The 115,343-nt window shown below is 36.6% G+C and carries 124 protein-coding genes, 3 rRNA genes, 5 pseudogenes and 4 other annotated features (2 of these 136 only partly in view); of the genes and pseudogenes, 20 read left to right on the forward strand and 112 right to left on the reverse strand.

Annotation, left to right across the window (positions count from 1 at the left end; translation table 11 throughout):
- Positions 1–28: the 5' portion of an ATP phosphoribosyltransferase regulatory subunit gene (locus tag BR50_RS05030; protein WP_034546842.1), read on the reverse strand. The gene continues 803 nt to the left of window position 1, outside the view; the window shows 28 of its 831 coding nt (coding positions 1–28); it begins with the start codon at positions 26–28; the stop codon falls past the left edge of the window.
- A 149-nt stretch (positions 29–177) separates the two neighbouring features.
- Between BR50_RS05030 and hisJ the strand changes: the two genes are divergently transcribed.
- Entirely contained in the window at positions 178–960 is a 783-nt protein-coding gene (gene hisJ, locus BR50_RS05035; protein ID WP_034546843.1) for a histidinol-phosphatase HisJ, read from the forward strand.
- A 546-nt stretch (positions 961–1,506) separates the two neighbouring features.
- Positions 1,507–1,750: a binding site (T-box leader), on the reverse strand.
- A gap of 308 nt (positions 1,751–2,058) precedes the next feature.
- Here the strand turns inward: hisJ and BR50_RS05040 are convergent.
- Both BR50_RS05040 and BR50_RS05045 read right to left on the reverse strand, forming a co-directional pair.
- Positions 2,059–2,763, reverse strand: coding sequence for an FAD-dependent oxidoreductase (locus BR50_RS05040; RefSeq protein ID WP_051905748.1), 705 nt, complete (start codon positions 2,761–2,763; stop codon positions 2,059–2,061).
- 810 nt (positions 2,764–3,573) lie between these two features.
- Entirely contained in the window at positions 3,574–3,816 is a 243-nt protein-coding gene (locus BR50_RS05045) for a hypothetical protein (RefSeq protein WP_034546844.1), read from the reverse strand.
- 383 nt (positions 3,817–4,199) lie between these two features.
- Between BR50_RS05045 and BR50_RS05050 the strand changes: the two genes are divergently transcribed.
- From BR50_RS05050 to BR50_RS05060, 3 genes are read left to right on the forward strand one after another with little or no spacing between them, the layout of a single operon-like run.
- A complete protein-coding gene (locus BR50_RS05050; RefSeq protein ID WP_034546845.1) occupies positions 4,200–4,619 on the forward strand; it encodes a MarR family winged helix-turn-helix transcriptional regulator in 420 nt (139 codons plus the stop codon).
- A 2-nt stretch (positions 4,620–4,621) separates the two neighbouring features.
- On the forward strand, positions 4,622–5,251 hold the full coding sequence (locus tag BR50_RS05055; protein WP_034546846.1) for a nitroreductase family protein: 630 nt from the start codon (positions 4,622–4,624) through the stop codon (positions 5,249–5,251).
- Between the two features lie 17 nt (positions 5,252–5,268).
- Complete coding sequence (locus BR50_RS05060; RefSeq protein ID WP_034546847.1) at positions 5,269–5,556, forward strand: putative quinol monooxygenase; 288 nt, start codon at positions 5,269–5,271, stop codon at positions 5,554–5,556.
- Between the two features lie 536 nt (positions 5,557–6,092).
- Here BR50_RS05060 and BR50_RS12560 read toward each other — a convergent pair.
- From BR50_RS12560 to BR50_RS13115, 8 genes are all read right to left on the reverse strand, one after another.
- Positions 6,093–6,868, reverse strand: a protein-coding gene (locus BR50_RS12560) for an IS5 family transposase (RefSeq protein WP_143298334.1) whose coding sequence is annotated in 2 segments (ribosomal slippage) — positions 6,093–6,529 and positions 6,529–6,868 — 777 coding nt in all. Because the reading frame shifts where the segments join, the coding sequence is not laid out codon by codon here.
- A 383-nt stretch (positions 6,869–7,251) separates the two neighbouring features.
- The gene (locus BR50_RS05070) at positions 7,252–8,415 is read right to left on the reverse strand and encodes a cation diffusion facilitator family transporter (RefSeq protein WP_034546848.1); all 1,164 of its coding nucleotides are present in this window, start codon (positions 8,413–8,415) and stop codon (positions 7,252–7,254) included.
- Between the two features lie 422 nt (positions 8,416–8,837).
- Positions 8,838–9,245, reverse strand: a complete 408-nt coding sequence (locus BR50_RS05075; RefSeq protein ID WP_034546849.1) for a VOC family protein — start codon at positions 9,243–9,245, stop codon at positions 8,838–8,840.
- 426 nt (positions 9,246–9,671) lie between these two features.
- Positions 9,672–10,250, reverse strand: coding sequence for a fasciclin domain-containing protein (locus tag BR50_RS05080; protein ID WP_211249821.1), 579 nt, complete (start codon positions 10,248–10,250; stop codon positions 9,672–9,674).
- A gap of 766 nt (positions 10,251–11,016) precedes the next feature.
- Complete coding sequence (locus BR50_RS12420) at positions 11,017–11,232, reverse strand: UPF0236 family transposase-like protein (RefSeq protein WP_051905749.1); 216 nt, start codon at positions 11,230–11,232, stop codon at positions 11,017–11,019.
- A gap of 342 nt (positions 11,233–11,574) precedes the next feature.
- Entirely contained in the window at positions 11,575–12,534 is a 960-nt protein-coding gene (locus BR50_RS05090) for an IS30 family transposase (protein WP_034545409.1), read from the reverse strand.
- Between the two features lie 38 nt (positions 12,535–12,572).
- A complete protein-coding gene (locus BR50_RS12745; protein ID WP_156097502.1) occupies positions 12,573–12,746 on the reverse strand; it encodes a hypothetical protein in 174 nt (57 codons plus the stop codon).
- Positions 12,736–12,918 carry a type II toxin-antitoxin system RelE/ParE family toxin gene (locus tag BR50_RS13115; protein ID WP_081884513.1) on the reverse strand — a complete coding sequence of 61 codons (183 nt, stop codon included), beginning with the start codon at positions 12,916–12,918 and terminating at the stop codon, positions 12,736–12,738. Before BR50_RS13115 ends, BR50_RS12745 begins: the two co-directional genes overlap by 11 nt.
- 197 nt (positions 12,919–13,115) lie before the next feature.
- Between BR50_RS13115 and BR50_RS12570 the strand changes: the two are divergent.
- The 4 genes and pseudogenes from BR50_RS12570 to BR50_RS05105 form a co-directional block, all read left to right on the forward strand.
- Positions 13,116–13,377, forward strand: a pseudogene (locus tag BR50_RS12570) (prolipoprotein diacylglyceryl transferase family protein); the annotation flags it as partial.
- A 204-nt stretch (positions 13,378–13,581) separates the two neighbouring features.
- Complete coding sequence (locus BR50_RS05095; RefSeq protein WP_051905750.1) at positions 13,582–14,028, forward strand: NusG domain II-containing protein; 447 nt, start codon at positions 13,582–13,584, stop codon at positions 14,026–14,028.
- Positions 14,029–14,124: 96 nt separating this feature from the next.
- The gene (locus BR50_RS05100; RefSeq protein WP_081884514.1) at positions 14,125–14,361 is read left to right on the forward strand and encodes a nucleotidyltransferase family protein; all 237 of its coding nucleotides are present in this window, start codon (positions 14,125–14,127) and stop codon (positions 14,359–14,361) included.
- A gap of 182 nt (positions 14,362–14,543) precedes the next feature.
- Positions 14,544–14,968 (forward strand): annotated as a pseudogene (locus tag BR50_RS05105) (site-specific integrase).
- Between the two features lie 246 nt (positions 14,969–15,214).
- On the opposite strand, the gene BR50_RS05110 reads toward BR50_RS05105, so the two are convergent.
- The 3 genes from BR50_RS05110 to BR50_RS05120 all read right to left on the reverse strand — a co-directional run bounded on the left by BR50_RS05110 (position 15,215) and on the right by BR50_RS05120 (position 16,859).
- Positions 15,215–15,451 (reverse strand): hypothetical protein, encoded by a 237-nt coding sequence (locus BR50_RS05110; RefSeq protein ID WP_034546851.1) that lies wholly within the window; start codon positions 15,449–15,451, stop codon positions 15,215–15,217.
- Between the two features lie 128 nt (positions 15,452–15,579).
- Entirely contained in the window at positions 15,580–16,437 is an 858-nt protein-coding gene (locus tag BR50_RS05115; RefSeq protein WP_034546853.1) for an SDR family oxidoreductase, read from the reverse strand.
- Positions 16,438–16,439: 2 nt separating this feature from the next.
- Positions 16,440–16,859 carry a MarR family winged helix-turn-helix transcriptional regulator gene (locus BR50_RS05120; protein WP_034546855.1) on the reverse strand — a complete coding sequence of 140 codons (420 nt, stop codon included), beginning with the start codon at positions 16,857–16,859 and terminating at the stop codon, positions 16,440–16,442.
- 297 nt (positions 16,860–17,156) lie between these two features.
- Between BR50_RS05120 and BR50_RS05125 the strand changes: the two genes are divergently transcribed.
- Both BR50_RS05125 and BR50_RS05130 read left to right on the forward strand, forming a co-directional pair.
- The gene (locus BR50_RS05125) at positions 17,157–18,137 is read left to right on the forward strand and encodes a metal ABC transporter substrate-binding protein (RefSeq protein WP_034546856.1); all 981 of its coding nucleotides are present in this window, start codon (positions 17,157–17,159) and stop codon (positions 18,135–18,137) included.
- Positions 18,138–18,648: 511 nt separating this feature from the next.
- Positions 18,649–18,900 carry a dihydroxyacetone kinase gene (locus BR50_RS05130; protein ID WP_034546858.1) on the forward strand — a complete coding sequence of 84 codons (252 nt, stop codon included), beginning with the start codon at positions 18,649–18,651 and terminating at the stop codon, positions 18,898–18,900.
- A gap of 201 nt (positions 18,901–19,101) precedes the next feature.
- Here BR50_RS05130 and BR50_RS05135 read toward each other — a convergent pair whose 3' ends face one another.
- The 15 genes and pseudogenes from BR50_RS05135 to BR50_RS05205 all read right to left on the reverse strand — a co-directional run bounded on the left by BR50_RS05135 (position 19,102) and on the right by BR50_RS05205 (position 31,027).
- The gene (locus BR50_RS05135) at positions 19,102–19,296 is read right to left on the reverse strand and encodes a glycerol-3-phosphate dehydrogenase/oxidase (RefSeq protein WP_034546859.1); all 195 of its coding nucleotides are present in this window, start codon (positions 19,294–19,296) and stop codon (positions 19,102–19,104) included.
- A gap of 317 nt (positions 19,297–19,613) precedes the next feature.
- A complete protein-coding gene (locus tag BR50_RS05140) occupies positions 19,614–20,132 on the reverse strand; it encodes a hypothetical protein (protein ID WP_034546861.1) in 519 nt (172 codons plus the stop codon).
- A gap of 1 nt (position 20,133) precedes the next feature.
- Positions 20,134–20,553 (reverse strand): DUF4430 domain-containing protein, encoded by a 420-nt coding sequence (locus tag BR50_RS05145; RefSeq protein WP_034546863.1) that lies wholly within the window; start codon positions 20,551–20,553, stop codon positions 20,134–20,136.
- 476 nt (positions 20,554–21,029) lie between these two features.
- A complete protein-coding gene (locus tag BR50_RS05150) occupies positions 21,030–21,539 on the reverse strand; it encodes a GlcG/HbpS family heme-binding protein (RefSeq protein WP_081884481.1) in 510 nt (169 codons plus the stop codon).
- Between the two features lies 1 nt (position 21,540).
- Complete coding sequence (locus tag BR50_RS05155) at positions 21,541–22,116, reverse strand: cob(I)yrinic acid a,c-diamide adenosyltransferase (protein WP_034546864.1); 576 nt, start codon at positions 22,114–22,116, stop codon at positions 21,541–21,543.
- A gap of 238 nt (positions 22,117–22,354) precedes the next feature.
- Positions 22,355–22,681 (reverse strand): glycerol dehydratase reactivase beta/small subunit family protein, encoded by a 327-nt coding sequence (locus BR50_RS05160; protein WP_034546865.1) that lies wholly within the window; start codon positions 22,679–22,681, stop codon positions 22,355–22,357.
- The gene (locus tag BR50_RS05165; protein ID WP_034546866.1) at positions 22,678–24,513 is read right to left on the reverse strand and encodes a diol dehydratase reactivase subunit alpha; all 1,836 of its coding nucleotides are present in this window, start codon (positions 24,511–24,513) and stop codon (positions 22,678–22,680) included. Before BR50_RS05165 ends, BR50_RS05160 begins: the two co-directional genes overlap by 4 nt.
- A gap of 23 nt (positions 24,514–24,536) precedes the next feature.
- Positions 24,537–25,049 carry a diol dehydratase small subunit gene (locus tag BR50_RS05170; RefSeq protein WP_034546868.1) on the reverse strand — a complete coding sequence of 171 codons (513 nt, stop codon included), beginning with the start codon at positions 25,047–25,049 and terminating at the stop codon, positions 24,537–24,539.
- Between the two features lie 2 nt (positions 25,050–25,051).
- The gene (locus BR50_RS05175; protein WP_034546869.1) at positions 25,052–25,774 is read right to left on the reverse strand and encodes a propanediol/glycerol family dehydratase medium subunit; all 723 of its coding nucleotides are present in this window, start codon (positions 25,772–25,774) and stop codon (positions 25,052–25,054) included.
- An 18-nt stretch (positions 25,775–25,792) separates the two neighbouring features.
- Positions 25,793–27,457, reverse strand: a complete 1,665-nt coding sequence (locus BR50_RS05180) for a propanediol/glycerol family dehydratase large subunit (protein ID WP_034546871.1) — start codon at positions 27,455–27,457, stop codon at positions 25,793–25,795.
- Positions 27,458–27,505: 48 nt separating this feature from the next.
- A pseudogene (locus tag BR50_RS05185) lies at positions 27,506–27,610 on the reverse strand (BMC domain-containing protein); the annotation flags it as partial.
- Positions 27,611–27,673: 63 nt separating this feature from the next.
- Positions 27,674–28,840: an iron-containing alcohol dehydrogenase gene (locus BR50_RS05190; protein ID WP_034548994.1), complete on the reverse strand. Its 1,167-nt coding sequence runs from the start codon at positions 28,838–28,840 to the stop codon at positions 27,674–27,676.
- Between the two features lie 92 nt (positions 28,841–28,932).
- Positions 28,933–29,163: a PTS sugar transporter subunit IIA domain-containing protein gene (locus BR50_RS05195; protein WP_051905752.1), complete on the reverse strand. Its 231-nt coding sequence runs from the start codon at positions 29,161–29,163 to the stop codon at positions 28,933–28,935.
- A gap of 544 nt (positions 29,164–29,707) precedes the next feature.
- On the reverse strand, positions 29,708–30,436 hold the full coding sequence (locus BR50_RS05200; protein WP_034546873.1) for a YcjF family protein: 729 nt from the start codon (positions 30,434–30,436) through the stop codon (positions 29,708–29,710).
- A 183-nt stretch (positions 30,437–30,619) separates the two neighbouring features.
- Positions 30,620–31,027 carry a VOC family protein gene (locus tag BR50_RS05205; RefSeq protein WP_034546875.1) on the reverse strand — a complete coding sequence of 136 codons (408 nt, stop codon included), beginning with the start codon at positions 31,025–31,027 and terminating at the stop codon, positions 30,620–30,622.
- A gap of 168 nt (positions 31,028–31,195) precedes the next feature.
- Here BR50_RS05205 and BR50_RS12750 point away from each other — a divergent pair.
- A pseudogene (locus BR50_RS12750) lies at positions 31,196–31,282 on the forward strand (tyrosine-type recombinase/integrase); the annotation flags it as partial.
- 391 nt (positions 31,283–31,673) lie between these two features.
- Here the strand turns inward: BR50_RS12750 and BR50_RS05210 are convergent.
- The 3 genes from BR50_RS05210 to BR50_RS05220 form a co-directional block, all read right to left on the reverse strand.
- Positions 31,674–32,663: an LTA glycolipid anchor biosynthesis glycosyltransferase, IagA/BgsA family gene (locus BR50_RS05210; RefSeq protein WP_034546877.1), complete on the reverse strand. Its 990-nt coding sequence runs from the start codon at positions 32,661–32,663 to the stop codon at positions 31,674–31,676.
- Positions 32,664–32,783: 120 nt separating this feature from the next.
- Positions 32,784–33,314, reverse strand: coding sequence for a TVP38/TMEM64 family protein (locus BR50_RS05215; RefSeq protein WP_051905753.1), 531 nt, complete (start codon positions 33,312–33,314; stop codon positions 32,784–32,786).
- A gap of 60 nt (positions 33,315–33,374) precedes the next feature.
- On the reverse strand, positions 33,375–34,529 hold the full coding sequence (locus BR50_RS05220; RefSeq protein WP_034546878.1) for a glycosyltransferase family 4 protein: 1,155 nt from the start codon (positions 34,527–34,529) through the stop codon (positions 33,375–33,377).
- Between the two features lie 436 nt (positions 34,530–34,965).
- On the opposite strand from BR50_RS05220, the gene BR50_RS05225 reads away from it, so the two are divergent.
- Positions 34,966–36,282 (forward strand): IS1380 family transposase, encoded by a 1,317-nt coding sequence (locus BR50_RS05225; RefSeq protein WP_034546879.1) that lies wholly within the window; start codon positions 34,966–34,968, stop codon positions 36,280–36,282.
- A gap of 258 nt (positions 36,283–36,540) precedes the next feature.
- Complete coding sequence (locus BR50_RS05230; protein ID WP_034546881.1) at positions 36,541–36,921, forward strand: hypothetical protein; 381 nt, start codon at positions 36,541–36,543, stop codon at positions 36,919–36,921.
- A gap of 12 nt (positions 36,922–36,933) precedes the next feature.
- Here BR50_RS05230 and rpsI read toward each other — a convergent pair whose 3' ends face one another.
- The 41 genes from rpsI to rpsL all read right to left on the reverse strand — a co-directional run bounded on the left by rpsI (position 36,934) and on the right by rpsL (position 63,147).
- Complete coding sequence (rpsI, locus tag BR50_RS05235; RefSeq protein WP_034546883.1) at positions 36,934–37,326, reverse strand: 30S ribosomal protein S9; 393 nt, start codon at positions 37,324–37,326, stop codon at positions 36,934–36,936.
- Positions 37,327–37,339: 13 nt separating this feature from the next.
- Positions 37,340–37,786, reverse strand: coding sequence for a 50S ribosomal protein L13 (gene rplM / locus BR50_RS05240; RefSeq protein WP_074200254.1), 447 nt, complete (start codon positions 37,784–37,786; stop codon positions 37,340–37,342).
- 474 nt (positions 37,787–38,260) lie between these two features.
- Entirely contained in the window at positions 38,261–38,749 is a 489-nt protein-coding gene (locus BR50_RS05245) for a GNAT family N-acetyltransferase (protein ID WP_034546885.1), read from the reverse strand.
- Positions 38,724–39,563 carry a tRNA pseudouridine(38-40) synthase TruA gene (truA, locus tag BR50_RS05250; RefSeq protein ID WP_034546887.1) on the reverse strand — a complete coding sequence of 280 codons (840 nt, stop codon included), beginning with the start codon at positions 39,561–39,563 and terminating at the stop codon, positions 38,724–38,726. The genes BR50_RS05245 and truA overlap by 26 nt, the downstream gene beginning before the upstream one ends.
- Before the next feature lie 93 nt (positions 39,564–39,656).
- Positions 39,657–40,454, reverse strand: coding sequence for an energy-coupling factor transporter transmembrane component T family protein (locus BR50_RS05255; protein ID WP_034546889.1), 798 nt, complete (start codon positions 40,452–40,454; stop codon positions 39,657–39,659).
- Positions 40,451–41,341, reverse strand: a complete 891-nt coding sequence (locus BR50_RS05260; RefSeq protein WP_034546891.1) for an energy-coupling factor ABC transporter ATP-binding protein — start codon at positions 41,339–41,341, stop codon at positions 40,451–40,453. Before BR50_RS05260 ends, BR50_RS05255 begins: the two co-directional genes overlap by 4 nt.
- Positions 41,317–42,156 carry an energy-coupling factor ABC transporter ATP-binding protein gene (locus BR50_RS05265; protein WP_034546893.1) on the reverse strand — a complete coding sequence of 280 codons (840 nt, stop codon included), beginning with the start codon at positions 42,154–42,156 and terminating at the stop codon, positions 41,317–41,319. The genes BR50_RS05260 and BR50_RS05265 overlap by 25 nt, the downstream gene beginning before the upstream one ends.
- A gap of 760 nt (positions 42,157–42,916) precedes the next feature.
- Complete coding sequence (gene rplQ / locus BR50_RS05270) at positions 42,917–43,297, reverse strand: 50S ribosomal protein L17 (RefSeq protein WP_034546895.1); 381 nt, start codon at positions 43,295–43,297, stop codon at positions 42,917–42,919.
- A gap of 26 nt (positions 43,298–43,323) precedes the next feature.
- Entirely contained in the window at positions 43,324–44,268 is a 945-nt protein-coding gene (locus BR50_RS05275) for a DNA-directed RNA polymerase subunit alpha (protein ID WP_034546897.1), read from the reverse strand.
- A gap of 74 nt (positions 44,269–44,342) precedes the next feature.
- On the reverse strand, positions 44,343–44,729 hold the full coding sequence (gene rpsK, locus BR50_RS05280; RefSeq protein WP_034546899.1) for a 30S ribosomal protein S11: 387 nt from the start codon (positions 44,727–44,729) through the stop codon (positions 44,343–44,345).
- 23 nt (positions 44,730–44,752) lie between these two features.
- Positions 44,753–45,118 carry a 30S ribosomal protein S13 gene (gene rpsM / locus BR50_RS05285; RefSeq protein ID WP_034546901.1) on the reverse strand — a complete coding sequence of 122 codons (366 nt, stop codon included), beginning with the start codon at positions 45,116–45,118 and terminating at the stop codon, positions 44,753–44,755.
- 32 nt (positions 45,119–45,150) lie between these two features.
- On the reverse strand, positions 45,151–45,264 hold the full coding sequence (gene rpmJ, locus BR50_RS05290) for a 50S ribosomal protein L36 (protein ID WP_007722194.1): 114 nt from the start codon (positions 45,262–45,264) through the stop codon (positions 45,151–45,153).
- A gap of 34 nt (positions 45,265–45,298) precedes the next feature.
- Entirely contained in the window at positions 45,299–45,517 is a 219-nt protein-coding gene (gene infA, locus BR50_RS05295; protein WP_034546903.1) for a translation initiation factor IF-1, read from the reverse strand.
- A gap of 260 nt (positions 45,518–45,777) precedes the next feature.
- Positions 45,778–46,431 carry an adenylate kinase gene (locus BR50_RS05300; RefSeq protein ID WP_034546905.1) on the reverse strand — a complete coding sequence of 218 codons (654 nt, stop codon included), beginning with the start codon at positions 46,429–46,431 and terminating at the stop codon, positions 45,778–45,780.
- A 57-nt stretch (positions 46,432–46,488) separates the two neighbouring features.
- Positions 46,489–47,784: a preprotein translocase subunit SecY gene (secY, locus tag BR50_RS05305; RefSeq protein WP_034546906.1), complete on the reverse strand. Its 1,296-nt coding sequence runs from the start codon at positions 47,782–47,784 to the stop codon at positions 46,489–46,491.
- Positions 47,785–48,225: a 50S ribosomal protein L15 gene (gene rplO, locus BR50_RS05310; RefSeq protein ID WP_034546908.1), complete on the reverse strand. Its 441-nt coding sequence runs from the start codon at positions 48,223–48,225 to the stop codon at positions 47,785–47,787.
- A 43-nt stretch (positions 48,226–48,268) separates the two neighbouring features.
- Entirely contained in the window at positions 48,269–48,448 is a 180-nt protein-coding gene (gene rpmD / locus BR50_RS05315) for a 50S ribosomal protein L30 (protein WP_034546910.1), read from the reverse strand.
- Positions 48,449–48,463: 15 nt separating this feature from the next.
- The gene (gene rpsE, locus BR50_RS05320; RefSeq protein WP_034546912.1) at positions 48,464–48,964 is read right to left on the reverse strand and encodes a 30S ribosomal protein S5; all 501 of its coding nucleotides are present in this window, start codon (positions 48,962–48,964) and stop codon (positions 48,464–48,466) included.
- Between the two features lie 20 nt (positions 48,965–48,984).
- Entirely contained in the window at positions 48,985–49,341 is a 357-nt protein-coding gene (rplR, locus tag BR50_RS05325; protein ID WP_074200255.1) for a 50S ribosomal protein L18, read from the reverse strand.
- A gap of 49 nt (positions 49,342–49,390) precedes the next feature.
- Positions 49,391–49,927 carry a 50S ribosomal protein L6 gene (rplF, locus tag BR50_RS05330; RefSeq protein ID WP_034546916.1) on the reverse strand — a complete coding sequence of 179 codons (537 nt, stop codon included), beginning with the start codon at positions 49,925–49,927 and terminating at the stop codon, positions 49,391–49,393.
- A gap of 31 nt (positions 49,928–49,958) precedes the next feature.
- Entirely contained in the window at positions 49,959–50,357 is a 399-nt protein-coding gene (rpsH, locus tag BR50_RS05335; protein ID WP_034546918.1) for a 30S ribosomal protein S8, read from the reverse strand.
- A 31-nt stretch (positions 50,358–50,388) separates the two neighbouring features.
- A complete protein-coding gene (locus tag BR50_RS05340; RefSeq protein ID WP_007725695.1) occupies positions 50,389–50,574 on the reverse strand; it encodes a type Z 30S ribosomal protein S14 in 186 nt (61 codons plus the stop codon).
- A gap of 18 nt (positions 50,575–50,592) precedes the next feature.
- A complete protein-coding gene (gene rplE / locus BR50_RS05345; protein ID WP_034546920.1) occupies positions 50,593–51,132 on the reverse strand; it encodes a 50S ribosomal protein L5 in 540 nt (179 codons plus the stop codon).
- 26 nt (positions 51,133–51,158) lie between these two features.
- Positions 51,159–51,470, reverse strand: coding sequence for a 50S ribosomal protein L24 (rplX, locus tag BR50_RS05350; RefSeq protein ID WP_034546922.1), 312 nt, complete (start codon positions 51,468–51,470; stop codon positions 51,159–51,161).
- Between the two features lie 35 nt (positions 51,471–51,505).
- Positions 51,506–51,874, reverse strand: a complete 369-nt coding sequence (rplN, locus tag BR50_RS05355) for a 50S ribosomal protein L14 (protein WP_034546924.1) — start codon at positions 51,872–51,874, stop codon at positions 51,506–51,508.
- A 49-nt stretch (positions 51,875–51,923) separates the two neighbouring features.
- On the reverse strand, positions 51,924–52,190 hold the full coding sequence (rpsQ, locus tag BR50_RS05360; protein ID WP_034546926.1) for a 30S ribosomal protein S17: 267 nt from the start codon (positions 52,188–52,190) through the stop codon (positions 51,924–51,926).
- Between the two features lie 27 nt (positions 52,191–52,217).
- Positions 52,218–52,412, reverse strand: coding sequence for a 50S ribosomal protein L29 (rpmC, locus tag BR50_RS05365; protein WP_013712026.1), 195 nt, complete (start codon positions 52,410–52,412; stop codon positions 52,218–52,220).
- Positions 52,402–52,836: a 50S ribosomal protein L16 gene (gene rplP / locus BR50_RS05370; protein WP_034546927.1), complete on the reverse strand. Its 435-nt coding sequence runs from the start codon at positions 52,834–52,836 to the stop codon at positions 52,402–52,404. Before rplP ends, rpmC begins: the two co-directional genes overlap by 11 nt.
- A gap of 2 nt (positions 52,837–52,838) precedes the next feature.
- Positions 52,839–53,495 (reverse strand): 30S ribosomal protein S3, encoded by a 657-nt coding sequence (rpsC, locus tag BR50_RS05375; protein WP_034546928.1) that lies wholly within the window; start codon positions 53,493–53,495, stop codon positions 52,839–52,841.
- A gap of 3 nt (positions 53,496–53,498) precedes the next feature.
- Complete coding sequence (gene rplV, locus BR50_RS05380; protein WP_013712029.1) at positions 53,499–53,855, reverse strand: 50S ribosomal protein L22; 357 nt, start codon at positions 53,853–53,855, stop codon at positions 53,499–53,501.
- Between the two features lie 23 nt (positions 53,856–53,878).
- On the reverse strand, positions 53,879–54,157 hold the full coding sequence (gene rpsS / locus BR50_RS05385) for a 30S ribosomal protein S19 (RefSeq protein ID WP_034546929.1): 279 nt from the start codon (positions 54,155–54,157) through the stop codon (positions 53,879–53,881).
- Between the two features lie 54 nt (positions 54,158–54,211).
- Positions 54,212–55,045 carry a 50S ribosomal protein L2 gene (rplB, locus tag BR50_RS05390; RefSeq protein WP_034546930.1) on the reverse strand — a complete coding sequence of 278 codons (834 nt, stop codon included), beginning with the start codon at positions 55,043–55,045 and terminating at the stop codon, positions 54,212–54,214.
- A gap of 36 nt (positions 55,046–55,081) precedes the next feature.
- Positions 55,082–55,366, reverse strand: a complete 285-nt coding sequence (gene rplW / locus BR50_RS05395; RefSeq protein WP_034546933.1) for a 50S ribosomal protein L23 — start codon at positions 55,364–55,366, stop codon at positions 55,082–55,084.
- Positions 55,366–55,989: a 50S ribosomal protein L4 gene (gene rplD, locus BR50_RS05400; protein WP_034546935.1), complete on the reverse strand. Its 624-nt coding sequence runs from the start codon at positions 55,987–55,989 to the stop codon at positions 55,366–55,368. The genes rplW and rplD overlap by 1 nt, the downstream gene beginning before the upstream one ends.
- Before the next feature lie 25 nt (positions 55,990–56,014).
- A complete protein-coding gene (rplC, locus tag BR50_RS05405; protein WP_034546936.1) occupies positions 56,015–56,647 on the reverse strand; it encodes a 50S ribosomal protein L3 in 633 nt (210 codons plus the stop codon).
- 37 nt (positions 56,648–56,684) lie between these two features.
- A complete protein-coding gene (gene rpsJ / locus BR50_RS05410) occupies positions 56,685–56,993 on the reverse strand; it encodes a 30S ribosomal protein S10 (RefSeq protein WP_034546937.1) in 309 nt (102 codons plus the stop codon).
- A 433-nt stretch (positions 56,994–57,426) separates the two neighbouring features.
- The gene (locus BR50_RS05420; RefSeq protein WP_034546942.1) at positions 57,427–58,446 is read right to left on the reverse strand and encodes a branched-chain amino acid aminotransferase; all 1,020 of its coding nucleotides are present in this window, start codon (positions 58,444–58,446) and stop codon (positions 57,427–57,429) included.
- A gap of 230 nt (positions 58,447–58,676) precedes the next feature.
- Positions 58,677–59,867: an elongation factor Tu gene (gene tuf / locus BR50_RS05425; RefSeq protein ID WP_034546944.1), complete on the reverse strand. Its 1,191-nt coding sequence runs from the start codon at positions 59,865–59,867 to the stop codon at positions 58,677–58,679.
- Between the two features lie 135 nt (positions 59,868–60,002).
- Positions 60,003–62,090, reverse strand: coding sequence for an elongation factor G (gene fusA / locus BR50_RS05430; RefSeq protein ID WP_034546946.1), 2,088 nt, complete (start codon positions 62,088–62,090; stop codon positions 60,003–60,005).
- A 105-nt stretch (positions 62,091–62,195) separates the two neighbouring features.
- Positions 62,196–62,666, reverse strand: coding sequence for a 30S ribosomal protein S7 (rpsG, locus tag BR50_RS05435; RefSeq protein ID WP_034546947.1), 471 nt, complete (start codon positions 62,664–62,666; stop codon positions 62,196–62,198).
- Between the two features lie 67 nt (positions 62,667–62,733).
- Positions 62,734–63,147, reverse strand: coding sequence for a 30S ribosomal protein S12 (gene rpsL, locus BR50_RS05440; protein WP_034546948.1), 414 nt, complete (start codon positions 63,145–63,147; stop codon positions 62,734–62,736).
- 342 nt (positions 63,148–63,489) lie between these two features.
- Between rpsL and BR50_RS05445 the strand changes: the two genes are divergently transcribed.
- The gene (locus tag BR50_RS05445; RefSeq protein WP_051905754.1) at positions 63,490–64,245 is read left to right on the forward strand and encodes a prepilin peptidase; all 756 of its coding nucleotides are present in this window, start codon (positions 63,490–63,492) and stop codon (positions 64,243–64,245) included.
- A gap of 72 nt (positions 64,246–64,317) precedes the next feature.
- Here the strand turns inward: BR50_RS05445 and BR50_RS05450 are convergent, their stop codons facing one another.
- From BR50_RS05450 to ptcA, 4 genes are all read right to left on the reverse strand, one after another.
- Positions 64,318–65,751, reverse strand: coding sequence for an NAD-dependent succinate-semialdehyde dehydrogenase (locus BR50_RS05450; RefSeq protein WP_034549002.1), 1,434 nt, complete (start codon positions 65,749–65,751; stop codon positions 64,318–64,320).
- A 329-nt stretch (positions 65,752–66,080) separates the two neighbouring features.
- The gene (aguA, locus tag BR50_RS05455) at positions 66,081–67,181 is read right to left on the reverse strand and encodes an agmatine deiminase (RefSeq protein WP_034546953.1); all 1,101 of its coding nucleotides are present in this window, start codon (positions 67,179–67,181) and stop codon (positions 66,081–66,083) included.
- A complete protein-coding gene (locus BR50_RS05460; protein ID WP_034549004.1) occupies positions 67,162–68,538 on the reverse strand; it encodes an APC family permease in 1,377 nt (458 codons plus the stop codon). The genes aguA and BR50_RS05460 overlap by 20 nt, the downstream gene beginning before the upstream one ends.
- 125 nt (positions 68,539–68,663) lie before the next feature.
- Entirely contained in the window at positions 68,664–69,710 is a 1,047-nt protein-coding gene (ptcA, locus tag BR50_RS05465) for a putrescine carbamoyltransferase (RefSeq protein WP_034546954.1), read from the reverse strand.
- A gap of 324 nt (positions 69,711–70,034) precedes the next feature.
- Here ptcA and BR50_RS05470 point away from each other — a divergent pair, with 324 nt between their 5' ends.
- Positions 70,035–71,105 (forward strand): helix-turn-helix domain-containing protein, encoded by a 1,071-nt coding sequence (locus tag BR50_RS05470; RefSeq protein ID WP_034546956.1) that lies wholly within the window; start codon positions 70,035–70,037, stop codon positions 71,103–71,105.
- 337 nt (positions 71,106–71,442) lie between these two features.
- Here the strand turns inward: BR50_RS05470 and BR50_RS05475 are convergent, their stop codons facing one another.
- The 13 genes from BR50_RS05475 to rpmG form a co-directional block, all read right to left on the reverse strand.
- Positions 71,443–72,552, reverse strand: a complete 1,110-nt coding sequence (locus BR50_RS05475; protein ID WP_034546958.1) for a GGDEF domain-containing protein — start codon at positions 72,550–72,552, stop codon at positions 71,443–71,445.
- 295 nt (positions 72,553–72,847) lie between these two features.
- Entirely contained in the window at positions 72,848–76,468 is a 3,621-nt protein-coding gene (rpoC, locus tag BR50_RS05480) for a DNA-directed RNA polymerase subunit beta' (RefSeq protein ID WP_034546960.1), read from the reverse strand.
- A 225-nt stretch (positions 76,469–76,693) separates the two neighbouring features.
- Complete coding sequence (rpoB, locus tag BR50_RS05485) at positions 76,694–80,260, reverse strand: DNA-directed RNA polymerase subunit beta (protein WP_034546962.1); 3,567 nt, start codon at positions 80,258–80,260, stop codon at positions 76,694–76,696.
- 271 nt (positions 80,261–80,531) lie between these two features.
- The gene (locus tag BR50_RS05490) at positions 80,532–81,146 is read right to left on the reverse strand and encodes a class I SAM-dependent methyltransferase (RefSeq protein WP_034546964.1); all 615 of its coding nucleotides are present in this window, start codon (positions 81,144–81,146) and stop codon (positions 80,532–80,534) included.
- A 123-nt stretch (positions 81,147–81,269) separates the two neighbouring features.
- On the reverse strand, positions 81,270–81,632 hold the full coding sequence (gene rplL / locus BR50_RS05495) for a 50S ribosomal protein L7/L12 (RefSeq protein ID WP_034546966.1): 363 nt from the start codon (positions 81,630–81,632) through the stop codon (positions 81,270–81,272).
- Between the two features lie 71 nt (positions 81,633–81,703).
- Positions 81,704–82,204 carry a 50S ribosomal protein L10 gene (rplJ, locus tag BR50_RS05500; protein ID WP_034546967.1) on the reverse strand — a complete coding sequence of 167 codons (501 nt, stop codon included), beginning with the start codon at positions 82,202–82,204 and terminating at the stop codon, positions 81,704–81,706.
- Between the two features lie 59 nt (positions 82,205–82,263).
- Positions 82,264–82,392 (reverse strand) — a sequence feature (ribosomal protein L10 leader region).
- A gap of 48 nt (positions 82,393–82,440) precedes the next feature.
- On the reverse strand, positions 82,441–83,133 hold the full coding sequence (gene rplA, locus BR50_RS05505; protein ID WP_034546969.1) for a 50S ribosomal protein L1: 693 nt from the start codon (positions 83,131–83,133) through the stop codon (positions 82,441–82,443).
- 96 nt (positions 83,134–83,229) lie between these two features.
- Positions 83,230–83,655 carry a 50S ribosomal protein L11 gene (gene rplK, locus BR50_RS05510; protein ID WP_034546971.1) on the reverse strand — a complete coding sequence of 142 codons (426 nt, stop codon included), beginning with the start codon at positions 83,653–83,655 and terminating at the stop codon, positions 83,230–83,232.
- 121 nt (positions 83,656–83,776) lie between these two features.
- Positions 83,777–84,280, reverse strand: a complete 504-nt coding sequence (locus tag BR50_RS05515; RefSeq protein WP_034546973.1) for a hypothetical protein — start codon at positions 84,278–84,280, stop codon at positions 83,777–83,779.
- Positions 84,281–84,502: 222 nt separating this feature from the next.
- Positions 84,503–85,399 (reverse strand): glycine betaine ABC transporter substrate-binding protein, encoded by an 897-nt coding sequence (locus BR50_RS05520; RefSeq protein WP_245792752.1) that lies wholly within the window; start codon positions 85,397–85,399, stop codon positions 84,503–84,505.
- Between the two features lie 335 nt (positions 85,400–85,734).
- Complete coding sequence (gene nusG, locus BR50_RS05525; RefSeq protein WP_034546974.1) at positions 85,735–86,283, reverse strand: transcription termination/antitermination protein NusG; 549 nt, start codon at positions 86,281–86,283, stop codon at positions 85,735–85,737.
- Between the two features lie 180 nt (positions 86,284–86,463).
- Complete coding sequence (gene secE / locus BR50_RS05530; RefSeq protein WP_034546977.1) at positions 86,464–86,643, reverse strand: preprotein translocase subunit SecE; 180 nt, start codon at positions 86,641–86,643, stop codon at positions 86,464–86,466.
- Between the two features lie 37 nt (positions 86,644–86,680).
- Entirely contained in the window at positions 86,681–86,833 is a 153-nt protein-coding gene (gene rpmG, locus BR50_RS12575) for a 50S ribosomal protein L33 (RefSeq protein ID WP_074200257.1), read from the reverse strand.
- 199 nt (positions 86,834–87,032) lie between these two features.
- On the opposite strand from rpmG, the gene BR50_RS12900 reads away from it, so the two are divergent.
- From BR50_RS12900 to BR50_RS05545, 4 genes and pseudogenes are all read left to right on the forward strand, one after another.
- Entirely contained in the window at positions 87,033–87,329 is a 297-nt protein-coding gene (locus tag BR50_RS12900; RefSeq protein WP_211249823.1) for a hypothetical protein, read from the forward strand.
- A gap of 88 nt (positions 87,330–87,417) precedes the next feature.
- Entirely contained in the window at positions 87,418–87,762 is a 345-nt protein-coding gene (locus tag BR50_RS12905; RefSeq protein ID WP_211249824.1) for a DDE-type integrase/transposase/recombinase, read from the forward strand.
- A gap of 411 nt (positions 87,763–88,173) precedes the next feature.
- Positions 88,174–88,632 (forward strand): annotated as a pseudogene (locus BR50_RS05540) (Gx transporter family protein); the annotation flags it as partial.
- Positions 88,633–88,683: 51 nt separating this feature from the next.
- On the forward strand, positions 88,684–89,664 hold the full coding sequence (locus BR50_RS05545; protein ID WP_034546978.1) for a polyprenyl synthetase family protein: 981 nt from the start codon (positions 88,684–88,686) through the stop codon (positions 89,662–89,664).
- A gap of 173 nt (positions 89,665–89,837) precedes the next feature.
- Here BR50_RS05545 and BR50_RS05550 read toward each other — a convergent pair whose 3' ends face one another.
- The 12 genes from BR50_RS05550 to BR50_RS05605 all read right to left on the reverse strand — a co-directional run bounded on the left by BR50_RS05550 (position 89,838) and on the right by BR50_RS05605 (position 100,722).
- Positions 89,838–90,437 (reverse strand): sigma-70 family RNA polymerase sigma factor, encoded by a 600-nt coding sequence (locus tag BR50_RS05550; protein WP_034546980.1) that lies wholly within the window; start codon positions 90,435–90,437, stop codon positions 89,838–89,840.
- Positions 90,438–90,543: 106 nt separating this feature from the next.
- A complete protein-coding gene (locus BR50_RS05555) occupies positions 90,544–91,068 on the reverse strand; it encodes an NYN domain-containing protein (protein WP_034546982.1) in 525 nt (174 codons plus the stop codon).
- 35 nt (positions 91,069–91,103) lie between these two features.
- The gene (rlmB, locus tag BR50_RS05560; protein ID WP_081884483.1) at positions 91,104–91,961 is read right to left on the reverse strand and encodes a 23S rRNA (guanosine(2251)-2'-O)-methyltransferase RlmB; all 858 of its coding nucleotides are present in this window, start codon (positions 91,959–91,961) and stop codon (positions 91,104–91,106) included.
- Positions 91,948–92,361, reverse strand: coding sequence for a Mini-ribonuclease 3 (locus tag BR50_RS05565; protein ID WP_034546984.1), 414 nt, complete (start codon positions 92,359–92,361; stop codon positions 91,948–91,950). Before BR50_RS05565 ends, rlmB begins: the two co-directional genes overlap by 14 nt.
- Positions 92,362–92,365: 4 nt before the next feature.
- Entirely contained in the window at positions 92,366–93,775 is a 1,410-nt protein-coding gene (cysS, locus tag BR50_RS05570; protein WP_034546986.1) for a cysteine--tRNA ligase, read from the reverse strand.
- Between the two features lie 36 nt (positions 93,776–93,811).
- Positions 93,812–94,336, reverse strand: coding sequence for a serine O-acetyltransferase EpsC (epsC, locus tag BR50_RS05575; protein ID WP_034546988.1), 525 nt, complete (start codon positions 94,334–94,336; stop codon positions 93,812–93,814).
- Positions 94,337–94,405: 69 nt separating this feature from the next.
- Positions 94,406–94,629, reverse strand: a binding site (T-box leader).
- 37 nt (positions 94,630–94,666) lie between these two features.
- Positions 94,667–96,136, reverse strand: coding sequence for a glutamate--tRNA ligase (gene gltX, locus BR50_RS05580; RefSeq protein WP_034546991.1), 1,470 nt, complete (start codon positions 96,134–96,136; stop codon positions 94,667–94,669).
- Between the two features lie 58 nt (positions 96,137–96,194).
- Positions 96,195–96,692 (reverse strand): 2-C-methyl-D-erythritol 2,4-cyclodiphosphate synthase, encoded by a 498-nt coding sequence (ispF, locus tag BR50_RS05585; RefSeq protein WP_034546993.1) that lies wholly within the window; start codon positions 96,690–96,692, stop codon positions 96,195–96,197.
- Between the two features lie 15 nt (positions 96,693–96,707).
- The gene (ispD, locus tag BR50_RS05590; RefSeq protein WP_034546995.1) at positions 96,708–97,421 is read right to left on the reverse strand and encodes a 2-C-methyl-D-erythritol 4-phosphate cytidylyltransferase; all 714 of its coding nucleotides are present in this window, start codon (positions 97,419–97,421) and stop codon (positions 96,708–96,710) included.
- A gap of 11 nt (positions 97,422–97,432) precedes the next feature.
- Positions 97,433–98,545 (reverse strand): PIN/TRAM domain-containing protein, encoded by a 1,113-nt coding sequence (locus BR50_RS05595; protein ID WP_034546997.1) that lies wholly within the window; start codon positions 98,543–98,545, stop codon positions 97,433–97,435.
- A gap of 76 nt (positions 98,546–98,621) precedes the next feature.
- A complete protein-coding gene (radA, locus tag BR50_RS05600; protein WP_034546999.1) occupies positions 98,622–99,992 on the reverse strand; it encodes a DNA repair protein RadA in 1,371 nt (456 codons plus the stop codon).
- 190 nt (positions 99,993–100,182) lie between these two features.
- Positions 100,183–100,722 (reverse strand): dCTP deaminase/dUTPase family protein, encoded by a 540-nt coding sequence (locus BR50_RS05605; RefSeq protein WP_034547001.1) that lies wholly within the window; start codon positions 100,720–100,722, stop codon positions 100,183–100,185.
- Between the two features lie 236 nt (positions 100,723–100,958).
- Between BR50_RS05605 and BR50_RS05610 the strand changes: the two genes are divergently transcribed.
- Positions 100,959–102,062, forward strand: a complete 1,104-nt coding sequence (locus BR50_RS05610; RefSeq protein ID WP_034547003.1) for an ABC transporter ATP-binding protein — start codon at positions 100,959–100,961, stop codon at positions 102,060–102,062.
- A gap of 487 nt (positions 102,063–102,549) precedes the next feature.
- Here BR50_RS05610 and BR50_RS05615 read toward each other — a convergent pair whose 3' ends face one another.
- From BR50_RS05615 to guaB, 10 genes are all read right to left on the reverse strand, one after another.
- Positions 102,550–103,020 carry a putative immunity protein gene (locus BR50_RS05615; protein WP_034547005.1) on the reverse strand — a complete coding sequence of 157 codons (471 nt, stop codon included), beginning with the start codon at positions 103,018–103,020 and terminating at the stop codon, positions 102,550–102,552.
- A 482-nt stretch (positions 103,021–103,502) separates the two neighbouring features.
- Positions 103,503–103,618: ribosomal RNA gene (gene rrf / locus BR50_RS05620) — 5S ribosomal RNA — on the reverse strand.
- An 89-nt stretch (positions 103,619–103,707) separates the two neighbouring features.
- Positions 103,708–106,628, reverse strand: a 23S ribosomal RNA gene (locus BR50_RS05625).
- A gap of 225 nt (positions 106,629–106,853) precedes the next feature.
- Positions 106,854–108,415: ribosomal RNA gene (locus BR50_RS05630) — 16S ribosomal RNA — on the reverse strand.
- Together the 16S, 23S and 5S rRNA genes form the textbook arrangement of a ribosomal RNA operon.
- Positions 108,416–108,940: 525 nt before the next feature.
- On the reverse strand, positions 108,941–109,474 hold the full coding sequence (msrA, locus tag BR50_RS05635; protein ID WP_034547007.1) for a peptide-methionine (S)-S-oxide reductase MsrA: 534 nt from the start codon (positions 109,472–109,474) through the stop codon (positions 108,941–108,943).
- A gap of 84 nt (positions 109,475–109,558) precedes the next feature.
- On the reverse strand, positions 109,559–110,842 hold the full coding sequence (gene serS, locus BR50_RS05640; protein ID WP_034547009.1) for a serine--tRNA ligase: 1,284 nt from the start codon (positions 110,840–110,842) through the stop codon (positions 109,559–109,561).
- 66 nt (positions 110,843–110,908) lie between these two features.
- Positions 110,909–111,146 (reverse strand) — a binding site (T-box leader).
- A 184-nt stretch (positions 111,147–111,330) separates the two neighbouring features.
- Positions 111,331–112,653: a serine hydrolase gene (locus BR50_RS05650; RefSeq protein ID WP_034547013.1), complete on the reverse strand. Its 1,323-nt coding sequence runs from the start codon at positions 112,651–112,653 to the stop codon at positions 111,331–111,333.
- Between the two features lie 161 nt (positions 112,654–112,814).
- Positions 112,815–113,966, reverse strand: a complete 1,152-nt coding sequence (locus tag BR50_RS05655) for a sensor histidine kinase (RefSeq protein ID WP_143298338.1) — start codon at positions 113,964–113,966, stop codon at positions 112,815–112,817.
- Positions 113,967–114,007: 41 nt separating this feature from the next.
- The gene (gene croR / locus BR50_RS05660) at positions 114,008–114,697 is read right to left on the reverse strand and encodes a response regulator transcription factor CroR (RefSeq protein ID WP_034547017.1); all 690 of its coding nucleotides are present in this window, start codon (positions 114,695–114,697) and stop codon (positions 114,008–114,010) included.
- Between the two features lie 133 nt (positions 114,698–114,830).
- A protein-coding gene (guaB, locus tag BR50_RS05665) for an IMP dehydrogenase (RefSeq protein WP_034547019.1) crosses the window boundary here: on the reverse strand, positions 114,831–115,343 show its end. It continues 969 nt past the right edge of the window; only the last 513 of its 1,482 coding nucleotides appear in the window; the start codon falls outside the window, past its right edge; it ends in the stop codon at positions 114,831–114,833.

Here is a 115,343-nt window from a genome sequence, read left to right on the forward strand (position 1 = left end):
AGTCCTGGTTCATCCTGATTTGATTCATAGTTGTCTCACTCCTATTTCATTTAATTTATTTTACTAATTCTCTTCTCTAAATGAGAAACTATTTCATCCAATTTTAAAGGCATGGTACTATAGCTAAATAGGAATATCTTAAATTTTTTAATTTTACTTTTTAAAAAGGAGAAAAAAATGAAAAGAGACAATCATATCCATACAAATTATTGCCCACATGCCTCGTCTGATTCGATAGAAATGTATATAGAAGAAGCAATATTAAAGGGATTGAAAGAATTGACCTTTACCGAACACGCTCCTTTGCCAATCAAAGACTCTGTTCCAACAAAGGACAGCGCTATGAGAATGGAAGATGTGGAACGCTATATAAGTACCTTGAAAGATATGCAATACAAGTATGCGGAAATGATTCGGATCCATATCGGATTCGAAGTAGATTATATTGAAGGTCATGAAAAAGAGACAATTGATTTTTTGAAAAAGTATCCGGAATACATTGAATATTCGATATTGAGTGTTCACTTTCTTCAATTGAAACCCAATGACTATTTCTGCATCGACTATGACAGTGATTCTTTTATCCAAAAAGGAACATCCATCGGCTTTGAAACAATGTACCGTCGTTATGAAGAAACGCTAACCAAAGCACTGTCTCTTCCTTTCGGCGAATGGACACCTAAAAAGATTGGCCATCTGAACTTGATTCATAAATTCCAAAAAGCTTATACAGTTGAAGATCCTATACAGTGGGAAGCATTAATGGATCTAGCTAAAATGAATCATTACCGATTAGACTATAATTTTTCTGGAATGGATAAGCCCCTTTATAAGAAGACTTATCCAAACGCCGACATGATGATGTATGCCAAAAAAATTGGACTGAATTATGAAACAGGTTCTGATGCTCATCAAGCAAAAGACATCGGACGTTACTTTTCATCTTTTGAAGAATTTTAAGGATATGAGGAAAAGTAAGGTTTTGTTGCACCATCAAATTTTCCTTTTTCTTGAATTTCTTCTAATCGGCTTGTCTCATTCGCTGAACTTGTATCCTAACCTGTTCCGCAAACTGTGACACCCATAAGTACCGCCCTTAATGCAGCAACCATCCAAAAGCTAATTTATTTTTTCTTCATCTTGTATTCCTCCTCTATTTTTTAAAAATTTCGAACCCATAATTTATTGACTCTAGGTCAACGGGTGTGGATTCTTCAAAATGAAATTCCTTCTGGAATGGACGGGTTTGCTTGTGGGGCCATGGGAACGCTTGAAGCCTGAAAAGAAGTCTTCAAGCTTTCAAGCTTCAAACAAACCGTAATCGCTGAAGCGTTAACGTTTTATAATTCTCATTGAATCCTTTACACGGCTACAAGCAACCCTATTCCTCCAAAAATTTCAGGTGAGTGATCCAACTGATTTATCAACACTAAAAAATATAAACTCAATTTATCTTGCAAAACATTCAGCCGAAAAAAAAAAAACTCCCGTCCTCTAGCAATAATGCTAGAGGACGGGAGTTTCCTCACGTGGTTCCACCTCAATTTATTGATACTTCACAGTATCAAACTCAGAAAGTACTATCATACTTTTGCACTGTAACGGGTGCGATTCCCGAATCCAGCTATTCCCAAAATGGTTTCACCGATTAGCTCAAAGATGTGTTCAATACATTTGTTTATGTGCTCTCACCAACCGCACACTCTCTGACAAACATCCTGTACTTACTCTTTCTTTTCAAAGCTTATGTATTTCTATTCATTTTCTAATTGTTATCTAATTTATCACATAAAAAATAATTTGTAAACAAAAAAGCAATCTTTTTTTTAAAATGGTATCTCATTAAATCAGATTGCATTTTTGTATTCATACTTCTATTTTAAAAAAATGGTTTCATTCTTATTATTGTCTTTTTCTTTTCAGTGTTTCACTTATTTGTACTTACCTATACCTAACACGTTGACTAATCACAGCCTTCAATAGCACTAATGAGCGCTTCATGGTTAAAAAATAACGAAAATACATTACGTTTAAATATATCGGTACTTTTATTAAATTTCACTTAGCTCCTATCAATAAATCCGAAATAATGCGATTTTTCTTGATTCCTTTTTTCCTATATCGTTTTTTTACTGACCTCAACACAGCAGGTGACCCTGAATTATAGTAATAAGCTGCATTGCCATAGTGATCAACTAATTCATCCAATTTTACAGCTGTTTCTTCTCGTGAAGCCATTTTGTATAACTGGAACATTGGATTGTTCATTACCATGTTCTCGATTTCATTTCCAAATAAATGGTATCCTGATGATGAATAAACTACTTCTATTGGTCGATCAGTATTGAACTCCATTTGCTTCAACAATGCTCGGATTGGCGTTATGCCGACACCACCTGCGAATATGACGATTGGAGAGGTTTCATCCTGAATCTTAAACCAACCGAACGGTCCACGTAATGCAACTTTTTCATTAGGCACCATCGTTAAAAACGCTTTTTTAAAACTACTGATTTCTTTTCCCGTCCGTGTACCGATTAAAATAAACCCTTCTTCTGGTATAGAGGCTACTGAAAAAAGGCGGAACTTTCTTCCTTCAATCTTTTTACCTGGCAAAGTAAAAATACCGTGCTCGCCTGGTACCCAGGTTATGTCAGCATCGTTTTTGAGCTTAACAGTATAATAATCACCAGATAAATTTTCAATACTTTCAACTGAAAATTCTCCTTTTTTGATCACACCTTTCATATCTTCAAATTTCATTTTTCTCCCTCCATTCATCTCGTATTGTCTTATAAATAACATCTTAGTTAGTTAACATACTTTTTGAAATTCACTAAATTGATTTCTTTATGTGTCTCACTTTTTAACGTATCATCTTTATCGTGATAACCCTTACACGAATCTTAATAGCTACTCATTTATTTGTCAATTCATAGACTTATTTTATGTCGTGAATCATTAGCAAAAATCAAATAAATATGATGTGATCGAAAACAAATACTGCTAAATTGATATGATAAAATTAGCCTACACTTTAAAGAGACATTAGTATCGTATAAAGAACTTGAAAAATAAAGTGTTAAAACTAAATAGAAATGATTGCAGTGTTTTTTAAGATTTCACCGCCAGTGCCCTGTTCTGTTTTACGCAGACAGCACCTAAAACCCTTTGTAGAAACTTTACTAAGATTAGATACACCTTTAAGCACTTTTTCCGAACGTTTCTTTAGAAGAATCAATCAATAAAATAAAAGTGATCAAACATGTTATGTTGCGTATGCGTATCGAATTTCTCAGTACTTTAGATGCCGTATTTTAATTAGTTTTAAAGCAAAAAATAGTAGTATGAGAAATTCATCTCACGCTGCTTAAGCGAAACCTTATTTTTAAACTAATTTAGCTCATCATATGACTTAGATCCAATATTAAACAATTCTACTTGGGTAATGTATTTTAGATCTAATACTGAATTCTAATTTTCTCATCTCTTTCTACACACATTTCTTTAACAAGTGTTCTTACAAAGATTTCAAGTTTTTGTGGTATCATATGAATCAATTCTTCCTTCAAATCATCTTTCCATAATTCCATCAACTTCGAAAATATTAATCTCACTTTCAATTTCTGTATCAATAATTTTCATTTTTTCTTTTTTCATTTTATTTTCCTTTGATTGTTTATCCCATTCTGCCATTACTAATTGATTTATTTCTTTATAAAATGCTTTTTTATTATTTATATCAAATGTACGACCTTTTTTAGTCAACTCAATATGAGTACGTTCTGAAATCGTTAAAATTTCTGCAAATCCCAATGTTTTATAGGTTCTAAAGAAACTATTAATTATTTAGGTGAAATTAAGTAGTTTCATAATAAAAGAATATAGAAAGGCATATAAATTACGCCCTTTTTGATCATAGTTTATTTATAGCATTTGCCAACTGGTTTATTCGTTATTTTCTCATATTAGTGTGAATAAAAAAGGTGGCAAAAATAGCTTAATTTGTAACTAATTCGTTTATTGTTACAGTGATCAATCCCATTAGAATTGCTATCACAACTAAATTAATGAATAAACCAATAAAAATATTAATTGTTTACATTTATTTTTTTATTATTTACAAAACGATATTTTAAGGTTACAATTGACTAATCAATGATTGACTAATCAATTATAACCTTAAAAGGAGGTGTAGTTTGAATCTTAAAGAATTTAGTAGTCTTCTTTATCTGATAAAGATTGCGAACCAGGAAATGACATCCAAATTTGAGAAAGTAACTGGGTTTAGTTTGACCAGATATGAATTAATGATGCTTCTTAAAGAAACAGGAAAATGTTCACAAAAGCAAATACAGCATAGGTTACGTATAGATAGTGCTGCCGTTACGAGACATTTGAAAATTCTAGAAGAAAAAGAATATGTGATTCGAGAAAGAAATAAAGAAAACAATCGAGAAATCTTCGTAGAAATTACTGAAAAAGCAAAAATGGATCTTGAAATCTGTGAGAAAGAACACGATAGACCACAAAACCCCTTATACCATACACTTAGTTCTGCAGAAGAAAAACAATTACAACTATTGCTTAAAAAACTAATCAAACAAGAAGAGGTTTAAAAATGATAATAAATAATGATTTTTCAGATATCGCTTATAATAGAAAATCTATCAGATTGTACGATGAGAGTGTTAAAATTTCTAACAAAGAAATGCTTGAAATGATCCAAAAATCAACAATAGCACCATCATCAGTAAATATGCAACCTTGGCGTTTCGTAGTCGTCGAGAGTAATGAAGAAAAACAAAAATTGAAACCTTTAATTCGTTTCAACACAAGGCAAAATGACACATCTTCAGCAATGATACTTATATTTGGAGATATGGAATGTTATGAATATGGAGAAGAAATTTATAATCAGGCAGTAACTGAAGGTAAAATGTCTCCAGAAGTAAGAGATGAGCAATTAGCTGCTATCATCCCTTATTACAAAAATTTAACAAGAGAAAAAATGAATGATGTCGTAAAAATTGATTCCAGTTTAGCTGCTATGCAATTTATGCTGGTCGCACGTGCTCATGGATATGATACTAATCCTATTGGTGGATTTGAAGCTGATGAATTAGCAGAAGCATTTGGCTTAAAAAAAGACCGTTATGTACCTGTCATTATTCTATCCATTGGTAAAGCATTAGAAGAAGGATATGATTCTATTCGACTTGATGCAAAAGAATTCATTACTTTTAAATAAGAGAGGAAGATTATTAAATGAAAGTTATTAATGCCTCATTTTTTGTCAAAGAAGATCAACGCGAGAATTTTCTATCAGACACCAAAGAATTAATTTCAGAAACTAGAAAAGAAGAAGGTTGTTTAGCCTACAATCTTTACGAATCACTAGAAGAAACAAATGCTTTCATTATGGTAGAACTTTGGAAAGATCAAGCTGCAATTAATACCCATAATCAAAATTCTTTACTACAAAGTTTTTTTAGTAAAATAGCTGATTACAGCACAAAAGCCCCAGACTTAAAAATTTCCGAATTAGGTGAATAAATTATGTCTACATGGATCAGAAAAAATTAAGTCAAAAATCGCTTAATATATTACTCAAAAACTAAGGAATATATAATGGATTAATTGGGTTAGGATTGCTCTATGATGCCTTTTTATCAACAGATTCTCTTGAAGTCACAAGATAGCTATTAGTTTACATTATAGTTGTTGCTTCATATGGTAGTGTCACAAATAGTAAAAAATTATTTTACTCAAGGTGGTCCAGCTCTAGTAACTTTAATTTCAACACTGTTCTAATTTTATAACTATGTCTCTATGAAGGAGCTAGTGTTAAAAAACATTTAAATTTTGCAAATTGTTAATACACGATAGACCGATATAGTCCCTTAATATAAACTAAAAACATTTAACTTGGACCTGGTTTCAAAGATAATAAAAAAAGAGGGTTCAATAGAAAATTAAAAAACTGATTCCAGTGCTGTACTGGTGTCAGTTTTTTTATTTGATGGAAGACCACAGGTTCTACGTCAATAAGCATAAATAGTTTTACAAAGTTATTAGGTTGTGTCTTAAAACTATTTGGTTAAGAGAAAAATAGCTGCTATATATACAAAGGCTAAGTAGGACGTTGCGAGTTTATCATAACGTGTCGCGATATGACGGAAATGCTTTAACTTATTAAAGAAACACTCCACCAAATGACGTTCTTTATATAGCCACCAATCAACAGTCCAAGGTTCTTTTGTATTTTTCTTTGGTGGAATGGTATAAGTCGCATCGTGATTCGTCACATAAGTCCGAATGTCTAAAGAACCGTATGCACGATCGCCAATAACATTACTGCCTTGTATTTCAACGTGTTGAAGAACTTCAATAGCGAGAACACTATCATGGAGATTTCCACCTGATAGCTGAAAATATAATGGATTTCCTAATCCGTCTACGATGACATGTATTTTTGTTGTGTGCCCACCACTGCTTTTACCGATATGTTGCGAGATGACAGAATTTAGCCCCCTTTTTTTGCACCGGCACTCTGCTGATGCGCCGTTACAACGGTTGAATCGATACTCAAGTTTTCGTAATCTGCTTCATAATTCAACGTAATAAAAAGGGATTCAAGTAAACCAGTATCACGCCATAAACAAAAGCGGCTATAGACCGTTTTCCATGATCCGTAACGTTCTTTTGGCAGATCTCGCCAAGCAGCACCGCTTCTAGCAATCCATAAAACAGCATTGAACATTATACGATTGCTTTTAGGTGGTCTACCTGTGTGATATTCAGGAAACAGATTTTTGATTTGATTCCACTGCACATCAGTCAGCTCATAACGTTCAATACTCATCATGATCACTCCTGTTTTCTTTTATTATACCGAAAATCAGGATGGCAGTCAGTTTTCAGACACGCCCTAGTCAAAAAACTAGCGATTAAACCTTATCAAAAAAAGGTTTAATCGCTTTCAAAAAAACGCGTTACTTTATTAATCATATGCCACTATTATACTTAGTCATAATGGGTAGATAATTTCCTACTAATTAATAATAGAAGATAATGTTTTTATAAAGCACATCCTAGATACACTTATTTAGTTTTTACTAGCCAAGTAATAGCGGATAAAGAATAATTCTTCTAGGATAGTTTGATCATCTACTCTGAAAAGTCTCCCAACAACTGATGAGTTAATCACTTGAAGCATAAAACAATATATAAAAAAATGTTATTATCTTTTTATTTTTTCAATAAATAGGTCCTATCAAAAACGAGTTCAATTGCATATGAGCCTATTTTTTGATTAATGTCTTTTTCAATTCCGATTAAAAGCTGTTCATTTGTCAATGATATGTTTTCTGGAACGACAACGTCGAATTGAATTAAAGGTAGATCATCTTTATTTTCAAGTCTAAAATCATGTAATTGTAAGTTTAATTCATAGGAATTTAATAGTTCTTTAACAAGTTTATATACTTTTTGTTGTTCTTTACTACGAACGGCAATTGGATCCAAGTGACAAACTAAATTAATTTTTAACTTGTTTTTAAATTCTTTTTCAATCCCAGTGAGCACTTTATGGGATCGATTTAGATTCCACCTATCGTCAATTTCAATATGAACAGTTGCAAATTTTTTCTCAGGGCCATAATTATGGATCAGTAAGTCATGGTAGCCAATGATTAATTGCTGATTGTCTAAATGATCCGTTATTAATTTGAGTTCTTCTTCATTTGGACGGTCTCCTAATAAAACATTAATGAATCCGCTAATCATTTGAGCACCGCTGAAAAGAATAAAGATAGCAATTATTACCCCTGTATAACCATCGATTTGCCAGCCGGTAAAATGCTCAATTCCAGCAGATACGAATACGGTAAGTGTTGTATAAACATCGTTAAAGCTGTCTTTTGCACTAGCCAACAATGTTTTAGATTTGATATGTCGAGCTGTTTCTTGATAAAAGTAACCTTGAGCGACTTTGATACCTATTGATAAAATCAAAATTACGAACATTACAGAAGATGTTTGCAAGCTTTCTGGTTGCAAAATACGTTTAATTGACGTTATGAGAAATTGTCCACCCACAAACAAGATAATGAAAGAAATAATCATACCTGTAATGTATTCTGATCGCTGATGACCATAGGGATGTTTTTTATCTGCTGGCTTAGCAGCTATCCGGAATCCAATCAGTGTTAAAACTGAAGAAGCTGAATCTGATAAATTATTCATTGCATCAGCTATAATTGAAACACTCCCTGAGAATAAACCAATCATCAATTTCATTACAAATAACAGGAGGTTAGAAAGTAAGCCTACCTTACCCGCTAAAGTACCAAAAGTGGTCCTAATTTCTTTTTCTTCACTTCGATTTTCTACCCATTTAAAAAATCTTTTCATACTTACCCTCCTAAGAATTTCAAGTTACAATTTTGAGTTAATCAGAATAGTATATCAGTGTGCCTATCTAATTAATAGTAGTTACACTATAGTTTTAATAACTATCATGAAATTTAATAACAATAAGTGTCTAGAGTCCCTGATAAATCAAGATTCTGTTTACGTTATCAAGAAAATGACCGTGAAACTGCAGACTATTTCCTTACTACCTTATTAATAAAGTAGGTTTTTATATAATACATGAATTTTTTTAAAGTCGTGTATATAAAACCTTATTAAATCAAGGGTCTATATACACGACTTTTTAATTTAGTAAACCTGGATATCTTAATCGACACTTATAATAGTCAGCGAAAAATCAATCAGATCAATATTTGATAAGTATTTATTCTGAGTAGACTTTAAATCGAGAGTACATATATTTATTTAGATAGTTCAGGAGCTACAAGTTCTACTTTTATCCTATCTGGATCTTCAAAGTACACAGCGTAATGATTTCCACCTCCGGAAAATGGGTGGTGTTTTGTATAAAGAATAGGAATCCCTTTGTTTGTTAGTTTTTGAGTCATATCATCTACGTGTTGTCGTGAACTCGCATGAAAAGCTAAATGATTTAACCCTACATTTTTTCTATGGTACGAATTATCTGAAAAAGGCTCTTGTACTTGGGCAAAAACAATGTAAGTCTCTTCTAATTTCCAACTTTGTCCATTTTCCCATTTTTGAAAAGAATGATATCCTAAATCCTCAAGAAACCGTCCCCAAAAATCGGTAGATTTTTTTAAATCAGAAACATAGAGCTCAATATGATGAAGAAATCCTTTTGACAAGAAGCACCACTCCTTTTTTTATTATTTGAATACATGAAATTGGATAAAATCATGTATCGTAGACCTTGATTTATTAAGATTCTTTTTTCTCTTTAAAATTTCAGTAAAGTGTGAGCTCTGCGAGGCTAAAAACCGGTCAGTTTTCAGCTGAGACAAATAATGGGTACATGTGTTGTACTGCTTATTCTCTTAATTATACAACACTTTGAGACAGTGCATCAGTACCCACGAAAAAAGCCACACCTAAGTGAATAGGAGTGGCTTTTTTCGTGGGTACTTCATTAACAAATATGAAAGTTCATAAGTTAATTGGTGAGTTGCTTTTTATTCAATTTTATAATTTTTTTCTTTTTAAACTGTTTGAGAGTTTAGTTCTTTTTATTACTATAGTCTGTTTTTATTAAATTTAAAAAAATTTTCAGTTTATTACTCTGCCACTTCTTGTAATTCAAAATCAGAAGGAACCAAAACGGTATCAATCGAGTGTACAACGCCGTTTGTTGCTTCAATATCTGTTTGAGTAATCATAGATTTGTTGACCATTGGATCTCCTGAAAGATCAAACATTAATTCTTCTCCGTTAACTGTTTCTGCTTTCATGCCATCTGTTAAATCAGCAGCTAAAACTTTACCAGGAACGACATGATACGTAAGAACTTTTGCTAAATCAGGTTGTGCGAGTAATTCATCAGCTGTAATATCTAATTCACCTAACAGTTTTTCAAACGCAGCGTTAGTTGGTGCAAATACTGTAAAAGGACCCTCACCTTGAAGAGTTTCAACAAGGTCTGCTTTTTGAAGAGCAGATACTAAAATACTAAAATCAGGATTACCTTGTGCAATACCGACAACATCTTCTTTAGCTTCAACAGATTCTTCCATAGCTGTATCGTCACTCATTGTATCCTGATCAGTCGTGTTCTCTGTTGCACATCCTGCTAACAATCCAATGGCTGCGAACGAAATTAAACCTAATCGTAACTTCTTCAATAAATCTTTGCTCATAATAAATCCATCCTCTCTTATATAGTATAAAAAGAACTCCCAAACAGCAAAGTAAGCGCATTCCATATCTGTCAATTAACTCTAATTGAAAGAACATTATAAGTCAATTAATAGGTATGAAAAGTCTGTGTCAATTTTTTCTCGGTCGTCCTATTATCCTGCTAGTTTAGGCGTTCTACTTTTGTACACTCGTCTACTACCGCACGGCTTCGCAATCTTCTTCGCTCCAATGCATCCCACGCTTTTTCATCCGAAAAGAAATATGACGCTGATTCGACTCCATTGCACTTAAACCTCTTGCGTCCTGCAGAACCTGTTCTACTTTTTCACGTTAATCGAAAATTCGATCCTAATTCCGTAATACGTATATTCTAAAAGTAGCCAGTTTTTCCACTGCTGGTGTCTCGTCTAATGTGCTTTCATAAGTATCCAACCAGATGGTTAACTTATCTAAATCATGTGTTTTTAAAGCTTGTTTGACCTTCTGCTTAAAGAGGCTAGTCTGTGCACCAAACGCACGATTTAAGACTTGGAAGATGTGATAAGAGTCTAACTGATTGACTACAGGATAGTTCGAATGAAAAAAGGCTTTTTGAAATTTATCTGCGGTATAGCCTTGTCCACCGTCACTATTGGTAATGACTTGAGCTTGTTATAACTCATAATGACTCACAGTAAAGGCTTGAACTTCTGCCCAAAAACCAGCCGTTTTTTTAGTCGTCATGATTGCTTTAGGCTCCTGATGGCTAATAGTGACTTCCGTCCATTACTTCAATAATTCATCGGCGCCCCGGTAAGTACACTTGCTAGCTAGTTCTGCCTCTTTCACTTCTACGAGTGGATTATGGCGTTGGTAGTTTCGAATACCTAACCAGTCATCTAGTAGATAATGATTTTGACTCTCTTGATCGACCATTAAGGTGCGACGATAACGAACAGGACCAAAAATAAACTGAACGTTTTTCCAATCGTTTCGTTTCACTTTCCAGCCTTCGCCCTATTTTTATTCTTTGATCACTTGATTCATATGTGTGAAGATATCTCCTATTAATTCAGTGAATACTTCATACATATTGAGTCGTATAAACTCCTCTGTAGCGATTAAATTACTTGATTTTTTTATTATTTCATATAGTTTATACATGAAATTCCATATAAACGTGTATCAAATACCTAACGAATCACTTTTTTGTATAGGCCGCTTATAGGAAGTTCAGCAATTTAAACGACGACTTCCAGTTTCAGCTTTAAGCCTACAGATTCCACGATATCACTTAATGTTTGTACACTAATATTTTGTGTTCCTTTTTCTACTTCTGATTTGTCAAATTAAGCTATACAAACTATCTTCATCCATATAACTCATAAAAACTTCCAACGGTGTTTGGTAATTTAGTGACTTCCTTGGAATGTTATTTCGTTTGTGTGCAACAGATGATACGAAAGTCTGGTCAACTTCGTTGAAATCCATTTTTTTTGGCAATCCATCTTTTCGAAGAAGTCCATTAGAATTCTCATTTAAAGCTCGTTGTGAAGGCGTTCCAGGATCAGCGAAGTAAATAGCGACATCATGTTGGTTGCACAAAGATTTCCAGTTGGAAAACTCCTTTCCGCAATCAAACGTAATGGATTTGAATAAATTTTTTGGTATGGCTTGGAACCATTGATTCATGGCATTCTCAATGTCGCAGGCTTTACGCCCTTTGGGCTTTAAGGTAATGATAGCTTTTGATAAAATCTCTACTAGAGTAATAACCGCACTTTTGTGGTGAACACCTACAATGGTATCTCCTTCGATATGACCAAACTCTTCTTTAAATGTGGGATAGTCTATTATTCTTTCAGAGATATTTCGTTTATAAGCTTGTCTACCTCTACGTTCTTGATGTCCGTTAGGTTTTCTTTTCCCTTTCATCGGGAGTGTAACTTCATCGAATATTCTTTCTTTAAACTGCCTATAAAGTGTTCGTACGGAACAGTCTATTGTCATTTCTTTACGGCCAATAATGACATCCGGCGTCCAGCCCTCAGCTACTTTTCCCTTGATATAAAGCTGTTGTTCTTTTGGTAAATCAATTTTTTTGCGTCCACACTGTTTCTTGTTTTTTTTATACCGTAGGTAATGGTCGAAAGCTGTGTGTCCTGCTTTGAAGAACCTGATAACATTATTAATCGGTGTACGAGTACGATTCAAGTAAGTAGCTATTTTAGCAACTGGAACACCTTGGTGGTAATAAGCTTCTATCATCACTAGTTCATCCATGGTAATATGGGTATAGGTCATTCGTGATCACTCCTTGTTTTCTGTGGTTGGAAATACAATTAGAGTGTATCACGAATGGCTTTTTTATTTGTATAGCTTAATCTTACAATCGACGACTCTAGAAATACAAGAATGTTTGCAGCTTGATAGCTAACTTCCGTTTCTTTCCATGCTTCAGCAATTTCTGGGACGCCCATTTGGGTATCAAAGTAGTGTTTTAATTTATTTTCCATCGGTTTCACCCTTTCTTTTTAGGTAGTCTTTACGATACTCTTTTGCTTTAGTAATTTCTCTTGAAGGGGGTTTTTTCGTGAAACCATGAGTAATAATATATTCGCTATTGCTCTTATGGAAATATAAATACCTAAAAATATTGCTTGAGAATTTTACTTTAAGTAGGATTATTCAGTCCTTTAAGACCGTATTCCATATTGACTATCGATAAGATAAGAAAATAATTAAAAATCCTATTTTAACTATGGAATTGACCAATATTTTTCTACCTTTCTATAGCGATAATAAAGAAAAATTATGTAGATTAAATAACTCCATAAAATCCACATAATTCATTGTTATATTGATACAGGTTAATCGGTGTAACCATTGCTATACGGAACCGCAAAGATTTATTGTAGCAAGGCGAAGTGGCTCTTAGCTATGTGATCTGGTATTCAGTAGGAAGATTTTTTATAGAAGGCATGCGGAACCGACAGCTTATGGATTGGTGATTTACTCCGGGTGTCACAAGGGCTATCTTTGATTCTATTTATTTGTGCCATTTGGATTGGGATTTGGATTTACCGCAGAAGGGATTACCCCATTAAATCCTACTATTTAGAAGGATGGCGACTCAAAAAGGAATAATAAACAGAGACTAGCATGGGTGAATAACAGAAGAGGTGTGTTAAATATGTGGAATTGCGGGAATTTATTTACACAAGAAGGAATGGGTTGGATGATGTGGAAAAGAGACCCCACTGGAACTTCTTCAAAAAGAATTCGCTAGAGGAAACATCCCGGAAGGAGAGTACTTGAAGAGAAGAAAATATTTGGAGTGAACTAGAAAAAGTGTGTAGAGAAGAGAAGTGGAGGGCAATCCCGATTAAAAAATATCTGAAAAGTGTAAAACCTTTTACCATTATTATTGTCTCCCTGCTGATTTTTGTTTCTGTGTTATCAACGGTCATCTTTGCAGCACAAAATACGCAAAATGAAGCGAGCAAGCTATATGCGGTGATTTCTATCAATGGAGAGGAAGTAGACCGTTTCCTTTTGACAGAAAATGAGAAAAACCAGCTAATCACCTATTATCCGGCTCCCGGGAAGTATAATATTATCGAAATTGATGGGGAGCGAATTCGTAACAAGGAAGATAACAGCCCCCGAAAAATTGCCGTGCGGACAGGCTGGATTCAAGATTCTGGACAAACCATCCTTAACTTGCCCCATCGCTTGGATATCGAAATCGTGTCCGATAATCCAGAAGAGGCAGAGATTGATGTCCTATCCCAGTAAGGAAGTTAAAACCACTCAAAAAGCACTCCAACTGATTTAGAAGGGTGCTGATAAGGTCAGATAGAAATATCTGTCTTTTTTGTGTTTTTGTGGAAAATGGAGGCATACGATGGAGTCGCTCACTTTCCAGAAACACAGACAGCAGTTACTCTAAGACTTCATAATAAAGAAATTGAAATTTTAGCTCCTTATGGATTAAAAGACTTGTTTGAAATGAAGGTAAAACCTACAACGCTTTATCAAAATGATAGCTATTTTAATTCATTGTATATTGAGAGGGTTACAAGTAAACAATGGAAGAAAATATGGGACAAATTATCTTTAGAAATTTAAAAAAACACTTTTAATAATATAAAGTTGTATTTTATTAAATACATGAAATTGTATAAAAATGTGTATCGGGATCGGGAATCCTGTCTCTGTAGGGTTCTTTTTTTATAATGGTCTATACTACATGATTATGTATTTTTTTAACTAAATCATGTATCGCCTTTGTTAGATGAGAGGGCTTTTAAATGAGTTATAACGTCCAACCATTACATACACAACAAGAAATAAACGACTTTTCATTCTATTTAAGGCGCAATAAAAATGCGGTTCGAGATGTTTTTCTGTTCATGATTGGCATTAATAGCGGTTTGCGTATATCGGATATTATTAAATTAAAGAAAAAACACCTAATTTCCTCAAAAAATCCCTGAATCGTAGAGAAAAAACAGGAAAAACCTGTATTTTGTATTTGAGTAGTCTGCAATACTTGATTCAAGAGTACAGAAAAGACTTAAATACAGAGGATTACTTGTTTCCCAGTACTAAAGGTGGACACTTTAAACTGATGGAAATATTCGGTCCTAGCAGCGAGAAAATCACGAAGCGTTATATTTGGATCAATGAAGATGAAATTAGTGAGACTTTGTTAAACTTTCGATTAGGTTTTTAAATTTAATTTAGAACAATTCTATTTTCAAGCATTAACTTATAAAAGAAATTAATATTAAGATGTTTATTTGGCATATTAACTCCATAAATATTCAATAAATTAATTATAGTGTTAATGTAATTTTATTTGATTTTTATAAAATCCTATAGTAAAAAATAGGCAGTTAGTGTTACTTAATTCAAAAAAAAGATCCTATAAAAAGTCTCTTTTATTTAAGAGGCTATTTTATAGGATCTTTTTTACAGATTAGGTTCTCTTTTTATCGTTATTTAACCAACCACTAATTAAAGTAACTACATACTTAAAAATGCTCAATAAAACATAAAAAACTGCAGCTACCACTAGACCAGCGTATATTGATATAATAAAAACAGAAAATACACTACTATCTCCACCGGTACTAAAAAGAAATGCAAGACTACATAATATAAAAACTACAAGAGTAGCAGTCCTTATTTTACGTTTAGCAGTAGAATTTATCATCCTATAAAACCTCCTATCCTGAGACGGTAACTTTTGAATATACACCATTATCTTAAACTTTTCAGCAGACTAAAAAATAAAAGAGCCCACTTATAATTCAATAGTTTACATAACACCCAAACAATTTGTTAAGTGAAGTATTTCAGGTTATCCTTAGAAAATTCTTCAAATGTGCGCGGTTTTCTATAAGTTAATTCATAAAAGCCATTGGTAATTTCTTTAGCTGTTCCCATTCTTGTCATAAAATATAATGCTACTGTCACGTTGACATAGGCTTTATCAAGACCTCTTTTTTTAATGTAATAATTTCTATATTTCAAATAGCCAGGTTTTGTATACGTAATCTTTCTTCTGGTTACTTTGCTCAAAATCTCTGCTACTTCAAAGTAATCCAAAGCCTCTGGACCGGTTATTGTATGTGCTGTATTTTTGTATTTCTCTGGATCATGAAGTAAAACAGCTGTTGCAAGTCCTATGTCAGCGGCGTCGATAAAGCTAGTTTTACTTCTTCCAGCAGGAATAAAAATTTTATTTTCTTCTCTAATCTCAGTAGAGTGAATGCCAGATAAATTCTGCATGAAAAATCCTGGGCGAACATGAGCATAAGGAATTTCTAGTTTTTCAATATACTTTTCGATCTTATGGTGTGGAGGTATTGGATTATTTTCAACACCCATCAAAGAAAGAAAGGTCACTAGTTTAATATTATGAGCTTTAACTGCATCAATGATCGGATATAAATCCTCGGGCTTCCCAAGGTGAGGAGGTCTCATAAGAAATACTCTATCTACACCCTCCAATGCTTTGTCGAAAGTGGTCTTGTCTTGAAAATCAAAATAGACAGTTTCAACCTGATTCCCAAATAGATCACTTAATTTTTGAATATTCGTACCTGCAGCCACTACTGGTTCTTTAAGTTTCACTAATTCTCTTGTTACATAGCTTCCGACATTCCCTGATGCACCCGTCACTAATACCTTCATCATTCTCACTCCTCACTTAATAGTTCATTTGCTTCTTGTAGCAATTGAATAAACAAACTAAATTTTTGATCCCCCATTTTCTCTTCCAGTAAATCCATGGTTTTAAGGTATTCTTTAGCTGTAGATTCTAGCAGTTCATAGCCTTTTCCGGTAACTTCTACCGTATAACTTCTTCTGTCTATTTTAGAGGGTATTTTAATTAAATATGTTTTTTTAATTAGTGAATCAATCATATCAGTAACAGAAGGTTTTGCTATTCCGAAGAAATTACTTATCATAAGCGGTGTCACTTTATCTTCACTTTTTTGCACAAATATTAATGCACCCATCTCACTGGCTCTTATAGGTATAGCCATCTTTTTATTCATCTGGAGACGGCAAAACCTTGAAACAACATCCCTGCTGTCCATTATACTTTCTTTCATAAATACACCTCAATATAGTTAGTTTGACTAACTATATTATATCTGATAAAAAATAGTTGTCAATTGATAATCCCCCCTATTTAGTGAGGATTATCAGCATATATTAGTCTTGGTGGCTAATTTCATTATATGAATCAGTTTTAAAATCAATTTAGAAAAAGCTTGCTAATAAAATAGAAATAGTTTAATATTTAAATCGTAATCATTTCGTTTTAAATATAATTTATAAATGTAATACATAAATTGTACCTTTAAGAGAAACTGAATTAATTAAAAAATAGGTGGGTGTGTGTAAGAATGAAAAAGGTTAACACAGTAAAGTTATTAGTATCATTGTTTGGTTCAACTGCCTTATTAGTAGCATGTGGAACAGAAAGTTCCCAGTCTGGAAGCACAAGTGAGGTAGAAAGCAGTGAGAGTAATAATGAAAAATTGCAAATTGTAACTACTTTTTATCCCATGTACGATTTTACAAAAAATGTCGTTCAGGATACTGCTGATGTTTCTTTATTAATACCTGCAGGAACAGAACCACATGATTTTGAACCGAGTGCAAAAATGGTTGCAGATATCGAAAATGCTGATGTTTTTATTTACAATAGCGATGATATGGAAACATGGGTACCTAGTGTATTAGAAAACATTAAAGATAGCGAGACAGTAATTGTTAATGCAAGTGAAGGAATAGACTTTATTCATAATGAAGAATTGGAAGAACATGATCATGAAGAAGATCATGAAGAATACCATGTTCATGCTATTGATCCTCATGTATGGTTAGATCCTGTTTTGGCTCAAACAGAAGTATTGACTATTCAGGCGGGTCTTATAGAAGCGGATCCAGATAATGTAGACCTTTATGAAGCTAATGCTGAAGTTTACATTCAAAAATTAGATAACTTAAATCAAGAATTTGAAAAAGCATTTGAAGGAGCAGAAAATCGTACTTTTGTTACTCAACATGCAGCGTTTGCTTACCTTGCTCAGCAATATGATCTGACTCAGATTGCAATTTCAGGATTATCTCCTGAATTAGAACCAAGTCCAGCAAAGCTAGCTGAATTGTCTGTCTTTGCAAAAGAAAATAACGTAAACCATATTTATTTTGAAGATAATGCTTCTTCTAAAATAGCTGAAACATTAGCAACTGAGGTTGGAGTAGAATTAGCTGTGTTAAGCCCAATTGAAGGAATAACTCAAGAAGATCAAGATTTAGGTATAGACTATATTCAACTCATGAAAAATAATCTTGAATCTTTAAAGAAAAGTATTAATTAATTGCTCCTAGCTATAATTAAATTAAGTTCATAGTTTAACCAAAAACTATTATTTAAAATGTAGAACCTTGATTAATCAGGGTTCTTTTTTATAAAAAAATCCCCCAACTACCCTTTTGACAGGTTAATTTTTTTATAGAGATTGATTGATCTATCTATTTTTGTATTTTTTGATTACGTTTTTTTATCTTCTTCATCGACAATCCATTCTTCTACGTAACCACACTCAGAACTTCGATGTATAAAATTGCTTAGAATAATGTATTAAAAAATGAATCCATTACTTAAAAAGCGGTATGATTATTTTTGCTATTAATTATAAGATGGTCTAAAATGTAATTTATATTAATCTTTTATAAGTTATATATAATATGAAATTGATATAGTTGATTTTCTTAAAACATTTAATGAAATCAGAAAATCGTTATTGCCAGCAAACCCAGTAAAGCAAAAACTTTGAAGGGTATTTTATTTATTAACTACTTTTTAACGTTAAGAAATGAGGAAAAGTCATGATTGAATTTAAGTACGATACACAATTATTAATAGAAGGTGAAAATTTATCTGAAGATACTATTAATCAAAATATAACTCAAAATTTTGAAGGAGATTGCTTACTTGTTGTTGGCGATTCTGATTTAATAAAATTACATTTCCATACAAATAAACCTTGGGAAATTGTAGAATATTGTTCTTCTTTGGGTGAAGTATTTGATATTGTTATCGAGGATATGAGTAGGCAAGAAAGAGGTTTACAAGGTTAATAATAAGGTGAAATATACTGACTCCCAAATGTTAGACCAAAAATCTAACGCTTGGAGGTCAGTTTTTTTATGGCTAAATATAGTTTTGAATTTAAATGGATGGTCGTGAAGGAATACATCAAAGGGCTTGGTAGATATAAAAAGTCTTCTACCCACTAATTATCCATTTCTTCTGACAAAGGACAGCTCAATCCCTTTTCTTTAGCCAGCTGAAGGATTGTTATCCCCTTCTGATAATTCACTTTCTAAACTACTTAAAACATCTTCTACTGCTAATCTACCACCCGTTTTTTCTTTATATTTTGTAACAATATCAACGACTTTAGTAAAACTATCGTATGTATTCTTGAAATTGTCGCCACTATTATAATCCGATACAACATTTGTCGGAATCAATGGACATAATCCAATTCAACATCTGCTAATGTAATGTTGGCTCCTGGATAATAGTAGTTCAAAAATTTTAATAGATAAACATCGTCTTTTTTTTCGATAATTGGATTCAAATAATCGCCTTGATAGTCTGTATCAGTTGTTCCAAAATCGACAGTAAAAAGGTATTGATTTCAATGAATTTTTATTGTCGATTATAGATACCTATTAACTCATTTAGATTTACTAGTTAAAAATAAAGTGTTGCCAAGACAGTTCGCTATTTTTCTTATCAAATATTAATATGTCATCTACTCCTAAAACTAAGTTGTTTTGAATCGTCAAGATAGATAGACCTTATTTATTTGTTTATGAATAATAGGAAAAAAAATAGGGGCTAATAACAGATAAAACACAAAATTACCTACAGCATGTGCTATATCATAAGGAATACCAGAGATATAGTATGGGAAGAAAGACAGCCACCCAAAGAACGGAGCCTGTACAAGTGAGATGATGAAGCCATATAATAAACCAGTGAATCCACTGACAAATGCCATCACAACTAGTGGAATATTATTATATATTCTACGAAAAGGGCAAACAACTAAAAGAACGACTGTAAAAGCTATTAATTGGGCAATAGTCCAAACACCAAAACCTAAACTAAGATTTGAGACTACCAAAGATAATAAAGCAACAATAAGCCCAGAAGATAATCCTAAAGAAAGAGTGATAATAATCAAAATCGTTGTCATCGGTTGAACATTAGGTAGAAAACTAAATGAAACCCTACCTACATAAATAAAAGAAGTGAGCAGTCCAAGAAGAGCGATTTTTTTTGTTTTATTTTGCACCATCTTAGAATTCCGTTAGTTCCCAAACTACTTGATCTCCATCTAACAATTCGTATTCGTTTGCGCCAACTGTTGCTTCTTCATCGTTTGCTGTATAAATCCAGAATTTGTTATCTTTTTCTGATTGTTCGACGCCGTTAATGCTGTTAATAAATCCATCAGTTTCTTCAATTATCATATTTTCTTTCATAGCATCTAAAAGGATGACTCCATTATCCACCGCTAATTCGACATCCTCTACTTCTTCCCCTGCAACTAAAACTTTCACATTAGCTGAAACTTCTTTAGATTTATCTTTTGCAGTAATTGATTCTACTTGTTCTTCAGAACTGTTTGTTCTATCTTGGGTTTCTGAAATCCCACAACCGGTCGTCAATATCCCGGCCATTAATAAGCTTAAAATTAAGTTGCTCGTCTTTTTCATTGTTTCTTCCTCCAATAATAGTGCTTAGTTTTATCAATAAATGTATTAACTAATATCACTAGTGTTACATAAAACATTATCTGTTTAACAAATTTTTTTATATTATTCCAATAAGCAAAAAAGTCCCCTTTACTGAACTCAGATAACTCTTCCAAGACTAATAAAAAGGACCTAACTCATGGATAAGTGTAAAACAAAAAGCAAACAATTTATTTTTCAAATCAAACGATTTTTTCGTTATCTATTATTTCAAACCGCAGAAGAATGGCTTATTCTTTTATTCCCCACTTAACCCCTAAAGAAAGGTTGTCAGACAGTAATGGAATCAGTTGAATAAGCAAAATTTTCTGGAAATAGTCATTTTTTTCGCAAGCACTCACTTTTTTGCCTTTTTGAGAAACTGGAATAGTTGTATCTTCTGGGTTTGCTAATTCATTTGCTACTATTTTCCTGATTTTTCTTCAAGATTTAGATCGCTATTCTCCTTCAAAAAATGTTTTTACTGATAACTCACAGATTAACTGATCTTCCTCTACTGAGCCACCACTTACACCAACTGCTCCAATCACTTGACCATGACAGACCAGTGGGATACCACCAGCAAAGGTAACCATTTCACCATTCAACATAGTTTCTATTTGATATAATTCTCCATTGGGTACTGTATCTTTATTTAACTCTTTAGTTGGTTTGCGCATCATAATAGCTGTATTAGCTTTTTTGGGAGCTAGTGTAATACTTGCAATGTTAGCTTCAGGCATATGATAAAACATTCTTGGATGTCCACTCATATCAGTAATACAAATTGTGATTGGAACATTAATTTCTTGTGCTTTTTGTTCCGCTACATCGATAATACGATATAGATTGTCTTTTTCAAAATAAGTTTCGGCTTTTAGATACGCAATGACTTTTTCAATTTTTTCATCAAAATTAGGTTCAGCTTTTAAATAAGTAAGAGCTTTTTCAATATTTTTATTTTCCATATTATCCACCCATCCGTTCTTTATATCTTATGATTATTTCGTCTACTTGCTTTTCTTGTTTTTGATAATGGTCTTCTGAGCGAGCTAATATATATAAGCAATCTGACAAACGATTAATATATTGTTTAGTTTCAGGTCGGATTTCTACTTCTTCAGATAGTTGAATCAACAAACGTTCAGCTCTACGGCAAACTGTTCTAGCTAAATGCAAATGCGAGCCCGCAATGCTAGTTCCTGGTAGAATAAATGTTTTAATCTCAGGTAATCTTTCGGTATAGACATCGATGATATGTTCTAACTCTTTAATGTCTATTTGATTAATTTGTTCACTATGTGTTGCAAACATCTCGGAATCAACCGTTGCTATTTCACCAGATAACTGAAACATCTTATATTGTAATTTAATTAGAAACTCTTTATTCTCAGGAATCTGACTAAATTTTTCAGCAATACTAATTACTGCATTACATTCATCAAACGTTCCATAAACGTCAACACGATTTGAATATTTCTTAACTCGTTGACCATCAAATAAACTTGTAGAACCTTCGTCTCCTGTCTTAGTATAGATCGCCATATATATCACATCCTTATTTATTGAAACGGTCAACAATCCCTATAATAGCTCAACCAAGTACATCTTACTGGCCCCGATTACGCGCCCCTTATCCATGATTGATCTATCCTTTCTACAATCTGCAACTCTTTTTTTATAGATAATTCGTACGCTTCATTTGTCATTTCCTGCTATTATGTCTTAATTAAAATAGATTTGCCTGGAATATTCCAACTGCATCCAATGTTCTACACTTCCCTTAATGTTTAAAGGGGATGCCCTTAACTAATCTTGCTGCATTAGTACCAAGCTTCATGACCTCTAAAACATTCTGTATATCTATCTCAAATAATGGTTCATTTTCAGGCAAATTTCTATAATGGAGAATAGCGTGACTGCGATTAATTGCTAATCCTACCGACAACGAAGACTGTACAGAAGCTTGATAAGCTGCTTGACAAAGGTCACAACCACTATCTAAATCAATTACCTCAAACGGAATCTCTTCTTCTTCCATCCCAAATAACAGAGGCGCTAATGTATATTCATTAACATAACTTACTACTTTGATAACTGGGTTACTCATGCTTTTTTCCTCCTTGAACGAGCGTAAGAAAGAATTAGACCTGTAGCAACTGCATTACGCGGCCCTTCAATTCCACGGATATTACCTTGGCCCGCCACTAATGAATAATGGGACAACTCTTCCGTTACCATCTGTGGAATCTCAAAATCTATAGCCGATCCACCTACAATTACAACAAATGGAATATCGCGAATATTGCCTGTTGGACTAACATGACGCAATGCACGAATAGCATTTGTAACGAATACACGTTTTTTAGCTGTTTGTCTAACCAACTTAATTTTCTCGATAGATAAATCTCCGGGTACCGGAACAAACCCATCAGGTTTAACTACAACCGTCTTAGCAAAAATATTAGCTGGTAAAACTTTATCAAAAAATTCAACCGTACCGTCTTCGTGACGAATATGGAATAAACTTTCTACTTTCGCTAATGGATATCGCTTGATATCTTCGGCTAAGTATTGATCTTCTATTCCTAATTCAGAGTTAATCAACATAGTAACCATATCTCCAGCTCCAGCAAGATGTATGGACGTAATTCGATCTGAAGGATCAATAATAGAGGCATCTGTTGATCCTGCGCCTAGATCTAAAATCGCCAGAGGCTTGTTCGTTCCGGCTGTTGTTAATGCACCTAATATAGCCGCTTCTGCCTCTGCGCCACCAACTTCAACTTGTATGTTAAACTGTTTTTGAATTTCATCAGCAATCAATATCATCTGAAGTCTGTCTGACTTAACCATAGATGCAATTCCTACAGCTTGCTCCATATAAATTTCGCCAGCTAAGCCACCTTTAACATCAATCGGTACAAACGTATTAACTGCCAATAAATCTTTGATAAATATTTCACTAATCTGTTTATTAGTTAATTCAGACATTGTTTGACGGACAAGTTCGAGCATCCCACCCATATTAGTTCCTGCCTCACCCGTTATATTTTCTATAGCTTTAAAACTTGAAATAATACTCATGATTTTTTCGGCACCTTCAGAAACGCCAATTTCACTTGTATATTTGTCACCTTCAATAATTAAAGTGCCTGCAGGGATAATTCTTTCTTTCACATCCCCTTTCGGTGTCTTAATAACTACAGCTGATCGATTTCCAATAAGGGCACGTGCAACCGGAACAATATTCTTTGTCTCATCAGAATTCAAATTGAAGACGGTCGCAATACCATATGGATTAGATAATTGAGAAATTGCTTTCCCTTTTCCCGCTACCTCTACAGCTGCTAACATCATTTGTGGAATCTTGTCAATATAGGCTACTTCATCTACGATTGGAATTTTATTCTCTAAGCGATTATTTATTAATACACCATCATCACCTTGAAGAATAGAACCTGTGATTTTATAACCATACTTAACATATAAATTGATTAAGTTAGCTGCATCTCCAAAATCAACGTCTTTAGGCACAATAACAATGTAGTCTTTAGTTTGATTTTTTTGGTCATAGAGATTGACAAGGTTTACAGTATAGCCCACACCCAATCCCAATCCGCCAGGCGTTTTAGGATTATGACCAATCATTGTTGATTCAGTAATAATTGTTTCTGTTATTGTTTCCATAGCTACATCTCCTATAACAGGAGTTGCTTCATTAATGCGGATCAAGTCTACATCAGCTATAGAAATATTCGTTTTTGACACGAGTGTTTCTATAGCTGATTTTATTCCCAATAAATTTTTCTTTGTACCTTTTATACCTGTAGTTGGTACAATAGCAGAATCAATGAAACTTACATCTCCATTTGGACTAACATCTGCTAAAGCTACCTCCGTTGAAGAGTTACCGATATCAACACCAATTATTTTTTCCATAATAAGTGATCTTCCTTCCAAAACTAGTTATCACCTTTTAATTTTTTTCTTACTTCATAATACTTAGCAGCCTCACGAATAAATTTCCCATTAATTGGTGCATTGTATTTAACTTCTAATTCTTCAGCAATAGCAACTAATTCTTCTTTTGTAGAACGATATGGTCTTAATGTTTCATAAATTTGTAATATACGTTCATCTGGAATTGCAGTTAGTTCAGCTGCGCGTGCAAAATTTTGTTTTAAAGCAGCACGTCCAGATGATTCAGAAATTTCCCCTTGACGACGCAATGTATCAGGTGTAATACGAAGATCTTGCGAAGTAATAACGCCACTCATCACATTAGTTAGTGTAATCTCATCCAGTAATTTCCCAGTAGGAGATTTCACTAAATCTGGATGTTTCGTATATAAAGGATAGTCTGTTACTCCCATTTTTTGCATGTTTTCATAGTCTTCAGTTTTATGAGGTTTAGGTACAGATTCAACACTAATTTCTTCTACTATTTTTTTAGCTACATCATCTAATTCCGACATATCTATCCCTCCTTCGTTGCAAAGTCCACAATGATTTCTTCAGCCAGTTTACCAATTACTACATTCTTTGTTTCTTTAATATGCATTAAAGCAGACAACGCTTGATACGCAACACGTGCCATTTGGTCACTAACTGTAGGAACCGGGCTGGGCGATTCACCCTTAGCATATTTTGCTGCGTTTTTCCCAATTGCACGATAAGTATCCAATGTTATAACTGGAGCTTGAGGAAATAATTCGAGGTTTGATAATGGTGCTAAATCTTTTTGGTGAATAATAGTTGTACCTTTTGATTGTATTGCGACACAAATTCCTGAACCAGATAACTGATCTCCTTCTGCACCTACAAAAGAAACATCAGCTGTACGGTATACTTTAATAACTCGAGCTTTTAGTCCTTCTTCTTCAATGCCTGCGATAACTTGACGTAAAATATCTCTATGTGAAAGACCAGTTAAGTTTTCTGTCAAAAACTCTGCAAATCCTGGTGCAACTGCCACCACTACTTCATCTTTAGACGTTCCTGATTTTGCCACTCCGGCACGCTTAAACCAATTTTTTTGTTTAGCAATTACTTGTTCATTATTTTGAACTGAAGTCTCTTGATGTGAATTATCACTTAGCGTCTCTTTAAATGTTACAGCAGAGTCATCCGTTGGCATCTCTTTTATCACATCACGTACAATGGCTCTTAACAAATCTTCATTTACGTTTGATCCAGACATTATTTTCTCCTCCATTTCTTAAACTGAACGAGGGTCAATCGCCATTGGGATATCTTTTACTTTTTCCCATTCTTCCCCTTCAAGACGATAACCAGTTCCAGGTCCCATGTAATCGTTGCAGTCATTAACTGCTGAAATAACATTGAACTGATCATCAAAAATTGCTGCTGTTTGTAAAAAGTCTCCAGCAACACGCTGTTTCAACATACTTAACATACTTTCAGCGACATCTTTAAATCCTGCTTTAGCTAATGCTTTAACAAGATCTACACCTGTAATATTGCGATTCAATAATTCTTGTGCTGCTTTCATATCTTCAACAAGATTACGATCAGGCATATCTTTAGAGCCGTGAGCATAGGTTGCTGCTTCTACTTCTTCATCAGTAATTTTTGGAAGATCTAGTTCATCAAAAATTGCTTGAATAGCACGAGCTGCTTTATTACGTACTTTGATAGTTTCTTCTTCTGTAACTGGACGAAGACCTCCATCAACCTTTAAATCACGTTGAAAAACTAAATAATCATCAATATCTTCTATATCTGTATTTGAACCAGCAAACATATTATCATAATTAGGAACTGCTGAAAAACCACAAGAGATAATATCAGTACCTGGCAAAAATTGACACATTAGCTTCTCAGTACGGCGCATATCGGAATGAGAAAACGCTTGGTCATTTCCTGAAGCAACTTCTAGGTCTAACAAAACACAGATTAGGTTTTCTGCTAACACTTCACGTATTCCTGTTGGAACTGCACCTGGGATACCAATACAACTTACAGCACCATTTTGTAACCCTTGAACACCGCTAGCTTTTGTAATGAAAATACAACGTGCTTCAAGATATAACATTGATTTTCCTTCTGCATATCCCATCATAACTTCAGATCCCGCTCCAGATGTAAAACGCATTTTCAATCCACGAGATGCATAACAAGATGCTAAGAATCCTTTAGACCAAGGTGTGTCGTCTCCATCTGTAAACACTGGTTCTGTACCATATACAGATATTGTTTCAGCATATGACGTAAAACCACGCATACCTAAATCAAGTTCTGCAGCTTCTTCTACTGAACATTGTGTTAATACTCCTGGTCGTCCAACTTGTGACCCAACTAAAATTGAAATAGCATTAAATGGTGCATAACGACCAACAGCAACGGTTGTTTCTTGCTCGGCAAAGCCTCGGAAAGCACCTTCTGCTGCATCTGCTGCAATTTGAACGGGATTATCACGTAAATTAGTAACATGTGATTGTGTAGCTGGGCGTCTTCTTGAATGCATTTTTTGCATCGACATCATCATCTCGACAACATTCATTTGACTGACAACCTCAACAATTTTAGCTGGTGTCATAGAAGTTGTTAAATCAATAATAATCGAACGCGAAATATTAGGATCACACAACATATTAGCCAATTTTACTGAATCCATTGCCAAAACTTTCTCGGCATTATCTTTTTCAATACCATAGTCTGCTATATAATAATCAATTAAATCAAAATCTTCACGTCTTTTTCCGTCAAGTTCTGTAATAATCCCATTTTCAATCTTAATGCTAGGTTTTGGATCATTTGGACTTTCCATGGCGATAAAACCTTCTTCTATCCATTCCTTTACAAAACCATCTTTATGGATCGGACGTTTTTCTAATACTTCAAATCGTTTTGATCTTTTCATTCTATAATCCCTCCTATAAGCGGTGATTAACCCTTGACCAATTTTTTATTGTCCTGTTAATGTTACATTAGCTGCTTTTAACATTGCATTCGTTGCTTTGATTGATGCAATTAAACCACGTGTTTCAATTAAGCCTAATGCTTTTTGTTGCATAACTTACTTCCCCCATTCAAACTAATTTCTTATGAGGGTAAATAATAAACACAAAAATATTTTTTATGCTTCATATGCTTTTTGAAATAGTTTTATGATATCATCCTTGTTACCAACTCTAGGGTTAGAAAAAGCATTACCATCTTTCAATGCATTTATTGCCATCTGATCAAAATCTTCTGGCAAAGCACCCAGAGACTTGATATTTGTTGGTATACCAACATCTTCAGAAATAAGAATCATCGCTTCAATAGCTTTATCGGCAGCTTCCCTAACGGATAATCCTGCAATATTCTCACCTAGTAATTCTGCAATATCAGAAAAACGCTCTGGATTACTAATAATATTCCATTTTTCAACAGTGGGCATCAACACAGCACAACACACTCCATGAGGAGCATCGTACTGCCCACCTAATTGATGAGCCATTGCATGAACATAACCTAGGTCTGCATTATTGAAAGCCATTCCAGCTAAAATTGAAGCATAGGCCATATTGGTTCTTGCTTCTACGTCATGTCCATTAGCTACGGCACGTCTTAGATATTTACTAATTAATTTTATTCCTTGAATCGCTTGGGCGTCTGTAATTGGATTTCTATTTACTGATACATACGATTCTACACAGTGTGTTAAGGCATCCATACCTGTGGCAGCAGTTAGGGCTGTCGGAATATCCAGCATGAGCATTGGATCATTAAAGGAAACTAATGGGACGTTTCTCCAAGAAACAACAACAAATTTCAAATGAGTTTCTTCATTGGTTATAACCGCATGTCGTGTAATTTCTGAGGCCGTTCCAGCTGTTGTATTTACAGCCATTAGCGGTGGCAAAGGATTTTCTAATGTTTCAATTCCGGCAAGGGCTGGTAGGTCATCACCATTTGATAAAACAATACCAATTCCTTTTCCACAATCATGAGATGATCCACCACCTATCGTAATGATTGAATCACAATGATTATCCATATATATCTTTTTACCTTCTTTAACATTCCTTATTTTCGGGTTTGGTTCTACACCATCAAAAATCACGTATGCAATATCAGCTTTCAGTAAAGAACTTTCTGCTTGTTTAACTGGCCCGTTATCTAAGTTTCTTAAGAAAGCATCTGTTACAATCAATACTTTTTTCATATTCAACATTTTTGCTCTTTCTCCGACCTTTTCAACTACACCAGGACCAAAGAAATTTACATTAGGCATCATAAAATCATAATTATTTTTCAACATATCTATTCCCCTATTCTTCTTATATTTTTTTATTTATCAATCTGCATTTCTTTTAGTTGCTCTTCAACAGCCTCTTGAGTAACGTCAGCTTATAAAAGTGCCGCTGCAGTATAAGAGACTTCAACAATTGGAACATCATAAATCGTAATCGATTTATTGCTAAGTTCTTTTACCATTTCCAAGTTCACTTTAGCACTACCTAAATCATAAAAAGCTAATAGATGATCAGACGAATGATTGTTAACTAATTCACGAACGGTAGCAAAACTTATTGCAATCTCATAAACGTGAGAGATAATAATAATAACGGTTTTTGTCATTGTCCAGCTGTTTTGTCCAACTTGTCTTGAACCCGTTAGATATCGCCCGGCTTCCCGATAACTAATGCAGATTCACCAAAGGATTTAATATAAAAATCTAAATTTAATAACTCGTTTCTCCTTGGACATATTTCGTTGGACTAATAAATGCTTTTCTCATTTCTATTCCTCCTATTTTTTAAAATATTTGATTCATAAAATGATCTAACAAACAACTTAGTAAAATGATGCATGACTTCCTTTAGGACTGAATAAAGCTTAACAAGTAAGCGTAACCATTTCAACAGACAAAAGATTCTCTTTGTCCGCTTCAATTATTTTGAAGCAAGACGTATAGTAGATTGAATAGTAGTTTCAACGAGAAAATAGAAGCTAAATTGTATGACTTAGAAAAATGATTCCAGTCGATACATAACTATGCAGGTGGGGATCCGGGTTATATTATGTAGTTTATTTCAAAGCATATCGAAATGCGTTTAAAAACAAAAAAAAGAGACAAAGCCGATACAACTTTGTCTCTTCAAGAAATTATTTACTATGAAAGTTATTTTTTATTCACTGATTTACTAGAATTTTGAAGTGATTTAAACAGCGCATGATACTGTCCTTTAAATGACATAGCTTGTTCGAAAATATCTTCCCCATCATTTAACATTTTTACGGTTACCCAACCTAAAGATTCTGTGACTGAACTAGCAACGGTCGCGTTAATTGCAGCACCCGCGACAGTCCCAACAGCCGGAATAAACTTCAGAATATTGCCAACTGCACTTCTACCTAAACCAACAACCAATAATTCCTTAGATAAGCTTTTACCTAGACTTTCAGACCATGATTGGCCAAATATCTTATGTAAACGAGCCATCATTGTTAACTGGACTGGCACCAGCAAGAAAGCATCTGAAAAAGGAATAGGTGAAGAGCCGATAATAGCTGCTGTTAAAGACGCGGCATGAACAGTCTTATGACATTTTTTTCGCGTTTCTTCATCGACACCTTCCAAAAATGCCTCAAAAATATTATCAAATTGATTTTTACTTTTATCTAGAGTTTTTTCAGCATGATCTCTTGATTTATCATAAGCATTAAGTATGATAGTTGCTGTTTTTTGCGGTAATCTTTTTAACACTTCTGAGAAAAATGATTCAAATTCATTTTCGCTTTGCTCCAGATCAATATCTGAAATTTCTATTTTAACCTGATCTTCTACTTTTTCTTTTTTCGGACGTCCCGTGCTACCAGTGAACGTTCTTTTTTTGAACAACTTTTCCATGATAATCCCACCTTTATAGTTATTAATCATTATAGAGCATGTAAATCTTGCGAATAGACTGGTACTTATTTATTCACTCAACCATATAATTGAAGTTATAAATCACACAAAGAGGTAGTATGTGTACCCTTATCTTTATGCCTTCTGGATTTCGACTGAGACGGCTCACAACAGTACATATATTTATTTAGATAGTTCAGGAGCTACAAGTTCTACTTTTATTCTATCTGGATCTTCAAAGTACACAGCGTAATGATTTCCACCTCCGGAAAATGGGTGGTGTTTTGTATAAAGAATAGGAATCCCTTTGTTTGTTAGTTTTTGAGTCATATCATCTACGTGTTGTCGTGAACTCGCATGAAAAGCTAAATGATTTAACCCTACATTTTTTCTATGGTACGAATTATCTGAAAAAGGCTCTTGTACTTGGACAAAAACAATGTAAGTCTCTTCTAATTTCCAACTTTGTCCATTTTCCCATTTTTGAAAAGAATGATATCCTAAATCCTCAAGAAACCATCCCCAAAAATCAGTAGATTTTTTTAAATCAGAAACATAGAGTTCAATATGATGAAGCAATCCTTTTGACAAGAAGCACCACTCCTTTTTTTATTATTTGAATACATGAAATTACATAAAGTCGTGTATCCGAATCCCTTTATTAAAAGGGATTCTTTTTTTATTCGACCCTCCAATACACGATTACACGCTATACTGAATGAAATTATGTATCATTTTTGTGAGAAGAGAGGCTTTAAAATGCCTTACAACGTGCAACCATTACGAACACAACAAGAAATAAACGACTTTTTATTTTGTTTAAGACGCAATAAAAATGCGGATCAGGTCAGAAAGATTCATGACAATAAAAACATGACGAAAGAGAAATTCGCCGGCTTCAAGTGTTTGACCATATACAGATCCAGTGCCAATTAGGCTACGTTTATGCTTGATAGGACGTTGAATGGTAATGAACTTCTCACTCTTCTTATTTTTTAATTATTACCGTAAAGCATTAACTTTTCAGCTATTTGACCTGATTTACGATTGTTTTTTAATTGAATCACATAGTGATCAGCCTTTGCTTCACGTAGATCATACAGGCCAGAAGCAACAAAACCACTATCTCCACGAACTACCAGTTCACTGTTAGGTAATGAATGATTGTAATGATCGGGTAGTGGCTAATATTTCCGCAACCTTTCTTTTTCACAAATCCCTTATAAAAATATAAGGTTTACTGGTCATATATATTAATAAGCAACCTACCTATTACTTTTAAATCACGTTGTTCAGCAATACGATAACCACTTTTGGTTATATCCGGAAGGATGCCTTCTAAAATTTGAGTTATTTTTTCTTTGAAGTCGTAGATAGTAATTCCTTTATACACCGTTTCACCATCTGACAGCCAATCTTTATACACAGGAATGTCCCTGATCAAAACAGGTATTTTAGAAGCGAGAGCCTCAAGTAAGACTATGCCCTCCGTTTCCTCATGTGTCAGAAACAGGAATAAATCACTTCCGCAATAAGCATCTCTCAAATCATTTCTATTTACATAGCCGGGGAAATGAAGATTTGGCAAAGAATTTTCAATTATTTCCCTTACTGAATGTGGGACAAGATGTGAGTTTGTATATCCAAACCAGTAAAACTGATATTCCGGCATTTGCTCTGCTATCTTTACAAAGTCTAAAATACCTTTTCTTTCAATATAGTGCCCGACTGAGATGATTACTTTTTCTTGTTCTTTCAAGTCATATTTATCACGGAATCTCTTGCGTGCATCATAATTCCGTTCAAAATAATCAATATCAACTCCATTGGAAAGGCTAAATATAGGACGTTTTAATCCATAACTCTCTAATAACATTTTTGAATACTCTGTAGGTGTAATAACGATATCAGCACTATTATAGCAATAAATTATCCATTTTTTAAAAATTGGTGCAAGCAAATTTGAACCCCGAAAAGAATTTTTAAAATCTTCCATAGTAGAATGTGCATAGTAAATAACCTTTTTGCTTTTCCTCTTTGCCATTATGCTCATGATTCGGGAATCCGGAAAAATAGTATTAAGATGAATAATATCAAAATCATCTCTGCTATCCATAGTATAAGGAATACCCAATAGTTTTAAGGACTTTTCCTGTTGCCGCACCGCTTGTCCTATACCGCTTTTATTCACTATCTTCAAAGATCCGGAATACAATAAAACTTTCATTTATCTTGCCATACAAAATAAACATATTCTAGTATCATCATGCTTTTCCTCCTTCAATTAATTGAGCAGCCTAACTAACCATTGGAAAACAACGTTTAGTCCAAAACTATAGCCTGCTATTCAAAATGGCTTTCCTAATAGAATGATCAGTGTAAATTTTAATAATGTCATTTTTGTTGTCCCTGCGAGATAACACAAAAAATCATCTGGAGCAATCGGGAAAATAATTGCTAGTGCAAATAAAACTGAAAAATTTTTATTTTCTGTCCATTTCATGTACTTGCCATGCAATCTAGGGATAAAGAGTGATTCAATTATTCGCATACCATACCGTTTAGCAATCAAAAAAGCTAAAACCGATCCTGTACATATGCCAACATAGTTATAGATAAACCCCATTTGAGGCCCAAATATCACTAATCCACCGAGCATTCCGATTCCACCAGGTAAGATAGGAAACACAACTTGAATAGCTTGAAAAACAACAAATATGATTGGTGCCCATATACCAAATTTGTTAAGGTAGGCGTTTAGTGCACTTTCCGAGTAGAAAATTTTTGTATAAATACCGTAAACAATAAAAAATATGAATGCCACTGTAATTAAAACGGCCAAAACATCCATTTTTTTCCTCTTGTTTTTACTTTCCATAAGCGATTACTCCTATTGTATTTATTGCGCACTATCCTAGTCAGATGTATCCCATAGCTTTTAATGATGATGATTTATTGTAGTCTGATAAATTTGTTCAACTCTCTTTGCAAATTCATTTGAAGAACAGTTACCTTTTACAATTTCTCTAGCATTTTTACTTAAACGCTTTTGTAGCCCTTCTTTTTCTAGTATATCATCTAACTTCTCTCTAAACTGTTCAAATGATTGATATTCCCAACCATTTACGCCATCCACAATCACGTTTTCCAGACATTGATCTTTTCTGCAAAGAGCCGGAATCCCGTTGGCTAATGCTTCTATATAAGTCAATCCTTGTGTTTCGCTGTTTGATGCACTAACAAATAGATCCCCCAATTGGTAATAAGAACTCACTTCTTGTGAACAAATCATTCCTGTAAAAATAACGTGCTTGGAAATACCCAAATCTATTACGCGTTCTTCTAATGCTGCGCGATGTGGTCCATCACCCACTATTAGCAAGGTGATATTCTGTCTGTTTAATTGTGAAAAAAACAATAATATCTCTTCTAGATTTTTTTCTTTTGCTAGTCGCCCGACATATATAAGCACACGGTCATTAGAGGGAATTCCTAACTTGCTCCGAAGTCTTTCTTTTTCTATGTCATCCAACTGGATTTTAAATCTCTCTAAATCTATCCCTGTTGGCACGACCTGTATTTGTTGCTTCACGCCGTAGTCAACTAGTAAGGAACGCACTTTATCAGTAGGCGCGATTACACACTCACTGTGACTCAAAACCTGTTTAGTAAAAATTGCAACCATCTTTTTCCCCCATTTTTTATTCGGTGAAAAATAATGAGTATAATCTTCATATAAAGTATGATAAGTATGAATAATTGGTACATCAACTTCCTTTGCTATCTGTTGTGCCATAAAAAATGTACTAAATTCACATTGCGAATGGATAATATCTGGATACCAGTTAACTAATTCCTGAATATATTCCTCATCAACAGAAAAGGCCAGCCTTGCATTAGGATAGATTTTACCAACACCAGTAGATCCAATATATATAACCCCATCTTTATATGATGACTTCCTATTCCCTGATAATGTGAGTATTCTGACCTCATGCCCTAGTTTTTGTAGCCCATTCTGTAAATTGACTATAGATGTGACCACTCCATTTATAGCAGGAACGTACTGATCCGTTGTAATTAAGATTTTCAATCGTCTTCCCGCCTTTATAGTTTTATATATGTATATCATCCTGAATGATTCATATTAAGAGTTTAAATAACGATTAAGGAATCTTTTCTTTCAATCTATCTTCCTACTAAATAAATTTTTTTGGCCTATATTTACCTTTTGGGACTCTCTTGTTTAGACAACCTGAATTCGATTAATTAAATTACATAATGTTATACTGGGATCAATGAAGGTGGAAATAGTGAGACTTTACTTAATTTTAAACTAATTTTCTAAATAAAAACAATCATATACTTAATTATACCTGAATAATTCATACTTTTTCTGAAATGCTCTGGAAAAACTGTTCTAACGCTAGTTTGAGTTAATTTTATCAGCACCCTTTGGGTGTGCAAAAAGAACCCCAATCTGCTATGGTTAAAGCGACTAAACATAACCAAAGAAAGGGGTTCTCTCTATGGCAACTTTACATGAAAATCGTTTACTTTTCAATTCAAACATTACGGTATCTCACTGTGGGGGTAATTTATCTTCAGATTCCGGATTGATATTAGTTAAGGAATTCATGCACACCATTAATTTCTCTAACATTTTGAAACAAACCCTCACTATTAATGATGATCGACTTTACTATAACCATGCTAATCATTCAATTATTGAACAAATCCTTTTTCAATTGATTGCTGGATATCAAACGGATTCTTCGGCTGACGTTTTATCAAAAGATCCCATTTTCCAGAGCCTATTAGCTAAAAAGCAACTCGCTTCACAACCATCTATTTCTCGTTTATGGAATCGGTTAAGTCAGGAAAACATTTCCCAATTACAAGAAGTCAATCAAATCCTGATTGATAAAGTACGTACTGCTCGTAATACAACTGAAATGATTTTTGATCTAGACTCAACACATTCGGATACCTTTGGCAATCAGGAGAAGTCGGATTATAATGCCCATTACCAAACGAATGACTATCATCCACTTGTTGCCTTTGAAGGCCTGACCGGCGACTTTTTGAAAACAGAACTTCGTTCTGGTAATGTGTACACATCCAATGGTGTTGCAGATTTTGTCCGGCCACTTTTTGACCATTACCAAGAAACCGTACCTGTATGTTCTATTCTAGTGCGTGCAGATAGTGGTTTTGCAACTCCAGAATTATATGAACTGTGTGAAAAACGTCAAAATTTTTATGTTATTCGATTGAAATCGAATCGTAACCTAGGAAAAATCGCTGAGCAATTTGTATCGATAGATGACCAGCAGGATTGGGATAAAAAAGAAGTTCACTACGCTTCTACACTCTATCAAGCCAAGAGCTGGACACATCCACGAAGAATTTGTATTAAATCTACGCGCGAAGCAACCGAATTGATTGCTCGACATGAATTTATCATAACCAATTTATCAGAGAACCTTTCTGCAGAAGCGGTCTTTCAAACCTTTTCTAAAAGAGGCACCATGGAAAATTACATTAAAGAGGCCAAAAATGAATTTTATTTCGATAAAACCGATAGTCCTCGTTTTTTAGAAAATCATGCACGTATGATGGTGAGTGTACTAGCTTACAACATCGTCAATTTTATGCGTACTCTTTGTTTTACGAAAGAAACCAAAGGTTTTCAAGTTTCAACTATTCGTTTGCTCTTATTTAAAGTAGCGGGTAAACTTGTTCATTCTGGACGAAAAACCTTTTTAAAACTCAGTTCTTATAACGTTTACTATGAACTATTCCATAAAATCTTGCGGAATATTCAGCATTTCAAATGGCAGTAGCACTCACACCTAATAGAATAGTTTAAAAAAAAGGCTAATTTCAAGGGATTAGTATGCCTAAAAATCTTAATTTTCTGACAAAAAAATGAGTGACTTGGAAATTTGAAGTAAAATAAGTAAACCTATTAAACTAATGATCTGAAAGAAGTGAAAAATGCGCCAATTATTATTTTTTTTAAAAGTATGAATCATTCAGGTTATAAATTATTTGAATTAATTTGCGTATAGTAGAAGTATCAAATTTAAAGGAGACTACATATGAATATTTTATTCCTGTACTACAATGAAGGGCTTGTTCTAAAGGCATATGAACTAGAAGAACACTATTTTGTAGAATTTAGCTTTCTTGAATTATGTAAAACATATCCTTGCCCTAATAGGATTTTTGCTATTGAATTATCAAAAGGACTAGCTCATTTTTACACTAAAGATCTGCAAAATTTAAAGAAAATGCTCAAATTCGATGAAGGTTTAGGACATGCAAGTATTCAAATTACTTTAGATATTTTTACCCACGTTACTAGAAAATCAAGAAATAATACAACAGAAAATTTGCTAATTACGCTAATCGTTAGGCAGAAAAAGTCAATGAAAAAAAAGACACCTTCCAATAAATTGGAAAGCGTCTTGAAACGTTGATGTAGTAACGAATTAACGTTTTGAGAATTGTGAAGCTTTACGAGCTTTTTTAAGACCTGGTTTTTTACGTTCAACCATACGTGGGTCACGAGTTAACAGACCTGCTGCTTTTAAAGCAGTACGGAAGTCTGGATCAACTTGTAGTAACGCACGAGAGATCCCGTGACGGGCTGCTCCTGATTGTCCAGTGAATCCACCACCATTTACGTTTACATGTACGTCGTAGCTACCTAAAGTTTCTGTAAGAGCTAAAGGTTGTTTAACAACTTCGTGTAAATATGGGAATGGGATATATTCAGTGATGTCTTTTTTGTTCATGATGATTTTTCCAGTACCTGGTACTAAACGTACACGGGCAGTTGAATTTTTACGTCTTCCTGTTGCAATATATTGTGCTTGTGCCATCGATATTCCCTCCTTAAATTAAGTTTGTGATGTCTAATACTTCAGGTAATTGCGCTTGGTGATTGTGTTCTGCTCCACCGTAAACATGTAATTTCATGCCTTGAGCGCGACCTAAAGTATTTTTAGGAAGCATACCTTTGACAGACAATTCGATTAATTTACGAGAATCTTTAGTACGTAATGCACCAGCAGAGATTTGTTTCAATCCACCTGGATTACCATCGATGTTACGGTAATAGATTTTGTCAGTTGCTTTTTTACCAGTTAATTTCGTTTTGTCAGCGTTGATTATGATTACGAAATCACCTGTATCAACATTTGGTGTATAAGTTGGTTTATTTTTTCCACGTAAAATAGCTGCGACAACACTTGACATACGTCCCATTGGGATATCAGTTGCGTCTACCACATACCATTTACGTTCTACTTCATTTGGTTTTGCCATATAAGTTGTACGCACGTTTTATTCCTCCATATTCTTATCTGTTTGTTTGAATGCACAATAAGTTTCCGGGGCTCATCGTGGGGGCAAACAATACCATCTAATATTTTAACCTTTATAATGAATTTTGTCAATTATTTTAATAGAAATAAATTGATTTTTTCATAACTTGAAAATTTTGGATAGGCTTATCGATTTTATATTTTTAGCACTGGGTATGGTGTCACAAGTTTAGTTGTAATTTCTGGCGGAATAGGGGTTGCTTGTAGCTATGTCAAGGATTTAATGCGAATTACAGAGCATTAACGCTTTAGCGCTTATGCTTTGTTTGAGGCTTAAAAGTCTGAAGACTACTGGCTTCAGACGCTCCCATAGCTCTCCACAAGCAAACCCGTCCATTCCAGAAGAAATTTTAGTTTGATCTACCTACACTATTTAGTTTGTACTGCTCTATTTTTTAAAGCTACGAACTTTTCATATCAACTGTAACGACTAATCTAAAAAGTAAGCCATCAATAGATCATCAATAAACTGGCCTTCGATCCAAAATTCATTTTTCAAACGCCCTTCTACTTGAAAGCCGTTTTTTTGATACAAGTGGATCGCTGCCGGGTTCGTAGACAATACGCGCAAGCTTAATTTATGGATGCCTTGTTTAACCGCTAAAGCCTTGATAGCCGTTAGCAAATCTGTTCCTACACCTTTACCTTGAAAAGCTGGGTGAACGCCTACATCGACTCCCCATACCTTCTGGTGAGCCATCAAGTTAGTTGGTGGATGGAATCCTAAAAATCCTGCGATTTCTTGGCTGTCGGCTGCTAATGCGACTAGTTGGGAACCAGCGGAATAATGCTTCTGGTAGTCCGCTACTGTTTCATAAGTCGTCACATGGGGCGTATTACCTGAATGCCAGATTTGATTTTCAATGGTTCTCAATTGGGGAAAGTCTTTTTGTTCACTTAACCGAATGATCCAATTCATTCTGCACCTGCTTTTCTACTACAATGCCTTCTTGATGATCGGAGTCTTTTACAGCTTCTGATGCTTTATAATAGACTTCCATCAAATACAATCCTTGAGGTTTAGCAGTTGGACCAGCTTCATCGCGGTCTTGGACTGCCAGCAGCCGTTTGATTTCATCTGCTGGGCGCAGACCATTGGCAATTTGCAGTAACGTGCCGACAAATATGCGGACCATATTGTACAAAAAGCCGTTTCCCCTAAAAGTAAAGATCAATTCATTGTTGAAGACATCTTTTATGACACTGGCTTCATAGACCGTGCGTACTTTGTTTTCTCTGCCGCTGTTGCTGGCACAAAAACTGGAAAAATCGTGTTTTCCTTCAATATCTTTTAACGCATTTTCTAATTTTTCCATATCGATCCGATAAGGGTGATGCAACGTATACATTCGTTTAAACGGATCTGAGATCTCGTTTAAATCGATACGGTATTGGTATTTCTTTCCAGATGTATTGTAGCGGGCATGAAAATCAGTCTCGACGATCGAAACGTCTTTCACAAAAATCTCATCCGTCGTTAAACTGTTCAATGCACGCTGCATATTTTTAGCTGGGATCATAAACGGGTAATCAAAATGAATGACTTGTCCTTTTGCGTGTACCCCAGAATCGGTCCGTCCTGATCCGTAAATGATCACTTTTGTGCCTTTAGTCATGATTTTCAAAGCTTTTTGGATCTCGCCTTGCACTGTACGATCGTGTGTTTGGATTTGAAACCCAGCAAAATGTGTTCCGTCGTATTCCACGATCATTTTATACCGTATCCATTCCATTTGTTCAACTCCTTTTAAACTAACTTGTTCTTAGGGCATTAAAAGTCAAAGAACCTTTCATAGCTTAGCAGAAAGGTTCTTTTTCCTCTTGCATCAATTTCGCAATACGACTAATCCGACTGTCAGTAAAGCATACGCCATCATAGCGGTCGTGTCACGTGAGACCCACTCGAGCTGACGGTATTTCGTTCGTCCTTCGCCGCCCTTGTACCCTCTGGCCTCCATGGCTGTTGCCAATTCTTCCGCACGGTTAAAGGAACTGACGAATAATGGGATCAAAATCGGAACGATGGCTTTCATTTGTTGAAAAATATTGCCTTCTCCAAAATCGACTCCACGAGCGCGTTGGGCATTCATAATTTTTTCTGTTTCATCCATCAATGTCGGCACAAAGCGCAATGCGATCGACAACATCAAGGCAATTTCATAGACAGGTACTTTAACAACTTTCAAAGGACGCAATAAATATTCGATCGCATCCGTTAATGATAACGGCATAGTGGTCAATGTCAGCAATGTCGACATGAAGATGATCAAGACAAAGCGGCAAAAGATGAAGACTCCGTTCAGCAAACCTTCTCGAGAGATGATGATCGGACCCCAATCAAAGTAGACCGTACTTCCACCTGTAAAGAGCACTTGCAGGACGACCGTAAAGAGGATCAGCCAGATCAGCGGCTTGATGCCATTGATAAAGAAACTCAACTTGATCGTCGATAAGCGGATCGCTGTTAATGCGAACAGCAATAACAGCAGATAGGTTTGCCAATTATTGGCTAGGAATATGATCCCGATAAAAATAACAGTACTTAGGAGTTTGGCACGCGGATCTAATTTATGGATCCACGAATCCCCAGGAATGTAACGGCCAAAAATCAATTTATCCATCATTCGGCATCACCTGCTTTTGAATCATTTGGCTGCTGTTTCAAGGCTTTAGCGATCTCATCCGCTAAATCAGCTGTTGTTAATGGCAATCCATTGAAGACAAGACCTGTTTTTTGGCTCAAGAGGCTTCCGAATGAAACTGTGGCAGGAACACCTAATTGTTTCGATTCAAGCCAAGCTGCGTCTTTAAACACGTCTTTAGGCGCACCTTCTTTAATGACCGTACCTTTTTCAAGTACCACCATATGATCTGCGTAATTTGCTACGTCATCCATTTGATGTGTGACCAAGATGATCGTCAATCCTTGCGTACGGTATAATCGATAGAACATATCCATCATTTCTTTTCGTCCTTGCGGGTCTAGACCAGCAGTCGGTTCATCTAAGACCAACACTTCAGGTTCCATCGCTAAAACGCCGGCAATTGCCACACGTCTCATTTGGCCACCAGACAGGTCAAAGGGTGAGCGTTCCATATAAGATTCATCTAAGCCCACAATTGGCAGCATACGCTTAGCTAACACAATGCCCTCTTCTTCAGTAGCGCCAAAGTTTTTTGGTCCAAAAGCGATATCCTTTGCGACAGTTTCTTCGAATAATTGCGATTCAGGAAATTGGAAGACGATCCCCACTTTCTTGCGGATGCCTTTCAAATTCTTATTGTTTGATTGTGATGTGATGACACGGTCGCCAATGGTCACTGTTCCTTCACTTGGTTTCATCAGTGCATTCAAATGTTGCAGCACGGTCGATTTCCCACTACCGGTGTGACCTACTAGAGCTGTAAAGCTGCCTTCTTTGATATGTAAATCGATATCATAAAGGGCTTTATTTTGGAAAGGTGTTCCTTTTTGGTAGGTATAGCCTACTTTTTCGAAAGTAATGTCCATAGCCAGTCCACCATCCCTTCCTCAGTCAAATAGTCTGCTGGGACCTCGATACCGCGATCTCGCAGATCACTTTTCAGCTTTTCAGCAAATGGCAGATCAAGGCCCATTTCAATGAGTTGTTCGCCATAAGAGAAAATCTCTTCAGGCGTTCCTTCTTTTACTAATTCACCATTTTTCATCACTAACACTCGATTGGCATTTGCCGCTTCATCGATGTCATGTGTAATCGATATAACGGTTAAATTCGCTTTTTCTTTGATTTCCTTGACCGTAGCCAGAACTTCTTGTCTGCCTTGAGGGTCAAGCATACTGGTAGCTTCATCCAAAATAATGATCTGCGGGCGCAAAGCTACTACACCTGCAATGGCTACTCGCTGTTTTTGTCCACCAGACAAACGAGCCGGTTCTTTTTCCATAAAATCTTGCATGTTTACTCGTGTGATCGCACTTTTAACGCGTTCGATCATTTCGTCTCTAGGAATGCCTTGGTTTTCTAGTCCAAAGGCAACGTCATCTTGCACGGTCGATCCCACAAATTGATTATCCGGGTTTTGAAAAACCATTCCAACCATTTCACGGATATCCCAAATGTTTTCTTCGCTTAAAATAAGCCCGCCAACCGTCACCTCACCTTGACTAGGAGCAACCAATCCATTAATGGTCTTTGCAAGCGTTGATTTACCAGAACCATTATGACCAATGATCGCGATCCACTCGCCTTCTTCGATTGACAGAGAGATATTGCTTAGCGCTGGTCTATCATCAGTTTCATGATACTGATAAGAGATATCTTTTAACGTTATGATTTTATCCATTGAACATTCCTCACGTTCTTTACACTGAAAAAAGAATGCTTTCTCATCCAGTTTTTTAAATACAAAGTTAGTTAAGCCTAACAAAAAATAAGGCACGTTGCAATAAGCTTAAAGTTTGCCCCTTTTGTTAACTCTTAAATCACTTATTGCCTTAACAGTATAACATTACACAATCTTTTTCGGGGGGTGTCATGACATTATTTAACAGAATTTTTAATATTTTCATGAAAAAAACCTTATTTTAAAATTGATTTCCTCTTTCATGGATGAGTGAACACATTTTATGGCTCTACTTGTTCATGAGAGCCACCTTGACGCAAGAGTGACATGTCTTTTAGGTCTCACTCATCCATGAAAAATGGTTTCACGAACAAGTGACACCTATTTACTTATCCACTTCTCTGTCATCGAGCTTTTTTTTACCCTTTATCCATGAAGCAGGCAATCACACGACTTTGCTACTGATTAGCATATATATCTTTTTATACTAAAAAAGGAAACAAATATATGGACACCCCCACCTATTTGTTCCCTTTCTTAAGACAAAAAAAAATCACTTTCTTTTGATGAATTTACCCCTCTTGAATGAGCAATCTCAGTTCAAGAGAAGTTTCGAGCTAGACTTAGGACCAAAGTTTATTGATCCCATCATCATAACACTCTTTACATACATCCAAAAAGTGAAGCAAATTGAACTTAACTATTTTTCATATGCACTAAATACACGCGGCAACTCGTTATTTTAGCAGCATCTTCAAAATTAAACTAATTCAATAATAACCATTGGTGCAGCATCGCCGCGACGTGGTTGAGTTTTCATGATACGTGTGTATCCACCTTGACGCTCAGCGTAACGTGGAGCAACATCGCTAAATAATTTCTGTAAGACTGATTGAACAACGATATCTTCGCCTTCTTCTTTAACAGAAGCGACTTCATTGCGTACGTATTCTGCAGCTTGACGGCGTGCATGTAAATCGCCTTTTTTGCCTAAAGTAATCATCTTTTCAGTTGATTTACGGACTTCTTTAGCACGAGCTTCAGTTGTTACGATGCGTTCGTTGATGATCAAATCAGAAGTTAAGTCGCGTAGCATTGCTTTACGTTGTGAACTTGTACGTCCTAATTTACGGTAACCCATTGTACATTTCCTCCCTTGTTACAGTACTAGTCGTCTTGGCGTAAGTTTAAGTCTAATTCAGCTAACTTAAATTTCACTTCTTCAAGTGATTTACGTCCTAGATTACGTACTTTAATCATTTCAGCTTCAGTTTTATCAGTTAACTCTTGAACAGAATTGATTCCAGCACGTTTCAAACAGTTGTATGAACGAACAGATAGATCAAGTTCTTCAATCGTCATTTCAAGCATTTTTTCTTTATGCGTTTCTTCTTTTTCTACCATGATTTCAGCTTTACGAGCTTCGTCAGTTAGATTTACAAAAACGTTTAAATGTTCTGTAAGAATTTTAGCTGCTAGACTTACAGCTTCTTCTGGACTAATTGAACCATCGGCCCAAACATCAAGTGTTAATTTGTCAGAAATATTTTTTTGACCCACTCGAGTATTCTCAACTTGATAATTCACGCGACTGACAGGGGTGTAAATTGAATCGATTGGCAATACGCCGATAGGCATATCATCTTGTTTATTATGTTCAGCTCTTACATATCCTCGTCCTGATTTTGCTGTCATGCGTATATGGAAACGTGCGCCTTCTGCAACTGTACAAATGTACAAGTCAGGATTTAAAATTTCAACATCGCTATCATAAATGATATCGGCTGCTGTTACAACAGCTGGACCTTTAACATCGATTTCAATCGTCTTGTCTTCACCAGAATATAACTTGAGAGCAAGTTTTTTAATATTTAAAATGATTGATGTTACATCTTCAACAACACCATCGACAGTTGAAAATTCATGTAATACACCATCAATTTGAATAGTAGTTACTGCTGCTCCTGGAAGAGAAGACAACAAAATACGACGTAGTGAGTTACCTAGCGTTGTACCATAACCGCGTTCAAGTGGTTCTACAACGAATTTACCAAACTTGGCATCATCGCTTATCTCAATCGTTTCAATTCTTGGTTTCTCAATTTCGATCATTCTATCTATACCCCTTTCAAAACGTTAAGTTCATGTTAATGAGTGCTACCTACAATAAATGAAGCGGCTCTCAATTAAACACGACGGCGTTTTGGAGGGCGGCATCCATTATGAGGAATTGGAGTTACGTCACGAATTGCTGTAACTTCTAGACCTGTAGCTTGTAAAGAACGGATTGCTGCTTCACGACCAGAACCTGGTCCTTTAACTGCAACTTCTACAGTTTTCATTCCGTTTTCCATACTTACTTTAGCAGCTGCTTCTGCAGCCATTTGTGCTGCAAATGGAGTAGATTTTTTTGATCCGCGGAATCCTAAAGCTCCGGCTGAAGACCATGCAATCGCATTTCCATGTACATCTGTAATCATTACAATCGTATTATTAAAAGTAGAACGAATATGTGCAACTCCGCTTTCTACATTCTTTTTAACACGACGTTTACGTGTAACTTTTTTTGCCATGAGGTTACCTCCTTACTAGTGTTTTATTTTTTCTTGCCTGTAATTGATTTAGCTGGGCCTTTACGAGTACGCGCGTTGTTTTTCGTGTTTTGTCCACGAACTGGTAAACCACGGCGATGACGTATACCTCGGTATGATCCGATTTCAATCAATCGTTTGATATCTTGGCTTACTTCACGACGAAGGTCACCTTCAACTTTTAATTTATCAACTGTCGCACGAATAGCGTCTAATTGATCATTTGACAATTCACGTACACGAATTTCTTCTGATACGCCAGCTTCTTTTAATATTTCTTGAGCTGTGTTTTTACCGATTCCATATATATAAGTTAGAGAAATTACTACACGTTTATCACGCGGAACATCTACACCTGCAATACGAGCCATTAACAATTACACCTCCTGTTTTTTTAAAATGATTATCCTTGGCGTTGTTTGTGTTTAGGGTTTTCGCAAATCACCATAACACGTCCTTTACGACGGATAACTTTGCATTTGTCACAAATTTTCTTTACTGATGGTCTTACTTTCATGAACTATACCTCCTATTTTATTGACGGAGTACAATTATTTAAAGCGATAAGTTATGCGACCACGTGATAAATCGTACGGGGACAACTCAACTGTTACTTTGTCTCCTGGTAGGATTCTAATGTAGTGCATTCGGATTTTACCTGAAACGTGAGCCAATACAACATGGCCATTTTCAAGTTCGACTTTAAACATTGCATTCGGCAAAGTTTCAACGACTATTCCTTCAATTTCAATGACATCGTCTTTCGCCACGCCTAGTACCTCCTTAAAATTGTTTCGCATTTTCACGCGATAAACAGTGAGCGCACTTAGCCCTCACCTTCTATTTTTTTAATCTTCTTATAATAACACAACATATCAGCATTGAAATGTCAACACCTCGAATATTGTACCACAAATTAAATATAGTGACAAGTAGCCTCGCTCGATTACTAATCAAACAACTTTAATCGTGAGTTAGCTGGCAGTGATTTATATCAAGAAAATAATGAAGCCATTGTTCCTCTGTTCAATTACTTAGCGTTCTCAATTATGTTTTGGACATTTTTAAAAACATCTTTAACATCTTCTTCACCATTTACAGTGTACAACACATTACGTTCTTTATAAAAGTCTAGTAAAGGTTCGGTCAACTCAAGGTTAACACTAATACGATTTTCAACTGTTTCAGGTTTATCGTCGTCTCTTTGATAGAAATCATGTCCGCCACAACGATCACAAGTACCTTCAACCACTGGTGGTTTATTGATTTTATGATAAGTCGCGCCACATGAACGACAAATGATCCGTCCAGTTAAACGTTGCATTAAAATATCTTTATTAACACTGATGTAAACAACAGCATCTAATTTTTTGTTTAGATCTTTTAAAATTTCTTCCAAAGCGTGCGCTTGGTTAAGCGTTCTTGGAAAACCATCTAATAAAAATCCATTTTCAGTATCTGCTTCAGCCAAACGTTCTTTTACAATTCCGTTTGTAACTTCATCAGGCACCAAATCACCTTTGTCCATATAAGCTTTAGCTTCTAATCCTAAGGCTGTTTCATTTTTGATTGCAGCTCGGAACATATCCCCTGTTGAAATATGCGGCACATGATATGTGTCAACAATTTGTTCAGCTTGCGTTCCTTTTCCTGCACCAGGAAGACCCATTAAAATGAGATTCATAATTTCCCTCCTTAAATGTAAGAATGAGTGCCGAGGAAAATCCCCAACACTTACTTCTTATTGTATAAAGCCTTGATAACTTTTTTTAGACATTTGACCTTCAAGTTGTCTCATAAGTTCTAATGCAACACCAACTACGATAAGTAGGCTGGTACCACCTAGAGAAACAGATTGAGGTAAATCCCAAATGTTTGACGCAAGTATAGGCAGTATTGCAATAACACCCAGATAGACCGCTCCGACTGTACTCAACTGTGATAACGTTGTTGAAATAAAATCTTGAGTGGGTTTTCCAGGGCGCACACTAGGAATATATCCGCCTTGTTTTTGTAAATTCTCAGCGACTTTCTCTGGATTCACTTGAATGAATGCATAGAAATAAGTAAAGACTACAATTAAAAGAGTATAAATAACTGCTCCGATTGGTTCTTGCAAATTAAAAACTTTATTTAAAATAATAAACCACTGTGCATCTGCATTCGAAGCACTAAAGAATCCTAAGATCGTTTGTGGTGTCATAATAAATGAACTTGCAAAAATTACTGGAATAACACCAGCTGAATTTACTTTTAACGGCAAGTGAGTGTCCTGACCTGAGCCAGCTGAGCGTTTTGAGTATTGAACAGGAATCTTTCTTTTTGCATTTTCGACATAAACGACGGTTACAACAATTGCTACAAAAGCAATGGCAATTAAGACCGAGAAGAGAATAGCTTGCGCCATTTCATCTCCAGCATTTCTTATTTGCGAATTGTAAAAGCCACTTAAATCAGAAGGTACTCGAGCAATGATACCTGAAAAGATAATCATTGATATCCCGTTACCAAAGCCTTTAACTGTAATTTGCTCACCAAGCCACATAACCAACATTGTTCCGGCAGTTAGCATAACGGCAATCATAAGGTAAGTATCCGTGCCGGGATTGAGAACCAATCCAGATCCCGTTAGAGCGTTAAATCCGTACGAGATACCGATTGCTTGAACAAAAGCCAAACCAACCGTTAAGTATCTTGTAACTTGATTTAATTTTCTACGACCTACTTCGCCTTGTTTTGCCCATTCAGCAAGCTTAGGAATAATATCCATCTGTAACAGTTGAACAACAATTGAGGCGGTGATATACGGAGAAACACCTAGCGCAAAAATAGAATAACTGTCTAATGCTCCCCCACCAAATGTATTTAACAAACTGAACAAAGAACTATTTGAGGATAGATCTTGTAAAGCAGCCGCATTAACACCGGGAACCGTTATTTTGGTTCCAAGTCTGAATACGATCAAAATACTTAAAGTGAAGAGAATTCTACTTCGAATGTCCTTTGCTTTAAAGGACTCTATAAGTAGTTTGATCATTTAGATCACCTCAATTGAACCACCAGCAGCTTCAATAGCTTCTTTAGCTGCTTTGGAGAATTTGCTTGCTTGAACAGTAAGTTTACGTTCAACTTTACCATTACCCAAAACTTTAATCCCTGATTTTTCAGATTTGACAACTTTTGTTTCTATGAATAATGCTGGTGTTACGATTGTTCCATCTTCGAAGCGGTTTAGAGCATCAAGATTCACAACAGCAAATTCTTTACGATTGATATTTGTAAATCCACGTTTTGGTACACGACGGAATAATGGTGTTTGTCCACCTTCAAATCCTAAACGTACGCCACCACCTGAACGAGAGTTTTGTCCTTTTTGGCCACGACCTGATGTTTTACCGTTACCTGATGAAGTCCCACGTCCAACGCGATTACGCACTTTACGAGATCCTTCTGCGGGTTGTAATTCATGAAGTTTCATATAGATTAGGCACCTCCTTAAATTAAAGTTTACTTACTTGTTCTCATACTTCTTTAACGTCAACTAAATGTGAGATTGTCTTTACCATACCAACAATAGCTTCGTTGGCAGGTTTAACTACAGTACTGTTGATTTTTTTCAAGCCAAGAGCTTTAACTGTATCTCTTTGGTTTTGAGGACGTCCGATAATGCTACGTTTTAAAGTGATTTCTAAATTAGCCATTTCTTAATGTCCTCCTTATCCTATAATTTCTTCTACAGTTTTACCGCGAAGTTTTGCAACATCTTCAACGCGTTTCAATTGTAGTAGGCCATCAACAGTTGCACGAATCATATTGATTGGTGTACTTGAACCTAATGATTTGCTTGTTACGTCTGCAACTCCAGCTAATTCCAATACGGCACGTACGGGACCACCAGCAGAAACTCCAGAACCGGCAACAGCAGGTTTGATTATGATGTTACCGCCGCTATAACGACCAATAACTGCGTGAGGAATCGTAGTATCAACCATAGGTACTACAATAAGATTCTTCTTAGCATCTTCAATTGCTTTACGGATAGCTTCTGGTACTTCTTGTGCTTTACCAGTACCGAAACCTACGTGTCCGTTTTTATCTCCGACAACAACAATAGCAGCAAAACGTAAACGACGTCCACCTTTTACAACTTTAGTTACGCGATTGATTGAAACGACACGATCTTCTAATTCCAAATGTGTTGGATCGATGTAAACCATGTGTGGTATTCCTCCTTTTTTTAAAATTCTAGTCCATTTTCGCGTGCAGCTTCAGCTAAAGCTTGAACACGGCCATGGTAAAGGTATCCACCACGGTCAAAGACTACTTCTTTAATACCTTTTTCTACAGCACTTTTAGCGATAGCTGTACCAACAGCTGAAGCTTGTGCTGATTTTGTTTCACCTGAAACTTCTTTGTCTAATGAAGATGCACTTGCTAGCGTTACACCCGCTACGTCATCAATAAGTTGAGCGTAGATGTTTTTATTAGAACGGAACACGTTTAAGCGTGGGCACTCTGCAGTACCAGAAATTTTAGAACGTACACGACTATGTCTTTTCAGACGTAGTTTGTTTTTGTCTGGTTTTGTAATCACAATTGTCACCTCTTTAATTTTATGTTTGATTCTTTAGGCAGCCAGGCTATTATTTACCTGTTTTACCTTCTTTACGACGTACAACTTCGTCAGAATAACGAATTCCTTTACCTTTGTAAGGTTCAGGTGGACGCATACTACGAATGTTAGCAGCTAAAGCGCCAACTTTCTCTTTGTTCGTTCCTTTAACTACTACTTTAGTATTTGCAGGAACTTCAACAGTTATTCCAGCTTCTGGAATAAATTCTACAGGATGAGAGTAACCAACGTTCAATACAAGTTTTTCACCTTGTATTTGTGCGCGGTAACCAACACCAACTAATTCTAATGTTTTTTCAAAACCAACAGTTACACCAACAATCATGTTGTTTAAATTAGCACGCATTGTGCCATGTAGTGCACGATTTACTTTCAAGTCATTTGGACGAGAGAAGTTAATTTCGTTGTCTTCTACATTCATTGTGATAACCGGGCTGAAAGAACGACTCAATTCACCTTTTGGTCCCTTAACGGTAACGATGTCCTCATTACGAGTAACCGTTACGCCTTCAGGGATAGTGATTGTTTTATTACCTATACGGCTCATAGCAATACACCTCCTTGATTATTCTTACTAATTACCAAACGTAAGCGATTATTTCGCCACCGATATTTTTTGTTCTTGCTTCTTTATCTGTAATAACACCTTCAGAAGTTGATACGATCGCAATACCAAGTCCGTTAAGAACTTTAGGTACTTCGCCAGCTTTAGCGTAAACGCGCAAACCTGGTTTAGAGATACGTTTCAATCCTGTGATAACACGTTCGTTATCTTTTCCGTATTTTAAGAAAACGCGGATGATGCCTTGTTTGTCATCTTCCATGTATTCAACGTTTTTAATAAAACCTTCACGTTTCAAAATGTTAGCAATGTCTTTTTTAATTTTTGATGCAGGTGCTTCTAATGACTCGTGACGTGCTTGGTTAGCATTACGTACGCGAGTTAAAAAATCTGCAATCGGATCTGTCATGACCATTGAATTTAGCCTCCTTTATGCGAGTATCGTATTACCAGCTTGCTTTTTTCATGCCTGGAATTTGTCCTTTATAGGCAAGTTCACGGACGCAAATACGGCAAAGTTTAAATTTGCGGTAAACTGAGTGTGGGCGTCCACAGCGTTCACAACGAGTATATGCTTGAGTTGAGAATTTAGCAGGGCGTTTGTTTTTAGCAATTAGTGATTTTTTAGCCACGTAGTTCGCCTCCTATTATTATTTTTGGAATGGCATTCCAAGTTGTGTTAAAAGTTCACGAGATTCTTCATCTGTATTAGCAGTAGTTACAATAACAATGTCCATTCCGCGAGTTTTGTCTACTTTATCGTAGTCAACTTCCGGGAAGATTAATTGTTCTTTAACTCCTAATGTGTAGTTACCTCGTCCATCAAAAGATTTATTGCTTATTCCGTGAAAATCACGTACACGAGGAAGTGAAACAGAAACCAATTTATCTAAGAAATCGTACATTCTGTCTCCACGTAGTGTTACTTTAGTTCCAATTGGCATACCTTCGCGTAAACGGAAGCCAGCAATTGATTTTTTAGCTTTAGTGATCAATGGTTTTTGACCAGAAATTACTGTTAATTCTTCAACAGCTTTATCTAAGTTTTTAGCATTTGATACAGCATCACCCACACCCATGTTAATAACGATTTTATTTACTTGAGGTGTTTGCATGATTGATTTGTAACCAAATTTTTCTACCATTGATGGTGTTACTTCTTTGATATACTTTTCTTTAAGGCGGTTCATGAAGTTCATACCTCCTTCCTTATCTATTATTTATCTAAAACTTCACCGGTTTTTTTAGAAATACGTACTTTTTTACCTTCTTCTACTTTAAAGCCAACACGAGTTGGTTCGCCAGTTGAAGCATCTATAAGCATAACATTCGAAACGTGTATAGGGGCTTCCATTTCAATGATTCCACCTTGTGGATTCGCTGAATTAGGTTTTTGATGTTTTTTCATAACATTAACGCCTTCTACGATTACACGATCTTTTTTAGGAAAAGCTTTTAATACAACAGCTTCGGTCCCTTTGTCTTTGCCAGTAATAACTTTTACTTTATCACCTGTTTTAATGTACATGTCTTACACGCACCTCCTTTGTGGATGGTAAATTATTAAAGAACTTCTGGAGCAAGTGAAACGATCTTCATGAAGTTGTTGTCACGCAATTCGCGAGCAACTGGTCCAAAGATACGAGTTCCACGTGGGCTCTTATCGTCACGGATGATTACACATGCATTTTCATCAAATTTAATGTATGAACCATCTGCACGACGAGCTCCTGATTTAGTACGAACGATAACTGCACGAACGACTTCACCTTTTTTGACAACGCCACCTGGTGTTGCATGTTTTACAGTACAAACAATAACATCACCAATGTTAGCAGTTTTACGGCCTGATCCGCCTAAAACTTTAATAGTTAAGACTTCACGAGCTCCTGAGTTATCTGCAACTCTCAAACGACTTTCTGTTTGGATCACGGTTGTATCCTCCTTCCAGATTGGGAAACTAGGTTATTTGTTGTAAACCTTAAATAGTAACAGATTCTTCAACAACTTCTAATAAACGGAAATGTTTAGTAGATGATAACGGACGAGTTTCCATAATTTTTACGATATCGCCAATTTTGGCAGTACTGTTTTCATCATGTGCTTTATATTTTTTAGAGTATTTAATACGTTTACCGTAACGGCTGTGTTTCTTTTGAGTTTCAATTACGACAACAATTGTTTTATCCATTTTGTCAGAAACGACACGACCTTGATATACTTTGCGTTGGTTACGTTCTTCGCTCATTGTACGGTGACCTCCTTTGCCAATCAACTATTTTTGTAATTCCGCTTGACGTAACGCAGTTTTAATGCGTGCAATCGATTTGCGAACTTCACTTAAGCGAGCAGTATTTTCTAGTTGGCCAGTAGCTAACTGGAATCTTAGATTGAATAACTCTTCTTTAAATGCTTTTTCTTTTTCAACCATTTCAGCAGTGGTTAACTCTTTAAGTTCATTAGCTTTCATTCGATTCACCACCAATTTCTTTACGTTTTACAATCTTAGTTTTAATGGGAAGTTTATGAGAAGCTAAACGAAGTGCTTCACGAGCTACTTCTTCTGAAACTCCATCAACTTCAAACATGATTTTACCACGTTTTACTGGTGAGACCCAACCTTCAGGTGCCCCTTTACCAGAACCCATACGAACTCCAATAGCTTTAGACGTATATGATTTATGAGGGAAGATTTTAATCCATACTTTCCCACCACGTTTCATGTAACGTGTCATTGCGATACGAGATGCTTCAATCTGACGGTTTGTGATCCATTTTGACTCTAGAGCCTGTAAACCCCATTCACCAAAAGTTACTTCTTTCCCACCTTTAGCTTCACCGCGCATTTTACCTCTAAACTCACGACGGAATTTTACACGTTTAGGTACTAACATGATTATTTCCCTCCTTTCTCAGTGTTCTTTTTTACAGGAAGAACTTCTCCACGGTAGATCCAAACTTTGATGCCTAGTTTACCGTAAGTTGTAGCTGCTTCTTCCCATGCGTAGTCGATATCGGCACGCAATGTATGAAGTGGAACAGTTCCTTCTGAATGTGTTTCGCTACGAGCGATATCTGCACCATTTAAACGGCCAGAAACCATTGTTTTGATTCCTTTAGCTCCAGAACGCATTGTGCGTTGGATAGCTTGTTTTTGAGCACGACGGAAAGCAACACGGCTTTCTAGTTGAGTAGCAATTCCTTCAGCAACTAATTTAGCGTCTAAGTCAGGGCGTTTGATTTCCACGATGTTGATGTGAACTCGTTTGCCTGTTAAATCATTTAATTTTTTACGTAATGCATCAACTTCAGATCCACCTTTACCAATTACCATTCCTGGTTTAGCAGTGTGTACTGAAACGTTAACACGGTTAGCAGCACGTTCAATTTCAACTTTAGAAACAGAAGCTTCGCTTAGTTTTTTTGCAATATATTCGCGGATAGCGATATCTTCGTGTAAAAAGTTTGCAAAATCTTTTTCTGCATACCATTTAGAATCCCAATCGCGGATAATACCTACACGTAAGCCTGTTGGATTAATTTTTTGACCCACAGATTACCCCTCCTTTTTTTCAGATACCACAACTGTAATGTGGCTTGTGCGTTTCAAGATTGGAGCAGCTGAACCTTTTGCACGTGGACGGAAACGTTTCATCGTTGGTCCTTCGTTAACATAAGCTTCGCTTACTACCAAGTTTTCTACGTCTAAATCGTAGTTATGTTCTGCGTTAGCAATTGCTGACATCAAAACTTTTTCGATTGCTGGTGAAGCACCGCGTGGAGTGAATTTCAAAATTGAAATTGCCTCCCCGATGCTCTTCCCTCTAATAAGATCGACAACTAAACGAACTTTACGAGCTGCAATGCGAACAGTTTTTGCAGTTGCCTTAGCTTCTGTAATTTGTTCTGCCATATCGAGTTATCCTCCTCTCAAAATTAACGTTTAGTTTTTTTATCATCCGCAGTGTGACCGCGGTATGTTCTTGTTGGTGCAAATTCACCTAATTTGTGTCCGACCATGTCTTCTTGAATATAAACTGGTACATGTTTACGACCATCATAGACTGCGATTGTGTAACCAATGAAACTCGGGAAAATTGTTGAACGACGTGACCAAGTTTTAACGACAGATTTCTTTCCGCTTTCAGCCAGTGCATTCATTTTTTTCATTAAGTGTTCATCGACAAAAGGTCCTTTTTTAAGACTACGACCCATGGGTGAACCTCCTTCCATTCCTTAGGAAAGTTGGAAAAACCAACTAACCTGATTTTATTTTGTTTTACGACGACGAGTGATAAATTTACTTGATTGAGATTTTTTATTACGTGTTTTATATCCAAGAGCAGGTTTACCCCAAGGAGTCATTGGACCAACATGTCCGATAGGAGCTTTACCTTCACCACCACCGTGTGGGTGATCGTTCGGGTTCATTACAGATCCACGAACAGTTGGGCGTTTGCCTAACCAGCGAGAACGTCCGGCTTTACCAATATTGATCAATTCATGTTGTTCATTACCAACTGAACCGATTGTTGCGCGACAAGTTCCTAAAATCAAACGAACTTCACTTGAATTTAAGCGGATCATTACGTATTTGCCTTCTTTACCTAACACTTGCGCGCTAGTTCCAGCAGAACGAATCAATTGTCCACCTTTTCCAGGTTTCATTTCAATATTATGGATCACAGTACCAGCAGGAATGTTATCTAACATAAGAGTATTTCCAACTTTGATATCTGTAGTATCTCCTGAAATGATTTGTTGTCCTACTTGAATTCCTTTAGGAGCAATGATGTAAGTTTTAACACCATCGACATATTGTACTAATGCGATATTTGCTGTACGATTTGGATCGTATTCAATAGTTTTGATGATACCAACGATACCGTCTTTATTACGTTTAAAGTCAATTACACGGTAATTACGTTTATGTCCACCACCACGGTGACGTACCATAATTTTACCAGCATTATTACGACCGGCTTTTCTTCTGTTTGGTTCTAACAATGTCTTTTCAGGCGTTGTTGAAGTGATTTCTGCGAAATCAGAACCAGTCATATTACGACGGCCGTTTGTGGTTGGTTTATACTTTTTGATTCCCACGTGTTTTCCCTCCCGATGTTTATTTTAGAGCTTTAATTAAGCTTCAAATAAAACGATTTCTTTTGAATCAGCTGTTAAAGTTACGATTGCTTTACGACGTTTTTTTGTGTATCCAGTATGTTTACCCATACGTTTTAATTTTCCACGTACGTTCATGATGTTAACATTTGAAACTTTTACGTCAAAAATTTCTTCAATCGCTTGTTTTACTTGAGTTTTGTTTGCGCGAACATCCACTTCGAAAGTGAATTTTTTATTATCTTGAGCAGCCATTGCTGCTTCAGTGATAATTGGGCGCAAGATTACGTCACGTACATCCATTATTGAAGAACCTCCTCTAGCTTAGTTAGAGCAGTCTGTGTCAAAATCAATTTTTCATGCGCTACAACATCTAACACAGTAACGTTATCAAAAGCTACAATTTTAACTCCTGGAAGGTTACGAGCAGATAATGTTGCGAAATCATTGTCGTTTTCTACTACAATAAATGCTTTAGAATTAACGTTTAGATTTTTTAACACTTGTGCAAACTCTTTAGTTTTTGGTGCGTCAAAGTTCAATGCGTCAACAACGATTAAATCTCCACTTATTACTTTAGTAGAAAGAACAGATTTAATTGCTAAGCGACGAACTTTTTTTGGAAGTTTGTAGCTGTATGAACGTGGAGTTGGTCCGAAGACAATTCCACCACCGCGCCATTGTGGAGATCTGATTGACCCTTGACGAGCACGACCAGTTCCTTTTTGAGCCCACGGTTTACGTCCACCACCGCGTACTGCACTGCGGTTTTTTACTGAATGATTTCCTTGGCGTAATGAAGCACGTTGCATGATGATTGCATCAAAAACAACATTTTCGTTTGGTTCGATACCGAAAATAGCGTCGTTTAAAGTTACTTCGCCATTTTGAGTACCATCTTGTTTAAATAAGGCTACGTTTGGCATTTCCTTGTTCCTCCTCTCTTAATTTTTATTTAGCTTTTTGAAAAGCTGATTTAATTTGGATTAAGGATTTTTTAGACCCAGGTACATTCCCTTTAATAAGAAGTACATTATTTTCAACGTCAACACGAACAACTTCAAGATTCTTGATAGTTACGCGATTTCCGCCCATACGACCTGGTAGTAATGTGCGTTTGAACACACGGTTAGGATCTACAGGACCCATTGACCCTGGACGACGGTGGTGACGGGATCCGTGGGACATTGGTCCACGACTATGTCCGTGGCGTTTGATAACACCTTGGAATCCTTTACCTTTGGTAGTCCCCGTTACATTAACGATGTCTCCAGCTTTGAAAGTATCAACTTTCACTTCTTGTCCTACTTCATATTCACTAAGCTCAACATCGTTAAATTCACGAATGAAGCGCTTAGGAGTAGCATTTGCTTTTGCTACATGACCCATTGCAGGTTTATTAGACAATACTTCACGTTTCTCTTGGTAACCCAATTGAACTGCTTCGTAACCGTCCGTTTCGACTGTTTTAACTTGTAAAACAACGTTTGGAGTTGCTTCGATTACAGTTACTGGGATTAATTCACCTGATTCAGTGAAGACTTGCGTCATTCCTACTTTTTTTCCTAAGATTCCTTTGGTCATGAGTACACCTCCATTATATTATTTTTTTTAGTTAAAATTAAAGCTTGATTTCGATATCTACGCCAGACGGTAAGTCTAGTTTTGTTAAAGCATCAACAGTTTTTGATGTTGGATTAACAATATCAATCACACGTTTGTGTGTAAGCATTTCAAATTGTTCACGAGAATCTTTATATTTGTGAGTCGCACGGATCACTGTGTAAAGAGTTCTTTCTGTTGGCAATGGAATTGGACCAGATACACTAGCACCAGTTCTTTTTGCTGTTTCTACAATTTTTTCCGCTGCTTGATCTAAGATACGATGTTCATATGCTTTTAAGCGGATACGAATCTTTTGTTTTGCCATTATTTTTCCCTCCTTCGCCTATTTTTATAAATTAGACATTGCTCCACGAAAATATCCGTCACACTCGCCGTGGCAAAGCGGCCGGGTGTGTCGCAACCTCTCGTTTCATAGCCATTGGGTTTCTCATTCGAGTACCCAGTACGATTCCCTGTGAAATCAGCACCTTTTATATTATACAAAAAATAACTCTTTTAATCAAGCCTTTTTTGATTATTCAATAAATTAATTTATCCATAGTTGCAAAATGATTTTCAAGATTTATTTTTGCTTTTTATTCTCAGCTTTTTTTCAAAAAAAAAATACGCTAAGTTAGGAATACATCAACATTTCCCATCTTAGCGTATTTTATTTTATTTGTCTATTTATTTGTTTAACTATTTTATTTCTTCTATATTAACATGTCATTGATCTAGATCGTGATTTCCAACTATTCCTATACTTTTACGATCCATCCTTCTGGCGCTTCTATATCGCCGTACTGGATGCCTGTTAATTCATCATATAGTTTTTTAGTAATTGGTCCTGTCTCTGTCTCGCTATAAAAGACATGAAAATCATCTTTATATTGGATTCCACCAATTGGCGAGATAACAGCTGCTGTTCCACAAGCACCAGCTTCTTTAAATTCATCTAATCGATCAATGAAGACTTCTCTTTCAACAACATCTAATCCTAAACGTTCATTCGCAAGATACAGCAATGAGTATTTAGTAATACTAGGCAATATAGATGGAGATAACGGTGTAACAAATTTATTATCTTTTGTGATCCCAAAGAAATTTGCCGCGCCGACTTCTTCTATTTTTGTGTGGGTCGTTGGATCTAAATAGATTGCATCACTAAAATTATGTTTATGAGCTTCTGCACCTGGGAGTAAACTACCACCATAATTTCCACCGACTTTTGCTGCGCCGGTTCCGTTACCTGCTGCTCTATCATAATCAGAAACAACAAAGTTTGACGGGGTCAATCCACCCTTAAAGTAAGCTCCTACAGGCATACAAAAAATAGAAAATAAGTATTCTTCTGCAGGCTTCACTCCAATATTATCGCCGATCCCGATCATATAAGGGCGAAGATATAAAGAACCCCCAGTACCGTATGGCGGAATATATTGTTCATTCGCTTTTACTACTTTTTTAACGGCTTCAATAAAAACATCTGTTGGTATGCTTGGCATCATTAAACGTCTGCAGCTTCGTTGCATACGCTCTGCATTTTGATCAGGTCGGAATAAATTGATTGAACCATCTTTCGTTCGGTAAGCTTTCATTCCTTCAAAAACAGTTTGTCCATAGTGTAAGGCTGTTGACCCTTCACTAATATGAACTTTATTATCTTCTGTTAATGTTCCTTCATCCCAATTCCCATCTTTCCAATAAGAAATATATCGGTGATCCGTTTTAATGTAATTGAAACCTAAATTTTTCCAGTCAATATCTACTGTTTTCATCAATTTAATCACTCCTTAATACTATTGTTGTTTAGTGTAACATATTAATGATAAAATTATGAGAGGAATTTTATTTGAATTAATCATTTCTTAACTTTTTTTATCACGTCGATTGTAAGATTAAGCTATACAAATAAAAAAGCCTTGTCGCATTGACAAGGCTTTTTTCTCGGACGGACACGCTCTATTCCAGATAGAGTCATTTTAAAGTTTTAATTTTCAAGAGTTGATTAAGCTTCGATTGTAGCTACAACGCCGGCTCCAACAGTACGTCCACCTTCACGAATAGTGAATTTAGTACCTGGGTCGATAGCGATTGGTGCAATCAATTCAACGCTGATTGAAACGTTGTCTCCTGGCATAACCATTTCAGTACCTTCTGGTAACTCAACAACACCAGTTACGTCAGTTGTACGGAAATAAAATTGTGGGCGGTAGTTAGCGAAGAATGGAGTATGACGTCCACCTTCTTCTTTAGATAAGATATAAACTTCACCTGTAAATTTTGTATGTGGAGTAATTGAACCTGGTTTAGCTAATACTTGTCCACGTTGGATGTCTTCACGAGCAACCCCACGTAATAATGCACCAATATTGTCCCCTGCTTGAGCAAAGTCTAACATTTTACGGAACATTTCAACACCAGTAACAGTTGATTTAGTAGTTGCTTCATGGATTCCGATGATTTCAACTTCTTCACCGACTTTAATTTGTCCAGTTTCTACACGTCCTGTAGCAACTGTTCCACGTCCAGTAATTGAGAATACATCCTCAACTGGCATCATGAATGGTTTGTCAGTATCGCGTTCTGGAGTTGGAATGTAAGAATCTACAGCATCCATTAATTCCATGATTTTATCTTCGTATTCTTCAACGCCTTCAAGAGCTTTAAGTGCTGAACCAGAAATAACTGGAGTGTCGTCGCCTGGGAAATCGTATTCTGACAATAAGTCACGAACTTCCATTTCAACTAATTCAAGTAATTCTTCATCATCAACCATATCAACTTTGTTTAAGAAAACAACGATGTATGGAACACCAACTTGGCGAGACAATAGAATATGTTCACGAGTTTGTGGCATTGGGCCATCAGCAGCAGATACTACTAAGATAGCTCCATCCATTTGTGCAGCACCTGTGATCATGTTTTTAACATAGTCAGCATGTCCTGGGCAGTCCACGTGAGCATAGTGACGTTCTGCAGTTTCGTATTCAACGTGAGAAGTGTTGATTGTAATTCCACGTTCGCGTTCTTCCGGAGCTCCATCGATTGAAGCGTAGTCAGTTGCAGTACTTACAAAACCTCTTTTAGCTAATACAGTTGTAATTGCAGCAGTTAAAGTTGTTTTACCATGGTCAACGTGTCCGATAGTACCAACGTTAACATGGGGTTTATTACGAGTATATTTTTCTTTTGCCATTTTTGTATTTCCTCCTCATAGTGAGTTCTTTTTATTGATAGGAATAGAAATTTTCATTTTATCCCCATCATTTGTAAAAATTATAACGATTATTCGTTAGAAAATCAATACTTACGGTCGGAGAGCTAATTAAAATTAGTTAGCTGATCCGCCATTTTTCTTGATGATTTCTTCAGAAATAGATTTTGGTACATCTTCGTAATGATCGAATGTCATTGAGAAAGTACCGCGACCTTGTGTTGCTGAACGTAATGCAGTTGCATAACCGAACATTTCTGCTAATGGAATCATACCTTTAACGATAGTAGTATTTCCACGAGCTTCAGAACCTTCGATACGTCCACGACGAGCAGAGATGTGTCCCATTACGTCTCCTAAATAATCTTCAGGAATTGTAATTTCAACGCCCATCATAGGCTCTAAGATAACTGGATTTGCTTTTTTAGAAGCATTTTTTAATGCCATTGAAGCCGCAACTTTAAAGGCCGTTTCATTTGAATCGACATCATGGTATGAACCATCATAAAGTTTTGCTTTAATATCCACTAATGGATATCCAGCAAGAACTCCGTTGTTTAATGAAGCTTCTAAACCAGCTTTTACTGCTGGGATATATTCACGAGGAACAGTACCACCAACGATTGCATCTTCAAAGTCAAAACCTTTTCCTTCTTCATTAGGAGAGAACTCGATCCATACGTGACCGTATTGACCTTTACCACCTGATTGACGAACGAATTTACCTTCAGCTTTAGTAGAACCACGGAATGTTTCACGATAAGAAACTTGTGGAGCACCAACACTAGCTTCAACATTGAATTCACGTCTCATACGGTCAACAATGATGTCTAAGTGTAACTCACCCATACCGGCAATAATTGTTTCGCCAGTTTCGTGGTCAGTTTCAGCACGGAAAGTTGGATCTTCTTCAGCAAGTTTTTGTAACGCAACACCCATTTTATCTTGGTCAGCTTTTGATTTTGGTTCAATAGCTACTTGGATAACTGGTTCTGGGAAGTCCATTGATTCTAAGATCACTTGATCTTTTTCATCACACAAAGTGTCACCAGTTGTCGTGTTTTTCAAACCAACAGCCGCTGCAATATCTCCAGCAAATACTTCAGGAATTTCGCTACGAGAGTTCGCATGCATTTGTAAGATACGTCCTACACGTTCACGTTTTCCTTTAGTTGAGTTTTGTACATATGATCCTGCTTGTAACGTACCAGAATAAACACGGAAGAAAGTTAAACGACCTACATACGGGTCAGTCATAACTTTAAATGCCAATGCTGAGAATGGTTCGCTGTCATCAGCATGGCGTTCTGCAGTTTCTTCAGAATCTGGTAAGATTCCTTGGATTGCAGCTACATCAAGTGGTGACGGTAGGTAGTCAATGACTGCATCAAGCATCATTTGAACACCTTTGTTTTTAAATGCTGAACCACATAAGACTGGGTAAAATTCAACTTTAAGTGTTGCTTTTCGGATAGCATTTTTCAATTCTTCTTCAGAAATTTCTTCACCATCAAGATATTTCTCCATCAAAGCTTCATCTGTATCTGCAGCACCCTCAATTAATTTTGTACGCCATTCATTTGCTAATTCTACGTATTCTTCAGGGATTTCTTCCTCGCGGATATCTGTTCCTAAATCATTTGTATAAACTTCAGCTTTCATTGTAACCAAGTCAATGATACCTGTGAAGTTATCTTCAGCACCGATTGGCAATTGGATTGGGTGTGCGTTTGCTTGTAAACGGTCAAGGATCGTTCCTACAGAATATATGAAATCTGCACCGGTTTTATCCATTTTGTTTACAAATACAATACGAGGTACACCATAAGTTGTTGCTTGACGCCAAACTGTTTCAGTTTGAGGCTCAACACCTGATTGTGCATCAAGTAAAGCAACAGCACCATCTAATACTCGTAGAGAGCGTTCAACTTCAACAGTGAAGTCAACGTGACCCGGAGTATCGATAATGTTTACGCGATAGCCTTTCCAAGCAGCTGTTGTTGCAGCAGATGTAATCGTAATACCACGTTCTTGTTCTTGTTCCATCCAGTCCATTTGTGAAGCACCCTCATGGGTTTCACCAATTTTATGGATTTTACCAGTGTAATAAAGAACACGCTCAGTTGTTGTTGTTTTACCAGCATCAATATGGGCCATGATTCCAATATTACGGGTATTGTTTAGAGAAAACTCTCTTTTTGCCATCTTGTAATAACACCTCTCTTAATTTAATTTGAACTAAGAAACTTCAATTTTTCCTTAGAGGACTACGCTGCACAAACGGCACCGCAGTCCTCTTTAGAAAAAATTTTACCAGCGATAATGAGCGAAAGCTTTATTAGCTTCAGCCATTTTGTGAGTGTCTTCACGTTTTTTAACAGCTGCTCCAGTATTGTTAGCAGCATCCATGATTTCTTTAGCAAGACGTTGTTCCATAGTATCTTCTCCGCGTAAACGAGAGTAGCTTACTAACCAACGAAGAGCAAGAGCCGTACGACGTTCTGGACGAACTTCGATCGGAACTTGGTAGTTAGAACCCCCAACACGGCGAGCTTTAACTTCAAGAACAGGCATAATGTTTTTCATTGCTTGTTCAAATACTTCAATAGGATCGTTGCCAGTTTGTTCTTTGATCATGCCAAATGCATTATAAAGAATTGTAGCAGCTTTCCCACGTTTTCCGTCAACCATAATACGGTTGATCAAACGAGTAACAAGTTTAGAATTATAAAGTGGATCAGGTAAAACATCACGTTTAGTAATAGGACCTTTACGAGGCATCCAAATTCCTCCTTTCGATAATAGTTATCTTTTTAGAATCATTTTTTATTTCATTTAAGCCTTAAGCTTATTTTTTAGGTCTTTTAGTACCATATTTAGAACGGCTTTGTTTACGATCTGCAACACCGGCAGTATCAAGCGCTCCACGAACGATGTGGTAACGAACTCCGGGTAGATCCTTCACTCGTCCTCCACGTAAAAGAACCACACTATGTTCTTGCAAGTTGTGACCTTCACCTGGGATATAAGCAGTTACTTCAATTAAGTTAGACAAACGAACACGTGCATATTTACGTAACGCTGAGTTAGGTTTTTTAGGAGTCATAGTCCCTACACGAGTACAAACACCACGTTTTTGAGGTGAGTTTACTGTTGTTTGTTTTTTTCTTTTACTGTTGTAACCTCTGTTTAAAGCTGGAGATTCAGATTTTTCTATTTTTGATTTACGAGGTTTACGTACTAATTGATTAATAGTAGGCATCGATTGTTTCCTCCTTCCCTATGTTATTATTCTAGTCCACACATCCAGGCGGTTCTTTTACCAGCAAAAAAATAAGTGCTGCGAAATTGCAACCAACCGTTTCAGTATAGTTTTAAGGCCAATGTACCAGTCAGCACGACTGATAGACAGGAATCTGCGTACAAAAGCACCTTTTGAATCATAACATGGTCTAATATTATTGTCAACAAGTTGCGTTGAAAATGCCAAAAGTTTTTTTATTTTTTTGCACTTCCAACAGTATACTCCTCCTCACTAATTTTTTAAAGCTTTCTTTGCTAAATGGCATATATTTAATATAAGAAGTTTGATTGAGGTGAAAAAATGCAGACAGGTATTTTATTTTTACTTATTTGGTTTACAGGGTGTTGCTTCGGCTCTTTTTTAATGGTGGTCGGCTTAAGGGTCCCAGTTCATCAATCTATTGTTGTCCCACGTTCTCATTGTCCAAATTGTCATAGCACGTTGCATTTCTTTGAATTGATCCCTATTTTATCTTACCTTATCCAAAGAGGGCGCTGTCGACATTGCCAACAGCACATTTCTATTTTACATCCCTTAGCTGAAGTTTTGACCGGCTTTATCTTTTTATATACCTTCTACACTTATCTGTTTTTTCCAAAAGAGGGTCTATTTATTATCGGTCTCGTTTCTTTTGGGATTATTTTTATCATTTCTGATCTTTACTACCAACTCTTGCCTGATCGTTTAATGGTTTTCTTTTTTCTGTGGGTTTTTTTAGGTCGATTGGTGATCCATCCTCATCCTTTTAATTTTTATTTGTTTAGCGGAATTGGGTTCTTCAGTTTTTTTTATCTTCTATATCAATTCTCATCTACTTCGATAGGCGGTGGAGACGTAAAATTATTAGGGATCATCGGAATGCTGCTTGGTTATGATTTGACTTTGATCGCGATCATGATTGCTTGTTTGTCTGCCCTTCTAGTTAACTTTCCATTGGTGCTCAGTAAAAAAAACAACTATAGAAACTTTATTCCATTCGCTCCTTTTATTTTTTTTGGAGGCTTTACAGCTTATTTCTTACAAGATATTTTTAATACTTGGTTTATCATGAGTTGATAAACTGATGTACGAAAAAAAGAGGAGAACATTGGCGACTGCCAGCTCCTCCTCTCTTTGGATAACGCTCTATCAATCCAGATATTTAGTATGAACAAATTTAACTTCTAAAAATTCTTGTACTCCGTAAACACCATTTTCGCGACCAACACCTGAATGTTTTACCCCGCCAAACGGTGCTTCAGAAGTAGAGATTGATGTGTTGTTGATTCCGACCAATCCATATTCTAAAGCCTCACTGACTTTTTCAGCCCGCTTCAAGTCCGTCGTAAAGAAATAAGAAGCTAGACCGAATATGCTATCATTTGCCATTTTGATGACCTCATCCTCTTCTTCAAAATCGATCAAAGGAATGACCGGACCAAATGTTTCTTCATAAAAAATAGCCATCTCGTTTGTAACGTTGTCTAAAATAGTAGGCGCATAGAAGTACCCGTCAGCATATTCTCCCTTAGTTAATCTTTCGCCTCCTGCAACTACTTTTGCTCCTTTCACTTTCGCATCATCTACTTGAGCTTGGATAGATTCGATTGCATCTTCATTGATAAGCGGTCCAGCCATCACATCTTGTAACCCGTTGCCGACTGTGACTTTACTGACAGCTGCCATTAATTTTTGAATAAATTCTTTCTTTATTGCCTTATTTACAAAAATACGGTTAGGAGAGGTACACGCCTGCCCATTGTTTCTAAACTTCATTGCAACAAGGCCTTCAACTGCTTCATCAATATTCGCATCAGCAAATACAATAAAAGGGGCATGGCCTCCTAACTCAAGAGAAATTTTCTTCATTGTTTGAGCAGATTGTTCAAACAATATTTTTCCTATCTCTGTTGAGCCTGTAAAAGTTAATTTTCGAACATCATTGCTATCAGTCAAAGTTTTTCCGATTTTACTTGATGGTCCCATAACTAAATTGGCCACTCCAGCCGGCAAACCCACTTCATGGAAAATTTCAAAAATCGCAATAGCTGATAATGGCGTGCTGCTTGCCGGTTTTAGGACCACTGTACAACCAGCTGCAATAGCTGGAGCAATTTTACGGATGATCATGTTTGACGGGAAGTTCCAAGGCGTTATAGCTGCTACAACGCCAATCGGTTGCTTTTTGACTTCATATTTATGATTATTAGGAGCTGGAATAGTTTCCCCATAAATACGTCTTGCCTCTTCGGCATTCCAATGTAAATTTTGAATATTGATCAGAATTTCTGTTTTAGATTCTTTTAAAGGTTTTCCTTGTTCTAAAGTCATGATCAAAGCCAATTGATCTGCTTTTTCTTCAATTTTATCTGCAATAGCATGAATAAGTTTTACACGCTCCGCTAATTCCATACCTTTCCATTTTGGAAAAGCTTCTTTAGCTGATTGGATTGCTTTAAGTGTTTCTATTTCTCCACCTTGGGAAACTTTAATCAATTCTTCTCTGGTCGCTGGATTGTTGACCGCCTTTTTTTCTAAAGATCCTTCTATCCATTGTCCATTGATATAAAGTTTCGTTTGCATTTCCGGTAATTCTTCTCGTGTTTTCACCACTAAAATCACTCCTTCAATTTTTGATTTTGCCACTTTCTGTTATTACCTTACCATATCCTATATAATTCCTATACTCTTTGCCCTTGCTCTTTTGTTTTAAAAAAGCAAAAAAAAAAAAGAGAGACCAGGACATAAATCCAAGCCTCACTGCCTATCCAACTATTGATTCTAAATGTATTTCTAAAAGTAGCTTTTTTGGTGTAAAGTGAATCTTTAATTGAATATTAGTAACAAGTATAAACCATTAAAAATAGATTTTTATCTACGTTGAATTTGATAATAATTTTTTTATTAATGATTCACTTTTTACTTGCACTAGGTTGTTGTTGAGTGATGCAGTGAATATTGCCTCCTCCTAAAAGAATTTCTCTTGCAAAAATCCCGATTACTTTATGGTTTGGGAATACATTTTGAAGTGTTTCAATAGCCTTCTTATCTTTTGGATCGTTAAATTGCGGAACGAGAACACCGCCATTAGCAATATAAAAATTAGCATACGAAGCTGCTAAACGATCTCCTTCTTCACGTGGAAGCGTACCATTAACAGCATCTACTCCTTCACTTTCTTCTTTCGTGATCAAGACGTTAGCTGGCAAATCTAATTTAATAATTTCTAACTTTCTTTTTTTAGCATCCACTGCTTGACTTAAAATTGAATAGGCTTCTTGACAAATCTTATACTGAGGATCTTTTTGATCCTCTGTCCAAGCTAAAACCACTTTTCCTGGGGCCACATAATGAAGGATATTGTCTACATGACCATTTGTTTCATCATTATAGATACCATGGGGAATCCAAATAATCTTCTCTACATTTAAATTTTCTTTCAACTTTTCTTCGATTTCCTCTTTTGATAGTGTGGAATTGCGGCCTTCACTCAATAAGCATTCTTCAGTGACGATCAATGTTCCTTCCCCATCCACATGAATGGATCCACCTTCTAAAATAAAGTCATCTAGTCGGTAACAATCTAATCTTTCTATATCACACATTTTTCCTGCTATCTGATCATCTTTATCCCATGGGAAGTAAAGTCCATCTACTAAACCGCCCCAAGAATTGAAAGTCCAGTCAATGCCTCGAACGTCTTTTCCATTTATTACAAAAGTTGCTCCCACATCACGCATCCAAGAATCATTATTCGACATTTCAATAACACGAATTTGTGCAGGTAACATATTTCTAGCATTCTCATATTGTTCATTGCTTACACACATAGTTACCGGTTCGAACTCACTAATTGCAATAGCTACTTTCGTAAAAACTTTTTGAGCCGGTTTTCCACCTAGTCTCCAATTATCTGGTCTTTCAGGCCAAATCATCCAACACCCATCATGCTTCTCGAATTCCCCTGGCATTCTATACCCATCTGCTTTTGGACTAGTCTTTAATTTTTTCATAATTAATCCCTTCTTCCTCTATACTTAAGTAACCAATTCTCTTCACTTTGATAATGAGTTCGCCAATTAATATGAAAACAACAGCTCCTATCGTAATTGGCAAAGTTGCTTTTAGAGTACTTGAACTGCTATCCATTGGAACAGCTATAAAAACAAGCGCAATAATTATTAACGACATTGGAACATAGGCTAGCAGCCTTAAAAACACTTTATTGCCAGCCACTTTAAACGGTCTCTCCATTTTTGGATCTATCTTACGTAATTTCAGAAATGCTGGAAATACTGGTACGTATGCTAATAAGAACATTACTAAATTAAGTGCAAAGAAACTCCAAAAAAGGTCTTCATTAGGAATAAAAGGTGCGATAATAACAACAAACGAAGCAACAAGCCCGTTCATCATAGGCGCTCCAAAGGGTATACCATTTTTTCTTCTTTTTTTAAATACACTGGGCATATCTCCGTTATCTGCTGCGTATGCTGCTACACTGTTCACACCCATAGACCAAGAAATCATATTTCCAAAAAGTGTTAGCAAAAATAAAATAGTCATAACCGAAATGAAAATTCCTGTTGGGTTACCCGTTAGGAGTTGAAGACTTTCAATCAATCCACTACTAGTGCTAATTTCTGCTGTTGGAATGGCTACACCAATACCAAATGCTGAGAATATATAAATTGCTGCTATTACTAATCCACCTATAATAATAGCTTGCGGTATTTGTTTTTTAGGATTTTCCATATCGTCAGCCATAGTAGTAATAACCTCGAACCCCAAAAAATTAAAGAGAATAACCGAAACAAAAGATAAGCTTTTGACATCAAACGATGGCAATAAAGATTGTACTGTATATTCATTGGCAACTCCATGCGTTATTGCTCCGTAAATACCAAGTACCCCAACTATTAAAGCCAGAAATACTTTAATCACTGCTGCACTATTCAAAATCCAGACGCTATCACTGACTGGAAAAAAAGCGATCAATGTAACGATCCAAATAAATATTAATTCAATTATAATACCTACAATTGTACTAACTTCCCATCCACTGATTAGGGAAATCATTTCTGGGAAAATAACAGCTAAAGAGGCCATCCATAATGGAAAATTAATCCAATAATACCAAGATACCCGAGCCCCCATTCTCGCACCAAATGCCTTCCTTACCCAATCATACAAACCACCTTCTCCGTTATATGTTGTTCCTAATTCAGAAGCAATCAACCCATACGGTACCAAAAAACCAATCATTAAGAATATCCACCAAAAATATTGAGAATTTCCAATAGCCGCAACTGGAGCTGCAGCTTCTGCAACAAATACCACACAAATTACAGACAAAACGGCATCTATCATTCTAAATTTTTTCTTACCTTCAGGTTTAGTCAAAAGAAACACCCCTCTTTTTCATTATAAGAACTACTCATGCCTACTGTAGATTAAAGATAGCCATGAGTGAGCCCCAGCGAATCTTACTAGTTTTATCTTTGATACAAAAAGTCTAAATCAAGATCTTTAAGCAGTTCATCTAATTCTTCTTTTGTTTCTACTTTTTTTGCTGCGTCAAAATTCTGTTGCTTTCCAAATTTCCCCATCAAGTAAACTAAAAGTCCCCTCATAGCAGTTAAACGGTTCCCAGCTTCTTCAAAAGCAATTGAATAGTCAGAATCTAAAACCTCATCTGTTACCTCTTCTCCTCTTGAAGCTGGCAAACAATGCATAAATTTTGCATGAGAAGCTGCTTTTTTCATCATTTCATCCTTAACTTGGTATTTAGGATAAAAAATGTTCATTCGTTCTTCTTCTGAAAGCTCAGCATCATATAAACCATACCAAACATCAGTATAAACGAAATCTGCATCTTTCATTGCTTCATCTTCGTCTTCCGTTAACTTAAATGTTCCACCGGATAATTTGCAATTTTCATTTGCCAATTGTTGTAGCTGTTGATTCAATTGGAATTTTTTCGGGCCATATTGAATAAAATTCATGCCTAATTTAGTCGTGATCATCATCAAAGATGTACATACTTGAGTAGCGTCTCCAACAAATACAACCTTGCAGTCTTCTATTTTCTTTCCTGCTGGTAGAAACTCAACCATTGTACAGATGTCCCCCATTTCTTGAGTAGGATGATTATAATCAGACATTCCATTGATGACAGGAATCGTTGCATTATTTGCTAAATCATAAACACTTTGGTGTCGGTCTACCCGTGCCATTAAAATATCGACTAATTTAGAAAGAACTACACTAGTATCCTCAATTGTTTCATGTCCACCTAATTGAATTTGGCCCGGTGCTAGGTATTGAGCATGTCCACCAAGTTGTTCCATGGCTGTTTCAAAAGAGACTCTTGTCCGGGTAGATGATTGCTGAAAAATCATACCCAATGTTTTATTCTTTAATAATTGTGGGTAATATCCTGCTTTGATCGCTTGTTTAATTTTAAGAGATAAATGAATGATATCCATCAACTCTTCTTTTGTATAATCTTCTGTTGTAATAAAATCTTTTATATATGTCATCTTTTTCTCCTCCTGTATAATAATATTAGTCCATTGAAAACCCTTTCAATTCGACATCCTTAATTTAACACGTGCATTCAAAGTTGATAATCTATCTAAAGGTAGATTATCAACTAAACTAATAGTCTTTTACTTAACTAGCAAGTTATGAGTTTTTCTTGTTAACACAAGAGAAACTAGACTAAACTTTTCTAAACTCACTTATATTTTTCTTTTTTTTAATACTAAGGTAAGTTCCCACCGAATTATTGAAAATGTTACCGATTACTTGTATACTTAAAATAAATTTCATTACAGTTATCCTATAAACAGAGGAGTTTTATCATGAAAGAACTCATTTTTTTGTATAATATTCTGTTAATTATTTTGTATTCTGTTTCTTTGACCTCTATTTCTGCTATTTATATCAAAACTAAAAAACCCGTTTATTTGTATATTATTATTATGTTTTTACTCTTTATATTTGATAATACTATCATTTATATGACTGAGTTTTTGAGTGGTTTTGGTAATTCTTACAACCTGCAATTCATGGACGTCCCTGCCTTTAAAACTATTATTGTCTTAGGTACTGCTTTCTCATACTATCTAATTAATTACTATATTTTACAGTTGAAAACAAATTACATAGACTACATCATTCTAATTATTTATACTGTATATTTATTATTTATACCGATGATGAATGATAGTGCGTTGAAAGTTTGGCTTTATTATTTACCTGCTCAACTTTATCTGGCTTATCTTGCAAGTGCCGGGTTGTATCATCTTAAAAAACAACCGAATTTATATAAAGATTCTTTTTTCAGTCGTTATACAAAGCTCCTTAAAATTTCTTTATGGTTCTCTTTGTTCATTTTGATTGAGGATACAATTGTTATCTTTAATTTTGATATCTATTCCACCTTGTTATTAAAAATAAACAACCGAAATATTGGAGAGGATATTCTAAGCATTATATATAGTGTTGCTGCTATAAAACATACCATTAAATATCTAAATAATAGTTCACTTGACTTAGAAATAAAACTAACTTCTCCAACTCTTAGCGAAGATACTGTGATATCTGAAAATTCCTGTATATCCGTTAACTCAAATATTCATAATAATCTTGTAACTGTTCCAGATGAAGAAGAATTCGAACAAGGCTATGATACCTTCGACTCTTTTTGTCAAACTTATCATCTAACTACAAGAGAACAGGATATTTTTCGTGAAATTTTATCTGATAAAAGCAATGATGAAATCAGTGCTATTTTATTTATCTCTATCGGAACAGTAAAAACTCACATGCATAATATTTATCAAAAAGTTCATGTAAATAAACGTACTCATCTATTACATGTTTATCATACCTATAAAGAAGAACTAGCAATAACTAATGTAAAATCATAAAATAGATCGAATATTTTACGATTCAGCTATATAGGGTCTATAATTTTTAGTATCAATAGATCAATCTAATCACTCACTTAAAATTCTGACGGAATAGGCGTTGCTTGTAACCTAAAATGAAGCACTGTGGGCAAATAACGCCCAAGTGTATCATGTTTGTAAACTGCTAAAGCAGCAACAACCATGACAACTTTTCTTTTAGGCTTCAGGCGTTTCCATGGCTCTTCACAAGCAAATCCGTTATTCCAGAAGAAATTTCTTTTGGAACACCAATACCTTTTTAAACAATCGATGGATATAACAAAAAAAGAAGAATCCTATAAATAGGATTCTTCTTTTAATTAGAAACTGGATCAATAACTTGTGAATAAGAACAAACTTTATTTCTACCACTTTTTTTCGCTGCATACAGAGCTTGGTCAGCATGGTTATAAAGTTGGTCGATTTCTATTGTCGTATCATTATAAGTTGTAATACCTATAGAAATTGTAACATGAATCGTTATGGTTCCATTCTTTACAGCAAAAAAAGAATTTTCTACTACTTTTCTTAAGGCATCTGCTTTTTCATATGCTTCTTTATGGTCACAATCATTGAGCAACACCGAAAATTCTTCTCCACCATTTCTAGAAATAATATCCTTAGGATCTTGACTCATTTTTAAAATTGCTGCTAATTTTTTCAATACTAGATCGCCTTCTAAGTGGCCATAAGTATCATTCACTTGTTTAAAATGATCAATATCTAGGATCATGATAGAGATACTCTCATTTGATTTTTCAAGTTTACTCTTTGCTTTATTAAACGCCAAGTCAAAACTACGAACATTATTTAGGCCTGTCAAGGGATCGGTAAAGGCATACTTATTGTTTCTTTTAAATATAAGCTCCGTCTCATTCAAGTAATCCATCATATAAACAGCGATGAGTCCTCCTAAAATACAAATGATCCAGTAGGTTGATATTAAAAGTATATTAAGACCTTTTCCTTCTGAAAGAATAATGTTCAATACCGTATAAACAATATTACTCAAAGTAAGCATAACTATGATGGAGACCCACCGATTTTTAATTTTTTTAAAACAAAAACAAAAAATCACCCATGAAGCAAGGATAAAAATAATATTATAAAATGCATAAGTGCTTACACCCATCATAAACCGAATAAGAATAATTAAAGTAGCCGTTATAGAGGTTGATAACCAATTTCCATAAAGAATAACTAACATGAAGGGGATAATTCGAAGATCGATTATAGAATTCGTGCTGGTTGCAATATTAAAGCGCATTAAAACAGCAGCTAGAAGGCCACCTAATAAACCACTTATAATAGCTGTACTTACAGTTTGTATTTCGAAAGAACTCTTTTTCACGAGTTCTTTATACACAAATAATGCTGCAATCAAAACGCATAGATTAAGAAAAAAACCATCATAGAACGATAACATATTGATTCTCTCCCTTCCGTTCTTTTATTTACTCTTTATAAATAAAACCTTATATTCATCCTGATTATACTACAGTTATTTAACTGTAGTTATTAATTCGACAAAATGTAGAAAAGTATACATATTTGCTTGAGCACCTTAATTATTTAAATGACTATTGAATAAAAGTGATCCTGTTAAATTTTCAGATACCACGCTACAACAACAAAAAAAAGAAGGGTCTGTCCATCAGTTTCCTGATGAGCAGACCCTTCTTTTTTATTCTCAGCTGATTATGTTTCAGCCTCTTTTGTTGTTATTTAGGTTCGATTTGGTCATTGATGCTGTAAACATTTTCGCTCACAACGCCAACACCTTTAGGTTTCATTTTACGGTATTTAGCCATTCCGGTACCAGCTGGAATAACTTTACCAATGATAACATTTTCTTTCAATCCTAATAACGGATCACGTTTTCCACGAATAGCAGCATCGGTTAGGACACGTGTTGTTTCTTGGAATGACGCAGCAGATAAGAAACTATTTGTTTCAAGGGAAGCTTTCGTAATTCCAAGCAATACAGGACGAGCTGTTGCAGGGATTCCGCCAGCTACCAATGTAGCAATATTTTTATCTGTGTAGTCATGGATATCAATTAATGTACCTGGTAAAATATCTGTTTCACCTGGATCCATTACGCGTACTTTACGCAACATTTGACGAACCATAACTTCGATATGTTTGTCGCCGATTTCTACTCCTTGCATACGGTATACTTTTTGTACTTCGCGTAGCAAGTAGTTCTCAACAGCAAGCACATCACGAACACGTAATAATTCTTTAGGATCAATTGAACCTTGGTCTAATGCTTCACCACGGTGAATAATATCTCCTTCTTCAACATTCATACGTGCAGAAAATGGTACTTGGTAAGAACGAGTATCTGTTTCTCCCTTGATAGTAACTTCTTTAGTACGAGCTGCTGGATTTTCATCGATCGATACGATCGTACCAGTAACTTCACTTATAACAGCTTGACCTTTAGGGTGACGAGCTTCAAAAATTTCTTGGATACGAGGAAGCCCTTGAGTAATATCGGCTCCGGCAACTCCACCTGTATGGAACGTACGCATTGTTAATTGAGTACCAGGTTCTCCAATTGATTGAGCGGCAATTGTTCCAACTGCTTCTCCAACTTCAACTTCAGAACCGGTTGCTAAGTTACGGCCATAACAATGTTTACATACACCATGTTTAGTATTACATGTAAATACGGAACGAATCGTAATTTCTTCGATCCCAACAGCTATTATTTCTCTGGCAATGTCTTCAGTAATGATTTGGTTTTCACCAATAATAACTGTTCCATCTTCAGGGTTAAAGACTGTTTTACGAGTGTAACGTCCTAATAGACGCTCCTCAAGAGGTTCAATAACTTCATTTCCTTCTTTGATCGCACGAATAACTAATCCACGGTCAGAACCACAGTCTGTTTCACGAATGATAACATCTTGTGCAACGTCAACTAAACGACGAGTCAAGTAACCTGAGTCAGCTGTTTTCAAAGCTGTATCGGTCATCCCTTTACGAGCTCCATGGGTAGAGATAAACATTTCTAAAACAGACAAACCTTCACGGAAATTAGACGTAACCGGCAATTCCATGATTTGACCATTCGGTGCAGCCATCAATCCACGCATACCAGCAAGCTGAGTAAAGTTGGAAATATTACCACGGGCACCAGAGTCACTCATCATAAAGATCGGATTAAGGTCATTCAAACTTTCCATTAAGCGGACTTGAATGTTATCTTTTGTTTTGTTCCAGATATCAATAACACGTTCATAACGTTCTTCATCCGTAATCAAACCACGACGGAATTGTTTCGTTACTTTTTCAACTTGTTCATGAGCATTATCTAGAATTTCTTGTTTTTCTTCTAATACTACGATATCGGCAATCCCAACTGTAATACCAGCTTTTGTAGAATATTTGTATCCTAGATCTTTCATTCTGTCTAGCATTTTAGACGTTTCAGTAATTTTGAATCGTTTAAATACTTCAGCAATGATGTTTCCAAGATTTTTCTTCTTGAATGGTTTGATCAATTTTTGAGCTTGAATGTGTTCAAGAATGTTTATACCACCCTCAACAAAATAGCTGTCTGGAGTTTGCACTTCCAAGTTACTTTGTGTTGGTTCATTCATGTAAGGAAATTCAGCTGGCATAATATCGTTAAAAATCAATTTACCAACAGTCGTGATCATTACTTTATCTTTTTGCCATTCAGTGAATGGTTTATTTGGAATGTCAGTTGGTTTGATTGCGATTCTAGAGTGTAAATGAACGTAACCGCTTTGGTAAGCAAGCATTGCTTCATTCAAACTACTAAATTGCATTCCTTCGCCTTCGCGTCCTTCTTCTTCCATAGTTAGGTAATAGTTCCCTAAGACCATATCTTGAGAAGGTGTTACAACTGGTTTACCATCTTTTGGATTTAAGATGTTTTGAGCAGCCAGCATCAACATACGAGCTTCAGCTTGTGCTTCATCACTTAATGGTACATGGACAGCCATTTGGTCACCATCGAAATCGGCATTGTACGCTTCACATACTAATGGGTGAAGGCGAATAGCTTTACCTTCAACAAGAATAGGTTCAAATGCTTGGATCCCTAGTCTGTGTAAAGTTGGTGCCCGGTTCAATAGAACTGGATGTTCACGGATAACTTCTTCTAAAACTGGCCAGATAGCATCATCTTGACGATCGATTTTACGTTTAGCATTTTTTATATTGCTTGCAATATCGCGTGAAACTAATTCTTTCATTACAAAAGGTTTGAACAATTCGATAGCCATTTCTTTCGGTAAGCCGCATTGGTACATTTTCAAGAAAGGTCCAACAACGATAACGGAACGTCCTGAGTAATCGACACGTTTACCTAACAAGTTTTGACGGAAACGTCCTTGTTTCCCTTTAAGCATATGTGACAATGATTTTAATGGGCGGTTACCTGGTCCAGTAACTGGACGACCGCGACGACCATTATCGATCAAAGCATCAACAGCTTCTTGCAACATACGTTTTTCATTTTGCACGATAATATTAGGTGCATTTAAATCTAATAAACGTTTCAAACGATTATTACGGTTGATAACACGACGGTACAAATCATTTAAATCACTTGTAGCAAAACGTCCACCTTCTAATTGAACCATTGGACGAATTTCTGGCGGGATGATCGGAATAACATCCATTACCATCCATGATGGGTGGTTTCCAGAATTACGGAATGCTTCTAAGATGTCTAAACGACGAATAGCACGTGTCCGCTTTTGACCTGTAGTTGTTTTTAAAATTTCTTTTAATTCTTCAACTTCTTGATCCAATTTAACATCATTTAAGAGTTGTTTGACCGCTTCTGCTCCCATTTCAGCTTGGAAATCATTGCCGTATTGTTGGCGTTTTTCACGGTATTCTCTTTCAGTTAATAATTGTTTCTTTTCTAGTGAAGTACTTCCTGGTTCGATGACCACATAAGAAGCAAAGTAAATGATTTCTTCAAGAGCACGTGGACTCATATCTAATACAAGACCCATACGACTTGGAATACCTTTAAAGTACCAAATATGAGAAACAGGTGCTGCTAATTCAATATGACCCATACGTTCACGACGAACTTTTGAGCGTGTAACTTCTACTCCACAACGGTCACAAACAATTCCTTTATAACGGATACGTTTGTATTTTCCACAAGAACATTCCCAGTCTTTAGAAGGTCCAAAAATACGTTCACAGAACAAACCATCACGTTCAGGTTTTAAAGTACGGTAGTTAATGGTTTCTGGTTTTTTCACTTCACCATATGACCAACTACGGATTTTATCTGGAGAAGCCAAACCAATTTGCATGCTTTCAAAATTATTAACGTCTATCAAGGGGCTAACCTCCCTTTATTTTGTTGAGCTGCCCTACCTGCTCTATTTTTTTATTTATAGATAGTGGTGTCTATCTTTCGTTCAAATTCGTCTATCACATGGAATCTTTTACGTTTACTGTTAAGAAACAGCAACATTTTTTCATAGCTGTAACACTTTTAAAGGAATCCTCGAAAAACTGCTTAAGTATGTTTCAACTTAAGAGCCATTCGAGTTCTGCCTATATTAGTCTTCTTTTGATCTTTCTTGTTCAGCTGCTTCAGCGCGAATCTTTTCTTGCTCTTCAGCGTATTTGTTTAATGCATCTGGATTCACAATGTCATCATCGTCATCCATATCGCGTAATTCAATCAATTCATCATTTTCGTTTAACACTTTCATGTCTAAACCTAATGATTGCAATTCTTTTACTAATACGCGGAATGATTCTGGAACACCTGGTTTTGGAATTTTTTCGCCTTTAACAATTGCTTCATAAGTTTTCACACGACCAACAACATCATCGGATTTGTAAGTTAAGATTTCTTGTAACGTATAAGCTGCCCCATATGCTTCAAGAGCCCAAACTTCCATTTCTCCAAAACGTTGTCCCCCGAATTGAGCTTTACCACCCAATGGTTGTTGTGTAACTAATGAGTACGGTCCGGTTGAACGAGCATGTAACTTATCATCAACCATGTGGGCCAATTTGATCATGTACATGACACCAACAGAAATGCGGTTGTCGAAAGGTTCTCCTGTGCGTCCATCGTATAATACGGTCTTAGCATCAGCAGCCATTCCAGCTTCTTTAACAGTTTCCCATACATCTTCATCTGACGCTCCGTCAAATACCGGTGTTGCAATATGGATACCTAATTGACGAGCAGCCATCCCGATATGCAATTCTAATACTTGTCCAATATTCATACGTGATGGTACCCCTAATGGGTTCAACATAACGTCAACTGGTGTTCCGTCAGGCATAAATGGCATATCTTCTTCCGGCATGATCAAAGAGACAACCCCTTTGTTACCATGACGTCCGGCCATTTTATCCCCTTCGTTGATTTTACGTTTTTGAACAATATACACACGTGCTAACATATTTACACCTGGTGATAATTCATCTCCAGCTTCGCGTGTAAAGATCTTAACATCATGAACTGTTCCGCCACCACCATGTGGTACACGAAGAGAAGTATCTCTGACTTCACGAGCTTTTTCACCAAAAATAGCATGCAATAGACGTTCTTCAGCGGATAATTCTGTTACCCCTTTAGGAGTCACTTTACCAACTAACAAGTCGCCATCTTTGACTTCAGCACCAATGCGAATAATTCCCATTTCGTCTAAATCTTTCAAAGCGTCGTCTCCAACGTTTGGAAGTTCACGAGTAATTTCTTCAGGCCCAAGCTTTGTATCACGTGCTTCTGATTCAAATTCTTCAATATGAATAGAAGTGTATACATCATCTTTGACTAGACGTTCGCTCATGATAATAGCATCTTCATAGTTGTACCCTTCCCATGTCATGAAGGCTACTAATGGGTTTTGGCCTAATGCCATTTCCCCATTTTCCATAGAAGAACCATCTGCTAAGATCTCACCTTTGTCAACACGGTCGCCTTTTTCTACGATTGGGCGTTGGTTGTAGCAAGTACCTGAATTTGAACGACGGAATTTTGTTAACGCGTATTTGTTCAAAGCGCCGTTTTCTTGACGTACACGGATTTGATCTGCGTCTACATATTCAACAATACCATCATTTTTACAAATCATTGCAGCTCCAGAATCTCGAGCAGCTACGTGTTCCATACCGGTTCCGACAAGCGGACCTTCAGGATGGATCAACGGAACAGCTTGACGTTGCATATTTGCTCCCATAAGGGCACGGTTACTATCATCATTTTCTAAGAAAGGAATACAAGCTGTTGCAACTGCGACTACTTGTTTAGGAGAAACATCCATGTAGTCTACACGACTAATAGGGACTTCTAAGTTTTCTTCCACGTAACGAGCAAGTACGATATCACTTGCGAATGTGCCATCTTCATTTAACGGAGCATTTGCTTGAGCAACAACATAGTTATCTTCTTCATCAGCTGTTAGGTAATCGATATGATCCGTAACAAGACCTGTTTCGCGGTTGACCCGACGATAAGGTGTTTCAATGAAGCCAAATTTATTTACTTTAGCGTAGCTTGATAGACTATTGATCAATCCAATATTTGGACCTTCTGGTGTTTCGATCGGACACATACGGCCATAATGGGAATAATGCACATCTCGAACTTCATATCCAGCACGGTCTCTAGTTAAACCACCAGGTCCTAATGCAGATAGACGTCGTTTATGAGTCAATTCACCTAATGGATTTGTTTGGTCCATGAATTGTGACAATTGAGAAGAACCAAAAAATTCTTTGATGGATGCCACGACTGGACGAATATTGATCAATTGTTGTGGTGTTACTGTAGCCATATCTTGAATAGACATACGTTCACGAACCACACGCTCCATACGAGACAAACCAATACGGAATTGATTTTGCAACAATTCACCTACTGAACGAATACGACGGTTTCCTAAGTGGTCAATATCGTCTACGTTACCGATACCTTCTTGTAAGTTAAAGAAATAACTCATAGAAGCTAATATATCAGCTGGTGTTGCATTTTTAGTTTCATCTGCGATTATTTTATTCCCAAGCATATTTATGACTCGTTCTGGGTCTCTTTGAGAAAAGACCTTTACAGATTGTAATTCTACAGGTTCTGGAACGACGCTGTCTTCTGATGGGTAATAAGTCACGCTGTTTAAACCAGCATTCAAATAAGGTGTTAATTTATCGATTTGATCGCGGTCTAAGAACGTACCTGATTCAACAATAATTTCTCCCGTTTCAGGATCAACTAAAGTTTCAGCTAAGGTTTGATTGAACAATCGAGTTGCTAAGTTTAATTTTTTATTTACTTTATAACGACCAACATTTGCTAAGTCGTAACGTTTTGGATCAAAAAAGCGAGCTGTCAACAAGCTTCTTGAGCTGTCAGCTGTTTTGGGTTCACCTGGACGAAGACGTTCATAAACATCTTTCAAGGCTTCTTCTGTACGAGAATCACTAGCATTCTTGTGCAAATCTTTTTCCATTGTTAAACGAAGACTTTCGTTGTCTCCAAAGATTTCAAAAATTTGATCATCAGATCCAAATCCTAATGCACGAACCAATACAGTCAATGGTATTTTACGTGTACGGTCAATACGAACATAAGAAAGGTCTTTTGCATCAGTTTCAAATTCAAGCCATGCTCCACGGTTTGGGATAAGTGTTGAGCCAAATCCTTCTTTACCATTTTTATCTAATTTACCATGGAAATAAACACCTGGAGAACGAACTAGTTGAGAAACGATTACTCGTTCTGCTCCGTTGATAACAAATGTACCCATTTCTGTCATTAATGGGAAATCGCCAAAGAATACTTCTTGTTCTTTAACTTCTCCACTTTCTTTGTTAATTAAACGTAACTTAACATAAATTGGAGCTGAATAGTTTGCATCATGTGAGCGAGCTTCTTCAACGGTGTATTTAGGTTCTTGTAACTGGTAATCAGTAAATTCTAATGATAAATTTCCAGCAAAGTCATCAATTGGAGAAATATCTTTAAACATTTCACGCAATCCTTCATCTAAGAACCATTGGTAAGAATTAGTTTGAATTTCAATTAAATTTGGAAGTTCTAAAACCTCGTGGATACGTGAAAAACTTCTGCGTGTACGGTGCTTACCGTAATTTATTAAATGGCCTGCCAACCTATTCACCCCTCAAACTGTTTTTAGTGCGATCATTTTAAGCAAATCGTTATATTTCATTCCTGTTACTTTTGTTAAAAATGAATAACAAGCTGAATATTTACCTATTTTTTGACAAAAAAAAACCAAAAGATTCGTGAACTTTAAAAAAAATCCATTTTCTTTTGTTTTCTTCTTTAAAAATCTACTCTGGACAATATTTCAGAGCAAATTTTCTTCTTTAAGACACACTATATGCATTAGATAATTTTACAGCATGCTCCTACTTAAGTCAAGCATTTTTCGCTTTAAAGCTTTGAATGATCCAATATCCTTTATCTTTAACGATTACTTGAGCATTGCCGAAAGTTTCTTCCATTTTCGCTTTCGCACTTGGTGCACCTTGTTTTTTTTGAATAACGATTGTTAATGTTCCACCATTTTTAAGAAGATCAAAAGCGCCCGTTAAAACACCATGTACGACTTTTTTTCCAGCACGAATAGGAGGATTGCTGACAATTGCCGCAAACTCTTTACCTTCAACCGATTCATAAATATCTGAAGTGTGGATCAACACATTTGATAATCGATTATTGGATGCATTCTGCTTAGCTAATCCCAATGCTCGTTCATTGATATCGACCATTTCTACTTTGCGTTCCGAATCTTCTTTCGCCAATGCTAATCCCATCGGACCATAGCCGCATCCAACATCTAATATATCTCCAGGGATCATTTCTGAAAAATCAAGCGTTTCAATCAATAAACGAGAACCAAAATCAACTGTTTTTTTGGAAAACACTCCTGCGTCAGTAACGAATTTAAATTCACGTCCACGTAAGGTATATGTCCAAGCAGCTGTTTCACTCACGGTATTTGGATTATTAGTAAAATAATGATCTGACATACTAGTTCCTCCTTGATTTAGTTCGTTTTTTTATAACTCACTTTTATTTTAAACAATTTCAATAAAGATAAAAAAGACACGCAGCGAACTGCGTGTCTTTTTCAAAAGCTTAGTAGAGTTAAATTATTTAACTTCTACAGATGCTCCAGCTGCTTCTAAAGCTTCTTTCAATGCTTCAGCATCTTCTTTAGAAATGTTTTCTTTGATTGCTGTTGGTGCTCCGTCAACTAATCCTTTAGCTTCTTTCAAGCCAAGGCCTGTAGCTTCACGTACAGCTTTGATAACTTTAATTTTTGCGTCTCCAGCAGAAGTTAATTCTACTGTAAATTCAGTTTGTTCAACTGCTTCTGCTGCTGCTCCAGCTGCTGCTACAGGAGCTGCTGCTGTTACACCAAATTCTTCTTCGATTGCTTTTACTAAGTCGTTTAATTCTAAAATCGTTGATTCTTTCAAGTCAGCAACGATTTGTTCAATGTTTAATGCCATTGTTGGTTTCCTCCATTATTGTTTAGTTTTTTTGTTCTAACTTACTTTTTTCTCAAAAGAAGAATGCTTGATTAAGCTACTTCTTCTTTTGATTCTGCAACTGCTTTGATAGCAAGTGCAGTATTGCGAACTGGTGCTTGAAGTACAGATAGCAACATTGACAACAAACCATCGCGGTCTGGTAGTCTTGCAAGAGAATTCATTTCTTCAGCTGAAGAAACACGTCCTTCAATTACGCCGCCTTTGATTTCTAATGCTACTGCTGTTTTAGCAAATTCAGCGATAATTTTTGCAGGTGCTACAACGTCATCATTACTAAACGCAACTGCTGTAGGTCCTTTGAAAACATCGTCCATTCCTTGTAAACCTGCTGCTTCTGCTGCACGGCTTAATACTGAATTTTTGATAACTTTCATTTGGATTCCTGCATCACGTAATTGCTTACGTAAATTAGTCACTTCTTCAACAGTTAATCCACGGTAGTCTACTACAACTACTGAAGCTGCTTCTTTAAATTTAGTTGATGCTAAATCAACTAGTTCTTGTTTTTTTGCGATTGCTGCTTGACTCATTAATTTTTCACCTCCTAATCGATTGGCTAGAATTTTTTGTCTTAAGAACAATAAAAGCTCAATAAATACAAAAAACTCTATGTCACCTTAGACATAGAGGGATAATTATATGTTTTCACATATTCATCCTCGGTAGGGAATTAAGGCATCAAGCCACCTACTGTCTTCGGTAATATTTCTTAACCTAGACGATTTTAACAATTTCGATCGTCTAGGTCAAGACTTTTACTAGTTATTTATTTAAACGTTCCTGCATCAACTTTAACACCAGGTCCAAAAGTAGTGGTTACTGTAATGTTTTTGATGTATTCGCCTTTTGCAGTTGAAGGTTTAACTCTCAATATTGTATCATTGATTGTTTTGAAGTTTTCAACTAATTTAGCATTGTCAAATGATACTTTACCGATTGGAGCATGAACATTCCCTGCTTTGTCAACACGGTAAGTTACTTTACCAGCTTTAATTTCATTGATAGCTTTAGTAACATCCATTGTAACAGTACCTGTTTTAGGGTTAGGCATTAGGCCTTTAGGTCCTAAGACACGTCCAAGACGACCAACTTCAGCCATCATATCTGGTGTTGCTACAACAACGTCGAAATCAAACCATCCGCCATTGATTTTTTGAACTAATTCAGCTTCTCCTACATAATCTGCTCCTGCAGCTTCAGCTTCTTTAGCTTTTTCACCTTTAGCAAATACTAATACTTTTTGAGTTTTCCCTGTTCCGTTTGGAAGAACAACTGCTCCACGAATTTGTTGGTCAGCTTTCTTAGGGTCAACGCCAAGTCTATAAGCAACTTCTACAGTTGCGTCAAATTTAGCATAGTCAACATCTTTAACTAATGCTACAGCTTCTTCTAAAGAATAAGCTTTTAAAACATCAACTTTTTCAGCTGCTGCTGAATATTGTTTACTTTTTTTAGCCATAATTTTTTCCTCCTTGATTGTGGTTATAACGGTTTTACCTCCCACTTATTCCTTATGCAATTAAGCATAAGGGATACTGAGAAGCGGAATACAGAATTAACCTTCTACAGTGAATCCCATGCTTCTTGCAGTACCTTCGATCATTAACATAGCAGAATCAACATCTGATGCATTTAAATCAGCCATTTTTGTTTCTGCAATTTCTCTAACTTGGTCGCGAGTTACTTTTGCAACTTTTTTAGTGTTTGGTTCACCAGAACCAGATTCAACACCAGCAGCTTTTTTAAGTAAAACAGCAGCAGGTGGAGTTTTTGTGATAAATGTAAATGAACGATCTTCATATACAGAAATAACAACGGGAGTGATTATTCCGTTTTGATCAGCAGTACGAGCGTTGAATTCTTTACAGAATCCCATAATGTTGATTTGTGCTTGCCCTAAAGCTGGACCTACCGGTGGAGCTGGAGTTGCTTTCCCTGCAGGAATTTGTAATTTAACTAACTTAACTACTTTTTTAGCCACGAAACATACCTCCTTGATTGAGTCCGTGATGTGGTTAATGGGGTTAATATTTCCCCTCCCACATTTGACACATACGTAAAACGTACCAGAAAACTATACCACTCAAAAATCTGTTTTGCAACTATTTTCTGAACTTATTTGTTTTTTTCATTTGAGAACGGTAAACAGCTGTTTCCTTTTCTATATCTGGTAGCACGTCAGATTTATCTTCAATCAAATCTGGAGCACCTTTTTTCTTTTTCTTCTTAGTACGAGAATAGATACTATAGATGATTCCCATAATAAGAGCATATATAGAAAAAATGACAATAAATCCCCACAGACCCATTACGGCATCCGCAAATTCCATATTGCCTCGATTCGTGATTGCCTGCTGGATCTCAATGGCAAAAACCAACACCGTCAGCATCGTAAAAGTAAAGATAAACGAAAGAATCGTTGCACTAAATTTCCATTTTTCGATGATCTTAAATACAACGTAAACAACTAAGAAGAGAATGATGCCAATCGTGCCGATAACCCAAAAATGCAAATCTTTATCCGTCATACTCGACCCAAATATTCGATTAAGAACGTCATGGATCTCATTTACAATAGTTGCGAGCAATAGGATAAGTTCTTTCATTACTATTCACCTGCTCATTTTATTTTATTATATTATATTATACCATAGGTTTAGTGTCTAATTGCCTCTAGTCTAGTTTCATGACTGCCTATTTCAAAACAGATTTATAACATAGAGAATCAGACTGTAAATAAAAGCACCAAGTAATAAGCCTAGCCGCATTGCTTTCGATGAAGAAAAAGCCAGACCGCTTTATTAAGCAGACCTGACCTTGCTGTTCTCTTATTCTTTTAGTTCTAAATCTTCAATAGAATCAATATCCATATAGGCCGGAACAACAAATCCCGTTCTTGTCCCTGTTAAGTTTTCACCCAGGTCAACAATCTCATCTTTATTTTTTTCATAAAAAGAAGCATGTGTTGTTGGTAACCATGGTGAAAGAGATGCATCTGCTTCCCCGTTCGCAATCGCTTCAAATAAAAATGCAGGATCAATATCTGTTAGTGTCACTTCATAACCTTGTTGCTCTAATACGCTTTTCATCACTGTACTAGAAGCTTTTTCGGTACCCCACTGTGTCGACACAATTTCAATTTCTTCTCCATCCACTTGTTCAGTACCCTCTAACCATACATCCACTTGTTCTTGATTTGCTTCTACCCAATTCGTCGATGCTTCTTCAAAAGAACTGCCTTGCGCTTCAAGCATTACAGCTTCCATGTCTGCTACTTCCCAATGAAAAGTATCAAGAATTTGATAGGCATCAGGATTTTCCTCTTCGAATCCCAATCTTGCAATAGTATGGATGCTCTCGACCTCACCCATGGTTCCTTTTGGATCTTCCAAATATTTTAAATCATATTCTGAAAACATCCAGTGCGGGGTCCATCCTGTTACAACTATAGGTTCTTCATTTTCGATTGCTTGGTCTAGCATCGTCAACATACCTCCAGTTGAACTTTCCTCAAGTTCCCAACCTGCCAAGTTTTCATACTCATCTACCGTTTGATGGGCTAAGCCAGTTACTCCCGCTCCAGGTTCAATACCTGTAATAGTGTAGTTCAGCTGCTCGCTTATACTCTCATTCGATCCATTTTCTGTCGCTTCACCATTGCCACACCCTGTTAAAATTAACGCAGCAGATACTCCAAAAGTCATTCCAACAAATCTCATGTTCATCTTTTTTCCTCCATTTATATTAAAAAGCATTCCACTTTTTTTATTCGGCTAATTTTTAGTCCTTGTTCAACTCTGATTTCCGATAACCAAATATACAGCCAGCATGCTGCCGTTTCCCAGAAATCAGTTAACCTCCAGATCAAAAAAACCGATTTCCCGCTAACTTGTTTATATTATTATGTTGAAGCCTCCTCTTTCGAGAGTATGTTATCGCTTTTTTAATAGCCGCTAACAAGCTTACCATGTATCGTTTTTAGATTCAAATTCACTAAAAAAAGAGACCAGGACAAGTGTCCTGATCTCTTTTTAGGCTGTACTTTACAGTGGATAGTGTTTTACAATTTATCTACTTGTTCAAAATCTAATTCTGTACTTGTTTCACGACCAAACATTTCAACATTAACTTTAAGTTTTGCTTTTTCCATTTCAATCTCGGTGATTTTACCCGTAAGGCCATTAAATGCCCCTTCAATGATCGTAATTGTTTCGCCAACTTCAAAGTTGATTTCTTGATGACGAGCACTTAAACCAATACGACGTAAAATGACTTCTATTTCTGAATCTAAAAGCGGTGCTGGTTTGCTTCCCGCTCCATGTGATCCAACAAATCCTGTTACACCAGGTGTGTTACGAACAACATACCAAGAATCATCAGACATGATCATTTCAACTAGAACATATCCAGGAAACGTTTTTTTCATATTGATTTTTTCTTTACCATTTTTCACTTCTTTTTCTTCTTCTTCAGGAATAACTACACGGAAAATGTAATCCCCCATACCCATACTACTTGCTCTAGATTCGATATTTTGCTTAACTTTATTTTCATAACCAGAATATGTGTGTAAGACATACCACTGTTTTGCACTTTCTATTTCTTCCACGTGTATCACTCCTATTCGTTATTTATTAACCGTTTATTTTTAATATTGGCTAGTCGACTTTTTCTACAACATACAAAAAAACCTTCATTTACTCTTAAAGAAGGTTCTGTGCATTTATTAATATAATCATTATACCATTACGTAAAGCTTCACGCTAGTGGTTTTTCTGTTCCAAACATCTTATAAAATCAAATCTAAGATCGCATCGATTCCAAAGTCAACAACCATAAAGAAAAGAACAAATAATAGACAGACTAAAAAGACAGTCAATGTATATTTTCTAAGTTCTTTACCTGTAGGCCATGTGACTGCTTTGATTTCTTGACGTACGCCGCCAAAAAAAATTTTTATTTTCTTCATTTTATCCCCTCCAAATTGGTATTGAGACTTCTAATTCTTATTTCGTTTCACGATGTAGTGTATGTTGGTTGCAATATTTACAGAATTTTTTTATTTCTAAACGTTCTGTGCGGCTTCCTTCATTTACTTTTTTAGAGTAATTTCTAGATCCACATACCGAGCAAGCTAAAGATGTTTTTTTACCACTCATTTTTTTCACCTATTCTTTCTATTCTACGGACTAATGACATCTTAATTAATTTACCATCACTTGTGAAACATGTCAATCGCTCTTTCAAAATTCACTTAAACAATATTTAGAGATACAATAGATAGGTTACAAAAAATAGACACAAGAAAGAGACATCCTGTATAATTAATTTACCACAACCAATTAGGAGTATGTCCCTTTGTCTATTATAACAGAAGAAATGCGCGTAAGAAAGAAAATGTGTGAGTTTGCCGTTAAATACGGCGTTACAAAAGCAGCCATTAGATACCAAACCAACCATCAATTTGTGTACCGTCAATTGAAAAAATACGGTGGTACGGTTGAAAGCTTGGCCTTAAGATCAAGAAAACCAAAATCTGCTCATCCAAACGAGCATACGATTGAGGAGATGGCATTGATCAAAAAGAAATACAGCCGTTTTGCCTATGAAGGACTAGTAGAAGTGTATGAAAGAAGGCTATTCAAAAAGCTTTAACGGCATGAAACGTGTGATCAGAAAAGTGATCAAGAAAAAAGAAGCGCCAAAACGAAAATGGAAAAAGAACAATCAATGACCAAAACAAATGAAAACTTATCCAGGAGAATTGGTTCAAGTAGATATAAAATATGTGCCTAATCAATGTATTGGGTTTGACAGTAAAGGCATTAGTTACTATCAAATTACTGCGATCGATACGTTTAGTTCTAAAAGAGTTTTAGTCGTAGTCGATGAAAAGAGTGCCCCTCATACGGCTCTATTCGCGGAAAAATTAGAAGAACGAATGAGATTCAAAATTGACTGTATTCAGACCGATAACAGTTCTGAATTTATGTCTGTTCAACCTAATTCAAAAGGCAAAACTATTTTCCAACTCGTCCTGGATGCTTTTTCAATTCAACACATTCACACCAAGCCCTACTCTCCTTGACAAAAGAGTATCGTCGAACGATCTCATCGCATTCACGGTGAACGCTTCTATAGTCGACAGTTCTTTCAATCAAAAGAAGATCTTATCAAAAAAACACCGTCGTTATGCTAATTGATACAATACTATCGCCAAACAAAAGTATCACTTCTTATCACCAAACCAAGTAGTGGCCCATTATTTTGAACAATCAGCTAAAAACGCTGCAGAATATAAGGTGCAAGCAGGTGAAAAGATTTGACATGGAGCCTCCGGAGTAACCTACCTCGTTAGTGCCGAATTAAGATACAGCATTCCTAATAGGATAATCTCCTTACACTTCATGTCAAATCTTGTAGCCAAAGTAAACTAGATATATTTTGATCCATTAATTGTGCAGTGCTCTGAATGTGTAACCAATGATTGTGTTTTCTAGAAATTGGTATTGCTAACCTCATTACCATTGTTGCTATTTTTACTTTACCACTAAAAGATAGTTTTACCGTGGTATGGATGAGGCTCATTATGGCTACCCTTCTAGGTGGTACATTATCTACCTTTATGTACAGTTCTGCCGGAGCTTTACTCAGTTATGCTGGCATGTTAACAGTGAAGCAACTTGGTCCAAAACGGGTCAGCATTATTGGGATCAGTGCTACAGGAGGAATTTTACACAACGTTGGCCAATTGGCTGTCGCAAGTTGGATCTCTCAGACTTGGACCGTCATGCTCTACTTACCCGTCCTATCCTTCATGGGTATTCTATCTGGCATCGCTATTGGTATTGCCGCTAATTATTTAATGACTCATGTACGAACACTAAAGGATTTCCAAAATCATACTCAGCAACTTGATAAAAAAAAGCGTCGTAATACTACTTATGTAAATTCTTGAAAAGCTACAGCTTATTTGTGCTTAATTTTATGAAACGAAAGGGGAATACATATGAAGATCCATCCTATGTGGGAAGCCTACCCTGAATTACAATCCGAATTGATACAAACCATTGAATTAATAGATTCAAAAATCCATCTACGCAATAAACCAATTGAACATGCTTTAATTGATATGATGCATACTGGTGGAAAACTGGTTCGCCCCGCTTACACTCTACTGTTCTCAACTTTCGGAGAGGATCATGACCCTAGCCGAGCACGCGCTTTAGCCGCTGCGATCGAAGTATTGCATATGGCTACTTTAATTCATGATGATGTCATCGATGATTCGCCTAAACGACGTGGTCAAAAAACGATTCAATCAAAATACGGCAAGGATGTAGCTGTCTATGCTGGTGATTATCTGTTTACTGTTTCATTTAAACTGCTAACGGATTATTCTAACTCCGTGAAGCAAACGCAGATCAACACTAAAGGGATGGAACGAATCCTAATGGGTGAAATCGATCAAATGAATTTAAGGTATCATCAAAAAATAACGGTTCGAAATTATTTGACTCAGATATCTGGAAAAACAGCACAATTATTTGCCTTAGCTTGTTATTCAGGAGCATTGGAAGGCGGACAAAATGAAAGATTCGCTAGAAATTGTTATTATATCGGAAGCCATATTGGAATGGCCTTTCAAATTATGGATGATATCCTAGATTATTCGCAAACAACAGAATCTTTTGGCAAGCCCGTTTTAGAAGATGTGAGACAAGGTATCTATTCTGCCCCTCTTATTTACGCTATGCGGGAAAATTATACTGTTTTCAAAGAATTGCTTGGAAAAAAAGAACAGATGACCAATGAAGACACAGCTAAAGTTCAACAATTAGTGATCGATTTAGGCGGTTTAGATGAAGCTCAGCGATTGGCCGGTAAGTATACCGATAAAGCCTTAAAACCCATCAATCAATTACCAGCTAGTCCAGAAAAAGAGATCATTCGTAAAGTAACAGTATCCTTACTGCAAAGAACGATTTGAGGATTTAATCGATAACAACAAAAAAACAAGAGTGTAGGTTGTAAGCCTAATTCTTGTTTTTTTGTTTTAAAATCTTACGAGAATGGTAGAATTGTCATTTTTTAAAATTTGAACGCGAAAAGAAAACGCTATCATTTTTATCTGCATTAGAATTTTTCAAGATTATAAAATAGTTAATCCTCTAAGACTTGCTTCATTTTACGTTTGCAACGGTCTAACGCATTTTTTATTTGCAGACTATCACATTTTAATTGCTTAGCGATCTCGTCTATTTCCTTGTTTTTTAAGTAGAGCGAAAATACTTGCTGTTCCAAATTTGATAATGTATGGTGATATCCTGCTAACTTTTCTTTAACTTGCAAAATATCTAACGCAGATAGCCCTTCTTTTCCATTCATTATGTAGTGAGGACTCATTCCCTTTTCTAACATGCCGTCTAATGATTCGACGATTTTTTCGATCCGTCTTTTCTTAGCCATATCTTTTCGGATCAAACTAAAAATATGGTGTTTGAAATTCAACTTGTAGAAATTTCCAAACGTGTGCCCCTTGGCTTTGTCGTAAGTCTGAATCGTCTTGTGAAAGACCATTCGTGCTTCTTGCCATAAATCTTCCTTCTCATAGCTTTTAAGGTAGTACTCTTTCGTTAAATTGGTCACTAGCGGATGGTAACGGCTAAATAAAATTTGGAACGGATATCCATCTCCATCCCTAATCATGCGGATCAATTCTTCATCGCTCATAAGAGAGATTGTCTCTTCTTCATCTGCCAAACCTGTTGCCTCCTTCAATGGCTAAACTGTTAAGTTTACATATGATAACGTTAGTTTTTTAGGTTGTCTACCATTCTCGAAAACTCTCAAAAAGCACTAACTTTATTTAATACTTTGTCAACTCATCTCTCAATTTTTCTAACTTATCCATTTGGCGATGCGACCAAGGTGAATTTCTACGATTACTCTGTAAGCGATACTGTTGGGTGTCTGCTTCAATAGCTTTTTTAATGCGTTTGACGTCACTAAAGAGTTCATTAGCTGATTTTCGCAAAGCCCCTTTTTGAAAAACGATCCATTGTTCTGCAAGATCACTTGTTGCGACGGTCACTTGTGTAACTATCGTATTTTCTATTCCAACAACGCGTTCTATATAACTATCCGCAGTTTCTCCTTCTTTCGTGAAAATAACGGTCAATTGATACTTTTGATAAGATTGTTGCAGTCCAGGAACAAATTGGGCGTCAAATACCACATGAATTTTTATGCCTGTATATTTTTGGTAATTCGATAATTCATGCAATAATGAATCTCGTGCATCTTCCATCTTATCTTGATTCTTTAATTTTACTAAGTGTGGCCATGCCCCAATAATATTATATCCATCAACAATCAGCAACTCTTTTCTCATGCTATTTGACCCCCTCTCCGCCTAACTATTTTTAGTTAAATTTTATTTCTTCCACGGTAAACTTCATACATCAATAGACTTGCTGCCACACTAGCGTTCAAGCTTTGAACATGTCCAGTCATTGGTATCGTGACCATGCCATCCATCTGTTCTTTTACTAAACGAGAAATCCCTTTGCCTTCATTGCCCATCACTAGACCAATAGGTAAAGTCGTCTCCCATTGACGGTAATCTTGACCTTCCATGTCTGTTCCATATAACCATAATCCACGTTCTTTTAATTCTTTGATTGTTTGGACTAGATTCGTTACTCGCGCAACCGCTACATGCTCTATTGCTCCTGTTGAAGCTTTAGCAACCGTAGCCGTTAAACCTACAGCTCGTCTTTTTGGAATAATAATGCCATGTGCGCCAATAGCATCTGCTGTTCTCATGATTGAGCCTAGGTTATGCGGATCTTCAACTCCATCTAAAAGAATAAAAAATGGATCTTCATTTTTTTGTGCTGCTATCGCGAATAGATCATCAATTGTTGCATATTGAAAAGCAGAAGCTGCAACAACTACTCCTTGATGATTCATTCCATCGACTAATTGATCTAATTTAGCTTTAGGGACAAGCGAAATTTGAATGCTGCGTTTTTTTGCTAAATTTTGAATTTCTTCCATTTTAGATCCGCTTAAACCTTCTTGTAAAAAGATTTTATTGATGTCCCGCTCTGATTTTAATACTTCAATAGCTGGTAAACGACCTGCTACTAAATCACGATCGGTTTCTTTTTCTTCAGCTGAATCTTCAATTGGCTTAACGAATTTTTTATCTGGCTTTCTTGAAAAATTCCCCTTTTTTGGTTGGCTGTTGCGTTTCCCGAAATTCTTATTATCTCTTGTCATCTTTTGTATCCTCCACTTTTTTAATACACCAATGGATCAATTCTTCCATTCGTTCAGTTTTTTTTGCTAAATGTAAGTAGCCCATCAACGATTCAAATCCAGTGGCTACACGATAGGTTGTAACATCTGCATTTTTTGCTGATGTGTAACTTTTAGAATTTCTGCCTCGTTTGTACATAGTAACTTCTTCTTCTGTCAAAAGTCCTTCTACTGCTAGCATCTCATGCATCAAAAAGCTTTGTGCTTTAGCAGAAACAAAATGTGTAGCCGTTTTGTGTAATTGACTTGGTTTTGTATAGCCCAGTCCTACTAAATAATCACGAATATAGATCTCATATATAGCATCTCCGACGTAAGCTAATGCTAACCCGTTTAATAGTGCCCAATTTTTTTCTATCATGTTGTTATTGCCCTCTTCTCCATCTAGTTCCTTGTGGGGTATCATCTAAAATGATACCTTCTTCTTTTAACTGATCTCTAATTTCATCACTACGTTGAAAATCTTTTGCCGCACGTGCTGCGTTTCTTTCTTCGATCAATTGCTCAACGGTCTCATCCAGCAAAGCTGTTTCCTCAAAAACGATACCAAAAATCCGAATCAATTCTTGGAACTGATCCAACATTGCTTCAAGAACACTTTTAGAAACAATCGACCGCTCACTGTAGATGTTCATTGCTTTAGCCATTTCATAAATTACGGTGATACCGTTGGCCGAGTTGAAGTCATCATCCATCTCTTTAATAAAGTTCTCTTTAAACTGGTTAAACTGATCAAACTGTTCTTGGTCATCTTCTCCTGTTGCTACTGCATCTTTTAAGCGATAGGTCACGTTATCAAAAGCCATTTTTAATTTAGTTAAGTTAGCCCTAGCTTCCTCGATAGTCGTTTCACTATAGCTAATGGGTCTGCGGTATTGAGTTGTTGCCATAAAGAAACGTAAAATTTGAGGATCGACTTTTTTAATAATATCATGAACCAAAACAAAGTTCCCTAACGATTTACTCATCTTCTCATTATCCATTGTGACAAAACCATTATGCATCCAGTAGTGTGCAAATGGATGACCCGTTTTTGCTTCACTTTGGGCAATTTCATTTTCATGGTGCGGAAAGGTCAAATCTTGTCCACCTGCATGAATATCGATCGTGTCGCCCAAGTACTTTGTAGCCATTACGGAACATTCAATATGCCAACCTGGACGTCCTGCACCCCATGGAGACTCCCAGCTGATTTCATCTGCTTTAGCTGATTTCCATAAAGCAAAGTCTAAAGGGTCTTCTTTTTTATTATTTTCTTGGGCATTTAAACGATTACTCGCTCCAACTTCTAATTCATCAATTGAGATATCACTTAATTTACCATAATTCTCAAATTTTCTCGTACGGTAATAAACATCACCATCTACCTCATAAGCATACTCTTTTTTTATCAATACCGCTATAAAATCAATGATTTCAGGTATGTTTTCCATTACCCGTGGATGATGACAGGCTTCTTCTACACCTAATGCATGTGTATCTGCATGATAAGCTTCGATAAATTTATCTGCGACTTCAGGAGCTGTCAAATTCAATTCTTTTGCTGCACGGATAATTTTATCATCTACATCTGTAAAATTCGAGACATAGTTCACGTCATATCCTCGGTACTCCAAATACCGTCTAACCGTATCAAAAGCTACTGTACTACGTGCGTTTCCGATATGAATGTAATTATAGACTGTAGGTCCGCAAACATACATCCTAACCTTGCCTTCTTCAATTGGGATAAACGCTTCTTTTTTTCTAGTTAATGTATTATAGATTTTCAGCATAGCTGCTCTCCTTTTCTATTTAAAGATGGATTTATCCTAAACTTTTTCATTATTTATTCTAACTACTTTAGCAGGGATCCCCACTGCTGTTGAATGAGACGGTATAGATTCTAAAACAACCGCAGATGCTCCTATTTTAGTATGATTCCCTATTGTTATAGGTCCAAGAACTTGTACATGTGCGGACAGTAAAACATCATTTCCAATCGTTGGATGCCGTTTCCCTTTATCTTTACCTGTTCCACCTAATGTAACACCATGAAAAATAACGACATCATCTCCGATACTAGCTGTTTCTCCGATCACAATTCCCATACCGTGATCGATAAATAACCGCTGGCCAATCGTTGCTCCAGGATGGATCTCGATCCCTGTTAAAAATCGAGAAAAATTAGCAATCATACGGCCACTTAAAAATCGATTCCGTTGGTACAAACCATGCGCTAATCGATGAAAAATGATAGCATAAAAACCAGGATATGTTAGTAAGATTTCAGGTGTGCTTTTCACAGAAGGATCGTTTTTTTTAATTGTCTGAATGTCTTCTCTCAATCTCCTCACGGATTATTTCACCTCATTGGATTTTTCTACTGTGTGATTTTTTTGCAAAAAAAAGCAACATCTCTTATATTAAAAGACGCTGCTGCGCGGTTCCACTTTTCTTTATCGCTTGATTTCCAATGGTTCAAATCAGCGACCTTTGACACTATAACGGGTGTTGACCGATAGAAGTCTACTTATATTCAACTCCTTAACTCCGAGATGCACTTCACCCAATCGCTATCATCTGCTTCCACCAATACAGACTCTCTTTAGATTTTAACTGGGCTACTCTTTCTCTTCATCGTCTTTAATTTTATTTAATTTAGTTTTTCAAATTCTGCCAAAATTTTATAATTTTGCTAATGCTGCTTGCAAATGAGCTTGAGCTTTTTCACGACCAAGCAATTCAATTGTTGGCCCAATTTCTGGTCCATGAGATTGTCCAGTCACAGCCACACGAATTGCCATAAACAGATTTTTCCCTTTAATGCCCGTTTCTTTTTGAACCGTTTTAATGGCTTTTTTAATTTCAGCAGCATCGAAAGGTTCAATTTTTTCTAATTGTTTAGAGAAAGCCGTTAGAACTTCTGGTGCTGTTTCGCCTTCTAGAACTTCTTTTGCTACACTATCGATTACTGGTTCTTCGCTGAAAAATAAGCTTGCCAATTCAACGATCTGTGCACCGTAACTCATTTGGTCATGGTATAAACTGATAACTTTTTGGACCCATTCTTTTTTCTCTGAAGACGCATTTTCTTCAACATATCCAGCTTTGACCAAATGTGGATATGCCAAAGCTGTTATAGTTTCTAAATCAGCTTGTTTCATGTATTGATTATTGATCCATTCCAATTTTTTTGCATCAAATGCAGCTGGAGATTTACTTAAACGTTCTGCGTCGAACATTTCAATAAATGTATCATGGTCAAAAATTTCTTCTTCTCCAACTGGAGACCATCCCAACAAGGAAATAAAGTTAAACATAGCTTCAGGCAAGTAGCCCAATTCACGGTATTGCTCGATAAACTGAAGAATATTGCCGTCACGTTTACTTAATTTTTTACCTGTTTCACTATTGATGATCAACGTCATATGGCCAAATTTAGGAGCTTCCCATTCAAATGCTTCATAAATCATTAATTGTTTTGGTGTATTCGCAATATGATCGTCTCCGCGTAAAACATGCGTGATTTCCATAAAATGATCATCTACAACAACTGCAAAGTTATATGTTGGCATACCATCACGCTTGACAATGACAAAATCTCCGCCAACACTTTCTGCTTCAAATGAAATATGGCCTTTTACGAGATCTTCAAAAGTATACGTATTTTCTTTGATGACACGGTAACGAATAACTGGTACAATTCCTGTTGCTTCTTTTTCCATTTTTTCTTTAGCCGTTAAGTGAGAGCATTTCCCACTGTAATGAGGCATTTCTCCTCTAGCTCTTTGTGCTTCACGTTCTTCTTCTACCTCTTCTTCTGAACAGTAGCATTTGTATGCACGATTGCTTAATAATAATTGTTCTACTAATGGATCATAAATATCTCTACGTTCAGATTGACGGTAAGGTCCAAATTCCCCTGGATTATCCGGACTTTCATCCCAATTCATACCTAACCATTTCAAATTTTCTAATTGGCTTTCTTCGCCGCCGTCAATGCTTCGTTTTTGATCAGTGTCTTCAATACGAATGATGAAGTCTCCACCATTGTGTCGTGCATACAAATAATTAAATAATGCTGTACGCGCATTCCCAATATGTAAATATCCTGTTGGGCTTGGCGCATAACGTACACGAATTTTTTTTGTCATAATTATTTCCTCTTTTCTTTTTTATAATATTTTTTAAATTTATTTAAATCCAAGTTGATCAAATAGGTAAAGGCGTTTTCTCTGTTTTTTCTAACAAACAAATAGCCATTGCTGCAATGCCTTCTTTTCGTCCAATAAAACCCATTGTTTCAGATGTTGTCGCTTTTACGTTAACACGTTCGATACTCATTTGACAATCATAAGCTATATTTTTTTGCATTTTTTCTAAATAAGGAGCCATTTTAGGTTTTTCAGCTACAATAGTAGCATCGATATTTCCAATCGTGTAACCTTCTCTTTTCAACATATTCCATACCTTAGTCAGCAATTCTCTTGAATCGGCGTCTTTAAATCGATTATCTTTATCTGAAAAATGGTGTCCTATATCGCCTTTACCAGCGGCTCCTAGAAGGGCATCAATAATAGCATGAAGCAGTACATCAGCATCCGAATGACCCAACAACCCCAATTCAAAAGGGATCTCAACTCCACCAATCACTAAGCGTCTCTCTTCAACGAGTTGATGGACATCATACCCTTGTCCTATCCGCAACATACTCTTGACCTCCTTCTACTTTTTTTGCTGTTCTCTGTGGAGCAAAATGGCTTTTCCAGTTACCATGTCTTCGGGAGTCGTGATTTTTATATTATCATAAGAACCTTCTACTACAAGTATCTCTTTAGCTATTCGTTCAACCAAAGAAGCATCATCTGTTCCTAAAAAATGATCTTTTCTAGCTTTTTCATGTGCTTGAAGAACTATCGAACTTTCAAAAGCCTGTGGAGTTTGGATCTGCCATAATTCACTTCTTGGTAATGTAACCTTAACGGTATGATCAGGATAAACAGCTTTGATCGTATCCTTCGCTGGAACACCTAAAATAGCTGCTCCATTTTTTTGAACTTCTTCAAACAATTGTTGAATTGCTGCTTGTTCAATAAAAGGCCTTGCACCATCATGGATCATAACGATACCCGAATTTTTATTTTTCAGTTTCAATAATCCACTATAAACGCTATGCTGACGTTCCGTTCCACCTATTGCAATAGTGATCATCTTTTCGCTTAACATTTTTTCTTGACGCAATAACTCATTGATCAATTCGACTTCATCTTCTTTTACGACTAAAATAATATGACTGCAATTCTTGTCTTTTAAAAACACACTTAATGGATATTCGATCACAGGCTTATTCAGTAGTGGCAATAAAATTTTATTTTTAGAAGATCTCATGCGTCTTCCGTGACCTGCTGCCAATAATACTAGCTCATAGTCTTTGTTCATCGCACTCACTCCTACTCTTTATCTTTAATACCCTTTTGTGAGTGGACCGGTTTGGCAAATATCATTCGTCCAGCTGCTGTTTGAAGCGCGCTCGTTACCACAACTTCAATTGTTTTATTCATAAAGTGCTGTCCTTCTTCAACAACGATCATTGTTCCGTCATCCAAGTAAGCTACACCTTGACTGCGTTCTGTTCCGGCTTTCACGACCATAACAGTCATGTTTTCTCCAGGAATCACGACCGGTTTCACTGCGTTAGCTAATTCGTTGATATTCAATACCGGTACATTTTGGAATTCACTTACTTTATTTAAATTATAATCATTTGTTACTACAACACCATCTAATAATTTTGCTAATTTAATTAATTTGCTGTCAACTTCTGTAATATCTTCAAAATCGCCATCATACATTTCAACCTTCATATCATCTTCTTTTTGCAAAGCATTTAGTATATCTAATCCTCTGCGACCACGAACGCGTTTTAAACTATCAGAAGAATCAGCAATATATTGTAATTCTTGTAGAACAAAATTAGGGATCAAGATCGTTCCTTCAAGGAAACCCGTTTTAGCAATATCATAAATTCTTCCATCAATAATGACGCTCGTATCTAGTATTTTATATTCACGAAACGTGTCATCTGCTCTGCGCTCTAAAACTTTTCCATCTTCATCTTCGATAGTTCTTTTTGTTTTTTGCTGGAATAACTTGCGCCATTCATCTCGTCGAGTCGTTCCAACACGAAAGCCTAAATAAGCAAAACCAATCACCAGGATGAAAGGTATCACATCACTAATAACAGGAATGCCCATACCAATCAACACAACGCTAATTAGCCACGCTAGAACTAACCCTATGATGGTTCCTAAACTCCCAAATAATAAATAGGTTACACTTTGTTGATTTAAAAAGGCTTCAATTTTTTTAAATATTTGTTCAATGTGAGCCACAGCTAAAAAAGAAATAAATAAAAATATAATTGCACCAATCAGAATATTTGTGACCACATTATTAACATAAAGATTCTCGACACCGGCCATATTCCAGGCGATCGGCATTACACTTGCGCCAATGCTTCCACCGATAAGTATAAATATACCGGTAATAATTTTTTTAACCAAAAGTATTCCTCCTTCATAAATGGTTTTCTTGTCTTAATAACTCAAAAAGAATCCCATTTTATTTTTCCACTTGTACTTAAGCAAAAGCTTTCTTTATAGCTTCAGCTATTGTCACAACAGCTATAATTTCTACATTTGCAGGGAATTCCCAACCACCGATATTATTTTTCGGAATCATGATCCGTTTAAAGCCTAGTTTAGCAGCCTCATTTACCCGTTGATCAATTCGGCTAACTCTCCTGATTTCTCCAGTCAATCCGATTTCGCCAATAAAACAATCCGTCTCTTTTGTTTCTTTGTCTTGATAACTGGATGCGATACTGATTGCAATAGCTAAATCGATTGCTGGTTCATCTAATTTAACGCCACCTGCTGATTTTAAATAGGCATCTTGATTTTGCAACAACAACCCTGATCTTTTTTCTAAAACAGCCATGATCAAAGCAACACGGTTATGGTCTAACCCACTTGCTGTCCGTCTGGCATTCCCAAAAGCAGTGGGAGTGATCAAAGATTGGATTTCGGCTAAAATAGGCCGTGAACCTTCCATTGAAGCCACTACAGCAGAACCTGTAGCACCTGATAACCGTTCTTCTAGAAACATTTCTGACGGATTCAACACTTCAACTAATCCGCCTTCACGCATTTCAAAGATCCCGATTTCATTAGTTGAACCAAAGCGATTTTTAACAGCTCTTAAAATACGAAAAGTGTGGTGTCTTTCTCCTTCAAAATACAACACCGTATCGACCATATGCTCCAACATCCTTGGTCCGGCAATAGATCCTTCTTTTGTAACATGCCCTACAATAAAGATAGCAATATTATTCGTTTTGGCAATTTTTAATAAGTCAGCTGTACTTTCTCTGACTTGAGAAACACTTCCTATTGCTCCAGCAATATCTGGTTGATTCATCGTTTGAATCGAATCAATGATGACATAGTCAGGTTTTAGATCTTCAATCGTTTGTCTTATCGCACCCATATCTGTTTCAGGATAAATATAAAAATCTGCGCCTTTTACACCCAAACGGTTTGCGCGCATTTTAATTTGGCTTGAACTTTCTTCGCCACTTACATACAAAACTTTTCCACCAGCTAAATTTAGCTGAGCTGAGACTTGCAGCAAAAGAGTCGATTTTCCAATACCAGGATCTCCCCCTATTAAGACAAGCGAACCTGGAACTACTCCACCGCCTAAAACACGATTCAATTCACTTAATTTCGTTTGGACTCTAGGTACTTTTGATACTGTGATATCTTGAATAGCTTCAGCCTTAGCCGTTTTACCAGTCATGCTTACGCGACTTCTGCGGTCATTCTTATCCGCTACGATTTCTTCTTCCATCTGATTCCAACTGCTACAGTTTGGACAGCGTCCCATCCATTTTGGTGATTCATAACCACATGATTGGCAGACAAATTTAACTGCTTTCTTTTTTGCCACCTATTCAGCCTCACCTTCTGAGTTTCTATAATGTTTTAATTTCATTTTAACATAAACGCGATTAGAATAGGGATTGAAACCATTAAAAGACCGGTTAATTCAAGCTTCTTTCAACAGAAATTCATATTCTCTTTTTTTTAGGTCGAAAAATAATTAAAGGCATAAAAAAATCGTTACTCGTCTAAAAAATTTATCTCCCTGAAGATCCAAAACCGCCTGAACGAACTTTACCTATTGCTCTATCGACATCTGCCTTCAAGAAAGGCATAAAGATACCTTGGCCGATTCGATCTCCTTTTTTGACTACATGATCGGTCAAACCATAATGAATGAATTGAAAGTAAATATGTCCCTCATTATTTTCATTATTATAATAATCTGCATCGATAATACCTACACCGTTAGGCAAAATCAATTGATGTTTGATTGGATTGCTTGAACGATTTGCTAATTGCAAATATTCATCTTCACCCATATAAGCCTTAATGCCGGTTGGGATAAGTGTCGATTTTAAATATTTTTTATTATCTTCTGAAAAAACTGAATCTGTTTCTTTTGGTTTCATTTCCCGGGTAATGTTTTTAAACAAGGCTTTCCAAATAGATGGTACTATTATTTCTTCTGCTGCTTCAAAATCATAGCCTGCTGCATGATTTGTTGCTCTGGCAGGTAATTCTATCCCTTTTGACTTATAAGCTGATATCACTTCAAATCCACGTTTCTTTTCCATAATTTTTTATATCCTCATTTCATATCTATTGATTGACTGTTTAATTATAACAAAAATTACCCCAACTAGCGATTCCCCCTAAAAATTCCTATTCTTTTCTACTATTCCTTTGATGTGCAACTTGCACAACTATCCGCTGATTGTTTTGTGCAGATTCCCCTTTTATTGAAATAGCGTTTACATTATGATTAGGTTATAAGAAATAGTGTTGATAGAAGAAAGGAATAGTGAAGAGAATGGTAGAGATCGCTTTAAAAAACATCCAAAAAAAATATGAGAATAATGAAGAGTATTCTGTAACAAATTTTGATTTAAACATAAAAGATCGAGAGTTCATAGTATTCGTTGGTCCTTCTGGTTGTGGAAAATCAACTACATTACGTATGGTTGCTGGACTTGAAGATATTACAGAAGGCGAATTATACATTGGAGATAAATTAGTTAATGATGTTGCTCCTAAGGATCGCGATATTGCAATGGTTTTCCAAAACTATGCTTTGTACCCACATATGACTGTATACGATAATATGGCTTTTGGTTTAAAATTACGAAAATATAAAAAAGATGAAATCAAAAAACGTGTTGAAGAAGCGGCTGAAATTTTAGGTTTAACAGAATTTCTACAACGTAAACCAGCTGCACTATCCGGTGGACAACGTCAACGTGTTGCATTAGGCCGTGCCATTGTTCGTGATGCTAAAGTTTTCTTAATGGATGAGCCCTTATCAAACTTAGATGCTAAATTACGTGTTGCTATGCGTGCTGAGATTGCTAAGTTACACCGTCGATTGAAGACAACGACAATTTATGTAACCCATGACCAAACAGAAGCAATGACGATGGCAGATCGTATCGTTATCATGAAAGATGGATTTGTTCAACAAATCGGTACTCCTAAAGATGTTTATAATACACCGGTTAATGTTTTTGTTGCAGGCTTTATCGGATCTCCAGCAATGAATTTCTTCGATATAACTTTAAATAACAACATTATATCAAATGGTAAAGGGTTATCGATTACACTTGATGAAAGAAATGCGAAAAGACTTGCTGCTAAAGGATATGATGGAAAGAAACTTATCTTTGGTATGCGTCCTGAAGATATCCATAGTGAGCAAATCGTTTTAGATGCTAACCCGAATAGCATTGTCCATGCTGAAGTAGTTGTATCAGAATTACTTGGAGCTGAGACAATGTTGTATACAAAGGTCGATGACACAGAATTCATTTCAAAAGTTGATGCAAGAGATTTCCATAGCCCTGGAGAATTCATTGACTTATCCTTTGAGTTAAATAAAGCTCATTTCTTTGATATCGATACTCAAGAAGTGATCAATTGATTCAACCATAATCAACTATGGTAAATAAGTAGAAAATACATCCTAAAAGTTAGCTTTTTATAACTTTAAGGGTGTATTTTTAATTTTGGTTATATGACAAATAGTGTGGATACTTCAAAAAGAAGTTTCTTATGGAATAGAAAAATTTAGTTTTGAAGAGCCATAAGACCGTCTGAATCATTTGCATGACTTGAAACCTTCCCTATTCCTCCAAATAAATTTTGGGTAAGTAATTAGGATGAGAATCAAACAACAAGAACGATCTAATGAGATATGGAGTCAAATCTAACGGTTCTCTATTTTAAGTTACTCGAACTAACGCTCGTTTCACAGACTCAAATGATAGTCTACTTTGAATAGAGACTTCCTTTTCCTTTTCACTGTCAAATCGGTTTATTTCTGAAGCAGAAGCAGCAGCGGTCATTTTTCTCTTAACATGATAGTTTCGTTAACTAATAATGTTACTTGGGTTTAGTCTAGAAATAGTTTAATACCTGTGTTGGGATATTCTTTTTAATTCATTGAGTTGCCATTCTCGCTCACGAGTTACAGCGTTGATATTATTTGAGTTAAGCAACCCTATTGTTTTGACCGCGTAGTCTGATGCTACCATTGCGTGTTCTCTCATATGTCCACTTCCTACTGCCTGTCCTGCAACTCTTAATGCTGTTTTTTGAATTTCATCATCACATTCTCGTGCAAGTTTGTGGATTTTAAATCCTGCCTGTCTAACATCGTGCATTCCTGCTTTGTCCAATTGCCATAATTCATTTATCTGAAATCCATCAGCGACATCAGCAATTAAATTATAATCGATGCCGACAATATCCAATATGTGTTTAGCAATCGATAACGACCACTTGGCCAAATTCACTTGACTCATTTTTTCATATAATTCATCTATTTCTACTCTCAATTGATTGTTATCTACAATTTTTATTTTAGGTTTTGTTGGCATAAAGCACCTCCGTCCCAATCACAATATCGTCCATAATTTGCAGTTCTTGTCTTATGTTGTTCTGATCTTGCATTGGTTAACTTTGTAGCGTTACTTATAACAAGATGTCTTGCTTTAGTAATATCCCCTTTCACGGGAATTTCACAGTGTTCCAAATCCACCTACATCTATCATAATCGAAACTTGTCCAATATCTCAATAGTTCTTATTTACATTAAGAATTCTCTTAAAGTACCCTTTTATTTATTTCACACTTTAAAATTGTTTCACGTGACACAATTCCTTAATAGAACCCATCCAGGCTCTACACAAGCAAACCCGTTCATTCCAGAAGAACTTTCTTTTAGAACACGAACACTATTTATTGAACGTTCTTATTTAGATCTAATTTAACTCATACATACCATTTGACAAAAAATTCTGATTTTTTAATGGACAAGTCAAAAAAAAGACACCATCCGAAGATGATGTCTTTTAAGTTTGCGTGGCAACGTCCTACTCTCACAAAGGGAAACCCTTCACTACCATCGGCGCTAAGAAGCTTAACTTCTGTGTTCGGCATGGGAACAGGTGTGACCTTCTTGCCATCATCACCACACAATTTCAATCAAGAGAACATTATTCTCTCAAAACTGGATAAGTTAAAAATCGTTTTCGTTCATTGACCGTCTATCACCGTTTAAATCTTTGGTTAAGTCCTCGACCGATTAGTATTGGTCCGCTCCATATATCGCTATACTTCCACTTCCAACCTATCAACCTGATCATCTCTCAGGGGTCTTACTCACTTACGTGATGGGAAATCTCATCTTGAGGGGGGCTTCACGCTTAGATGCTTTCAGCGTTTATCCCGTCCACACATAGCTACCCAGCAATGCCCTTGGCAGAACAACTGGTACACCAGAGGTGTGTCCATCCCGGTCCTCTCGTACTAAGGACAGCTCCTCTCAAATTTCCTACGCCCGCGACGGATAGGGACCGAACTGTCTCACGACGTTCTGAACCCAGCTCGCGTACCGCTTTAATGGGCGAACAGCCCAACCCTTGGGACCGACTACAGCCCCAGGATGCGATGAGCCGACATCGAGGTGCCAAACCTCCCCGTCGATGTGGACTCTTGGGGGAGATAAGCCTGTTATCCCCAGGGTAGCTTTTATCCGTTGAGCGATGGCCCTTCCATACGGAACCACCGGATCACTAAGCCCGACTTTCGTCCCTGCTCGACTTGTAGGTCTCGCAGTCAAGCTCCCTTATGCCTTTACACTCTGCGAATGATTTCCAACCATTCTGAGGGAACCTTTGGGCGCCTCCGTTACACTTTAGGAGGCGACCGCCCCAGTCAAACTGCCCGTCAGACACTGTCTCCCAGCCCGATAAGGGCTGTGGGTTAGAGTGGTCATACAGCAAGGGTAGTATCCCACCAACGCCTCCACCAAGACTGGCGTCCTGGCTTCATTGGCTCCTACCTATCCTGTACAAGCTGTACAAACACTCAATATCAAACTGCAGTAAAGCTCCATGGGGTCTTTCCGTCCTGTCGCGGGTAACCTGCATCTTCACAGGTACTATAATTTCACCGAGTCTCTCGTTGAGACAGTGCCCAGATCGTTACGCCTTTCGTGCGGGTCGGAACTTACCCGACAAGGAATTTCGCTACCTTAGGACCGTTATAGTTACGGCCGCCGTTTACTGGGGCTTCAATTCTGAGCTTCGCCCTAAAGCTAACCCATCCTCTTAACCTTCCAGCACCGGGCAGGCGTCAGCCCCTATACGTCATCTTACGATTTTGCAGAGACCTGTGTTTTTGATAAACAGTCGCCTGGGCCTATTCACTGCGGCTGACCAATTGGTCAGCACCCCTTCTCCCGAAGTTACGGGGTCATTTTGCCGAGTTCCTTAACGAGAGTTCTCTCGCACACCTTAGGATTCTCTCCTCGACTACCTGTGTCGGTTTGCGGTACGGGCAGTTTGTTTCTAACTAGAAGCTTTTCTTGACAGTGTGACATCGGGAACTTCGGTACTTAATTTCCCTCCCCATCACAACTTGTTCTTAAAGAAGCAAGCATTTGACTCACTTCAAAACTTGTTGCTTGGACGTGCATATCCAACAGCACGTATTCCTTAGCCTACTGTGTCCCTCCATTGTTCAAACAAAACAAACTGGTACAGGAATCTCAACCTGTTGTCCATCGTCTACGCCATTCGGCCTCGACTTAGGTCCCGACTAACCCTGGGAGGACGAGCCTTCCCCAGGAAACCTTAGTCATTCGGTGGACGGGATTCTCACCCGTCTTTCGCTACTCATACCGGCATTCTCACTTCTAAGCGCTCCACTAGTCCTCACGATCTAGCTTCAACGCCCTTAGAACGCTCTCCTACCATAGAACCAATGGTTCTATCCACAGCTTCGGTGTTATGTTTAGCCCCGGTAAATTTTCGGCGCAGGGTCACTCGACTAGTGAGCTATTACGCACTCTTTAAATGATGGCTGCTTCTGAGCCAACATCCTAGTTGTCTAAGCAACTCCACATCCTTTTCCACTTAACATAAACTTTGGGACCTTAGCTGGTGGTCTGGGCTGTTTCCCTTTCGACTACGGATCTTATCACTCGCAGTCTGACTCCCGGATATAAATCAATGGCATTCGGAGTTTATCTGAATTCGGTAACCCTAGAAGGGCCCCTAGTCCAAACAGTTGCTCTACCTCCATGATTCTAATTCCGAGGCTAGCCCTAAAGCTATTTCGGAGAGAACCAGCTATCTCCAAGTTCGATTGGAATTTCTCCGCTACCCACACCTCATCCCCGCATTTTTCAACATACGTGGGTTCGGTCCTCCAGTGCGTATTACCGCACCTTCAACCTGGACATGGGTAGATCACTTGGTTTCGGGTCTACGACCACATACTCATTCGCCCTATTCAGACTCGCTTTCGCTACGGCTCCGTCTCATCAACTTAACCTCGCATGTGATCGTAACTCGCCGGTTCATTCTACAAAAGGCACGCTATCACCCATTAACGGGCTTTAACTATTTGTAGGCACACGGTTTCAGGGGCTATTTCACTCCTCTTCCGAGGTTCTTTTCACCTTTCCCTCACGGTACTGGTTCACTATCGGTCACTAGGGAGTATTTAGCCTTGGGAGATGGTCCTCCCGGATTCCGACGGAATTTCTCGTGTTCCGCCGTACTCAGGATACTGATCAGAGTGAAATTGGTTTCGGTTACAGGGCTTTTACCTTCTTCGGCAGACCTTTCCAGGTCGCTTCTCCTACCAACTTCATTTATGACTCTATATGTTCAGTCCTACAACCCCAGAAAGCAAGCTTTCTGGTTTGGGCTATTCCCGTTTCGCTCGCCGCTACTCAGGGAATCGATTTTTCTTTCTCTTCCTGCAGGTACTTAGATGTTTCAGTTCTCTGCGTCTACCTCTACTGACCTATGTATTCAGTCAGCAGTAACATCCTATCAAAGATGCTGGGTTCCCCCATTCGGAAATCTTTGGATCAAAGCTCACTTACAGCTCCCCAAAGCATATCGGCGTTAGTCCCGTCCTTCATCGGCTCCTAGTGCCAAGGCATTCACCGTGCGCCCTTATTAACTTAACCTATGGTTAATCGTTAATGTTTAATACTCATCTTTCGATGAGAACCTTAAAAAACTTATTATTTAAAAATTTCGGTGTGTTTCTGGTTTCTTACTTAAATTACGATTTTTAACTTTATCCAGTTTTCAAAGAACAAGGTGTTTCGATTAAAAAGATTGAGAAGATTAGACCTCTCAAAACTAAACAAAGATAAGATGAATGTGTGGGTTTCCGTTATATTCCTTAGAAAGGAGGTGATCCAGCCGCACCTTCCGATACGGCTACCTTGTTACGACTTCACCCCAATTATCTGTCCCACCTTAGGCGGCTGGCTCCCAAAAGGGTTACCTCACCGACTTCGGGTGTTACAAACTCTCGTGGTGTGACGGGCGGTGTGTACAAGACCCGGGAACGTATTCACCGCGGCGTGCTGATCCGCGATTACTAGCGATTCCGGCTTCATGCAGGCGAGTTGCAGCCTACAATCCGAACTGAGAATGGCTTTAAGAGATTAGCTTAGCCTCGCGACTTTGCGACTCGTTGTACCATCCATTGTAGCACGTGTGTAGCCCAGGTCATAAGGGGCATGATGATTTGACGTCATCCCCACCTTCCTCCGGTTTATCACCGGCAGTCTCACTAGAGTGCCCAACTGAATGCTGGCAACTAATAATAGGGGTTGCGCTCGTTGCGGGACTTAACCCAACATCTCACGACACGAGCTGACGACAACCATGCACCACCTGTCACTTTGTCCCCGAAGGGAAAGCCCTATCTCTAGGGTTGTCAAAGGATGTCAAGACCTGGTAAGGTTCTTCGCGTTGCTTCGAATTAAACCACATGCTCCACCGCTTGTGCGGGTCCCCGTCAATTCCTTTGAGTTTCAACCTTGCGGTCGTACTCCCCAGGCGGAGTGCTTAATGCGTTAGCTGCAGCACTGAAGGGCGGAAACCCTCCAACACTTAGCACTCATCGTTTACGGCGTGGACTACCAGGGTATCTAATCCTGTTTGCTCCCCACGCTTTCGAGCCTCAGCGTCAGTTACAGACCAGAGAGTCGCCTTCGCCACTGGTGTTCCTCCACATATCTACGCATTTCACCGCTACACGTGGAATTCCACTCTCCTCTTCTGCACTCAAGTTCCCCAGTTTCCAATGACCTTCCCCGGTTGAGCCGGGGGCTTTCACATCAGACTTAAAGAACCGCCTGCGCTCGCTTTACGCCCAATAAATCCGGACAACGCTTGCCACCTACGTATTACCGCGGCTGCTGGCACGTAGTTAGCCGTGGCTTTCTGGTTAGATACCGTCAGGGGATGAGCAGTTACTCTCATCCTTGTTCTTCTCTAACAACAGAGTTTTACGATCCGAAAACCTTCTTCACTCACGCGGCATTGCTCCGTCAGACTTTCGTCCATTGCGGAAGATTCCCTACTGCTGCCTCCCGTAGGAGTCTGGGCCGTGTCTCAGTCCCAGTGTGGCCGATCACCCTCTCAGGTCGGCTACGTATCATCGCCTTGGTGAGCCATTACCTCACCAACTAGCTAATACGCCGCGGGTCCATCCATAAGCGGTAGCCGAAGCCACCTTTCTTCTATTCGTCATGTGACGTTTAGAAATATGCGGTATTAGCATCCGTTTCCGAATGTTATCCCCCTCTTATGGGCAGGTTACCCACGTGTTACTCACCCGTCCGCCACTCCTTGACTTCGGTGGGTGCAAGCACCCGGTGAAATCAAAGCGTTCGACTTGCATGTATTAGGCATGCCGCCAGCGTTCGTCCTGAGCCAGGATCAAACTCTCATATAAAATGATGCTTGAAGCTCATTATTGAATTGCTAGCGAATAATTATTCACTAATTTTGTTACTGTTGACTTAGCACTGCTAAGTCACCCTCACATTTATTTCATCTTACTTTGTTTAGTTTTCAAAGGTCTAAAGTGTGTTGTTTGTTTGTGACAACTTATATATAATATCATGTCTCAAACTGTCTGTCAACATCTTTTTTAATTTTTTTGTTTCTCGCTTTGTCGGTTTGTTTCAACCTGTCTCAGCGACGTATATAAATATAACAAGATTTAAGCGTTTCGTCAATCTTTTTTGCTAAATAAAATAAACAAATTTTCAAATCTGAACATTAATTTTAAAACGCGTTCATAATTACATTATATCGCAAAAAAAACGAACGATTATTCTTATTTTTTTCATTTTAGTTTGATTTTTATATTTAGTGTAATGTTTTTTATGAATAAAAAATGGAGATTTATTCATAAAAAAGGGAGATTTTTTATTAGTATCAATAAAAAACCTCCCTTTATTCTTTTACGGATCGATTAGATGGTCCAATTTGACTCAATAAAACTCGCTCTACCTGACCCTTTTCTGTATCTTGAATAATGAGCAGCATTTTTTTTATAAAAACCTTGATGATAATCTTCTGCTGGATAGAAGGGTTCTGCTGGTTGGATCTCAGTTACAATCGGTTGTTTAAAGCGGCCACTGTTTTGCAATGCTTCTTTAGATGCTTCTGCTATTTGTCTTTGTTCTTCATTATGATAAAAAATCACTGGACGATAGGAAGAACCTCTATCTGCAAATTGTCCGCCGGCATCTGTTGGGTCTGTTTGTTGCCAATAGATCTCCACCAAGTCTTTATAACTGAATTTTTTAGGATCGAAAGTTATTTGAACAGCTTCTGTATGACCTGTTGTATTACTGCATACTTCTTCATAAGTTGGGTTGATCGTGTGACCACCTGTGTAACCAGAAACAACAGATTCGATACCAGGCTGTGTTTCAAAAGGTTTTACCATACACCAGAAACATCCACCTGCAAATGTTGCTTTTTCAATATTTTGTTCACTCACTATCGATTCCCCCTTATATTCCTAATGCTTAAAGTATACCATTCAACCTTATTGGTTAACATTATTTTGATCTATCTTCTATACTTAGTCTGCTTTACGAATTTCAGTTGTGCCACCCATATATGGAACCAGCACATCAGGAATCTTAACTGAACCGTCCGCTTGTTGATAGTTTTCTAAAATTGCAGCTATTGTTCTCCCAACCGCTAAACCAGAACCATTTAATGTATGAACATATTCTAATTTACCTGTTTCTTCATTGCGGTAACGAATTTTCGCTCTCCTTGCTTGGAAAGCTTCAGTATTTGAGCAAGAACTGATTTCACGGTACGTTTCTTGAGTAGGGATCCATACTTCTAAATCATATGTTTTTGCTGCTGAGAATCCCATGTCACCAGTACATAATGCTAATACTCGATACGGTAGATCAAGCTTTTGCAAGACTGTTTCAGCGTTTTTAGTCATTTTTTCTAATTCTTCATATGATGTTTCCGGCTTACTGAATTTAACCATCTCCACCTTATTGAATTGATGCAGACGAATCAAACCGCGTGTATCTCTCCCTGCACTCCCAGCTTCTGATCTGAATGCTGGACTTAATGCCGTAAAGTAGATGGGCAATTGTTCTTCCTTCAAGATTTCATCACTGTAATAGTTTGTTAAAGGGACTTCAGCCGTTGGAATCAAAGTCAAATCGGTTCCTTCAATTTGGAAGACATCTTCTTTAAATTTAGGGAATTGGCCTGTACCAAACATTGAATCACTATTAACTAAATATGGTGTTAACATTTCTGTATAGCCATGTTCTTCTGTGTGAAGGTCCAACATGAAATTATAGACTGCTCGTTCTAGTCTAGCACCCAAACCTTTATAGAAAACAAAGCGACTCCCAGATACTTTAGCTCCTCGTTCGAAATCTAAAATTCCCAATTCTTCTGCGATTTCCCAATGAGCTTTCACTTCAAAATCTGCTTCTACAGGTGTTCCCCATTTACGAACCTCATCATTGTCTGCTTCATCTGCCCCTACTGGAACAGATTCATGTGGTAAGTTTGGTAATCCTGTAGTAATTGCTTCTATTTTTTCATCGACAGTTGCTAATCGTTCATCTAATTCTTTTATTTTTTCTCCAACCTCGCGCATTTCTTTTATCTTCTCGTCCGCATTTTCTTTGCTGCGTTTTAACGTTGCAATAGCTCCAGATACTTCGTTACGGTAACTTTTCAATTCTTCTGTTTCCACTATTAAAGAACGTCTTTCTTTGTCCAAAATGACAAACTCTTCTAACAACTCACTTTTGACCCCACGTATTTCTAACTTTTTAGCAGTAGCATCAAAATCTGTTCTTAATCGTTTAATATCTATCATCTCATTCTTCCTTTCTTATGGGTATTTCTAATAAAATATACCAAAAAAGCCATTCCGATCCCTTGTTCCTGGGACGAAATGGCCTCAACGTTCGCGGTACCACCCAAATTCAGAAGATTGCCTATGAATCTTCTACACTTTACAATCAGATAACGGTCTGGATCCGAAACAATTTTATCAATAAAATTGAGTTCATTGTTTACTTCGTGCAATGGATTCAAAGGATCAAACCATCAGTTTTCACCAACCACTGACTCTCTTTATGTATTCAATACCCTTTACTATCTCGCATTACTAACGTTTGTGTTCATTCAGTTGCTTATATTCTACCCAATCTCTTTCCTTAAGTCAACAAAAAAAGGCTTGGAAAACATTCCAGCCTTTCTTTGCGTGATAGTGTCCGTACATCTATCTAAAGTTTCATATAATTGATTTGACTGATCTATCAATATTAACGACTATTGATTGGTTTTTTAATCCAGTATTTTTTAGAATAAGTCACTTATAAAAGCTTTTGCCCAACGACCCGCTAAAACAAATACATTAGCTTTTTCAATAGTTGAAGCTGCCACAACGTTGATTTCTTCACCTTTATCTCCGTTTACGTAGCCTAATTCATCACCTTCACTAATAACTTGAGCCGTTCCGACATCCGTTCCTTTTTCAATCGGAGCCGTCAGATGATCAGCTTCATTCAACAAATCTTCTTTCAATTGAACTTCGACTGTAGTGTTTTTCATATCTGTGTTTTTAGGAACTAAAAGCGACATATCTGATTTTACAGCTAATTCAATAGCATCTTTTTTGCCGTCATCTACAACGACTGGGTCTATATTTTCGATTAGTTGGTTTTCTTCAAAAGCCGGAACCATATCCCAACTTTCAAATGCCCAATCCATCATTTTATCTGTCTCAGCAAATCGTTTACTTTTATCTTTTTGCCCATTTGTTGCATTCATTACTACGGTGATCAAACGCATGCCTTCTTCTTCAACAGTACCCGTCATTGAAGCTCCAGCAAAATCAGTTGTACCCGTTTTTAATCCATCAACGTTTTCTCGTTCGTAAATCAATCCTGGTAACATCCAGTTAAAGTTTTTCATCTTAATTTCATCATCAGTACCTTCTCTAAAGGTTTTCTCACTGATGCTAGAGGTGTTAAGGACTTCAGGAAAATCAGTTAACAACTGTTGAGCTACAATTGCCATTTCTCTGGCGGTCATTGCGTTTTCACTATCTTCTGTGCTGCCAGGATAAATGTTACCCTGTAGATCACCATTGGATAGACCCGTTGTATTGTACAATTCGTAGTTAGTGATGCCCCATGATTCAACTTTTTCATGCATCATGTCGACAAATGTTTTTTCATCCCCAGCGATATGCTCAGCAAGTGCGATAGTAGCACCATTTGCTGAATAAATAGCCATTGCTTGGTAAAGTTCTTCTACTGAGTAAGTATCGTCTATTCGCAAAGGGACATTTGATAAGTCATAATTTTGGCTGATTTTATGAGCGTATTCGCTGATTTCTATTTGATCATCCCATGCTAAATCACCATCTTTGATGGTCTCTAATAATAGATATTCCGTGATCATCTTAGTCATCGAAGCAATACCTAATTTTTTGTCACCATTTTGATTCAATAAAACTTTTCCAGTCGTTGGTTCAATTACAAAAGCTGCTGCTGCATCTATTTCAGGCTGTTCACTTGTTGCTGCTGATACCGTTGTACCAACGACACCTAATGGAGAAAAAGTTCCTACTAATAGTGTTGTGACAAATACTGTACTGATTTTTTTAAAATTCTTCATCTTTTTATTGTCTCCTCAGTTCGTTTGATTTTCAGTTTGAATATTCACATTAAGTTATTCGCAGTCAAATACTGCATACTTTTTCTATGTTAGCGAAATACACTAAAAAAAACAACCCTCTTTTGCTTAAATTTAATATAAGACGGTTGTTTTATAAAAATTTAACTGAAATCAGCTTTATTATTCTTTTCGGTTAACTGTTTTAATGGTAGATGCATCACAAAACGAGTCAAATGAGCATCCGAAGAAGCATAAATGTATCCACCATGGAGAGCGACAATACTTTGGGCAATTGCTAACCCCAAACCTGTACCTCCTGTTTCTTGCGACCGAGACTCCTCTACGCGATAGAAACGATCAAATAATTGATCCAATGATTTTTGCGGAATCGGTGATCCATCATTATTAACTGAAATAATAACTTCTTTTCCTGCTTTTTGAACTTCAATAAATATCTTCTTGCCATCTTTTCCATACTTTAAAGCATTTGAAATTAAATTATTGAAGACACGAACTAATTTTTCAGTATCAGCTTCCATTTGAATAGCCTCATAGGAAGTGACCACTTCAATCTCCATATGTCTTTTTCCTGCTTCCAATTCAAAGTCTGCTGCCAACTGTTCTAATAATTGCACCATATCAAATTCAGATACATTTAAAGGTGTAGTTGTTTGACGAACTTTTGTGTATTCAAATAGATCTTCTACAAGTACCTTCATCTGTTTCGCTTTTGTGTATGCCGTATGAGTATATTTCAGTAATTCTTCTTCATTCTGGTACCGTCTTTCTTCAATCAATCCTAAGTAACCAATAATAGAGGTCAAGGGTGTTCGTATGTCGTGACTTACATTTGTAATCAATTCATCTTTAGATTGTTCTATTCGTCGTTCTTCTTCCATTGCTTGCACTGTGCTATCTACTAAAACATGGATACTCTCTACTATTTTTTCCATATCTCCACCAAAATCTTTTGTGATTCGGTGTTCATAATGCCCTTCGGCAATATAGTGCAACTCACTAATAATATGATTTAATTGCATCTGTTTATACCGTCTTTTTAAGCGCCAATGAATCGTCACTACCGCTACAATAGTTAAAATAATAATAAAAAATGGTGTAAGAGAAATGATTTGATTGCCTTGGATGCTAATAATAGCATCGCCAAAGAACCAAAATCCTCGGATAATTCCTGGAAAATCAGCAAGCATGCGATTGAAAATAACAAAAGCAGCATAGTACAAAATCAAGATCAATCCGATAGTAATAAATCCTTCAATAATCAACTTACTTTTTTCTTTTCTTGTCAGTTTCAAATAGCTAGTCAACTCCTACTTTTCAATGTTTCTAGAAAATTTCACCGTTCTCCTATCTTATATCCTACTCCCCAAACGGTTTGGATCACTTTTTCTCCGCCGGTCGCCTCTTCGATTTTATCTCTTAAATGACTAACGTGAACCATCACTGTTTTAGCCGATACGAGACTTTCTTGCTGCCATACGCGTTCAAATATTTCATCTGCACTAAAAACGCGATTTGGGTTACTCGCTAATAAGTATAAAATACCAAATTCTAAAGCTGTCAGCTGGATAAATTGTCCATTGATCGTTCGAACTTCGTGCGATTCTTTTTCAATCAATAATGGTCCAACCTCGAGTTTATTAAGTTCTTGTGCGTTAGTCGCATAATTGCTTCTGCGTAATAAGGACTTGATTCGAGCCATCACTTCTAAAGGGTTAAAGGGTTTAGCTACGTAATCATCTGCTCCCGTTACTAAGCCTTTTATTTTATCAATATCGGTCGTTTTAGCACTGAGCATCAGAATCGGCAATTGCAGCTCTTTTCGTACTTCTTTTACAACTTGATTTCCATCCATATTAGGCATCATAACATCTAATACCATTAAATCGATATCTTTGATCGTTTTGATTTTTATTAAAGCTTCTTTTCCATTATAGGCTTTTTCTACTTCATATCCTTCATTTTGGATATAAATGCTTAATAATTCTACGATTTCTTTATCATCATCGACTACTAAAATTTTCATATGATTTCCCTCATTTTAGACGTATTTTTTTCGATTTTACTCATCATATCAGAAAATACTAAAGAATTTATTAAAAAAAAGCTTGATACTGTTCAATGTGAACAGTATCAAGCTTCTACTTTTGACCTTATTTTTATTGGACAGAGTAATTTGGTGCTTCATTTGTGATTTGTACGTCATGTGGATGAGATTCGCGTAAACCTGCTCCACTCATTTGGATAAATTGTGTCTCTTCACGCAGTTGTTCTAGATTACCTGCTCCAACATATCCCATACCTGAGCGCAATCCGCCAAGCATTTGGAAGACGATATCAGTAACAGCACCTTTATAAGCGACGCGTCCCTCGATACCTTCTGGAACTAGCTTGTTCGCTTCATTTACAGCACCTTGGAAGTAGCGGTCACTTGAACCTTTTTCCATTGCAGCTAAGCTTCCCATTCCACGATATGTTTTGAAACGACGGCCTTGGAAAAGTTCAAACTCGCCTGGAGACTCATCTGTTCCAGCTAACATGCTGCCTAACATAACAGCATGTCCTCCAGCTGCTAATGCTTTTACAATATCTCCTGAATATTTGATTCCACCATCAGCAATGATTGTACGGCCATATTCACGGGCCACTGCTGCTGCATCATAAATAGCTGT

It is taken from the genome of Carnobacterium alterfunditum DSM 5972 (genome assembly GCF_000744115.1).
Classification (GTDB): Bacteria; Bacillota; Bacilli; order Lactobacillales; family Carnobacteriaceae; genus Carnobacterium_B; species Carnobacterium_B alterfunditum.

Coding starts and splice junctions, on each gene's coding strand:
- rplO (WP_034546908.1), bottom strand. CDS start 48,225: ATGAAACTTCATGAATTACAACCCGCAGAAGGATCTCGTAAAGTGCGT.
- rplV (WP_013712029.1), bottom strand. CDS start 53,855: ATGGCAGAACAAATTACAGAAGCTAAGGCAACTGCAAAAACTGTTCGC.
- BR50_RS05300 (WP_034546905.1), bottom strand. CDS start 46,431: ATGAATCTCATTTTAATGGGTCTTCCTGGTGCAGGAAAAGGAACGCAA.
- rpsJ (WP_034546937.1), bottom strand. CDS start 56,993: ATGGCAAAACAAAAGATTCGTATCCGCTTAAAAGCATATGAACATCGT.
- secE (WP_034546977.1), bottom strand. CDS start 86,643: ATGAAGAAAATAAAAATTTTTTTTGGCGGCGTACGTCAAGAAATCAAA.
- BR50_RS05090 (WP_034545409.1), bottom strand. CDS start 12,534: ATGACCTATACCCATATTACCATGGATGAACTAGTGATGATAGAAGCT.
- BR50_RS05055 (WP_034546846.1), top strand. CDS start 4,622: ATGATAATAAATAATGATTTTTCAGATATCGCTTATAATAGAAAATCT.
- rpsL (WP_034546948.1), bottom strand. CDS start 63,147: ATGCCTACTATTAATCAATTAGTACGTAAACCTCGTAAATCAAAAATA.
- BR50_RS05260 (WP_034546891.1), bottom strand. CDS start 41,341: ATGGACATTACTTTCGAAAAAGTAGGCTATACCTACCAAAAAGGAACA.
- BR50_RS05170 (WP_034546868.1), bottom strand. CDS start 25,049: ATGTCGGAATTAGATGATGTAGCTAAAAAAATAGTAGAAGAAATTAGT.
- BR50_RS05490 (WP_034546964.1), bottom strand. CDS start 81,146: ATGTCAGATCATTATTTTACTAATAATCCAAATACCGTGAGTGAAACA.
- BR50_RS05445 (WP_051905754.1), top strand. CDS start 63,490: ATGCAGACAGGTATTTTATTTTTACTTATTTGGTTTACAGGGTGTTGC.
- BR50_RS05070 (WP_034546848.1), bottom strand. CDS start 8,415: ATGAAAAGATTTTTTAAATGGGTAGAAAATCGAAGTGAAGAAAAAGAA.
- BR50_RS05230 (WP_034546881.1), top strand. CDS start 36,541: ATGAATATTTTATTCCTGTACTACAATGAAGGGCTTGTTCTAAAGGCA.
- aguA (WP_034546953.1), bottom strand. CDS start 67,181: ATGAAAAAATTAAAGACTAGTCCAAAAGCAGATGGGTATAGAATGCCA.
- BR50_RS05125 (WP_034546856.1), top strand. CDS start 17,157: ATGAAAAAGGTTAACACAGTAAAGTTATTAGTATCATTGTTTGGTTCA.
- BR50_RS05110 (WP_034546851.1), bottom strand. CDS start 15,451: ATGATAAATTCTACTGCTAAACGTAAAATAAGGACTGCTACTCTTGTA.
- BR50_RS05450 (WP_034549002.1), bottom strand. CDS start 65,751: ATGCAAACGAAACTTTATATCAATGGACAATGGATAGAAGGATCTTTA.
- BR50_RS05460 (WP_034549004.1), bottom strand. CDS start 68,538: ATGATAGATGCCGTTTTGTCTGTAATTTGTGTGGTATTTGTTGCAGAA.
- ptcA (WP_034546954.1), bottom strand. CDS start 69,710: ATGACATATATAAAAGATTTTATTACAACAGAAGATTATACAAAAGAA.
- BR50_RS05515 (WP_034546973.1), bottom strand. CDS start 84,280: ATGAAAGAACTTATCCTATTGCTCGCAACTATTGTAAATGAGATCCAT.
- rplJ (WP_034546967.1), bottom strand. CDS start 82,204: ATGAGTCAAGCAGCAATCGCAAAAAAACAAGAACTAGTTGATTTAGCA.
- croR (WP_034547017.1), bottom strand. CDS start 114,697: ATGAAAATTTTAGTAGTCGATGATGATAAAGAAATCGTAGAATTATTA.
- rpsQ (WP_034546926.1), bottom strand. CDS start 52,190: ATGAGCGAAGAACGTAACCAACGCAAAGTATATCAAGGTCGTGTCGTT.
- rplQ (WP_034546895.1), bottom strand. CDS start 43,297: ATGGGTTACCGTAAATTAGGACGTACAAGTTCACAACGTAAAGCAATG.
- rpsI (WP_034546883.1), bottom strand. CDS start 37,326: ATGGCACAAGCACAATATATTGCAACAGGAAGACGTAAAAATTCAACT.
- BR50_RS05605 (WP_034547001.1), bottom strand. CDS start 100,722: ATGGAAAAGAAACGTGGATTTGAAGTGATATCAGCTTATAAGTCAAAA.
- BR50_RS05060 (WP_034546847.1), top strand. CDS start 5,269: ATGAAAGTTATTAATGCCTCATTTTTTGTCAAAGAAGATCAACGCGAG.
- rplC (WP_034546936.1), bottom strand. CDS start 56,647: ATGACCAAAGGAATCTTAGGAAAAAAAGTAGGAATGACGCAAGTCTTC.
- rpsG (WP_034546947.1), bottom strand. CDS start 62,666: ATGCCTCGTAAAGGTCCTATTACTAAACGTGATGTTTTACCTGATCCA.
- serS (WP_034547009.1), bottom strand. CDS start 110,842: ATGATAGATATTAAACGATTAAGAACAGATTTTGATGCTACTGCTAAA.
- BR50_RS05520 (WP_245792752.1), bottom strand. CDS start 85,399: ATGAACATGAGATTTGTTGGAATGACTTTTGGAGTATCTGCTGCGTTA.
- BR50_RS05225 (WP_034546879.1), top strand. CDS start 34,966: ATGGCAACTTTACATGAAAATCGTTTACTTTTCAATTCAAACATTACG.
- BR50_RS05475 (WP_034546958.1), bottom strand. CDS start 72,552: ATGTTATCGTTCTATGATGGTTTTTTTCTTAATCTATGCGTTTTGATT.
- secY (WP_034546906.1), bottom strand. CDS start 47,784: ATGATCAAACTACTTATAGAGTCCTTTAAAGCAAAGGACATTCGAAGT.
- BR50_RS05140 (WP_034546861.1), bottom strand. CDS start 20,132: ATGGTGCAAAATAAAACAAAAAAAATCGCTCTTCTTGGACTGCTCACT.
- BR50_RS05145 (WP_034546863.1), bottom strand. CDS start 20,553: ATGAAAAAGACGAGCAACTTAATTTTAAGCTTATTAATGGCCGGGATA.
- gltX (WP_034546991.1), bottom strand. CDS start 96,136: ATGACAAAAAAAATTCGTGTACGTTATGCGCCAAGCCCAACAGGATAT.
- BR50_RS05215 (WP_051905753.1), bottom strand. CDS start 33,314: ATGGAAAGTAAAAACAAGAGGAAAAAAATGGATGTTTTGGCCGTTTTA.
- BR50_RS12745 (WP_156097502.1), bottom strand. CDS start 12,746: ATGGAAAATAAATTAAAACACTACTTTGATACCCAAATGGGCGTCCCA.
- rpsK (WP_034546899.1), bottom strand. CDS start 44,729: ATGGCAAAAAAAGTTACACGTAAACGTCGTGTTAAAAAGAATGTAGAA.
- rplD (WP_034546935.1), bottom strand. CDS start 55,989: ATGCCAAACGTAGCCTTATTTAAACAAGATGGTACTCAAAATGGCGAA.
- BR50_RS05155 (WP_034546864.1), bottom strand. CDS start 22,116: ATGGCGATCTATACTAAGACAGGAGACGAAGGTTCTACAAGTTTATTT.
- BR50_RS05555 (WP_034546982.1), bottom strand. CDS start 91,068: ATGAGAAAAGAGTTGCTGATTGTTGATGGATATAATATTATTGGGGCA.
- rpmD (WP_034546910.1), bottom strand. CDS start 48,448: ATGGCTAATTTAGAAATCACTTTAAAACGTAGCATTATCGGACGTCCT.
- rpsM (WP_034546901.1), bottom strand. CDS start 45,118: ATGGCTCGTATTGCAGGTGTAGATGTTCCGCGTGATAAACGTGTAGTA.
- rpmG (WP_074200257.1), bottom strand. CDS start 86,833: ATGAGTGGTAAAAAAACATCTTTAGCTTGCTCGGTATGTGGATCTAGA.
- BR50_RS05255 (WP_034546889.1), bottom strand. CDS start 40,454: ATGATGGATAAATTGATTTTTGGCCGTTACATTCCTGGGGATTCGTGG.
- BR50_RS05195 (WP_051905752.1), bottom strand. CDS start 29,163: ATGACAAAAACCGTTATTATTATTATCTCTCACGTTTATGAGATTGCA.
- tuf (WP_034546944.1), bottom strand. CDS start 59,867: ATGGCAAAAGAAAAATATACTCGTAATAAACCCCATGTTAACGTTGGT.
- BR50_RS05180 (WP_034546871.1), bottom strand. CDS start 27,457: ATGAAAAGATCAAAACGATTTGAAGTATTAGAAAAACGTCCGATCCAT.
- BR50_RS05545 (WP_034546978.1), top strand. CDS start 88,684: ATGAAGATCCATCCTATGTGGGAAGCCTACCCTGAATTACAATCCGAA.
- rplX (WP_034546922.1), bottom strand. CDS start 51,470: ATGTACATTAAAACAGGTGATAAAGTAAAAGTTATTACTGGCAAAGAC.
- rplE (WP_034546920.1), bottom strand. CDS start 51,132: ATGAACCGCCTTAAAGAAAAGTATATCAAAGAAGTAACACCATCAATG.
- BR50_RS05275 (WP_034546897.1), bottom strand. CDS start 44,268: ATGATCGAAATTGAGAAACCAAGAATTGAAACGATTGAGATAAGCGAT.
- BR50_RS05210 (WP_034546877.1), bottom strand. CDS start 32,663: ATGAAAGTTTTATTGTATTCCGGATCTTTGAAGATAGTGAATAAAAGC.
- rpsH (WP_034546918.1), bottom strand. CDS start 50,357: ATGGTCATGACAGATCCGATTGCAGATTTTTTAACTCGCGTACGTAAT.
- BR50_RS05175 (WP_034546869.1), bottom strand. CDS start 25,774: ATGTCTGGATCAAACGTAAATGAAGATTTGTTAAGAGCCATTGTACGT.
- cysS (WP_034546986.1), bottom strand. CDS start 93,775: ATGCTGAAAATCTATAATACATTAACTAGAAAAAAAGAAGCGTTTATC.
- BR50_RS05265 (WP_034546893.1), bottom strand. CDS start 42,156: ATGGATAAAATCATAACGTTAAAAGATATCTCTTATCAGTATCATGAA.
- ispF (WP_034546993.1), bottom strand. CDS start 96,692: ATGTTGCGGATAGGACAAGGGTATGATGTCCATCAACTCGTTGAAGAG.
- rpsS (WP_034546929.1), bottom strand. CDS start 54,157: ATGGGTCGTAGTCTTAAAAAAGGACCTTTTGTCGATGAACACTTAATG.
- rplW (WP_034546933.1), bottom strand. CDS start 55,366: ATGGATGTACGTGACGTAATCTTGCGCCCAATTATCACTGAAGCAGCA.
- BR50_RS05470 (WP_034546956.1), top strand. CDS start 70,035: ATGAAAGAACTCATTTTTTTGTATAATATTCTGTTAATTATTTTGTAT.
- rplL (WP_034546966.1), bottom strand. CDS start 81,632: ATGGCATTAAACATTGAACAAATCGTTGCTGACTTGAAAGAATCAACG.
- rlmB (WP_081884483.1), bottom strand. CDS start 91,961: ATGACAAGAGATAATAAGAATTTCGGGAAACGCAACAGCCAACCAAAA.
- BR50_RS05420 (WP_034546942.1), bottom strand. CDS start 58,446: ATGAAAACAGTAGATATTGACTGGAAAAATTTAGGTTTCAATTACATT.
- rpsE (WP_034546912.1), bottom strand. CDS start 48,964: ATGGTTTACATCGATCCAACACATTTGGAATTAGAAGATCGTGTCGTT.
- BR50_RS05160 (WP_034546865.1), bottom strand. CDS start 22,681: ATGAGTAACCCAGTTATCAAAGTAGTAAGTTATGTTAATGAATATACA.
- rplP (WP_034546927.1), bottom strand. CDS start 52,836: ATGTTAGTACCTAAACGTGTAAAATTCCGTCGTGAGTTTAGAGGTAAA.
- BR50_RS05165 (WP_034546866.1), bottom strand. CDS start 24,513: ATGGAAAAAATAATTGGTGTTGATATCGGTAACTCTTCAACGGAGGTA.
- BR50_RS05610 (WP_034547003.1), top strand. CDS start 100,959: ATGGTAGAGATCGCTTTAAAAAACATCCAAAAAAAATATGAGAATAAT.
- BR50_RS05565 (WP_034546984.1), bottom strand. CDS start 92,361: ATGATAGAAAAAAATTGGGCACTATTAAACGGGTTAGCATTAGCTTAC.
- BR50_RS05040 (WP_051905748.1), bottom strand. CDS start 2,763: ATGAAATTTGAAGATATGAAAGGTGTGATCAAAAAAGGAGAATTTTCA.
- BR50_RS05615 (WP_034547005.1), bottom strand. CDS start 103,020: ATGCCAACAAAACCTAAAATAAAAATTGTAGATAACAATCAATTGAGA.
- BR50_RS05130 (WP_034546858.1), top strand. CDS start 18,649: ATGATTGAATTTAAGTACGATACACAATTATTAATAGAAGGTGAAAAT.
- BR50_RS05200 (WP_034546873.1), bottom strand. CDS start 30,436: ATGGAAAAGTTGTTCAAAAAAAGAACGTTCACTGGTAGCACGGGACGT.
- BR50_RS12905 (WP_211249824.1), top strand. CDS start 87,418: ATGAAAACTTATCCAGGAGAATTGGTTCAAGTAGATATAAAATATGTG.
- BR50_RS05150 (WP_081884481.1), bottom strand. CDS start 21,539: ATGGAAAATAAAAATATTGAAAAAGCTCTTACTTATTTAAAAGCTGAA.
- ispD (WP_034546995.1), bottom strand. CDS start 97,421: ATGAACAAAGACTATGAGCTAGTATTATTGGCAGCAGGTCACGGAAGA.
- truA (WP_034546887.1), bottom strand. CDS start 39,563: ATGGAATGGATACGGTATAAAATGATCGTGGAATACGACGGAACACAT.
- BR50_RS05080 (WP_211249821.1), bottom strand. CDS start 10,250: ATGAGCAAAGATTTATTGAAGAAGTTACGATTAGGTTTAATTTCGTTC.
- rpmJ (WP_007722194.1), bottom strand. CDS start 45,264: ATGAAAGTAAGACCATCAGTAAAGAAAATTTGTGACAAATGCAAAGTT.
- BR50_RS05650 (WP_034547013.1), bottom strand. CDS start 112,653: ATGAAGAATTTTAAAAAAATCAGTACAGTATTTGTCACAACACTATTA.
- BR50_RS05120 (WP_034546855.1), bottom strand. CDS start 16,859: ATGAAAGAAAGTATAATGGACAGCAGGGATGTTGTTTCAAGGTTTTGC.
- fusA (WP_034546946.1), bottom strand. CDS start 62,090: ATGGCAAAAAGAGAGTTTTCTCTAAACAATACCCGTAATATTGGAATC.
- BR50_RS05115 (WP_034546853.1), bottom strand. CDS start 16,437: ATGATGAAGGTATTAGTGACGGGTGCATCAGGGAATGTCGGAAGCTAT.
- hisJ (WP_034546843.1), top strand. CDS start 178: ATGAAAAGAGACAATCATATCCATACAAATTATTGCCCACATGCCTCG.
- rplF (WP_034546916.1), bottom strand. CDS start 49,927: ATGAGCCGTATAGGTAATAAAACAATCACTATCCCTGAAGGCGTAACG.
- rplA (WP_034546969.1), bottom strand. CDS start 83,133: ATGGCTAAAAAAAGTAAACAATATTCAGCAGCAGCTGAAAAAGTTGAT.
- BR50_RS05245 (WP_034546885.1), bottom strand. CDS start 38,749: ATGAATTGGATCATTCGGTTAAGTGAACAAAAAGACTTTCCCCAATTG.
- BR50_RS05100 (WP_081884514.1), top strand. CDS start 14,125: ATGGAGGCATACGATGGAGTCGCTCACTTTCCAGAAACACAGACAGCA.
- rpmC (WP_013712026.1), bottom strand. CDS start 52,412: ATGAAAGCTAATGAACTTAAAGAGTTAACCACTGCTGAAATGGTTGAA.